General features: G+C 41.9%; 93 protein-coding genes, 2 tRNA genes and 1 pseudogene (2 of these 96 running past the window's edge). 44 read left to right on the plus strand and 52 right to left on the minus strand.

Annotation, left to right across the window (positions count from 1 at the left end; translation table 11 throughout):
* The 4 genes from sapC to pspF all read right to left on the minus strand — a co-directional run.
* On the minus strand, positions 1 to 352 hold the start of the coding sequence (sapC, locus tag EL341_RS08530; RefSeq protein ID WP_047780996.1) for a putrescine export ABC transporter permease SapC. 539 nt of this gene lie to the left of the window's left edge; 352 of the gene's 891 nt are visible here — the first part of the coding sequence; it begins with the start codon at positions 350 to 352; its stop codon lies off the left edge, out of view.
* Positions 339 to 1,304 carry a putrescine export ABC transporter permease SapB gene (gene sapB, locus EL341_RS08535; RefSeq protein ID WP_047780997.1) on the minus strand — a complete coding sequence of 322 codons (966 nt, stop codon included), beginning with the start codon at positions 1,302 to 1,304 and terminating at the stop codon, positions 339 to 341. Before sapB ends, sapC begins: the two co-directional genes overlap by 14 nt.
* Positions 1,301 to 2,995, minus strand: coding sequence for an ABC transporter substrate-binding protein SapA (gene sapA / locus EL341_RS08540; protein ID WP_074823142.1), 1,695 nt, complete (start codon positions 2,993 to 2,995; stop codon positions 1,301 to 1,303). Before sapA ends, sapB begins: the two co-directional genes overlap by 4 nt.
* 138 nt (positions 2,996 to 3,133) lie before the next feature.
* A complete protein-coding gene (gene pspF / locus EL341_RS08545; protein ID WP_373876056.1) occupies positions 3,134 to 4,159 on the minus strand; it encodes a phage shock protein operon transcriptional activator in 1,026 nt (341 codons plus the stop codon).
* A 180-nt stretch (positions 4,160 to 4,339) separates the two neighbouring features.
* Here pspF and pspA point away from each other — a divergent pair, with 180 nt between their 5' ends.
* From pspA to EL341_RS08575, 6 genes are all read left to right on the plus strand, one after another.
* On the plus strand, positions 4,340 to 5,011 hold the full coding sequence (pspA, locus tag EL341_RS08550) for a phage shock protein PspA (RefSeq protein ID WP_047780998.1): 672 nt from the start codon (positions 4,340 to 4,342) through the stop codon (positions 5,009 to 5,011).
* An 89-nt stretch (positions 5,012 to 5,100) separates the two neighbouring features.
* Complete coding sequence (gene pspB, locus EL341_RS08555) at positions 5,101 to 5,337, plus strand: envelope stress response membrane protein PspB (RefSeq protein WP_047780999.1); 237 nt, start codon at positions 5,101 to 5,103, stop codon at positions 5,335 to 5,337.
* Entirely contained in the window at positions 5,334 to 5,678 is a 345-nt protein-coding gene (gene pspC, locus EL341_RS08560) for an envelope stress response membrane protein PspC (protein WP_047781000.1), read from the plus strand. Before pspB ends, pspC begins: the two co-directional genes overlap by 4 nt.
* A gap of 141 nt (positions 5,679 to 5,819) precedes the next feature.
* Positions 5,820 to 6,050, plus strand: coding sequence for a hypothetical protein (locus tag EL341_RS08565; protein WP_047781001.1), 231 nt, complete (start codon positions 5,820 to 5,822; stop codon positions 6,048 to 6,050).
* Entirely contained in the window at positions 6,031 to 7,428 is a 1,398-nt protein-coding gene (locus EL341_RS08570) for a YcjX family GTP-binding protein (protein WP_074822885.1), read from the plus strand. Before EL341_RS08565 ends, EL341_RS08570 begins: the two co-directional genes overlap by 20 nt.
* Positions 7,425 to 8,483, plus strand: a complete 1,059-nt coding sequence (locus EL341_RS08575) for a YcjF family protein (RefSeq protein ID WP_047781003.1) — start codon at positions 7,425 to 7,427, stop codon at positions 8,481 to 8,483. Before EL341_RS08570 ends, EL341_RS08575 begins: the two co-directional genes overlap by 4 nt.
* A 66-nt stretch (positions 8,484 to 8,549) precedes the next feature.
* Here the strand turns inward: EL341_RS08575 and EL341_RS08580 are convergent, their stop codons facing one another.
* On the minus strand, positions 8,550 to 9,818 hold the full coding sequence (locus EL341_RS08580; RefSeq protein ID WP_074822883.1) for an O-acetylhomoserine aminocarboxypropyltransferase/cysteine synthase family protein: 1,269 nt from the start codon (positions 9,816 to 9,818) through the stop codon (positions 8,550 to 8,552).
* Between the two features lie 294 nt (positions 9,819 to 10,112).
* Between EL341_RS08580 and tyrR the strand changes: the two genes are divergently transcribed.
* Positions 10,113 to 11,702: a transcriptional regulator TyrR gene (gene tyrR / locus EL341_RS08585; protein WP_074822881.1), complete on the plus strand. Its 1,590-nt coding sequence runs from the start codon at positions 10,113 to 10,115 to the stop codon at positions 11,700 to 11,702.
* Positions 11,703 to 11,762: 60 nt separating this feature from the next.
* On the opposite strand, the gene tpx is transcribed toward tyrR, so the two are convergent.
* Positions 11,763 to 12,266, minus strand: a complete 504-nt coding sequence (gene tpx / locus EL341_RS08590) for a thiol peroxidase (RefSeq protein ID WP_074822879.1) — start codon at positions 12,264 to 12,266, stop codon at positions 11,763 to 11,765.
* Between the two features lie 354 nt (positions 12,267 to 12,620).
* Between tpx and EL341_RS08595 the strand changes: the two are divergent.
* A pseudogene (locus EL341_RS08595) lies at positions 12,621 to 13,526 on the plus strand (L,D-transpeptidase family protein); the annotation flags it as partial.
* Between the two features lie 437 nt (positions 13,527 to 13,963).
* Here EL341_RS08595 and EL341_RS08600 read toward each other — a convergent pair.
* The 5 genes from EL341_RS08600 to EL341_RS08620 form a co-directional block, all read right to left on the minus strand.
* Positions 13,964 to 14,176: an LPP leucine zipper domain-containing protein gene (locus EL341_RS08600; protein ID WP_047781007.1), complete on the minus strand. Its 213-nt coding sequence runs from the start codon at positions 14,174 to 14,176 to the stop codon at positions 13,964 to 13,966.
* Positions 14,177 to 14,542: 366 nt separating this feature from the next.
* Positions 14,543 to 15,955: a pyruvate kinase PykF gene (gene pykF, locus EL341_RS08605; protein WP_047781008.1), complete on the minus strand. Its 1,413-nt coding sequence runs from the start codon at positions 15,953 to 15,955 to the stop codon at positions 14,543 to 14,545.
* A gap of 324 nt (positions 15,956 to 16,279) precedes the next feature.
* A tRNA-Val gene (locus tag EL341_RS08610) sits at positions 16,280 to 16,356 on the minus strand.
* Positions 16,357 to 16,383: 27 nt separating this feature from the next.
* Positions 16,384 to 16,460 (minus strand) — tRNA-Val (locus EL341_RS08615).
* Between the two features lie 173 nt (positions 16,461 to 16,633).
* Entirely contained in the window at positions 16,634 to 18,007 is a 1,374-nt protein-coding gene (locus EL341_RS08620; protein WP_047781009.1) for an MATE family efflux transporter, read from the minus strand.
* A 249-nt stretch (positions 18,008 to 18,256) separates the two neighbouring features.
* Between EL341_RS08620 and EL341_RS08625 the strand changes: the two genes are divergently transcribed.
* Complete coding sequence (locus EL341_RS08625; protein ID WP_074822876.1) at positions 18,257 to 18,862, plus strand: riboflavin synthase subunit alpha; 606 nt, start codon at positions 18,257 to 18,259, stop codon at positions 18,860 to 18,862.
* A gap of 70 nt (positions 18,863 to 18,932) precedes the next feature.
* On the opposite strand, the gene aegA is transcribed toward EL341_RS08625, so the two are convergent.
* Both aegA and EL341_RS08635 read right to left on the minus strand, forming a co-directional pair.
* The gene (gene aegA / locus EL341_RS08630; protein WP_074822873.1) at positions 18,933 to 20,939 is read right to left on the minus strand and encodes a formate-dependent uric acid utilization protein AegA; all 2,007 of its coding nucleotides are present in this window, start codon (positions 20,937 to 20,939) and stop codon (positions 18,933 to 18,935) included.
* A gap of 308 nt (positions 20,940 to 21,247) precedes the next feature.
* A complete protein-coding gene (locus EL341_RS08635; RefSeq protein ID WP_074822870.1) occupies positions 21,248 to 22,774 on the minus strand; it encodes a YdgA family protein in 1,527 nt (508 codons plus the stop codon).
* A 274-nt stretch (positions 22,775 to 23,048) separates the two neighbouring features.
* Between EL341_RS08635 and fumC the strand changes: the two genes are divergently transcribed.
* Positions 23,049 to 24,443 (plus strand): class II fumarate hydratase, encoded by a 1,395-nt coding sequence (gene fumC, locus EL341_RS08640; RefSeq protein WP_074822867.1) that lies wholly within the window; start codon positions 23,049 to 23,051, stop codon positions 24,441 to 24,443.
* 61 nt (positions 24,444 to 24,504) lie between these two features.
* Here fumC and EL341_RS08645 read toward each other — a convergent pair whose 3' ends face one another.
* On the minus strand, positions 24,505 to 25,755 hold the full coding sequence (locus EL341_RS08645; protein WP_047782617.1) for an MFS transporter: 1,251 nt from the start codon (positions 25,753 to 25,755) through the stop codon (positions 24,505 to 24,507).
* 349 nt (positions 25,756 to 26,104) lie between these two features.
* On the opposite strand from EL341_RS08645, the gene mlc reads away from it, so the two are divergent.
* From mlc to EL341_RS08660, 3 genes are all read left to right on the plus strand, one after another.
* Positions 26,105 to 27,322, plus strand: coding sequence for a sugar metabolism global transcriptional regulator Mlc (gene mlc / locus EL341_RS08650; RefSeq protein ID WP_047781014.1), 1,218 nt, complete (start codon positions 26,105 to 26,107; stop codon positions 27,320 to 27,322).
* Positions 27,323 to 27,576: 254 nt separating this feature from the next.
* A complete protein-coding gene (gene bioD / locus EL341_RS08655) occupies positions 27,577 to 28,263 on the plus strand; it encodes a dethiobiotin synthase (protein ID WP_047782618.1) in 687 nt (228 codons plus the stop codon).
* Between the two features lie 113 nt (positions 28,264 to 28,376).
* Complete coding sequence (locus tag EL341_RS08660; protein ID WP_126467563.1) at positions 28,377 to 29,123, plus strand: SDR family oxidoreductase; 747 nt, start codon at positions 28,377 to 28,379, stop codon at positions 29,121 to 29,123.
* Positions 29,124 to 29,211: 88 nt separating this feature from the next.
* Here the strand turns inward: EL341_RS08660 and osmV are convergent, their stop codons facing one another.
* The 7 genes from osmV to EL341_RS08695 form a co-directional block, all read right to left on the minus strand.
* Positions 29,212 to 30,348 (minus strand): osmoprotectant ABC transporter ATP-binding protein OsmV, encoded by a 1,137-nt coding sequence (gene osmV, locus EL341_RS08665; protein ID WP_047781016.1) that lies wholly within the window; start codon positions 30,346 to 30,348, stop codon positions 29,212 to 29,214.
* Positions 30,348 to 30,995 carry an osmoprotectant ABC transporter permease OsmW gene (osmW, locus tag EL341_RS08670; RefSeq protein ID WP_047781017.1) on the minus strand — a complete coding sequence of 216 codons (648 nt, stop codon included), beginning with the start codon at positions 30,993 to 30,995 and terminating at the stop codon, positions 30,348 to 30,350. Before osmW ends, osmV begins: the two co-directional genes overlap by 1 nt.
* A 10-nt stretch (positions 30,996 to 31,005) precedes the next feature.
* Positions 31,006 to 31,935, minus strand: coding sequence for a glycine betaine ABC transporter substrate-binding protein (locus tag EL341_RS08675; RefSeq protein WP_408634895.1), 930 nt, complete (start codon positions 31,933 to 31,935; stop codon positions 31,006 to 31,008).
* A 33-nt stretch (positions 31,936 to 31,968) separates the two neighbouring features.
* A complete protein-coding gene (locus EL341_RS08680; RefSeq protein ID WP_114986617.1) occupies positions 31,969 to 32,685 on the minus strand; it encodes an ABC transporter permease in 717 nt (238 codons plus the stop codon).
* Between the two features lie 444 nt (positions 32,686 to 33,129).
* Complete coding sequence (locus EL341_RS08685) at positions 33,130 to 33,468, minus strand: DUF1161 domain-containing protein (protein WP_114986618.1); 339 nt, start codon at positions 33,466 to 33,468, stop codon at positions 33,130 to 33,132.
* A gap of 170 nt (positions 33,469 to 33,638) precedes the next feature.
* Complete coding sequence (locus EL341_RS08690) at positions 33,639 to 35,027, minus strand: L-cystine transporter (RefSeq protein WP_114986619.1); 1,389 nt, start codon at positions 35,025 to 35,027, stop codon at positions 33,639 to 33,641.
* Positions 35,028 to 35,329: 302 nt separating this feature from the next.
* A complete protein-coding gene (locus EL341_RS08695) occupies positions 35,330 to 35,914 on the minus strand; it encodes a hypothetical protein (RefSeq protein WP_114986620.1) in 585 nt (194 codons plus the stop codon).
* Between the two features lie 287 nt (positions 35,915 to 36,201).
* On the opposite strand from EL341_RS08695, the gene EL341_RS08700 reads away from it, so the two are divergent.
* The 3 genes from EL341_RS08700 (at position 36,202) to EL341_RS08710 (ending at position 38,314) form a co-directional block, all read left to right on the plus strand.
* Positions 36,202 to 37,059, plus strand: coding sequence for a Vmh family MBL fold metallo-hydrolase (locus EL341_RS08700; RefSeq protein ID WP_126468255.1), 858 nt, complete (start codon positions 36,202 to 36,204; stop codon positions 37,057 to 37,059).
* 170 nt (positions 37,060 to 37,229) lie between these two features.
* Positions 37,230 to 37,556: a hypothetical protein gene (locus EL341_RS08705; protein WP_114986622.1), complete on the plus strand. Its 327-nt coding sequence runs from the start codon at positions 37,230 to 37,232 to the stop codon at positions 37,554 to 37,556.
* Positions 37,557 to 37,996: 440 nt separating this feature from the next.
* Positions 37,997 to 38,314, plus strand: a complete 318-nt coding sequence (locus tag EL341_RS08710) for a hypothetical protein (protein ID WP_126467565.1) — start codon at positions 37,997 to 37,999, stop codon at positions 38,312 to 38,314.
* Between the two features lie 199 nt (positions 38,315 to 38,513).
* On the opposite strand, the gene EL341_RS08715 is transcribed toward EL341_RS08710, so the two are convergent.
* Together EL341_RS08715 and EL341_RS08720 are read right to left on the minus strand one after the other, a co-directional pair.
* On the minus strand, positions 38,514 to 40,928 hold the full coding sequence (locus EL341_RS08715) for an inverse autotransporter beta domain-containing protein (protein WP_164720447.1): 2,415 nt from the start codon (positions 40,926 to 40,928) through the stop codon (positions 38,514 to 38,516).
* Positions 40,929 to 41,779: 851 nt separating this feature from the next.
* Positions 41,780 to 42,103 (minus strand): hypothetical protein, encoded by a 324-nt coding sequence (locus EL341_RS08720; RefSeq protein WP_126467567.1) that lies wholly within the window; start codon positions 42,101 to 42,103, stop codon positions 41,780 to 41,782.
* Positions 42,104 to 42,437: 334 nt separating this feature from the next.
* Here EL341_RS08720 and EL341_RS08725 point away from each other — a divergent pair, with 334 nt between their 5' ends.
* Positions 42,438 to 42,704, plus strand: a complete 267-nt coding sequence (locus tag EL341_RS08725; RefSeq protein ID WP_114986625.1) for a DUF2798 domain-containing protein — start codon at positions 42,438 to 42,440, stop codon at positions 42,702 to 42,704.
* Positions 42,705 to 42,761: 57 nt separating this feature from the next.
* On the opposite strand, the gene EL341_RS08730 is transcribed toward EL341_RS08725, so the two are convergent.
* The 9 genes from EL341_RS08730 to yqfB form a co-directional block, all read right to left on the minus strand.
* Positions 42,762 to 45,584 carry an autotransporter family protein gene (locus EL341_RS08730; RefSeq protein WP_126467569.1) on the minus strand — a complete coding sequence of 941 codons (2,823 nt, stop codon included), beginning with the start codon at positions 45,582 to 45,584 and terminating at the stop codon, positions 42,762 to 42,764.
* A gap of 771 nt (positions 45,585 to 46,355) precedes the next feature.
* Positions 46,356 to 47,486, minus strand: coding sequence for a hypothetical protein (locus tag EL341_RS08735; RefSeq protein WP_232036594.1), 1,131 nt, complete (start codon positions 47,484 to 47,486; stop codon positions 46,356 to 46,358).
* Complete coding sequence (locus EL341_RS08740; RefSeq protein ID WP_232036595.1) at positions 47,483 to 50,116, minus strand: fimbria/pilus outer membrane usher protein; 2,634 nt, start codon at positions 50,114 to 50,116, stop codon at positions 47,483 to 47,485. Before EL341_RS08740 ends, EL341_RS08735 begins: the two co-directional genes overlap by 4 nt.
* A 21-nt stretch (positions 50,117 to 50,137) precedes the next feature.
* Positions 50,138 to 50,899: a fimbrial biogenesis chaperone gene (locus tag EL341_RS08745; protein ID WP_232036596.1), complete on the minus strand. Its 762-nt coding sequence runs from the start codon at positions 50,897 to 50,899 to the stop codon at positions 50,138 to 50,140.
* Positions 50,896 to 51,441 carry a fimbrial biogenesis chaperone gene (locus tag EL341_RS08750; protein WP_164720448.1) on the minus strand — a complete coding sequence of 182 codons (546 nt, stop codon included), beginning with the start codon at positions 51,439 to 51,441 and terminating at the stop codon, positions 50,896 to 50,898. Before EL341_RS08750 ends, EL341_RS08745 begins: the two co-directional genes overlap by 4 nt.
* 206 nt (positions 51,442 to 51,647) lie before the next feature.
* Complete coding sequence (locus EL341_RS08755) at positions 51,648 to 52,211, minus strand: fimbrial protein (RefSeq protein ID WP_126467573.1); 564 nt, start codon at positions 52,209 to 52,211, stop codon at positions 51,648 to 51,650.
* Entirely contained in the window at positions 52,186 to 52,905 is a 720-nt protein-coding gene (locus EL341_RS08760) for a fimbrial biogenesis chaperone (protein WP_074824823.1), read from the minus strand. The genes EL341_RS08755 and EL341_RS08760 overlap by 26 nt, the downstream gene beginning before the upstream one ends.
* A gap of 60 nt (positions 52,906 to 52,965) precedes the next feature.
* A complete protein-coding gene (locus EL341_RS08765; protein WP_053007585.1) occupies positions 52,966 to 53,511 on the minus strand; it encodes a fimbrial protein in 546 nt (181 codons plus the stop codon).
* A gap of 994 nt (positions 53,512 to 54,505) precedes the next feature.
* On the minus strand, positions 54,506 to 54,811 hold the full coding sequence (yqfB, locus tag EL341_RS08770; protein WP_114986630.1) for a N(4)-acetylcytidine aminohydrolase: 306 nt from the start codon (positions 54,809 to 54,811) through the stop codon (positions 54,506 to 54,508).
* A 242-nt stretch (positions 54,812 to 55,053) separates the two neighbouring features.
* Here yqfB and EL341_RS17610 point away from each other — a divergent pair, with 242 nt between their 5' ends.
* The 7 genes from EL341_RS17610 to arsC all read left to right on the plus strand — a co-directional run bounded on the left by EL341_RS17610 (position 55,054) and on the right by arsC (position 60,835).
* A complete protein-coding gene (locus tag EL341_RS17610) occupies positions 55,054 to 55,194 on the plus strand; it encodes a hypothetical protein (RefSeq protein ID WP_164720449.1) in 141 nt (46 codons plus the stop codon).
* Positions 55,195 to 55,290: 96 nt separating this feature from the next.
* The gene (locus EL341_RS08775; protein WP_126467575.1) at positions 55,291 to 56,148 is read left to right on the plus strand and encodes a beta-1,6-N-acetylglucosaminyltransferase; all 858 of its coding nucleotides are present in this window, start codon (positions 55,291 to 55,293) and stop codon (positions 56,146 to 56,148) included.
* Positions 56,149 to 56,459: 311 nt separating this feature from the next.
* Positions 56,460 to 56,813 carry a metalloregulator ArsR/SmtB family transcription factor gene (locus EL341_RS08780; RefSeq protein ID WP_126467577.1) on the plus strand — a complete coding sequence of 118 codons (354 nt, stop codon included), beginning with the start codon at positions 56,460 to 56,462 and terminating at the stop codon, positions 56,811 to 56,813.
* Between the two features lie 61 nt (positions 56,814 to 56,874).
* Entirely contained in the window at positions 56,875 to 57,237 is a 363-nt protein-coding gene (arsD, locus tag EL341_RS08785; protein WP_047781036.1) for an arsenite efflux transporter metallochaperone ArsD, read from the plus strand.
* 18 nt (positions 57,238 to 57,255) lie between these two features.
* On the plus strand, positions 57,256 to 59,004 hold the full coding sequence (gene arsA / locus EL341_RS08790) for an arsenical pump-driving ATPase (protein ID WP_126467579.1): 1,749 nt from the start codon (positions 57,256 to 57,258) through the stop codon (positions 59,002 to 59,004).
* A gap of 52 nt (positions 59,005 to 59,056) precedes the next feature.
* The gene (locus tag EL341_RS08795) at positions 59,057 to 60,346 is read left to right on the plus strand and encodes an arsenic transporter (protein WP_047781038.1); all 1,290 of its coding nucleotides are present in this window, start codon (positions 59,057 to 59,059) and stop codon (positions 60,344 to 60,346) included.
* 60 nt (positions 60,347 to 60,406) lie between these two features.
* Positions 60,407 to 60,835, plus strand: a complete 429-nt coding sequence (gene arsC, locus EL341_RS08800) for a glutaredoxin-dependent arsenate reductase (RefSeq protein WP_074824840.1) — start codon at positions 60,407 to 60,409, stop codon at positions 60,833 to 60,835.
* A 77-nt stretch (positions 60,836 to 60,912) separates the two neighbouring features.
* Here the strand turns inward: arsC and acuI are convergent, their stop codons facing one another.
* The 3 genes from acuI to EL341_RS08815 form a co-directional block, all read right to left on the minus strand.
* On the minus strand, positions 60,913 to 61,899 hold the full coding sequence (gene acuI / locus EL341_RS08805) for an acrylyl-CoA reductase (NADPH) (protein ID WP_074824844.1): 987 nt from the start codon (positions 61,897 to 61,899) through the stop codon (positions 60,913 to 60,915).
* Positions 61,900 to 62,059: 160 nt separating this feature from the next.
* Positions 62,060 to 62,527, minus strand: coding sequence for a hypothetical protein (locus tag EL341_RS08810; protein ID WP_047781041.1), 468 nt, complete (start codon positions 62,525 to 62,527; stop codon positions 62,060 to 62,062).
* Positions 62,517 to 63,377, minus strand: a complete 861-nt coding sequence (locus EL341_RS08815; protein WP_126467581.1) for a winged helix-turn-helix domain-containing protein — start codon at positions 63,375 to 63,377, stop codon at positions 62,517 to 62,519. The genes EL341_RS08810 and EL341_RS08815 overlap by 11 nt, the downstream gene beginning before the upstream one ends.
* A 716-nt stretch (positions 63,378 to 64,093) precedes the next feature.
* Between EL341_RS08815 and EL341_RS08820 the strand changes: the two genes are divergently transcribed.
* The 13 genes from EL341_RS08820 to ada all read left to right on the plus strand — a co-directional run bounded on the left by EL341_RS08820 (position 64,094) and on the right by ada (position 77,722).
* Positions 64,094 to 64,477 carry a winged helix-turn-helix domain-containing protein gene (locus tag EL341_RS08820; RefSeq protein WP_074824849.1) on the plus strand — a complete coding sequence of 128 codons (384 nt, stop codon included), beginning with the start codon at positions 64,094 to 64,096 and terminating at the stop codon, positions 64,475 to 64,477.
* Positions 64,478 to 64,575: 98 nt separating this feature from the next.
* Complete coding sequence (locus EL341_RS08825; RefSeq protein WP_126467583.1) at positions 64,576 to 64,863, plus strand: IS1 family transposase; 288 nt, start codon at positions 64,576 to 64,578, stop codon at positions 64,861 to 64,863.
* Between the two features lie 201 nt (positions 64,864 to 65,064).
* The gene (locus tag EL341_RS08830) at positions 65,065 to 65,595 is read left to right on the plus strand and encodes a fimbrial protein (protein ID WP_232036545.1); all 531 of its coding nucleotides are present in this window, start codon (positions 65,065 to 65,067) and stop codon (positions 65,593 to 65,595) included.
* Positions 65,596 to 65,649: 54 nt separating this feature from the next.
* Positions 65,650 to 66,363 (plus strand): fimbrial biogenesis chaperone, encoded by a 714-nt coding sequence (locus tag EL341_RS08835; protein WP_126467585.1) that lies wholly within the window; start codon positions 65,650 to 65,652, stop codon positions 66,361 to 66,363.
* Positions 66,341 to 66,889: a fimbrial protein gene (locus EL341_RS08840; protein WP_114986635.1), complete on the plus strand. Its 549-nt coding sequence runs from the start codon at positions 66,341 to 66,343 to the stop codon at positions 66,887 to 66,889. The genes EL341_RS08835 and EL341_RS08840 overlap by 23 nt, the downstream gene beginning before the upstream one ends.
* A 12-nt stretch (positions 66,890 to 66,901) precedes the next feature.
* The gene (locus EL341_RS08845; RefSeq protein ID WP_047781047.1) at positions 66,902 to 67,444 is read left to right on the plus strand and encodes a fimbrial protein; all 543 of its coding nucleotides are present in this window, start codon (positions 66,902 to 66,904) and stop codon (positions 67,442 to 67,444) included.
* A gap of 154 nt (positions 67,445 to 67,598) precedes the next feature.
* The gene (locus tag EL341_RS08850; protein ID WP_232036546.1) at positions 67,599 to 68,210 is read left to right on the plus strand and encodes a fimbrial biogenesis chaperone; all 612 of its coding nucleotides are present in this window, start codon (positions 67,599 to 67,601) and stop codon (positions 68,208 to 68,210) included.
* The gene (locus tag EL341_RS08855; protein ID WP_126467587.1) at positions 68,192 to 68,935 is read left to right on the plus strand and encodes a fimbrial biogenesis chaperone; all 744 of its coding nucleotides are present in this window, start codon (positions 68,192 to 68,194) and stop codon (positions 68,933 to 68,935) included. Before EL341_RS08850 ends, EL341_RS08855 begins: the two co-directional genes overlap by 19 nt.
* Positions 68,936 to 68,960: 25 nt before the next feature.
* Positions 68,961 to 71,582, plus strand: coding sequence for a fimbria/pilus outer membrane usher protein (locus EL341_RS08860; protein WP_126467589.1), 2,622 nt, complete (start codon positions 68,961 to 68,963; stop codon positions 71,580 to 71,582).
* A 467-nt stretch (positions 71,583 to 72,049) separates the two neighbouring features.
* On the plus strand, positions 72,050 to 73,975 hold the full coding sequence (locus EL341_RS08865) for an NAD(P)/FAD-dependent oxidoreductase (protein ID WP_074824868.1): 1,926 nt from the start codon (positions 72,050 to 72,052) through the stop codon (positions 73,973 to 73,975).
* The gene (locus EL341_RS08870; RefSeq protein WP_074824871.1) at positions 73,972 to 75,162 is read left to right on the plus strand and encodes a cytochrome c; all 1,191 of its coding nucleotides are present in this window, start codon (positions 73,972 to 73,974) and stop codon (positions 75,160 to 75,162) included. The genes EL341_RS08865 and EL341_RS08870 overlap by 4 nt, the downstream gene beginning before the upstream one ends.
* 198 nt (positions 75,163 to 75,360) lie before the next feature.
* Positions 75,361 to 76,575, plus strand: coding sequence for an MFS transporter (locus EL341_RS08875; protein WP_074824874.1), 1,215 nt, complete (start codon positions 75,361 to 75,363; stop codon positions 76,573 to 76,575).
* Positions 76,576 to 76,648: 73 nt separating this feature from the next.
* Positions 76,649 to 77,722, plus strand: a complete 1,074-nt coding sequence (ada, locus tag EL341_RS08880) for a bifunctional DNA-binding transcriptional regulator/O6-methylguanine-DNA methyltransferase Ada (RefSeq protein WP_074824878.1) — start codon at positions 76,649 to 76,651, stop codon at positions 77,720 to 77,722.
* A 124-nt stretch (positions 77,723 to 77,846) separates the two neighbouring features.
* On the opposite strand, the gene EL341_RS08885 is transcribed toward ada, so the two are convergent.
* Positions 77,847 to 78,308, minus strand: coding sequence for a hypothetical protein (locus tag EL341_RS08885; protein ID WP_074824881.1), 462 nt, complete (start codon positions 78,306 to 78,308; stop codon positions 77,847 to 77,849).
* An 818-nt stretch (positions 78,309 to 79,126) separates the two neighbouring features.
* Here EL341_RS08885 and EL341_RS08890 point away from each other — a divergent pair.
* On the plus strand, positions 79,127 to 81,439 hold the full coding sequence (locus EL341_RS08890) for an HAF repeat-containing protein (protein ID WP_074824885.1): 2,313 nt from the start codon (positions 79,127 to 79,129) through the stop codon (positions 81,437 to 81,439).
* Between the two features lie 92 nt (positions 81,440 to 81,531).
* Here the strand turns inward: EL341_RS08890 and EL341_RS08895 are convergent, their stop codons facing one another.
* Positions 81,532 to 82,461, minus strand: coding sequence for an omptin family outer membrane protease (locus EL341_RS08895; RefSeq protein ID WP_232036547.1), 930 nt, complete (start codon positions 82,459 to 82,461; stop codon positions 81,532 to 81,534).
* Positions 82,462 to 83,196: 735 nt separating this feature from the next.
* Between EL341_RS08895 and EL341_RS08900 the strand changes: the two genes are divergently transcribed.
* Both EL341_RS08900 and EL341_RS08905 read left to right on the plus strand, forming a co-directional pair.
* Entirely contained in the window at positions 83,197 to 83,973 is a 777-nt protein-coding gene (locus EL341_RS08900) for an MBL fold metallo-hydrolase (RefSeq protein WP_074824892.1), read from the plus strand.
* A gap of 27 nt (positions 83,974 to 84,000) precedes the next feature.
* On the plus strand, positions 84,001 to 84,963 hold the full coding sequence (locus EL341_RS08905) for a GlxA family transcriptional regulator (protein WP_074824898.1): 963 nt from the start codon (positions 84,001 to 84,003) through the stop codon (positions 84,961 to 84,963).
* Positions 84,964 to 85,039: 76 nt separating this feature from the next.
* Here the strand turns inward: EL341_RS08905 and EL341_RS08910 are convergent, their stop codons facing one another.
* The 3 genes from EL341_RS08910 to EL341_RS08920 are packed head-to-tail and all read right to left on the minus strand — an operon-like array spanning position 85,040 to position 88,152.
* A complete protein-coding gene (locus EL341_RS08910; protein WP_074824904.1) occupies positions 85,040 to 86,008 on the minus strand; it encodes an Acg family FMN-binding oxidoreductase in 969 nt (322 codons plus the stop codon).
* Positions 86,009 to 86,063: 55 nt separating this feature from the next.
* Positions 86,064 to 87,317: an MFS transporter gene (locus EL341_RS08915; protein WP_047781056.1), complete on the minus strand. Its 1,254-nt coding sequence runs from the start codon at positions 87,315 to 87,317 to the stop codon at positions 86,064 to 86,066.
* Between the two features lie 13 nt (positions 87,318 to 87,330).
* On the minus strand, positions 87,331 to 88,152 hold the full coding sequence (locus tag EL341_RS08920) for an MBL fold metallo-hydrolase (protein ID WP_074824909.1): 822 nt from the start codon (positions 88,150 to 88,152) through the stop codon (positions 87,331 to 87,333).
* 424 nt (positions 88,153 to 88,576) lie between these two features.
* On the opposite strand from EL341_RS08920, the gene EL341_RS08925 reads away from it, so the two are divergent.
* On the plus strand, positions 88,577 to 90,760 hold the full coding sequence (locus tag EL341_RS08925; protein WP_074824912.1) for an extracellular solute-binding protein: 2,184 nt from the start codon (positions 88,577 to 88,579) through the stop codon (positions 90,758 to 90,760).
* A gap of 57 nt (positions 90,761 to 90,817) precedes the next feature.
* Here the strand turns inward: EL341_RS08925 and EL341_RS08930 are convergent, their stop codons facing one another.
* From EL341_RS08930 to EL341_RS08940, 3 genes are all read right to left on the minus strand, one after another.
* Positions 90,818 to 93,157 (minus strand): Orn/Lys/Arg family decarboxylase, encoded by a 2,340-nt coding sequence (locus EL341_RS08930; protein ID WP_164720450.1) that lies wholly within the window; start codon positions 93,155 to 93,157, stop codon positions 90,818 to 90,820.
* A 187-nt stretch (positions 93,158 to 93,344) separates the two neighbouring features.
* Positions 93,345 to 93,593 carry a helix-turn-helix transcriptional regulator gene (locus EL341_RS17815; RefSeq protein ID WP_053007591.1) on the minus strand — a complete coding sequence of 83 codons (249 nt, stop codon included), beginning with the start codon at positions 93,591 to 93,593 and terminating at the stop codon, positions 93,345 to 93,347.
* Positions 93,594 to 93,633: 40 nt separating this feature from the next.
* Positions 93,634 to 94,047: a PAS domain-containing protein gene (locus EL341_RS08940; RefSeq protein ID WP_053007592.1), complete on the minus strand. Its 414-nt coding sequence runs from the start codon at positions 94,045 to 94,047 to the stop codon at positions 93,634 to 93,636.
* Between the two features lie 258 nt (positions 94,048 to 94,305).
* On the opposite strand from EL341_RS08940, the gene EL341_RS08945 reads away from it, so the two are divergent.
* Both EL341_RS08945 and nemA read left to right on the plus strand, forming a co-directional pair.
* Positions 94,306 to 94,905, plus strand: a complete 600-nt coding sequence (locus EL341_RS08945) for a TetR/AcrR family transcriptional regulator (protein WP_047781060.1) — start codon at positions 94,306 to 94,308, stop codon at positions 94,903 to 94,905.
* Between the two features lie 54 nt (positions 94,906 to 94,959).
* Positions 94,960 to 96,057 (plus strand): alkene reductase, encoded by a 1,098-nt coding sequence (nemA, locus tag EL341_RS08950; RefSeq protein WP_074824918.1) that lies wholly within the window; start codon positions 94,960 to 94,962, stop codon positions 96,055 to 96,057.
* Positions 96,058 to 96,157: 100 nt separating this feature from the next.
* Here nemA and EL341_RS08955 read toward each other — a convergent pair whose 3' ends face one another.
* Complete coding sequence (locus EL341_RS08955) at positions 96,158 to 97,006, minus strand: nucleoside-specific channel-forming protein Tsx (RefSeq protein ID WP_408634901.1); 849 nt, start codon at positions 97,004 to 97,006, stop codon at positions 96,158 to 96,160.
* 1,166 nt (positions 97,007 to 98,172) lie between these two features.
* Here EL341_RS08955 and EL341_RS08965 point away from each other — a divergent pair.
* Positions 98,173 to 100,422 carry an autotransporter outer membrane beta-barrel domain-containing protein gene (locus EL341_RS08965; protein WP_074822428.1) on the plus strand — a complete coding sequence of 750 codons (2,250 nt, stop codon included), beginning with the start codon at positions 98,173 to 98,175 and terminating at the stop codon, positions 100,420 to 100,422.
* Between the two features lie 103 nt (positions 100,423 to 100,525).
* On the opposite strand, the gene EL341_RS08970 is transcribed toward EL341_RS08965, so the two are convergent.
* The 8 genes from EL341_RS08970 to EL341_RS09005 form a co-directional block, all read right to left on the minus strand.
* Positions 100,526 to 101,143, minus strand: a complete 618-nt coding sequence (locus EL341_RS08970; protein WP_047781063.1) for a CatB-related O-acetyltransferase — start codon at positions 101,141 to 101,143, stop codon at positions 100,526 to 100,528.
* 382 nt (positions 101,144 to 101,525) lie between these two features.
* Positions 101,526 to 102,017, minus strand: coding sequence for a DUF1097 domain-containing protein (locus EL341_RS08975; protein ID WP_047781064.1), 492 nt, complete (start codon positions 102,015 to 102,017; stop codon positions 101,526 to 101,528).
* A 536-nt stretch (positions 102,018 to 102,553) separates the two neighbouring features.
* Complete coding sequence (locus tag EL341_RS08980; RefSeq protein ID WP_074822425.1) at positions 102,554 to 102,928, minus strand: DUF1801 domain-containing protein; 375 nt, start codon at positions 102,926 to 102,928, stop codon at positions 102,554 to 102,556.
* Between the two features lie 68 nt (positions 102,929 to 102,996).
* Positions 102,997 to 103,530, minus strand: coding sequence for a cytochrome b (locus EL341_RS08985; protein ID WP_074822421.1), 534 nt, complete (start codon positions 103,528 to 103,530; stop codon positions 102,997 to 102,999).
* Positions 103,531 to 103,686: 156 nt separating this feature from the next.
* A complete protein-coding gene (locus tag EL341_RS08990; protein WP_126467594.1) occupies positions 103,687 to 106,509 on the minus strand; it encodes an autotransporter outer membrane beta-barrel domain-containing protein in 2,823 nt (940 codons plus the stop codon).
* Positions 106,510 to 107,135: 626 nt separating this feature from the next.
* The gene (locus tag EL341_RS08995) at positions 107,136 to 109,958 is read right to left on the minus strand and encodes an autotransporter outer membrane beta-barrel domain-containing protein (protein ID WP_083399663.1); all 2,823 of its coding nucleotides are present in this window, start codon (positions 109,956 to 109,958) and stop codon (positions 107,136 to 107,138) included.
* Positions 109,959 to 110,580: 622 nt separating this feature from the next.
* On the minus strand, positions 110,581 to 113,445 hold the full coding sequence (locus EL341_RS09000) for an autotransporter outer membrane beta-barrel domain-containing protein (protein ID WP_126467596.1): 2,865 nt from the start codon (positions 113,443 to 113,445) through the stop codon (positions 110,581 to 110,583).
* Positions 113,446 to 113,971: 526 nt separating this feature from the next.
* A protein-coding gene (locus EL341_RS09005; RefSeq protein WP_047781067.1) for an AMP nucleosidase crosses the window boundary here: on the minus strand, positions 113,972 to 115,343 show its 3' portion. The gene runs 89 nt beyond the window's last position; only the last 1,372 of its 1,461 coding nucleotides appear in the window; its start codon lies off the right edge, out of view; it ends in the stop codon at positions 113,972 to 113,974.

The following is a 115,343-nucleotide window of genomic DNA, read 5'->3' on the forward strand; positions in this document are numbered from 1 at the left end:
CGCCCAAAATAGTACCGCATATCGCCGCTGCCAACGTGACGAGTAAGGCGGAGCCAAACGTAGGAGCCGCACCATTTAATAAACGGCTGAGGATGTCACGTCCGAGATCGTCAGTGCCTAAAAAGAAGGAGACATCCCCATGACGAGACCAAGATGGGGGCAGTAACTGATAACCAAGGAATTGTTGGTCGAGTTGGTAGGGCGCAATCAAATGACCAAATAAACACAGGACAATGAGTAGCAATACGCCATACAGCCCAACCATGGCTAAAATATCCCGATGAATATTCTGCCAGATATGGCTCAAAGCACTGGGCATTTTCTTTTCGCGGTATACGTTATCTGAAAGCATACCACTCCTTATTTTTAAATGGATTAGTCATGGCACTGAAAATATCGGCAATCAGGTTTACAACAATTGTCAGGCTACCCATTACCATAATCCCCGCAGAGATAACGGCAAAATCCTGCTGACGAATAGCAATAATCAGCCAACGACCAAGGCCCGGCCAGTTAAACACGGATTCAGTAATCATTGCCAATGCCAACATGGTGGAGAACTGTAAAGTCAGTTGGGGAATGACGATGGGGAGGATGTTGTGCAATACGTGACGACGAATAATGATAAGTCGTGATAAACCACGGGTCGCGGCCGCTTTAATAAAATTTTGGCCAATAATCTGAATCACGCTTTGACGTGTCAGGCGAATCACTTCTGTCGTTGGTGCAACGGCCAGCGTAATGACCGGTAAAATTAAGTGCTGCACCACGCTTATCATGATTTGTTCACGATAAGGGGAATCAGATAACCATGCATCAATAAGTGCTACGCCAGTGACTGGTTGAATCTGATAGAGAAGATCGTAGCGTCCTGATACTGGTAATAACTCAAGGTTTAGAGAGAAAAATAACATCAATAACAGCGCTAGCCAGAAAATCGGAATAGAAAAACCTAATAGGGAAACCGAAGTTATAATACGATCCGGCCATTTACTTTTGGTCATGGCGGCGGCAATACCGAGAGGCGTCCCCAACCCTAACGCGATAATAAATGCAAAAAAACAGAGTTCAAGCGTAGCTGGAAAAACAATTTTTAGTTGCTCACCGATATCCTGCCCGTTAATAACCGATGTGCCAAATTCACCGTGAAGTAAATCTGATATATAAAAGCTATAAGCTTCAAATAAACCGGCACCGCTTAGTGGTGCGTTAGAGGGATAATAAGAAATGCTGAAGCTCACAACGGTTAAAATCAGCAGCGTAACGAGCGATAGCAGTAATCGTCTGAGAAGATAGATAATCATTTGCGATTACTCTCTGGTTTTTCACGGTAAACATCCGCAAAGGAAATATTACCTAACGGACTCAATACCAACCCCTTAATATCATAGCGGTAAGCCTGTATACGAAGGGAAGAGGCCAACGGTAAAACAGGAATTTCCTGCGCCAGAATTTTTTGTGCCTGCTGGTAAGTTTCTATCCTTACGGCAAGATCTTGTGAAGTAACGCCTTCAGTTAAGAGACGATCGAATTCTGGATTACACCACCGGGCATAGTTAGTTTGTGAATCAATACCGGCGCAGCTGAGCAGCGGTCGGAAAAAACTATCTGGATCGTTACTGTCCGTTGCCCATCCGGTTAACGTCAGATCATGTTCATCATCGCTCAGATGCATTTCCTGAAAACGCCCCTCAACGGGTACAATCGTGACTTTAATATTGATACGCGCTAAGTCGGCTTGGATCAATTCGGCCATTTTCATCGGACTCGGATTATAAGCTTGAGATGCCGTTGGTACCCATAGATGTAACCGAAGGTCAGTAACATTGGCTTCTTGTAAGAGCTGTTTCGCTTTTTCGATATCATATTCAGTAATCGTCGATTCATTGTCATAAGCCCACGATGTTCTGGGGAGAATAGATGACGCAGTTTCTGCGGTACCGTAATAGATCGATTGCATGAGTCGGGGATTATTGATGGCCAACGCAATGGCATGACGAACACGAACATCATTCAACGGTGGTTTACTGGTGTTAAATGCTAAATAGGCCACATTCATACCGCTGCGTAACGAGATACGCAAACGTGGATCGTCACGTAAAATAGAAAGCTGGCTCGCGGCCGGATAGGCTAAAACATCACATTCACCGGTCAACAGTTTGGATAAACGACCTGTTCCCCCAGCGCCCAGATCAATCACCACCTGCTGCATCTTAGGTGACCCACGCCAGTAGCTTTCATTACGGTATAAACGGATAAACTGTCCCGGATGATATTCATTTAACAAAAAAGGGCCAGAGCCGACTGGTTGGCGATCGATGTTCTCTTGGATACCATTCCGGGTTAAATTTTGAGCGTATTCAGCTGACAGTACTGGGGCATAATGTGTGGCTAAGTGCCATAAAAAAGAAGCATCTGGCTTATAAAGTTGGATCTCTACGGTGTAATCGTTAATTTTACGAATACTTTTTACCGCATCTGAAAATTGCATACTATCAAAATAGGGGTAACGGCCACCGTTAACGGCATGATAGGGCGCTTCTTGATTAAAAATACGACTGAAGCTGAAAACCACATCATCAGCATTCAGGTTTCGCGTTGGCGTAAACCAGGCGGTGGTTTGAAAAGGCACATCTTTACGTAAATAGAAACGATAGGTTGCTCCATCATTCAGTGTTTCCCAGCGCTCCGCCAATTCGGGAATTAAACGATAGGTATAAGGATCAACATCTAATAGCCGGTCATACAGCTGAGCGGAAATGGTATCTACCAGTACGCCACCGTTAGCAATTTGTGGGTTAAAGCTATCAACAACACCGTTAACGCAGTACACAAAGCCACTTTGATTGATATTCGTCAGTGGTGTTGCCGTTATCGGAACAGCGGATGTCGTCTCGACAGGAGACGCCGGAGCCGTTTGCGTTTTAGCCGATGGCGCACATACTGGCATCATTAAACCAGCACATATCAACGCCCATATTTTTAAACCACGCATACGCATATATAAAGAGTTCTTTTTTATTCTATTCAAGTTGGCGATTATACAGGAGTATAGCCATCATCCCAATCCTTAGCATGGCTTAAGCGAAGCAGAGAATATAAATTGTGCGAAAGATGTCGAAATACTGTTCAGCTATGTCAGTTTATTCATCTCTGATTTGCGTAACATCCCTCTTAGTTGGTGATAACTTAACCCAAGTAGTTTAGCCGCCTGACGTTGGTTATATTGTGATTGCTCCAGTGCTTTGACGATCATTAACTGCTCTTGCTCTGATAACCATTGCTTTAAATCCATCGGAAAAGCCGGTAAATCAACGTGATGTTTGGCTTCTGGTATTGGCGATGGGTCATATTGACTATGAGTAGATGAAGGGCGGACAAAAGGATCGATAATAATATTATCCAGCGGAGCCTCATTTTCCCCATGGCGATAGACTGAACGTTCAACCACGTTTTTCAGCTCACGAATATTACCTGGCCAGTCATAGTTCATCAGCACGTCAATGGCCTGAACGGTAAATCCAGGGAAGAATGGCAACTCTAATTCACTGCACATTTGAATGGCAAAATTGTTTGCCAGTAACATAATATCCTGTCGCCGTTCACGCAACGGCGGTAAATTAATAACATCAAATGCCAGTCGATCCAGCAGGTCTGCGCGGAACTTTCCCGCTTTGGCCATCGCCGGTAAGTTTTCATTGGTCGCGCACACCAGACGCACATTCACCTTTAACGGTTGAGTTCCGCCGACCCGTTCTAATTGACCGTATTCAATGACCCGTAGTAATTTTTCCTGAACCAACATGGGGGCGTTAGCTAACTCATCGAGAAACAATGTACCGCCGTCAGCACGTTCAAAACGCCCCAAATGTCTTTTTTGTGCACCGGTAAAGGCTCCCGCTTCATGACCAAAGAGTTCTGAATCTAGCAAGGTATCACTCAGCGCAGCACAGTTAAGAGAAATAAACGGCCCTTGCCATCGTTTGGATAAATAGTGAAGGCGATGAGCAATCAGCTCTTTACCGGTGCCTCGTTCGCCAATAATCAGTACAGGCTTGGTTAAAGGTGCAACTTGAGAAGCCTGCTCCAGCACTTCAATAAAGCTATTAGCTTCACCTAAGATGTTATCAATGCCATCATTCATGGTTAATTTCGCCATTAGTTGGTTTTTTTCATCAAACCATTTTTTACACTCAAATAGCAAGTAAATTTAATTTCATTTAAAATCATGCGGTTAATAAAATTAAAAAGTTGGCACGCTTCTTGATATATCTATAGTAATTCATCTGACTGGCAATCAACGCCAATAAATTGATTCACAACTGTAGAGGACATCACCATGGGTATTTTTTCTCGTTTCGCCGATATCGTAAACGCTAACATCAGTAGCTTATTAGAGAAGGCAGAAGATCCACAAAAAATGGTTCGCCTGATGATTCAGGAAATGGAAGATACATTAGTTGAAATTCGCTCCACCTCAGCTCGCGCTTTGGCAGAGAAAAAGCAGTTAGCTCGTCGTATAGAGCAGGGCGAAACTCAACAAACTGAGTGGCAAGATAAAGCTGAATTGGCTTTACGTAAAGATAAAGAAGATCTGGCCCGCGCTGCTTTAATCGAAAAGCAAAAGATGGCCGATTTGGTCGCTATACTTCAGTCAGAGCTGGTTGTAGTTAATGAAACCCTAGACCGTATGCGCAATGAAGTGAGCGAGCTGGAAGCAAAATTAAGCGAAACTCGCGCTCGCCAACAGGCATTAACATTACGTCATCAGGCCGCCAGTTCTTCCCGTGACGTTCGTCGTCAACTGGACAGCGGTAAACTTGATGCAGCGATGGCGCGTTTTGAGCAATTTGAACGTCGTATCGACCATATGGAAGCCGAAGGTCAGAGCGTGGCTTTTGGTAAAGAGAAGAGTTTAGAGCAGCAATTAACTGAACTGAAAGTTAACGAACAAATTGACAATGAACTGGCTGCATTAAAAGCTAAAATGAACTTGAACAAAGATGCCTGATAGATAGTAACAGGCTGATAACGTCGCTTACTCAATAACAGTATGCACGAGTGAGCGACAGACTAACCTTTACAATATAAGGAATATCAATGAGTTGGCTATTAGGTTTTCTTGCCATACCGCTGACGTTATTTATCTTGTTCATTGTCCCAATTTGGCTCTGGATGCATTATCGCAATAAACAGAACAATAGTGGCCAGTTAAATCAACAAGATATACAACGGTTAGCAAAACTGAGTGATGATGCTCAGAAAATGAGAGAACGTATTCAGACTCTGGAAGCCATTTTAGATGAAGATCATCCAAACTGGAGGCAACGCCGATGAACAATAAACTGTATCGTATTCCTGATGAAGGCATGATTAGTGGAGTATGTGCGGGGATCGCACGTTATCTGGGGATCCCGGTATTAATGGTGCGTATTCTGGCAATATTAGCGCTGTTTTTCGGCTTTTTCTTCATTACCGTGGTGGTCTATTTCACGATGGTATTTTTTCTGGAGAGTGCGCCAGCTGAAGAAGCTTCATTACACAGTCGTATACCTGCCCGTCAGCGTATAAAGCAAGTGGAACAAGATCTATTGGCGAGTGAACAGCGTTTACGTGATTTAGAACGTTATCTGACCTCAGAAACCTTTCAGGTAGAAAGCCGATTTCGCCGTTTATAATTAGGCTTTCCGACAGCGCACTTCATGTTATGTGGAGTTCCTTCTAAAGGAAGGAGCTCACATCAACGTGAGATAGTCGCTTCAGGCAACCGATATCCCTCCTTTAGAAACCCTCACAATATTCAGAACTCGGGAGCAATAATGCAAAAGCCAGGCAAAATCCGCTTACTTATTCAGCCTCTTATCGCGCTATTATTATTTCTGGGGAGATCGTATGCGCCGGTGTTAGTGCTATCATTCTTGTTGAAAAGCAAGTTATGGCGGCCGGTACGTTTTCTGCTGGTCTTATTTGGTGAGCCATTGTTACGAAAACTATTTGGTTCCGTTGCTTACCGCTTTGTTAAGGTTCCGAATGAAACGACTGCAAAATGAAATTAATTCACTGGTTAACCGCGGGCTGGATCGTCATTTAAGATTGGCGGTGACCGGCTTAAGCCGCAGTGGAAAAACGGCATTTATCACCGCTTTTGTTAACCAACTGCTTAATGTCAATAATGGCGCAAGACTGCCGTTATTCTCAGCCGTACGGGAAGATCGTCTGTTGGGGGTAAAGCGTATTCCCCAAAAAGATTTCGCGATTCCACGTTTCACTTATGATGAAGGATTAGCTTCGTTATATGGTACGCCGCCGAGTTGGCCAACGCCGACCCGAGGCGTCAGTGAAATTCAGTTAGCGCTACGCTTTCGTTCCAATGACTCTCTGTTACGTCACTTTACCACCCACTCATCTTTGTATCTGGAAATCGTTGATTATCCGGGGGAGTGGTTGCTGGACCTACCGATGCTGGAACAAAGCTATCTGGAATGGTCACATCAAATGAACGGCATACGGCAGGGAGAAAGAGCTGAATGGGCTAAGCCTTGGCTAGCGCTGTGTGCTAAATGCGATCCTCTGGGTCCAGTTGATGAAAATTTGCTGGCGGATATCGCTCAGGAATACGCTAACTATCTATTGCGTTGTAAGCAAGAAGGTCTGCACTTTATTCAACCGGGGCGGTTTGTTTTACCCGGGGAGTTAGCCGGTGCGCCAGTTCTGCAATTTTTCCCATGGCCGGATATCAGTGTGCAAAATGAGTCTCGATTGGCTCAGGCGAATAAGCGTACCAACTGGGGAATGCTGAAAGCTCGCTACGAATATTATTGTCAACATGTGGTCAAGGGATTCTATAAAGATCACTTTATGAAATTCGATCGTCAGATCGTGCTGGTGGATTGTCTACAGCCGTTGAACAACGGACCACAAGCATTTAACGATATGCGGTTGGCACTGACTCAATTAATGCAAAGCTTTCACTATGGTCAACGCTCAATTTTAAGACGGCTATTTTCTCCCTGCATTGATAAATTGATGTTTGCTGCCAGTAAAGCCGACCATATTACTCCCGATCAGCATGCAAATTTGGTTTCTCTGCTGCAACAGCTGGTACAGGAGGCGTGGCAAAATGCTGCATTTGAAGGAATCAGTATGGATTGCGTTGGCCTGGCCTCGGTGCAGGCTACTGATAGTGGCATGATAGAACATCAGGGCACTCGTTTACCGGCGTTGAAAGGGTATCGTTTGGATGATGGGCAGCCGTTAACCGTTTATCCGGGTGAAGTCCCTGCACGTTTACCTGAGCCTGCTTTCTGGCAACAGCAGGGATTCCATTTCGATCAGTTCCGGCCAAAACCCATGAGCGTCGATACGCCGCTGCCCCATATTCGTCTGGATGCCGTGATGGAGTTTTTGTTAGGAGATAAACTTCGATGAATCAACCATTAAAAGGGCGAGTTACGTTTGAAGAACCGTTAATACAGGAACAAGAACCGGTATTACGTAGCAATTTGCAATTCAATCAAGAAGAGTCTGAACACTTTTATCCTTCGGCGCCCGAGCTTGAAGAAGAACAGGAAGAAGGTCAGGCAGAAGGCATTATTATTAGCGCTCTGAAACCAAAAAGAAGCCTGTGGCGCAAGATGGTGACATTTGGTCTAGGGTTGTTTGGCGTAAGCGTTGTGGCTCAAGGCGTTTATCGAATCGCTGAGGCGATTCAACAACAAGAATGGATTACGCTCGGCGCTTACAGTGCCGGTGCGATTATTGTGGTTGCCGGAATTGGCTCGGTGGCGACGGAGTGGCGCAGATTGTATCACCTGCGAGAGCGGGCCGAGGAAAGGGATATTGCCCGCGAGTTATTACACAGCCATGCTTTGGGGAAAGGGCGTGAATTCTGTGAAAAGCTGGCGGAACAGGCGGGTATTGATAAAAGTCACCCGGCTCTGCAGCGCTGGCAGGCTTCGCTACATGAAACCCAAAACGATCGAGAGGTTGTTTCCCTGTACGCCAAACTGGTGCAACCGGTGTTAGACCAACAGGCTCGTCGTGAAATCAGCGGTTCAGCGGCTGAATCAGCACTGATGATAGCGGTTAGTCCATTGGCTATTGTGGATATGGCGTTTATTGCCTGGCGAAATCTGCGCCTGATTAACCGAATTGCCAATATATATGGCATCCAGCTAGGCTATTTTAGCAGGATACGGCTGTTTAAACTGGTAATGCTAAATATTGCGTTTGCCGGGGCTTCAGAATTAATTCGTGAAGTAGGCATGGACTGGATTTCTCAGGATATCACCGCTCGTTTATCCACTCGTGCGGCTCAGGGGATTGGTGCCGGTTTACTTACCGCCAGACTGGGTATTAAAGCGATGGAATTATGTCGACCGTTACCATGGATGGAGAATGATAAACCACGTTTAGGTGACTTCCGTACCCAGCTCATTAGTCAGTTAAAGAATAAACTGCCGAAAGGGGGACGTACCGAATAGGTAACCCCCAAATAACAAAGCGGCCAGATAAACGCTTGGCCGCTTTGTTCAGTTATGGGCTCTCGATTAATCAGCCAATGCCTGTTCCAAGTCGGCCAGAATATCCTCAATCGCTTCAATACCAATAGATAAGCGAATCATTTCTGGTTTAACACCGGCTTTTGCCTGCTCTTCTTCAGACATTTGACGATGGGTGGTTGATGCCGGATGGCAAGCGAGTGATTTAGCATCACCGATATTCACCAATCGTTTAAATATCTGTAAGGCATCATAAAATTGAACGCCAGCCTGATAACCACCTTTTAATCCAAAAGAGAGAATCGCCGAAGGCGTACCCTGCATATATTTTTGCGCCAGCGCATAATGAGGATGTTCTGGCAGACCTGCATAGCTAACCCAAGCGACCTTATCGTGTTGCTTCAGATAATTAGCTACCTTACGCGCATTTTCAACGTGACGTTCCATACGCAGAGATAGGGTTTCTAATCCCTGTATCAGCAGGAAAGCATTCATTGGAGAAAGGGCCGCGCCACAGTTACGTAAGGGAACGGTACGTGCACGGGCAACAAAAGCAGCAGCGCCGAAAGATTCGGTATATATCACACCATGGTAGGCAGGCTCAGGTGAGCTGAACATGGGGAAGCGTTCTTTGTGCTCAGTCCACGGAAACTTACCTGAATCAACGATAACACCGCCCAATGAGTTACCATGCCCACCGACATATTTGGTAATCGAATGGACAACAATGTCCGCGCCAAACTGAATAGGCTTACACAGAACTGGAGAAGCGACGGTGTTATCAACAATAAGGGGAACACCACGGGCATGAGCAACCTCAGCAAGCCCTTCAATATCGACAATGTTTCCCGCTGGATTACCAATACTTTCACAATAAACCGCTTTAGTATTTTCATCGATAAGTTCCGCAATGGCTTGAGGAGAATCATCACGAGCAAACTTCACATTGATACCAAAGCCGGGAAGCATATGGGCAAATAGCGTATAGGTGCCGCCATACAATTGGGGAGTACTAACAATGTTATCACCGACTTGAGCCAGCGTCTGAATAGCATAACTAATGGCTGCACTGCCCGCTGAAACCACCAGTCCCGCAACACCACCTTCAAGGGCGGCCATGCGTTTTTCCAAAATATCGTTAGTTGGGTTCATTATTCGAGTATAGATATTGCCCGGAACCGCCAGATTAAACAGATCGGCACCATGTTGTGCATTATCAAACTCGTAAGCAACGGTTTGATAGATGGGAACAGCGACAGATTTCGTGGTTGGATCGCACTGGAATCCATGGTGTAGGGCAAGAGTTGCGTCTTTCATTCCATTTCTCTGTTATTTTGTTTTTAAAGGAAGATTACTTAATCACTGTTTATGATGAAAGGGAACCATAAAAACCAATTTTTGCCGTAAACAATCGTTTACCATCAAACTTAGCCCGCGTTATGCTTTGCTCCTCATCATGCCATTGTCAAAGGCGTCAATTCTCAGGCGTCGCCCACGAGTTTCTGTTAAATCTGTCAACTTTTTGTGACACTCCACTTCATATGCAACCGCTCTGCGGGTATGATAATGGTAATAGTTGTCTACAGCGCTCGTTAAACAAGGCTATCTACAATGCGTCTTGAAGTTCTTTGTGAAGACCGGTTGGGGCTAACCCGCGAATTACTTGATTTACTGGTTGCTCGCAATCTCGATCTCCGCGGCATTGAAATTGATGTCAGCGGAAAAATATACCTTAACTTTTCATCCATTGATTTTGATGTGTTTAGCGCATTGATGGTGAATATCCGACGCATTACCGGCGTGACCGATGTTCGTACCGTTTCTTATATGCCATCAGAGCAACGTCTACGCGCATTACGAGCCTTGCTTGAATCTTTACCTGAACCAGTACTTTCTATCGACTTAAAAGGCAAGGTCGATTTGGCAAACCATGCGGCACTCATGCTGTTTGGGCTCTCTGAAGAAAAGATTCTGACTCAAACTGCCTCCAGCCTGCTCAGCGGCTATAATTTCTTGCGTCATCTTGAAGGGGATAACATCACAGCTCATTCTGAACGTGCCATTGTACGCGGTCAGGACTATTTGATGGATATGATGCCAATTTATCAAAGTGATGAAGATAAGCAGCCAAAAGAGATCACTGGTGCCGTTATTGTGCTTAAGTCAGCGGCCAGAATGGGACATCAACTGCAGAATAAGAATATTGCTGATAACAACGCTTTTAGCCATATTGTTGCCATAAGTAGCAAAATGAAGCAGCTCATCGAACAAGCGAATAAGCTGGCGATGTTAGATGTACCATTATTGATTCAGGGTGATACCGGCACCGGTAAAGATGTACTGGCTCATGCTTGTCACATGCGTAGCGCTCGCCGGGAACAGCCTTTTTTGGCCATAAACTGTGCTTCAATGCCGGACGATGTGGTTGAAAGTGAATTATATGGCTACGGTGGCAGCACTTATCCTGCGGTAGTGGAAAGTAAAAAAGGATTTTTTGAACAGGCTAATGGCGGTTCGGTGCTGCTGGATAATATCAGTGAAATGTCACCAACAATGCAAACCAAGCTGCTGCGCTTCCTTAATGATGGTACTTTCCGTCGAGTAGGGGAAGATAAAGAAGTCTACGTTGATGTTCGCGTCATTTGCGCTACACAAAAGAATCTGTTCAATTTAGTTAATCAGGGACTATTCCGGGAAGATCTTTATTATCGTCTTAATGTACTCACGTTAACCATTCCTCCATTGCGTGAAAGAGTATCGGATATTATGCCGTTGACCGAACAGTTTATTACCCTGTTTGCCGATCAACAGGGCGTTCCGCGACCAAAACTTTCTGGCGATATTATTCCACTATTAACGCAGTATGGTTGGCCTGGAAATGTGCGTCAGTTGAAGAATGTACTTTATCGTAGCTTCACACAACTGGAAGGAAATGAGCTACAGGCGAAAGATATTGTCTTGCCTGAAGTAGCAACGGAGATGATGCTAAATAATGACCTGATGGACGGTACCTTAGATGAAATCTGCAAACGATTTGAGTGTTCGATATTAACTCAATTATATGGCAGTTATCCGAGTACTCGAAAGCTGGCGAAAAGACTTGGCGTCTCTCATACGGCAATTGCCAATAAACTAAGAGAGTATGGTTTAAGTCATCCACCTAAATCTGCTGAGAATATTGAAACCGTCGAAAACGACTAGGTTAGACATTGTTGAAGAAAAAAGGGGCTTAATAAAAAGCCCCTTGTTTATAAGTGAAATCTACTTAAGTACAGCCAGGGCCGCATCATAGTTAGGTTCAGTGGTAATTTCCTCAACCAGCTCGCTATGAATAACTTTATCATTGGCGTCTAACACGACCACTGCACGAGCAGTTAAGCCTTTCAGTGGGCCATCAAGAATCTCAACGCCATAGTTCTGTTTAAACTCAGGATTACGGAAAGCTGAAAGTGTCACAACATGATCCAACCCCTCTGCACCACAGAAACGTGCCTGAGCAAAAGGTAAGTCAGCAGAAATACACAGAACAACAGTATTTTCCAAGTCACCAACCAGTTTATTAAATGTTCTAACTGATGTAGCACATACACCGGTATCAACGCTTGGGAAAATATTCAATACTTTTCGCTTGCCGGCATAAGTACTCAATGTGGCATCAGTAAGATCTTTAGCAACCAGCGTGAAGGCTTTGGCGTTATCACCCGATTTGGGTAATTGTCCAGCGACTGAAACAGGATTACCTTTCATTTTAACAGTTTGTGTCATGGTCTTCTCCAGGGAGTTACTTTTATTTAACAATTGATTTATCTTAGCCCAACCAAATCGTTTTGGGTATCTCAAATTATTTTAGTCGAAGCATTGAAACGCCACATCAAGCCTTAACGTAGTTTTTTATCTACATATCAATTAATTAATTTATTCATTGTAGCAACAGAAATGAGGCAACGTGAGAATGAATAAAAAAATTGATTATTTTTTACCTGACAACAGGTAGCATCCCTATGTGAATAGTTTGTTTTGATACATAATGTTTGTTTATAGCTGTAAACCTCGGGAGATCCTGTCGATGAGATACCCCGGAAAATTAACTTATATAAAGTTGAAGTTTAGGAATTAAGAATGAACCGTGTTTTTGCAGTTTGTAAGGCTGTACTAGCGATATTATTCATTGGTCAAGCTACCATTGCTCAGGCAATGGAATATCCATTACCGTCATCGGGCAGCCGTTTAATTGGTGAGAATAGGGTGCTGATCGTCCCTGATGACGGTCGTTCTCTGGAAAGAATTGCGGCTGATTATCAGATCGGCTTGATTGGTATGCTTGAAGCTAACCCTGATGTTGACCCTCTGTTGCCTAAAGCTGGCTCAGAGTTGATTTTACCGCTAAAAATGATTCTGCCAGATACCCCACGTGAAGGTATTGTAATCAACCTTTCTGAACTTCGTCTTTACTATTATCCGAAGGGTAAAAATAGCGTTATTGTCTATCCTATCGGTATTGGTCAATTAGGCCGTGATACACCGGTAATGGTGACTCAAATTACCGAGCGGAAAGCAAATCCGACCTGGACACCAACGGCTAACATTCGTAAGAATTATGCGGCTGAAGGAATTACCTTACCTGCCGTCATTCCTGCCGGGCCAGATAACCCAATGGGGCTGTTTGCATTACGTTTAGCCGCTGCTGGTGGTACTTATCTGATTCATGGAACAAATGCTGATTTTGGTATTGGTCTACGGGTGAGTTCCGGTTGTATTCGTTTACGTCCTAATGATATTGAAGAACTTTTCAATACGGTTCCGGTTGGTACTCGCGTTCAAGTGATTAATGAACCGATAAAAACAACGATAGAACCGGACGGTCAACGTTATGTTGAGGTTCATCAACCGTTATCTAAATCTGAAAATGACGATCCTCAAACTAAACCTATTGAGATCAGTGCTAACGTTGCTACGTTTATCAATAATTCAGCAACCGATGCAGCAAAAGTGAATACTGAAATTTCCCGCCGTTCTGGTTTACCTCTTCAGGTAAACAAATAATCGCATTTTAATAAAGCGCGACAGGAAATGTTTCCTGTCGCCTTAAGCACTTTTTCCTCTCTATACTTTTGAATCCTTCCCGTCAAATTCCGACTTACTTCCTATGTTCTATTATCTCTTTTTTTGTCTGGTTTAAATTGATGACCACACCTTTAACCAAATACGTAAAATAAACGCATAGCAGAACAATAGGGACTGTTTTTAAATTTATAATGAGAACAACGCCTCTATCGATTACGCGTGCTCATAATGCATGCCATTGCGTTTTATGCATTTGATAATATTTCTCGATTAGGAAAAATAAATACAATAAACGGTAATTAAAACCAGTAATAGGTATATCAATGTGGGGGAGTAGGAATAAAGAGAGGCAAAAAAAAATGGCGCACAAAGTGCGCCATTTTTACTTACTAGAAATATTATTTCTTGTAAGAACGAGTCATGTTGTCTAAACGCTGGTTAGCACGAGCTGCTTCATCTTTAGCAACTTGTACATCAGAACGTAAAGCAGCAACATCGCTGATCAGTTGAGTCAGCTTGCTGTTAGTAGCAGTATCAGTGCTTTTCGCACAACCAGCTAACAGAGTAGCACCTAAAATTACAGCACCCAGTACCACTTTAGTACGGTTCATATTTACACCCTCAATTTGAGTTAACTTTTTTGCATGTAGCCACATAAGTATTACACAAAGTTTTTTGGAATGAGAATAATTTTTTAACTTCTTTCAAACTATTTTGCTTGACTGGTTAAATAATGGTCAAAACATTTATTTATTTGCAAAAAAAAGGATCTTATTCTACTAAAAAAGTGGGATATACCCATGTTTAATAGAATACCTAAAGTAATAGGTTGAAATTAACCTGTATTTTTATCCATATTAAATTATTTTGTTAACAAATAAACCGCACTTTTTGTTCATACAATAAAGTTAATGGGCTTATTTCTTACAAGCAAAAAAAAACGCCGTATTAAACGGCGTTTTTTGTTATGGCAAATGTTAAAGAATATGCACAGATGCGGTGTTAGTGGTACCACTAGCAACTAATGCACCAGACACCATCACAATAACGTCATTCTTATGTGCCAAACCGCTCGCCAGAGCCGCTTCTTTACCAATGCGATAGAAATCATCCGTTGAAGCAATTTCACTGACGATTTGAGCAGAAATGCCTTTGCTCAGAACTAACTGACGAGCAGTTGTTTCGTTAGTGGTTAGAGCAAGAATTGGCGCAGTAGGGAAGTATTTACGGATAGCTTTAGCTGATTTACCGCCCTGGGTTGCAACTACGATTAGTGCCGCTTCCAGTTTCTCTGCTGTTTCAACGGCTCCGCGGCAAACTGCTTCAGTAATGCGTAACTTACCTGATGATGCCAGTGAATCAACGCGACAAGGCATAACGCGATCGGTACGCTCACAAATGGTTGCCATAATCGTTACGGCTTCCAATGGATATTTACCTTTAGCACTCTCACCAGACAACATAACTGCGTCAGTACCATCAAGAATGGCGTTAGCAACGTCACCAGCTTCTGCACGGGTAGGGCGAGGGTTTTTGATCATGGAGTCCAGCATTTGAGTTGCGGTAATAACAACCTTACGTGCCCGATTACATTTTTCAATCATCATCTTCTGAGCGAAAATTACCTCTTCGACCGGAATTTCAACACCCAGGTCACCACGAGCAACCATGATGCCATCAGAGGCTTCAAGGATTTCATCGAAGTTATTCAGGCCTTCTTGGTTTTCGATTTTGGAGATAATCTGAATATGCTCACCGCCGTGTGCTTTTAAGTGCTCACGGATATCCAGTACGTCAGAACGCTTACGGATAAATGATGCTGCAACGAAGTCAACGTTCTGTTCACAGCCAAATACTAAGTCTTTCTTATCTTTTTCAGACAGGGCAGGCAACTGAATAGAAACGTTTGGCAGGTTGATGCCTTTATTCTCACCTAAGTCACCGCTGTTCAGAACTTTACATACCACTTCATTGGCTTTAACTTCGATCACTTCCATACCAATTAAGCCGTCATCAACTAAAACGGTATTACCTACTTTCAGGTCTTGAGCAAATCCACTATAGGTGACCGCTACACAATTACTGTTACCAATAACGTTATGATCGGTAGTGAAGGTAAACGTTTGACCAGCAACCAGAGGGGCATCATTACCACCTTCTAGTTTCATGGTGCGGATTTCTGGGCCTTTAGTATCTAACAGAATAGCGGCTTTTTGACCAGTTTTAGCCAGAATAGCGCGCAGGTTAGTAATACGCTGACCATGTTCATCATAGTCACCATGAGAAAAGTTCAAACGCATTACATTCATACCTGCATTTAGCAGTTTGCCCAGAACCTCTTCAGATTCCGTTTTTGGACCGATGGTACATACAATTTTAGTTTTTTTCATGATGATAATTTCTACCGATATTATTGTGTAAAAAGAAAACAAGAGCCTGCATTCTAGGCTTCAGATAAGAGTTCATACGTTATCAGGCTTCTTTCAGTATTGCGAAACATAGACAATCCCGCCAGTTTATAAAACAAACGCGTTAGTCGTTTCTACGAACAATCCATTTTCTCACTAGCTGAAACCTTTCAACAAACTATCGGCCTATTATAGAGGGGAAACGCTCAAGATGAAAATGGAAAAATGTGGAAATAACGATTGAATTTATTATTTAAATTAGTGAAAACGTACAAAAAAGCCAAAAATAGGGGGGAATAGAAGAAATGGTGCGCCCTAGTGAACTCGAATCACCGACCTCCACCATGTCAAGGTGGCGCTCTAACCAACTGAGCTAAGGGCGCATAAAGATAGCTGATGCTTAATTAATTTGGTGCGTCCGAGTGGACTCGAACCACCGACCCCCACCATGTCAAGGTGGTGCTCTAACCAACTGAGCTACGGACGCACATATCATACTGTTATTAAAAGCAGTAGTGATGGGCACGAATATTAACGATGAAGCGACCTACTGGCAAGGAGAAAAAACGTTTTTCTTGCACTAACCTGACTAACTGGCGAGTTACTGTGCAGGCCGCCTCTTTTTTATTCAATCACCGTTATGCATTTCTAATCAAATGACTAATGTTGTACCCGGCTTAAAATTACCTCAACAGGCTGTTTTTGTAACCAACGCATACGCCATGTCATCATAATAGCGGATATGGTTAGACCTATAATAAATCCAGTCCAGAAGCCAGCAGGCCCCATCGCCGGTACAATAAGATCGGTCAGACCCAATATATAGCCAACTGGCAGGCCAATTATCCAATAAGAAGTAAAGGTAATAAAGAAAATCGAACGTGTATCTTTATAGCCACGTAACACGCCACTACCGATAACTTGAATAGAGTCAGAACACTGATAAATTGCTGCCAGCAACATCAAGTGAGAAGCCATCACCACCACTTCAGGTGTATCGTTATACAATAAAGCGATTTGATGGCGGAAGACCACGGTGAACAATGCAGTCATACTGGCCATGGATAAACCCAATATTAGACTGGTATAAGATGCTATTTTGGCGTCGTCTACCTTTTTTTGCCCCAGCTTAAAACCAATGCGTATTGATGTTGCAACACCTAACGCCAGCGGTATAACAAAGACCAGACTACTGAAGTTCAGCGCAATTTGATGACCGGCAACGGAGACCACGCCTAAAGGCGAAACCAACAAAGCCACCACAGCAAACAGCGTCACTTCAAAAAACAGCGCTAAAGCAACGGGTAATCCTAAATTAAACAACCGTTTTAGGGTTGGCCAGTAAGGCATCTCAAATTTACTGTGGGCCAGGATATCTTTCTGAGAACCGGCAGAGCGGACGTAGAATTTAATGCAAACAAACATAACCCAATAGACGGTAGCCGTCGCGACACCACAGCCAACGCCGCCTAAAGCAGGAAAACCGAGCTTACCGTGAATCATTACGTAGTTAACCGGAATGTTAACCAGCAAAGCGACAAAACCAATCACCATACTCGGTTTGGTTTTTGACAAACCATCACACTGACTGCGATAAACCTGAAATAGCAGATAGGCTGGAGCTCCCCACATAATAGCGCGTAAATAGCCTATTGTGATCTCCGCTAACTTTTGGTCAATATTTTGCATATGTTCAATGATGTAGTGGCTGTTATACAGCACAACCATCACCAACAATGAAATAAACAACGCTAACCAGATTGATTGAGTCACCTGATGAGCGATTTTATTGCGGCGTCCGGCACCATTAAGCTGTGCCACGACTGGCGTTAACGCCATTAATAGTCCCTGACCAAACAAAATTGCCGGTAACCAGATTGACGTCCCCACGGCTACGGCTGCCATATCGGTGGCACTAACATCACCCGCCATGATGGTATCGACAACCCCCATGGCAGTTTGAGAGAACTGGGCTGCAATCACTGGAATGGCTAAAGCCAACAGACTACGCGCTTCACTTATATACTTCTGCACGTATATACCTTTTTATTGAAACTAAAAATAAGAAAGTCACCGTAAGACATACCTACAGTGAGAGACGAAATTATGCGAGGCGTGATTTTACCTGTTAACCATCAGTAATCAAATAATCTAGGCCGATTTAAGGTCATTCTTTTTGCATGTCATGTAAATGAAGAAAAACGTATTTGGTTTTTAGGATAAATTACGTCAAACTTCTCAACAGTGAATTTGTTTATCATTCTAGTTATCGAGGCTAATCGAATGTTTACCGGAATTGTTCAGGGTACGGCGCCCGTAGTCGCCATTGATGAGAAGTCCAATTTTCGTGTTCACAAAGTAAAACTTCCGTCAGCATTGTTGCCGGGAATCGAGACCGGCGCTTCTATTGCCCATAATGGGTGTTGTTTGACCGTAACAAAAATAGAAGGTGACGTAGTCAGTTTCGATTTAATGAAAGAAACGCTACGCATCACTAATCTTGGGGCTATCAACGTTGGTGATCGAGTCAATATCGAGCGGGCATCAAAATTTGGTGATGAAATCGGTGGGCATTTAATGTCTGGACACATTATTTGCCAGGCAGAAATCGTCAAAATTCTGACCTCTGAGAATAACCGCCAAATATGGTTCAAAATGCCGCAAGAGTTGATGAAATATGTGCTACATAAGGGTTTTATTGGCATTGATGGTATCAGTCTGACGATTGGCGAAGTGTCAAAAGAGCGCTTCTGTGTACACCTGATTCCAGAAACGCTGGAGCGTACCACTCTGGGTTGTAAGCGGTTAGCAGATAAAGTGAATATCGAAATCGATCCGCAAACTCAAGCCGTAGTTGATACCGTAGAACGCGTGTTAGCTAATCGATAATGGCTGATTGATCATCTGAAGGCCCCCACGCTTTTAGAAGCAGGGGGCCTGAATTTATCTAATATTGTTATTAAGACGCTTTATTTAACAAATTAGATGTCCGATCGTCATCGGTTAAATATTCAACAATACTTTTTGCTGCTTTACGACCATCAGCGATAGCAGTAACCACTAAATCAGCCCCTCGAACAACATCACCACCGGCAAAAATTTTGGGATTACTGGTTTGACAAGCATAGTGATTGAGATGAGGAGCCACAATCACACCATAACTATCCAGTTCAACGCCAACGTCAGCCAACCAAGGCATGGCATGAGGGCGGAAACCAAAGGCTTTAATGACAGCCTCAGCCGGTTGAATAAATTCTGAACCTTGAATCACTTTAGGTCGGCGACGTCCTGCCGCGTCAGGCTCTCCCATCTCGGTTCTCACCAGTTTAACGCCACAAACGTGTCCTGAATCGTCTAATTCCAGCGAAACGGGCTGCACATTAAACATAAACTCTACGCCTTCTTCACGCGCGTTTTTCACTTCCTTTTTCGAGCCGGGCATATTGGCTTCATCACGACGATACGCACAAGTTACTTCCGTTGCCCCATGACGAATAGCGGTGCGTAAACAGTCCATTGCTGTATCACCACCACCCAGCACAACAACGCGTTTTTCTACCATATTGATATAAGGTTCTTCTGCCAATTCGGGTAAATGCATCACTTTTTTAGTATTGGCGATAAGGAAGGGTAATGCATCATAAACACCTGGCGCATCTTCATTATCCAGACCTGCTCTCATGGATTGGTAGGTGCCAACACCAACAAAAACAGCATCATAGTCATTAACCAGCGATTCGAATGGAATATCTTTACCAATCTCAGTATTCAGATGAAATGTAATGCCCATACCGCTAAATATCTCGCGGCGGTGTACCATCACGTTCTTATCCAGTTTGAACGATGGAATACCAAACGTTAACATACCGCCAATTTCCGGGTGTCGATCAAATACCACGGCATCAACACCATTTCGAGCCAGAATATCCGCACAGGCTAATCCCGCTGGACCTGCGCCAACAATGGCGACTTTTTTACCTAATGACTTAACATGAGAAAGATCCGGCTTCCAACCCATTTCAAAGGCGGTATCAGTAATATAGCGCTCAATATTTCCCACGGTCACGCCGCCTTGCGAGTTTAGAGTACAGCTCCCTTCACAAAGCCGATCCTGAGGGCAGACGCGGCCACAGATTTCGGGCAAGCTGCTGGTTTGATGAGAGAGTTCAGCGGCTTCAATAATACGGCCTTGTTTTGCCAGCGAGATCCAGTGTGGAATCCGGTTATGTAGCGGGCAGGTCCATTCGCAGAAAGCATGTTCACCACAGGTGATACAGCGATTGCCCTGAGTTTCAACCTGTTCTGGTGTGAAGCGCTGATATATTTCACCGAAACCGGTTTTTCGCAGAGTAATGTCTTCTTTGATAGCCTCTCCCCGCGGAACGGTAATTTTGTCGGTGAGTTTGTTCATGGCGCTATTCTTAGCGAATTCCGGTACTGAAGAGGAAACACTTTCGAGGTTTTCTCTTAATGCTGCCGAATAGAGTTTTTCTTGCTGTTGTTCTAACAAATACGCCTGACTAAATACTTTCAATGCTTTGGTAGGGCAAGCGCTGACGCAGGCGGGACTTTCGGCATCATTGGCACATAAGTCGCATTTATGCGCGGTAATACGCGACAATTCGTTATCTAAAACGGTGGCGTTTTCTTCTACCATGCTAATAGCGCCAAATGGGCAGGCGAGCACGCAGGTCTTACAGCCAATACATTTCTCTTTCGACAACTGAATGCCATCAATTTCGTGTGTTAACGCATCACTCGCGCAAACTTGCACACAGGGAGCATCTTCACAGTGACGACAGGTTACCGCCGTTTTTATTTTAGCCGTTTTAACAACCTTGATTCGAGGGAGGTAAAGTTCCGGTACTTCTGGATGCTTGCCATGGTTATGTGTCATAACGCAAGCAACTTCACAGACACGACATCCAATGCATGCTTTGGCATCAGCTATTACAAAGCGGTTCATAAATCCTTCCTGTAGATATCCAGTGTGTTAGGACTGCTTATTAATTAGGGATTAATCATTACTTTTATTATGGGTATTGTATTTATCACAGGCGAATGGGCATAACAATAGTCAAAATATTCAAACAATTAGGGTAAATGCACAATAAAAGGAGGTTAAATCGAAAGGGAATTAAGATTAATTATTTGATAAAGATAGGGATAATTAATTAAAAACTTTAAAAATATCACGTTGCTGATACGTTTCCGCTTGAGACGAATTATTTCAGGCGGAAACGTATATTTATCATCGTTAGCTTAATTTATAAGCTACTCAATGCCCGGCATCATAAACATATTGATAAACTGCTCCGCAGGCATTTTTTGCCCATTCAAATCGAGCATACCATCAGCATAGTTAAAATAGCTGGTGACGGTATTATCATCTTTCTTGCTCAGCATCTTCTGGGCGATACCCATATCGATAGTTTGCTGTACTGACGCCGTAGCTTGGGTCTGAGAATCTTCCGCAGACAATCCACCAGAAAGCTCATACTGAAGCTTGGTCATTTCAGTCAGCATAGGCACTGACAATTTAGTACTACTGTTGAATTGTTTGACCGAGTTAAGTAACAGCTGGGTCATATCCGAAAACTCAAGGGAAGCAGGGCGCATTAGCGTTAATGCCATATCTATCTGGCTTTCACCTTTGTCATTTTTCCAGGTTAACGGTGTAATACTGATGGTCGGATTGGCATCCAAAAACGTCATCAGATTATTCATCATCAAATTACTCTCACCCTGTGGCGAGGTAGCGCCAGCCATATATAAATAGGCTAGTTGATCAGAGTTCTTATTCAAGTATTGTAATGCACCGCCATCAAATCGATCGAGCTTCACCTTCATTGAACCAGATCCCAGGTTTTTACCATCAAGGTTAAGCTGGCCAATGGTGGTATCGATAACCTGATTAATGAATTTCTCATCTTCCTGTACATTACTAACGGCAGTTAAACTATCCATCACCATTTTAGGTTTATCGTTTATGGTGTAGGTTACGTTTTGCAATGCAATATTGATTAGGCCCAGATTCATGTCAAACTTACCGGCCTTACCTTGACTCTTCACGGTCAAATTGTTGAGTATGATTTGTTCTTTTTCACCTTCATCACCCAATTTAGCAATGGTGAGTTTTCCTAAGCTACCATCAACCGTATATTCTTTACTTTTATTCTGAGTACCAGCCACCTTTGCCATATCGTAAGATACTTGACTACCGTGCTCGGTCATATCAAATGGTGAACTGGTCATCGTAAAGTTTGTTTCACCATCTTTAACCTGACCGGCAACATTTAGAGTGAGCCCGCTGAATTTAAATGTTCCGTCAGATTTATCCGTCAGTGCTTCTATGACGACTTTACCTTCTGAGCTACCATCATAAGAGGCAAGTACTTCAACGTTAAGTGGGGATTTTCCACCGGCCATGTCAAAAAAGCTATCCAACGATGGTTGCTTAATCAGCTCGGTTTTAGAAAAGGCCAGTTTAGGCGACAGGCTAAAATGATCTAATGGGAAAGGGCCGTGGCTAATTTTTTGAGCGATGGAAACAGAATCACTACCGTTACCGTTGGCAACGTCAAAAGCGTAGGACACTTGTGAGGAAAACACGCCTCGCTGGTAGTCAGTGATATTCATCTTGATCTTGTATTCAGGTGCATATTGCTCAATATATTTTTGAGCATTAACCAGCGACTTTTCAATTTCGCTTTGAATTACTTTACCGGTATACCATGAACCGCCAACCCAAGCTCCTCCAAGTACGACCAATACACCTACTGCAACTATCGACTTTTTCATCGTTTGTTTATCCTGTCATTCACGGCTATGTTACCAATAGCAAACCAGACTAATGGCAGTTCAAAATCAGATTGTTGATTGTCCACTTAAATAAACCCGTTAAGCAAGCTGGTTAGCAATATTTATCCATAATTTAATCATATTGATGAGCCTCCTCAGCATTAACTAATGGGTCTATCACACATTATTAAGCACAATTGTGTAACAATAATCTGACAATATTTTATCATGAAGCAAATCCCATACCTTTATTGACTAATATCAGGAGAAAGTGATGGTGGCTATGCGTACAGAAAAAGACTCAATGGGTCCAATTGATGTTCCTGAAAACAGCCTGTGGGGAGCCCAAACACAACGCTCTCTGGAGCATTTCCGTATTTCACAAGAGAAAATGCCCAATTCGCTGATTCATGCTCTGGCTCAGGTAAAGCGAGCGGCGGCCAGTGTGAATATGCAGCTAGGCCTGCTTGATAATAAGAAAGGCAAGGCGATTATTCAGGCTGCCGATGAGGTTTTAGCGGATAAACATCCGCATGAATTTCCGTTGTCGATTTGGCAAACGGGTTCCGGTACCCAAACCAACATGAATATGAATGAGGTTTTGGCCAACCGAGCCAGTGAGATATTGGGCGGAAAACGCGGTAATGAACGTTTAGTTCACCCTAACGATGATGTGAATAAAAGCCAAAGCTCTAATGACGTATTCCCAACGGGTATGCATGTCGCCGCCGTTGTTTCCATTCATGAGCATTTATTACCCGAACTCAAAGCGCTACAGCAGGTTTTTGCTGATAAGGCACAGGCTTATCAGGACATTGTTAAAATCGGCCGTACGCATTTGCAAGATGCCACACCACTAACTCTCGGGCAGGAGATTTCAGGCTGGGCAGCAATGCTAAGCTATAATATCAAGCATATTGAAAATGCGCTTCCTCACCTTAGCGAACTCGCACTAGGTGGTACCGCTGTGGGGACCGGCTTAAATACTCATCCTGAATATGCAGTTCGGGTTGCCAAAGAATTAGCCTCTTTGACCAAGCTGCCGTTTATCACTTCTCCCAATAAATTTGAAGCCTTGGCAACCTGCGACGCGCTGGTTCATGCCCATGGCGCGCTTAAAGGTTTAGCCGCATCGTTGATGAAAATAGCCAACGATGTGCGCTGGCTGGCTTCAGGTCCGCGCTGTGGCATTGGTGAGCTTTCTATTCCGGAGAATGAGCCAGGTAGTTCCATCATGCCAGGCAAAGTGAACCCGACCCAATGTGAAGCGGTAACCATGTTGTGTGCTCAGGTCATGGGAAATGATGTGGCTATCAATATTGGTGGAGCATCTGGTAACTTTGAACTTAACGTATACCGTCCAATGATCATTGATAACTTCCTCCAGTCAGTTCGTTTATTGGCTGATGGTATGAATAGTTTTAATAAGCATTGCGCGGTGGGTATTGAGCCAAATAGAAAGCGTATTTCTCAACTGCTTAACGAATCATTAATGCTGGTCACGGCGCTGAACACCCATATTGGTTACGATAAATCAGCAGAAATTGCGAAAAAAGCACATAAAGAAGGGTTAACGTTAAAAGCGTCAGCCTTGAAGTTAGGTTATCTCACCGAAGAACAATTTGATGAGTGGGTTAGGCCTGAGGATATGGTCGGTAGTATGAAGTAATGGTGACGCTGTCACTTTTTCTGGTGATCTAAAAGGAGCCATTAGGCTCCTTTTATCTTTTTTATAGGTTAGAGGCTATAGATGCTTCGGGTAAACGAGAAAGAGAACGTCCAATAAGCAGTGCACAAATCAACATAACGCTCAAAAAAGCCACCAGACCGGACCAACCGTAATTATGCCAGAAAAAACCACCTGACGTACCTGCAACGCTGGAGCCAACATAATAGAAAAACAGATACAAAGCAGAGGCTTGACCTTTCGCGCGTCTTGCCCGGCGACCAATCCAACTACTGGCAACAGAATGGGCGGCAAAAAAGCCAGAGGTAAAGATCAGCATGCCGATAAAGATGATCCAAATGGAGGAAAACAGGCTGATACACAAACCGAGTAACATCAACCCAATAGAGAACATAAATACCGGCCCGCGACCAAAGCGTAAAGTGAGAGAGCCCGCTTTGGGAGAACTATAAGTCCCCATCAAATAAACCAAAGAAAGCAATCCAATTAACGCCTGACTGATGTAATAAGGGGCTGCCATCAATCGATAACCAATATAGTTAAACAGGGTGACAAAAGCTCCCATGAGCAAAAAGCCTTCGGCAAATAATAAGGGTAAACCACGGTCGTGCCAGTGCAGACGAAAGTTTATCAGTAGCGTTTTCGGCCGTAGTGAAGAAGGTCTGAAGTGGCGAGAAGGGGGTAAAATTCGCCAGAAAACCAAGGCCGCGATCAGGGCAATTAACCCAATGCTTCCCAACGTAAAGCGCCAGGAAAAAAGATCGGTCAAAACACCACTGAGCAGTCGACCGCTCATACCGCCAATCGAATTACCACTGATATACAATCCCATGGCAAAGGCGACGTACATTGGGTCGATCTCTTCACTTAAATAGGTCATTGCAACGGCGGCGACACCACTTAGAGCCAACCCTACTAAGGCCCGCATAATCAGAATACCGTGCCAGCTAGTGGTTAATGAACTGGCAATCGTCAAAATAGCCGCCAACATTAAGGCGATAACCATCACCGGTTTCCGGCCAACGGCATCAGAGATCGGGCCAGTGAATAATAAACCTACGGCTAACATGGCTGTTGAAACAGAAAGAGAAAGACTACTACTGGCCGGTGATACATTAAAATCGTGCGATAAAATAGGCAGAATAGGCTGAACACAGTAGAGTAAAGCAAATGTCGCTAAACCCGCGGAAAACAGCGCTGCGGTAACGCGCATAAAATTAGGCGTTCCACGGGTAATAAAAGGGGAACGCGTACGCGTTGATTTTTCGGTTACAGGATCCGGTACCGGTTCGATTTCATCAGTATTAGACTCGGTGTTTACTCGATTTTCAGACTGGTTCGGTGCCACGAGATGTCCTCAGAATCTGGAAAATAAGACTATACATTGGTGACAAAAGCTATTGGGTAAACGATAATCCAGAATCGATGTTTGTATTAGCCTGAAAATGCCAATTTGCTTTTTGATACACAGTATTAACAACAAAATTTTCTTATGAAACGTTCTTAGACATAGCAATAAATATCAATCTTGTTTATCGTCATTTCTATCAACTAATTCATCGCATTTTTATTATACATGACATCATGTGAACATTATGGGTTATTAGATCCAACTATATTGAGCGGTATTCAGGGGCAGCAGTGTGAATAGAGAAGGACAGCCAGGACATATTGACCATATAAAACAAATAAATACCGGTGCGGTATATCGGTTAATCGATCAATATGGCCCCATTTCACGGATAGATCTGTCAAAAGTTTCCCAATTGGCTCCCGCCAGTATTACCAAAATTGTGCGTGAATTGTTTGATGCGCATTTAGTTAAAGAAACCGAGTTTAATGAAGTAGGTAGCCGAGGGCGTCCTGCGGTTGGCGTCGAACTGGATACCCAAGCATGGCACTATTTAACTGGACGTATTCACTACGGTTATTTGACATTAGCTTTAAGAGATCTCAGTAATCAGGTCATTATTGAAGAACAAATCGATTTTCCTATTGATCATAGTGCGTCATGGTTAGAGCGTTTTATCGCTCAAATTGAATCTTTTTTTAATCGTCATCAGAAACAGCTTGAACGATTAACGGCTATCGCCATAACACTGCCGGGCATTGTTGATGCAACATCCGGCATCGTGCATAAAATGCCGTTTTATAACCAAGAGAATGTTCCTCTTGGGCCAATGTTGAGTCAAAGAACTGGGCTACCCGTTTATGTTCAGCATGATGTATCTGCCTGGGCAATCAGTGAGGCGCTATATGGCGCAGCGGTAGGTTGCCAAAATGTGATTCAATTGGTTATTGATGATATTGTCGGCGCTTCCGTGATCACCGATGGACGCGTTTTACATGCTGATTCAGGCAGCCATATAGAAATAGGGCATACGCAAGTTGATCCTAACGGTAAGGCTTGTTACTGCGGCAATCATGGCTGTCTGGAAACCATCGCCAGTATGGGCAGTATTCTGGAGCAAACCCAACAACGGTTGAACACACATCCAGAATCGGCACTACATCATGCTCCGCTAACTATTGAGAATCTATGTAATGCTGCCAATGAAGGTGACCAGTTAGCTACCGAGATTATTCAACATGTGGGACACAGCGTCGGACAGATTGCCGCGGTCATGGTGAATATCTTTAATCCAGAGAAAATTATTATTGGATCTCCCCTTAATCGTTCTTCCGCTATTCTCTATCCCGCGATTGAAAACAGCGTCAGGCAGCAATCTTTACCGCAATACAGCACCAATATTCGTCTTGCTCCAACTCACTTTATTAACCAAGGAACAATGCCAGGTGCGGCATTGGTAAAAATGGCGCTATATAACGGCGCTCTGCTAGTTAAACTTTTGCAAGGATAACTGCTTTCAATGCGTTAACTTCAGCAATTACCCCTTAATTGGTATAACGCTTTGTTTTATAAAATTATCCTATCTGATGCAGTAAATATTGAGCTAACGCAATCTATTCAATTTAACCATAGCCTAGACTTTTGCTATTGGGATGAATATCACAGAGTGTTGGTTCATTTTTATTTCACGATTTCTAGATTGAGTAACCGGCTAACTGATACGTCTTAACCGTTTTAGTTGAAGGTTTCGGAGTGATTACCTTTATGCCGAATCGATTTTTTGTAACGGGTACCTGTACTGAAGTGGGTAAAACTGTTGTTTCTCGTGCGCTGTTACAATCATTTATAAAACAAGGGAAAAGAGCCGTAGGATATAAACCTATCGCTATTGCTTCTCACAGCACTGAAGAGGGTGCAAGAAATCACGATGCGCTGATTCTGCAATCATCGTCATCTGTTGCCGTGCCTTACGAAGATATTAACCCGATCATTATTGAAAACCACGCAGCGCTGACTTATCACGACGAACCCATGAACTACGCCAGACTTTCCGCTGGGTTAAATAAACTCGGGTCTTTAGCAGATTGTGTTATTGTTGAAGGTACTGGCGGCTGGCGTTTTTTACTTAATGGAATGCGCCCCGTATCTGACTGGGTAATTGAAGAAAAATTACCGGTTATTCTGGTGGTCGGTATTCAGTTGGGCTGTATTAATCACGCAATTCTCACTGCAGAAGCCATTACTCGTGATGGGTTGAAAATTGCTGGCTGGGTAGCAAATCGTATTAACCCCGGTCTGGCATATTACGCCGAGACCATCGCTGCTTTACAACAGAATATCCCAGCTCCACTGATTGGTGAATTACCTTATCTCGGTCGGCCAGAAGAGCGCGATTTAACGGGTTTTATTGATTTGACTCAGATGGCATCGGTTTTATCACCGTCTTACTAATCAAATACCTGACTGATATAAATATAGGTGACTATTCAGATCGTTATTCGTATGCTGATGGCTGCTTATCCGTCACTGAATAGGCTCACTAATAACAGACAAGGGGAAATATTATGGTTGTTTTTGTTACCGGTGCATCGGCCGGTTTTGGTCAGGCTATTGTTAAAAAATTTGTTACTGAAGGACATTATGTTATCGGTGTAGCCCGTCGTCTGGAACGTCTTCAACAGCTTAAAACAGAGTTAGGGGATAAGTTTTTGCCCGTTGAACTGGATGTTTGCGATCGTGAGAAACTATTAGATGTTTTACAAAACTTACCCGCACCGTTTAAGCAAATTGATTTATTGGTGAATAATGCTGGTTTGGCACTTGGGCTGGAGATGGCCAATAAGGCGGACTTTAATGACTGGGTAACCATGATCAATACCAATGTGACCGCGCTGGCTTCCGTCACTCACGCTATTTTGCCGCAAATGGTTGAACAAAACCGTGGACATGTGATTAACATCGGTTCGATTGCAGGTACCTATCCGTACCCTGGCGGTAATGTTTATGGGGCGACAAAAGCATTTGTTAAGCAGTTTAGTCTGAATTTGCGTGCAGATTTAGCCGGTACCGCAATTCGAGTAACGGATGTTGAACCGGGCCTGTGTGGAACTACTGAGTTTTCTAACGTGCGCTTTAAAGGTGATGATACTAAAGCGGCGAGCCTATATGAAAATGTACAGCCATTAACGTCAGCAGACATTGCTGAAACGGTATTCTGGATCGCCAGCCAACCCACTCACGTTAACGTCAATCGCATTGAATTAATGCCGGTAGCACAAAGCTTCTCACCGCTAAAAATAGTGAAAGGCTAGGTCTAACCCCCGACAAAAAGCGCCCTAATTAAAGAGGGCGCTTTTATTTTAGCATTTATCAATTGGTGACAACGTCACCAACATCAATCTAGGCTGATAATTTACGGCGAGTACGACCGGAACTGAGATAGCTGGCGATGTAATCCTGAGATATCTCACCACTATAGCGGCCTTCTTCATCAACTATCGGCATCCATACCATGTTGTGCTCATACAGCTTGGACAATACTACTCGTAAATTCTCTTCCGCCCGGGCAGTTATGGTGATCGGGTGAGTAAAATCCCCGCAAACCCCGTCAGTGCCGCGTGCTTCACGACGCTTAATAAATCCTAGTGGTTTTTCATCATCATTAACCACAATAATAGAACGCATATCGTTGTCATCCATAATACTGAAGGCTTCACTCATCGGCGTTGATCGTTGGACGGTTAACGTTTCCTGCATATCGGTGACATCGCCGGCCTGCACCAATAGCAGGCGTTTAAGGGTTCTGTCCTGACCAACAAAGGAACCAACAAACTCATCCGCCGGTTTAGCCAACAGTTCATCTGGTGTAGCACATTGGACAATTCTTCCTTGGCGGAATACCGCAATTCGGTCACCTAATTTCAGGGCTTCATCAATATCATGGCTCACTAAGATGACGGTTTTTTTCAGCTTACGCTGCATCTCCTGAAACTCATTTTGAATAGATTCACGATTGATTGGGTCAACAGCACCAAAAGGTTCATCCATCAAGAGTACCGGAGGATCCGCAGCCAAAGCGCGAATAACGCCAATACGCTGCTGTTGACCACCGGACATTTCTCTCGGATAGCGCTTTAAAAAGCGCTTGGGATCTAACGCAACCATATCCATTAGCTCACAAGCACGTTCTTGACAGGCTTTTTTATTCCAGCCCAGCATCCTTGGTACGATGGTAATATTTTCTTCAATGGTCATATTGGGAAATAGACCAATTTGCTGGATAACGTAGCCAATTTTTCGGCGTAGCGTTACCGTATCCAAACCTGAAGTATCTTCACCATTTATCAAAATTCGCCCGCTGGTAGGCGTTATCAGGCGATTAATCATTTTCAGTGTGGTGGTTTTACCACAACCGGAAGGGCCTAATAATACGCACATTTCACCTGACGGTACGTGGAGATTCACATGATCAACGGCATTAAGCGCTTTACCACTTTTTTGTTTAAACTGTTTGGTGAGATTTTCTAATTTTATCATTATCGAATTCCTTTGGGCGTTAGGGCGAGTTGTAAACGGTGGAGTAACCAATCCATCGCAATAGCCAGCAAGCTAACCATGATGGCGCCGGCAATCAGCAATCTAGGATCGCTCCGGCTGATACCATGCAGCAGCAATAGGCCCAATCCACCGGCCCCAATCACCGCCGCGATCGCCATAACACCAATATTCATAACTACTGCGGTACGTACACCGCCAAAAATAACCGGAAGCGCCATCGGGATTTCAACCCAACGTAAACGCTGCCAAAAAGTCATACCAATTCCACGACCGGCTTCACGTAACCCATTAGGCAGGTTGCTTAAGGCGATATGGGTATTACGCACAATGGGCAGTAGGGAGTATAAGAACACCGCCGTAACGGCTGGCACCACGCCAATTCCCTGACCAATAATAGAGAATACCGGAATCATTAAGCCAAATAGCGCAATGGAAGGAATGGTTAATACGACTGTGGCCAAACTGAGTATGGGTGTCGCCAACCATTTATAACGTACGATGGTAATACCAAGAGGCACACCGATAACAATCGCTAATCCAACGGCAACACTGACCAACATCATATGCTGACCGGTCAGGCCGGCAATATAGCCCGCGTCTTGCCACATATATGCAAGCGTTTCCATTATTTGCCTCCTAGAGTAATCCGTTGTCTTTTAAGAATTGAGCGGCAACCAGTTCCGCGGATTGATGTTCAATATCCACTTTGGCATTCAATTCAGAAATAACGTCGTTATTTAACAAACGAGATAGGGTATTTAGCGCTTCAGCTAAGCCTGGTGTCGATTTTAGTACGTCGGCTCTAACGGTTGGCGTGACAGCGTAACTTGGGAAGAATCCTTTATCATCCTTTAGTACCAGCAAATCAAAACCTTTAACCCGTCCATCTGTGGCGTAAATAAGCCCGACATCAACAAACCCATCGCGAATCGCGTTATAGACTAAACCGGGATCCATCTGGCGAATTTGCGGACGTTCCAGATTCATCGAATAGGCTTTTTGCATCGGTTTCAAACCATCTGAACGATTAACGAACTCAGGATCAAAGCCAATCATCCAGTTATGTTTTGCATCAGTTTTTTGTATCAGTGAAATGCGTTCAACCAGTTGTGAAAGGGTATGAATATTCTCTTGTTCCGCACGCTTGCGTTGCATGGCAAAAGCATAGGTATTATTCATCTTGGCCGGCTCCAGCCAGATAATTCCCTGTTTACCATCCAGTTCTTTAACCATGTTATAAGTGTCTTCAGCCGACATGGGCTGATTAATATGGTTATAAACAATGAGTGACGTCCCGGTATATTCCCAGGCTAAATCAACCTGTTTATTGAGCATAGCGGTACGAATGATTGTCGATGCCAAATCAGTCTTAGGTGTAATCGCAATGCCTTTAGTTCGCAAATACTGGACGGTTATGGCTGACAAAATATGCTGTTCGGTGAAGTTTTTACTGGCCAGAACCAGTGATTCTGAGTTTGCAAAGCCGCTGAACATGAATAAAGCAGAGAGCATTCCATATCCAATAGTTCGCTGCCATTGTGAACATAATTTTTTGAATTTATTCATAATATTCCATATCTATTGTGGTTTATGCCTTACTTATCGTGCCAATTGAGGACTCAGTAAATAACTCAGGCCGGCAAGGAGCGTATCAAGGGCTAAAGCAATGAACGCTGTCGCGGCGGCTCCCAAGATTAGCAATGGAAAATCATTCAGATATATTCCGGGGAAAATCAGCTCACCATAACTGCTGGCACCAATCAGAAAGGTTAACGGTACTGTTCCAACGTTAATGGCAGCCGACACTCTGACACCTGACATAATGACCGGTAAGGCATTGGGTAATTCCACTTTCATTAAGCGCTGCATAGGGGTCATGCCAATACTGTTGGCGGCTTCAATTAATGAAGGTGGAATCGATCTGAGTCCTGAATAGGTATTACGTACAATGGGTAATAGGGAAGCCAAGAACAGAGCAAAGATAGCGGGTTTATCACCAATACCAACCACCAACATGGCTAAAGCCAGAACGGCTAATGGTGGTAATGTGTTGCCTACGTTAAATATCTGCATGGCTGATTCTGCCCAACGGTGAGCAAATGAACGGCTCAGTAGAACACCACTGGGTAAACCAATAATTAGGGCTAACAGCATCGAACAACCAACCAAAAACATATGCTGCTTACCAAGATAACGAAGATCGTCGGAATGTTGTTTTAATAAGTCGATACCAATGCCATAAGTTAGCAGGGCAAGGACGGCAAAAAGCAACAAACCTCCAATAAGTATTCGTTTTAATAACGCCGATTTATGCATGTCTCCTCCAGATAAGATCAACTATTTTGATGGTGAAAACCATCAGGGAAAGAGAGTTCGTCACTAATAGGAATTAGCCAAACGAAGTGAGGTAAAATATTGTAAATCGCGGATTTTTTTAGCAAAAAATATCGATAAAAAACGGGGTGACAGCATTTCCCCAAACTGCTGACCTTTAAAGGTATAACATCATGATTAAGGTAATGCCAAACTATCAGGTAAATTAACGGTGTTTAAATTTACAGCACTTAGCTGCTCAAGTGCGGTAACATCAGGGTTTGAGGGAGATTGAATTTTTTTTAACACACTAAGTGACAATGTCACCAATAGGTGAAGGGTAAGAATAGGATACCGTCAGAAAGGATATAAAAATTCAGATTAATCGTGAATTCAGTCAACAAGCAGTCAACTCAATACCAAGGTGACTGCTTGTTAAACCCGTTCTTATGGTTGGGTTTGAGATTGAGGGGCTGCTTGTTTCGGTTCTTCTACGACAGGAGCGGGCTCTGGAGTGGTGGCCGGCTGCTGTACCTGAGAGGCATCGCCACGAATATAGATAATTTTCTGTTGGCCTCGATCGCAGTTACCAACAACTTTCCCTTCAGTGGGTTCAGTCTGTTCTGTTGGAATTAAATTCAGCTGAAAGCCGGATTCAGGCACACCATTACTGATAATTTTCTGGGATATCTCCGCCTTGATCTCATCACAGGTTGCAGCAGAGGTGGTAAGAGGTACACCAATAAAAAACGCTGATGCCGTTAGTGCCAGTAATAATTTTTTCATTTTTTCCCCTCAGAGAAGACGTAGTTTGCTTTAGATAGCCAAGAGTAAACGTACTGATTTTATCAGATCGTATCTTTTTTAATTTCAAGCTTCTTCAGGTTTTGTAGAAGTGTGAAACAAGAATGCAGCCCGTAGGCTGCATTCTTAAGTCGTTTATTGATTAGTTGTGATTAACGATGAGCGAGCTCATCATCCTCAGATTCAAACACTGACTTATCGGTTTCTTTCAGGATCTGGCTGGTAATGGTTCCTGCCGTCATCGAACCGTTAACATTCAGGGCGGTACGACCCATATCGATTAATGGTTCAACAGAAATCAGCAGGGCAACTAACGTTACTGGTAATCCCATAGTTGGCAAAACAATTAATGCTGCAAATGTAGCGCCACCACCCACGCCAGCAACGCCAACGGAACTGATGGTTACAATGGCAACCAGCGTTGCAATCCACATTGGGTCAAAAGGGTTAATTCCCACGGTAGGTGCAACCATAACGGCTAACATGGCAGGATAAATACCCGCACAACCGTTCTGGCCAATCGTTGCACCGAATGAAGCAGAGAAGCTCGCAATGGTTTCAGGAACGCCAAGACGACGAGTCTGAGCTTCAACATTGAGTGGAATACTTGCCGCACTGGAACGGCTGGTAAAGGCAAATGTGAGTACCGGTAATACTTTTTTGAAGAATTTAATCGGATTAATGCCGCTAAACGTTAATAAAATACCGTGTACGACAAACATTAATGCCAATGCAATATATGAAGCAATGATAAAGCCGCCAAGTTTAAGCAGGTCATGAATATTGGAACCCGCCACGACTTTGGTCATCAGAGCCAAAACACCATAAGGGGTTAATTTAATGACTAAACGAACCAGCTTCATAACCCAAGATTGTAGCGTATCAATCGCGGTTAAAACCCGCCGTCCCTTAATTTCATCATCTTTCAGCAGTTGTAATGATGCTATGCCCAGGAAAGCCGCGAAGATAACAACACTAATAATAGATGTTGGATTTGCGCCAGTTAAATCTGCAAACGGATTCTTTGGAATAAAGGAAAGAATCAGCTGTGGTGTCGTCAGATCGGCAACTTTACCAATATAATTGGTCTCAATCGCGCCTAAACGAGCCGTTTCCTGAGCGCCTTGAACCAAGCCTTCCGCCGTCAAACCGAATAACAGAGTAATGGCAATACCGATAATGGCGGCAATCATGGTCGTAAAAAGCAAAATGCCGATGGTCAGAAAACTGATTTTACCCAACGAGGAAGCGTTATGTAGTTTAGCAACCGCACTCAGAATCGAAACGAAAACTAATGGCATAACAATCATTTGTAGCAACTGAACGTAGCCATTACCAACAATATTAAACCAAGAGATAGATTCTTTTAGTATTGCGCTGTCTGCACCGTAGACTAACTGCAAACCTAAACCAAAAAAAACACCGACAATCAGACCAACCAGAACCTTTTTCGCTAGGCTCCATTGGGTGCGTCGTGTTTGTGCCAGTAGAAATAGCACTGCAATAAAGACCAGCACGTTAATAATTAATGGTATGTTCATTCCCAACCTCAGTGATCATTCTTATTTTGTACGTATATTAAGCAATTAAGTATTGCATGGCCGTATTGTAACAGTTATGTAATATGACTACTTATAGCAAAAAAGTATTGTTTATACCGTTTAATTGTAGATGAAATAGGAAAACATCAGGATCTAATGATAAAGTCCATTTTAATGAAAATTAAATAATGCATTGATAATAAATGGTTTTTAATAAAAACAAAAATATACTCAACGCGTGTTTGTTGATTTAATAGTCAATAGTGATAACAAAAAGAGTTCTTATCTATCACCAATTATTTTTACTTAACTCTGGAATAAGCAATAATCCAGAATAAAGATTGATGAACGCTAAACTCACCAATAATTTCTGCACCTAATCCTTTAATATGCGCGTCCAAAGAGTGTTGGTTATTTTTATCAATGAAAGCCAAACCTACGTTATAGGCTGGCGCCGGCAAAAATTGCCACATAGCACGGTATAAGTTCTTAAACACCCCAAGCCCTTTAGCCTCAGCAGCAACACAGATTGGTCCAAAAACAAACGGTCTCAGTTGTTCAATGCGCTGACCGTGATAAGAAAGGGTATTTAACACCTTGAGCATCGCATTGACGACGGGTGATGGCGATTGGGTAGTGAAGGGCGACAGTCCCAAAAATCCAATAACTTGACCGCCGTCTTTTTGAGCAATCAATAATCCCAGACTTTCATTCATTGAAGCCAGCATTGGCTCAGTAAAACGTTTATTGAGAAAACCGGTAGAGGCATTAGCACTGGGTGAGTCAGGATAAAAAGGTTCCGCCATGGTTAAAATAGCAGAGTAATCGACCTGAGTTGCTTGCTGATAAGTGATTTGATTTTCAACTAAAAGTAGAGGTGAGGGCATTATGACACCGATATTATGTTAACGTTGACCATGATATTCGTAACCAGAATATTTCCCCTGAATACCGAGAAATACGAGTGTTGTAGTCCATATTACTGACTGTTTGTGCCCGAGCCAAGCTTCTCGCCCAAAGACGACCAAGATGCCCACGTCGCTAATCATAATACCAATAATTTTATTCACCATTACTTTGCGCTTAAAAACGTTATTCCGCCATTATCAGGTGATTAATGAAAAAGTACGTTACACTTTTGTTGTCAGTTAAGACAAAAACAATGGGAGGTTTTATGAAAGTATTAGTTAAACCGGTTGTGGCACTTTCCGCGCTTTTCTGCTCTACGATAATGGCCGCACCGCTCAGCCTGCAGACTTACAACCCACAGGATAAGGGTATTTTTGCAGTATCCTCAACGTTGATAACCGGACCTACTGAAGCCATGCTCGTTGACTCACAGTTCAGTGTCAAGGATGGTGAGAAGCTGGTTAACATAATTAATAAGAGTGGAAAAAAGCTAAAATCAATCCTCATCACCTCCGGTGATCCAGACTTTTATTTCGGCCTTGAACCGATTATCAAGGCATTTCCAGATGTGAAAGTGATTGCAACACCGGAAGTGGTTAAACATATAAATGAAACCAAAGATGCAAAACTGGCTTACTGGGGACCGCAACTAAAAGATGGAGCCCCCAAAAAACTGACTGTTCCTGAGCAAACTAATGATACCCGTTTTTACATTGATGGCGAGGAAGTGGAATTGCGCAACCCGGATTCCTATGCGGCTTATGTATGGGTTCCTTCAGCTAAAGCTATCCTTGGTGGAACCGGCGTGTCTTGGGGCATCCATGTCTGGACAGCGGATACTCAGACAGAAGCCAGCCGGGCCAATTGGCTTAAAGTACTTAACGAAATGTCTGCACTCCATCCTGAAAAGGTTATTCCCGGGCATTATCTTGGACAGCTTCCAGAAAAAGGTCAGGCAATCACTTTCACTTCGGACTATCTGAAAAAAATGGAACAGTCCCTGAAGGCCCATAAGGACTCTAAAGGGGTAATCAGCTCAATGGAAAAAGCCTACCCAGAATTACGTGAAAAAAGCTCACTTGAACTGAGTGCAAAAGTGAATACCGGCGAAATGAAATGGTAACAGGCTGTTTTACCAGCTAAAAATAAATCAGGGTGCGAGGTTTAGCATCCTGATTTTTTTTTAGGTATAGCAACAATTCACTAAATAGGTTGAAACAGCCTGACTTTGTCCATATATGATAATTGGAAAGTCACATACCATATGTGGCTAGAGTATAAAGGATTACTGAAATGGCATATGAGATCGAAAATGCGTTTGATTCTGAAGGAATCTCAAAACATGGTTCACATGATGAAAATACATACTGGTTTTCTTTAAAAGACATACCAGTAATTATCACAGTGACATTATCAAAAGACAAAAGTGCCGGTTATAATTATAAATTAAGCCACTATATTAATACACCGCAACAAATCAGTCCTTATCGACCAAGTCGTCAATGGGGTGACTATAAAGCTTATGCTTTACAACAAGCGGTCTCGGCCATTACAAGTAATTACGATATAGCAGTTAAAAACGGCGATAAACCTTCAATGACATGGCTTGTTCAGGCTTAATTATGTCTACTACACGTTATATACAAAAGCCACCTGCGAGATTTCATCCTCACCGGTGGCTCTTTTGCATAACGTCATTATACGAACCAACTCATATTGAAACGAAGAAATCTTCTTGTCACAGATAGAGATCGACGTCAGCACGGATAGTTTGAATTTAATCGATCACAAACTTTAGCCGACTTAAGTAGCGAGATTAAAAATTCATCGATAGCAACAATGGGATAGCCGTCATCGTCATAATCAACAATTGTATTTATGTGATGGTTTTACTTTGAATAAGTACCAGATTTCGCCTAAGCGCACATTGGTGCGCATAATGTATATTATGTTAAATAGTCTATGGTGATAAATAACTTCATAACGAATTACTAAAAGAAACGTACCTCTCTTCTGCTGGGAGCTATTTTCTTTAGATAGTAAAAAACTAATAATCAGCTATGCCGCAATTAGGAATTTATGTTTCTAAAACTGATCCCAATCTTCGCATTACTGTGACTGACGTCGAGGTTGTAGATGCTGGAAATGATTCTCCTGATGGTGAATTATTTTATTTAGTTAGATGGATTGAAGGAGAAGATGAAAGTGATATGTCAGCGATGGAGTACGAGCTAGACCCATCGGAATGGCTGGCTTTCGTTGAGTCAGAGCAATTAGTGTTTGAGTGCGATCCATACATGGATTCAATCCCCGAAAACTCTCACTTGGCAAGAGTACGGGATTTGCTCATGCAGGCGAAAAAGAATGATCATTCGTAAATCAGTGAAGCTGCCATAAACCACGAGCAAGCCTATCAACACGCCGTTTTTTCGAAACTGGAGGAATGGCGTTCCCAAGAATTTTGATCCCGCAATACCCCTATTCACTCAAACATCATCGACGCTGAAAGTATTAATGATTATTGATGACGATATCGGGTTAGCCCCATCACTAAATACACGATGGAGCTTGTGGAGATTACTCCCCACCACAGGCGTAAGGAAGACGCGACCAGGCATTTTTAGTCCATAGGCCATTTTCAGCCCAAAACACCCAGTTATTATTATCTGAAACGGGTTTTGAAAGGTCATAGGCCGTAGAAGTCCGATAAAATTCACGCATCCAGCCATCATAGACATAGAAATTCCCCCACTGGCTGAACAAATTATTGATAGCACCTTTTGATGAAACGTTTGTTCCTAATGCTTCACAGTTTTTTTGAGCACCGACGTATGAATCACTGGTTATCCCTGATTGCATAAACCAACGTCTGACATTCATTGTAAATGCCACTGTTTGCCCTACGCTATCCTTACCTATGACCAGTACCGTGTATGGATGGTTATTGATGGTGATGATGTCACCCGCGAAGCTTAATGCGTTTGAATCACTGGTCCACGTCACATTGCCTACGGCATTTGTCACGTTAACTTTGAATTTAGCGCCTTTCCAGGCTACCGTAGGTCCGGTCGATTTACTGAAAGAAATGTTATTCTCATTTCCACCGTTTTTATCTACTGCCTCTATTGATTCAATGGCCAATGGTTTCATCACCACAATTTCAGAGGTGCTAGCCTTAACAATATTCGCCTCATCGTCTGGTGCGGTAATATCTACGGAAACAACCGCTACCCCTGATTCTGTAGCGGTGTAATTCGCGTTTAACTCCCCATTATTATCAGTATAAACAGACTGACTATTTACCATCCCTACTCCTTTAACCTGCCAATGAGTCACTTTCGCATGACTCACCGGATGTCCCTGTGCATCGTTTACTTGTACTGTAAGCTGTATTTTTTCATTAGGGGTAAGTTGGTTTCGCTCAGGCGTAATACTGGATTTAATAACCATTTTAAACTCAGTAAAGGTGACGGTATTATTGGTTACGGACTGTTCGTTTACCTTCGCCACAACAATGGCTTGCCCTGCCTCACGACTAGTTAATGTCGCGGTCGCCATACCTTTATCGTCCGTTGTACCATCAGCCTGGATCTCGCCAAGATTATGGTTCCAGGTAATATCCGCATTCGCTACGGCCTTACCCTGACTATCAGTAACTGAAAGTGTATACACAACTCGCTCTTGTCCATCGGCATTAACCTGATTACGATTGGCAATCAGAGCCAACTTATTTTGCGTAGCAAGAGTCGTAATAAGTACATTAGCTAGGTTCGATTTGTTGCCATGGCGGTCAACGGCAACCCCCGATAATTGAACGGGAATCTCCGTGTGCCGGGGAAGTTGTAGTGTGATAGCGCCCTGTTGATTGCTCACTACTTTCCCTCCCATACGTACTAACGCAGTATCATTGAGTTCGATACGCTCTACGCCGTACTTCGATTTCACTCTTGGGATAAATGTATATTGTGTATTTTCATCACCGCTGATATGAGTCGGAAATGCGAGAGTTATCAACTCTTGTTTCCGGTAATCCATCACAATATTATTATTACGATTAACCAAATCTAAACGACTTCCCATCAAGCTGCGTTGTATCGAAACTGCTTGCAAGTCGAGTTGTTTGGTCAGCGTCTCACCAAGTCGGTAGTTAAGTTCGAGATTGAATTGTGTATTGTTTACCCCATTTTTCCCATTCTTAATATCAACGCCCGCCGTAATTAAGGGAACGGGAGTATAGTTCACACCAACGGTAAAAGTGTGGGGATTTTTTTGCTTATCGTCGTGGCTAAAAAGAGCGACGCTATCGCCATAATACTGTTCATAAGAGAATTTAGCGCCCAGTTGAGGGTAAGCGGATAAGTAGGTTTCAGATCGAATATCCCATCCATCCGCTGGACGTTCATCATAATCTTGATGTTGTCGGGATTGATGCCAACCTGACATACCACGATAAAAGTTAGCTGAAAGTTTGAGGTAATCTCGCCATGCTTCAATCCCAACCCCGTAACGTTGATTAGTATTGTTCCAACTGGCGTCATAGAACGCATTATACCCTACCATCCACGACGTGGTGAAATAGCGGTGACCTAAACCGATATTTGACGTAAAGCGCCCATCATTATCCCTAACACCCAACTGTGTAAATAAGACGTTTTCGGTGGAGTTGTAGAGGGGGAACAACACATCAGCAGATGAGTTTTTTAAGGAAAAATCGCTGTCCGTCTGTAACGATATATGTGCTGTGCCAAATTGATGTAACCACGATTCAACATTCTCAGAAGCCACGCCGGAAGCTTGATTTAACAAAACCGACTTAACCGCTTCGTTCGCATTACCCGCGCTCATCGCGGAGCCAAACTGAGAGCTGATTTGAGCAATAGTTTGCTCGTCATTGTTCTGGTTATTATCAGATCCAGCATAAGCAGGAAAAACGGGCAAAGCTAACTGTGTAACAACCAATAAATAACCTATATGCTTCTTGTTTCCCTTCATTGTCAATACTTCCATGTATGTCGTTAATTACGCACTAATCTGCTTACCATTCATTGTTGCCCCAAAATCACGAGTACTCTGAATCCAGAGGGGTTCAATAAAAGATTGGAGCTGGCTATTCTTTATTAAACTAATGATGATAATTCCATACTTTTATTTATAAACTGTATTTTATTAATCTTTTATATAAAAATAGCTAATCTGATTCTTGCATAAGAATGTATTATTTTAAATGCTGATATTATTAAAAAATAAAAATTAATTTTCTTCTAACTTATAATAGTCAGGTTAAAAATATCAAGAAAAATTAATGGATAACTATATGAGTTAAAAAACTTCATCTATACCGCCTCTTTATTTATTTCTTAATAAATAATGAATATCAAGTCGACAAATTTTAGATGATACAGTTGAATGATTAAATCATTAAATCGTTATTACCAATCAAATGAGGGAAACCAATAGACCAAAGCTATTTATTGAGCGGTAAACTAAATAGCAATAATAGTGTTTTTTATATTTATATAATTAAACAACAGCATCATGAAATATTAATTTAATTGTGGATAACATAAGTATAATGAATATGAAAAATTAGATTTTATAATGATATGAAAATAACAACTTTGTCATAACCTATTTAAGATTATTAATTTCTCTCTAATTTAACAGAAAAGATAAAAATCATCCAAAACCTTGCGCCACGGACAAATCGAGTTTAAAATTTAGAGACTACAGACTCTTACCGAAGGACTTACAAGAAAAGGTCATGCTACCTGCACGAAATAAACATGAGTAATTTCAAAACAAAACGTAATATCTTTGCATCCTCGTTCTGCATAATCTTAAATTTATTTCCCAACCTCAATAGGCTCAATATTTTCTTCATAATGACTTAATTCTTTGTTAACGGCATGGTTATTTTTATACTTATTTTTTAGATCTGATAGTTTCTGGTCACTTCTCTTACAATAATAATCAAGCTGATTGTTTAAATCTCTCATCTTATCTATATCTTTTTCACCAGACATCTCTTCTCTAAAGTAATTACACCCCTCTCTTTTCATTATAAAATCCGCAACATCTTGAGGGTATGTATCGCCAACTTTAGGATATACAAATGCGAATAATAAAAATAATACCAATGCTGGTTTCTTTATGTAAAATTTTTTCATAAAATCATTACCATTAGTCTTGTTCTTTTTATAATCTGTAGTTATCCTCTGCAAAACTAAAAAACAGCGGTTTTATTGTCAAACATACAAAGTCATCATTCACTAATTAAACGGTAAGCCGGTGATTAGATTACAGGTACCAACCGCCAGTCCTATTGAGAAATCATAACGTTTCTCGCCAAAACGTTTATTATTTGACAAATAAAGTCCAATTTGTAGAATACTGTCTTCTAAGTCTATAAGACTCGTAAGCGTTTACGTTAATCAACGCATATAACTACTGTGATACACGCAGTTATATGTTGTTGTGTATCGCAAATAAGGAGTCTTTCCCATGTCCTTCCAAGACAGAAATTACATTTTAGGTATTCCTAAACTTCCTGCCCGAGCTATGATTTTCTTGGTTCCTTTTTTCTTATCGTTTGTAATGAGCGGAATTGTTTCTTTTATCAGTACAGTTAAAGCGCTAGGTTTAACACTGATGATGGTATCACCATGGATTAGTTCATGGGGGCTATCGTGGATGATTGCTTTTCCAACTGTCTTATTTGTATTGCCGTTTGCACGTAAGCTTTCATTATTATTCGTGAAGTCTGCATAAGGCCAATAACGTTAGGTAGTGGCCAAAATCTGGCCACTTATTCTTCACAAACTTTAGTTAAAAAGCATACTTCACACCCAAAACAACGCCAGTATTACTATAACCAGCATCACCAAGCTGCTGTGTGACGTTTGTCCAGATATTCAGATGACGGTTCAATTTGCCTTCCATACCCAGCTTTAATTCCCCAATATTACGCGTTCCGTCCTGATAAATATGTAACTCACCCAACTGAGCGCTGGCCTGCTTACTGTTATAAAGCCAGTTAGCCTCAGTATAAACGGTAAATAACTTATCCTGGCCTTTATCCCGTTCACTCACCCCATCCCGCGACAGTTTGATGCCTAAACGCGTTTGAATATTGTCTTTCGCATCAGCTTTAACCCTAGTGCCGTTCAATTCTATATGATTATTCGACGACTGACCGCTCCATGTTGCCTGGGCTTGCGGGGTAATAAAGACCTGACCATTTTGCCCTTGATAGACAGGCAGGCGATAGCCTGATTCAATCGCAGCATTAAAACCATTAATGTTATAGCTTTCGGTCGATAATTGATTACCATTTACGTTGGCATTAAACCAGTTGTACTGTAACCAGCTATCAATATAAACGCCATCGTGGTTTTTAGCATTTTGGTACCAGGTACCGTATACGCCTGCACTATAGCCATTTAAATCACCTTTAGATGATTGACCACTTAAGGTGGACCCAGTATGGCTGCTAATATGACCGTAACCAAACATCACACCGACACCAAGCCGATCGTTTTCAGCCAACCGAGTATCAAAAAGCTCACCACCGCCTTGAATGACGTATTTGTTAGACTGAGTCTTAAGCTGTCCGGAATTATCACGAAAACGGGTATGTGTACCCACTTGGCGTAGCCACATACTGGAGTTTTCTGCCCGCCCCTCGCGATCGGCTAAACGTAGATTAAATAATGAGCTAGCTTCGGTGATATTAGCCAAATAGCTACCGCTTTCAGGTCGTAAAGTGGAACCTTCTTTATTGCCATCAGATAGCGAGGAGCGTAAATACCAATCACCATCTTCAGTACCGAGACTATTTTTATGTAAAAAATACTCATAGGCTCCGACAACCACGCGATTTTTTAAGGTAAAGGTACCATCGGACTGCCCCTTAACCTCAATAATGTTAATACCGTTAATCGTCTCTGCTCCCTGTCCTCCAACATTGTTGATAATAACATCGGTTTGTCCTGAGGTATCCCCATTCACGATGAGCTTATCTGTAGAAGAAGTATCATCACCAAGCTCGGTATTCAATACCAATATGCCGTGCTTACCAGTATAGTTATTGGTTACTGAGAGGGAGGAGCCTGGCATACCATTAAAGGCAATTGAACCGGCATTCACCAACTCGCCCACTTCTTGATTAAAACCGGCTAAGTCCATACTTCCGTTAGTATTAACCGTATATTGAGAGTTAGGGCTGAAGGTATTGTCATTACCAGCTTTCAAACTGCCACCATCAATGGTTGTCAAGCCACTGTAGGTATTTGGCGCAGTGAACGTGGTTACACCAGAGATAAAATCAATTGATCCATTTCCCGTCACCATAGGAGAAAAGATATAATGCTCATCACTTCCTGCCGTGTGGTTAAAGACAATATTGCCATTACCAGAACCAAACGTGATTTCAGGAGCCACTAAAGTTCCTGGGGCGGAAGCGGATTGATTCGCGGCAGCGCCAATATTCAGAGTTCCGTTAGTATCATCGAGCACAGCGATATTAACGCCAGCTAGGGCTGAAACTGTCGCCCCTTCGGCAATGGTTAAAACACCATCCCCCTGATAACTGATAACAAGTCCATTTGTATTTTCCCAGCGCGATCCTGAACCAGTGACAGTAACATCAGCTGTGGAACCTGTATATGCAGCAATAAATCCGTTATATGAAGAAACATAACCGCCATTATTAATAGTCAGTGTTCCATTACCTGCTGCTCCAATGTATAACTCACCGGAATTGTCCCAGTGCGATCCTAAGCCAGTGACAGTAACATTAGCCGTGGAACCTGAACCCGACGCAATAAACCCCGTTTTATCTTCGAGTTTACCGCCATCGCTAACCGTTAAACTTCCGTTGCCACTGAAGGCTACATTAAGCTCTTCAGCAATAGACCAGCGAGATCCCTGACCACTAATAGTGACTTCACCTTTAGAACCGACATAAGGTGAAATCAGCCCATGTTGAGTAACAATAGTACCTCCGCTGTTAACGGTTAGAATACCATGTCCTCCATAGCCAACATCAATCCCATCCGCGTTGATTATCGCACCATCACTAACCTCGACTATAGAAGTAGTGTCGTGAAAGCTAGCGTTACCACCATAGGCAAGCAGCAGCCATTGTGTAAGGTTTAGGCTCGACCCAGTACCGGTTATGGTTAAATAATCGGTTCCCCCTGGATTATTTGCCCCCATAAAAATAGTTGAAGATTTTGGTACCGCTGATAGCATATTAACGGTGGCGCCGTTCTCAATAGTAAGGGAGCCATTCCCCTCATTACCCAGAAATACGCCATTATTGACGTTCCAAACTGAGCCTCGTCCGCTGACGGTGACTGAGCCATTCTGTCCTTGACTGTTTCCTATGGTGGTAACTCCACCTGTAGTTATTAGTTCACCGCCATTGTGAATAATCAGAGACCCGTTAGCACTATCACCAAGAGATAAATTATTAATTGTAAAGCTGGTACCGCTGATGACTGGCCCCTGACTCCCGCTTTGGTTTATTCTTACAAAATCGAAACTTCCTGGTATCCTTCCTGCGTTCCAATTGACCGCACTGCCCCAATCGGTTGAACCGTTATAGTTCCAGTCAATTGTTGCTGTGGCGCCTATAGAGGGAAACATACATAACCATAAGGTTAGCGCTGAATACGAGATAGTTATTTTGGGTAATGGCTGTCTTATCTTAAATTTCACTTGCAATCCTTGTCGATAAATATAGCTCCGATAAAAGCTAACCTTCTAAAAACATTCTTGATTAAACTAACCTAGATAATGTTGTAAATTTATCCGTAAACCGTGTTTGGTTAGCCTGCTATATAAAACAGCTAACTTTTTTTGTATAAGAATAAACAAATAAAACTATATTTAAATTATAATTAAGTAAGAATATTTTAATTGCTTAACATATAAAATTCTACCTATTTTTAGTTTTTTAAGTATTAAGAGTAAGGCATAAATTACACATCAATATGAAAAAATCACAATAACATGAATTTATTTAATTTAATCACCAAAACCTTCTTAAATATTAATTGATTTTACGATTACTCCAATCAGCTAATAGCGTTGCTCCATGAAACAAAAACATCAAGAAAACCAATTAAAGAATAAAAGCTGATAGTTTAAAACGATTATATTGATGAGTGAAGAATTAATTCAAATGAGTGTTTTAAGTCAATTTAGTTTAAAAATTTATAATGGTTATTATGAATTTTATGATGTCTAATTATCATTAAAAATGAATTGACCAAAAAGGCATAATGAGAACAATTAGCTGCACTATTGTCAGATGTTCTGCACTGGACCTGCTCTACTGGTCTCAAGTTCTCGTTAGTTATCCCTTTTCTCAATGGCCATCAGCAGATAAATTGCTCCTGAATGGCCACCACGAAACTAATTAAACGTCACTAACATCTCAGCCGAGGCCGTCACGGCACCTACCGGTAAACGACTGCCGCCGGAGCACAATCGCCATGTCACCTGATTTGATATCGATTTGCTGCTGTCAGTCGCACTAATATTACCAATCTTGATCCGCGTGTTATTAAACGGTAAGCCGGTGGTCATGTTACAGGCCCCACTGCCGGTTGTCCCGGTATCCATTTCACCAGTGATGTAACCGCCTCCCTGATTTAACGCTAACCGAGTTGCCTGTCCGTTATAAAGACCGGATATGGCCCGAAACTGCAGGTTAATATTAGTGCTGATTTTATCACTGGCTTGACCACAGTTAACAACCATCGGATAACTCTTTTGACCCAGTTCAGCACCCGGCGTTTTACTATATGTCACCGTACTAAAATCAATATTCGCCGTGGTATTAATCGTGCATTCTAGCGTCGAGATTCGTAAGGTGATATTACTCGGAAAAATTTGTACGATCCGGTCACCAGTATAGGTAGACGAATAACTGCTATAATACAGTGGCTCAAGATTTACCTCTGAACTAGTTTGAGTCCCATCGGCAATAATCACCCAAGTACCTACACCACGAGAGGTTCGATTATAAGAGATATCATAGAATTTATTGATCGCTGTCATGCGTGGCGGTAGACACCACTGATAGAGTCCGACCGGATTAGTGATGGTGGTTTTTCCTGCTGTAGCACTGGTGATCGGTAATCCAATGGTACCGTTCAGCGTTTCAACCGTGCCATTATCGGTCTTATAGTTTGCTAAAACCGTTGCTCGGGGAATAATTCCCACCCCTTGCCCAATCGGATAAACTAAGTAGCCATTCACTAATTTTAGCTCGCTTGATGAGATACACGTACTTTTGGAAGTTGAAATACTCGCCAGACCATAGCTTGTTAGCAGTGAAGAACTATCCATGGTACCGGCAAGCTTGACATCGAAAGGCATCCCTTCCCAAACAATACCGCTCCCTTTACCAATGGTGATAGTTTCAGCCTGCAACGGAGCCATCAGTCCGAAGAACAACAAATACATATAAGTAGCACAGACGATTTTTTTATGATTAATCCAATCTGACGATAAAACGTTTTGGCGATAAATAAGGTTCATGGCGTCGCTCCTTCGCACGTAACCTGAGTTTGATGAAGTGGGTTATTTTTTGACGGCACACTATTGGTTAAGTTAAAACGAGCCCGGCATTGCTGATCGATTGCTGGCCCCCATTGTGCCGTCAGACTGCCAGTTTCCGGTAACCCACTGAGATAGACCTGCCCGGCATCGCCAACAATGCTGGTATTTGGCACACTGTTAGCTTCAGGATTGTCAAATCTTGCGATAGCACCAAACGGCACTGGCGTATGATTACTTTGGATCAACGTAATCAGTGCTTGAAAACCAACTCGGGTAGCAAAATTAGCCAATATTACTGCCCCTTTGGTCGGGTAAATATTCAGACTGGATTGCGTCACATCCACATCGTCCGGTAGCGTTGATGGGTCAAGGCTGATGTTATTTTTCTGATAGTCTGACAGGTAAGGCACCACGGCTTGCCCCCAACGGTTGGTTCGGCTACTGCCGTTGCCAACGGCAACCCCGCTGGCTCCTGGTGTGCTCACTATAGCCACCGCACTACCCAGAGTTTGGCTTAGCGTCACCCCTTGCGGATGCACCACAACACCACCGGTTGCTCCCATATTGACTGACCGGTAACTATCGCCATAACTATAGCCCCCACTCACCATCCCCTGACTACCTTGATAGCTGGAACTTAACGTTCCGTTAGTCCCCTGGCCTTGATTACCGTAGCCCTGTATCACGCTATAGGCTAAATGGTCCTCCAGTGCGGTACCGGTGATCCCCGCCTGTTGCTGTTGATTACCCTGATTATTCTGGCTTATTTGATAACTGGCATATATATTTCGTACCGATTCGGCATTGCTAAACAGGTTAAATGGAATCTGTACATTCATAGAAATCTGTCGATTTTCAGGCCAATCGATCCCACCGTTGCCTCTATTCTGTACACGGTCAATTCGATAGGTCAGACCATAGCTAATCCCCTTATAGCTGCTGTTATATCCGGCCGACACCGAGTTATTAACCCGACCGCTGCCCCAGTAGTTATCACGACTAGCGCTAATGAAAAGTGAGCCCCATGAAGCCATATCTTGGTTAACTTGCAGTTGAATGTTATTGCGTTGCCGCTCTAGCGCCCAAGGCAATTGGTCATCATTCAGTTGATAACCAATATTATTGGCATCTGAAAAACTGTAATAGTTCTGGGTTGAATAACGATAGGCCGCCAGATCGATAGAGGTACCGGTACTGAGTAGGCTTTTAGCATAGCGAACGCGATAAGCGTTCCCGCGTTGACGTTCAGCCAGGCCCTTTATCTGTGCGCTGGCAAGAGTGATATCCGCAGATAAGGCTCCAACATCTCCCAGAGAAACGCCACTGCCAATCACGGCAGAATAATACTCTTGCGCCACCAGACCACCGCCGTACAGGGTAATATTATTAGGTAAACCATACATCAGCGTACCCAAACCAAAATTCATCTGTTGAGACCCATCAGTAATACCGCCATGGTAACGACCGGTGGTCACTTCATACTTCATGCCGCCAGTCCGCTGCATTATCGGTAGCGATGAATAAGCTACCGTCTGGGTATGTACGCTACCGTCAGCTTCAGTAATGGTCATGGTCAGATCGCCCGCTTGGCCGGTTTGATACAGATCGCTAATACTGAACGACCCCGGCGCTACGTAAGTCTGATAAATCACACTGCCATTTTGACTCAGGGTGACCCGGGCATTAGTTGACGCCACACCTGAAACCAGCGGAGCAAAACCACGTAGGCTATAAGGCAACATCTCATCATTGGAATTCAGCTTAATTCCTCTGAACGGAATGGTGTCAAACACCTCGTTACCGGTACTATTTTCACCAAATAAAATCTCTGAACGCAGAAACTGAATATCCCGCTGAAGATAAGTATTGGTAAATCGGGTATCCGTTTGGCGACTACCGAATTGGATATTATTGGTGTTTTTCGAATTACTGTAGGTCATGTCGCTGCGTAGACGCCAGGCATCCAGATTAATTCCACCGCGTAAATTAGCAAATAAGCTGTCCTGCCGGGAATGACCGTTTTCCCATTGCCCTTCCTGCCAATTGCGGCTACCGTTCAGGTTATAGTTTAGTAATAACGCCGGTACCCCCTGTTCCCATAACGCCGGGTCGATGGAGCCTTGAGCATGAGACTGCATTGCGATCTGAGGAATACTTAAGTCCAACCGTAGCAATGACAGATCAACTTTAACCTTAGATTCTGGAATCAGTGTTGGTAGATCAAGTATTGGCTTATCTATCGGTAGCCCGGTAAATGCAGGTAATAGAGAGGTATTTACCCCCAGATCGTGCAACTGCTTTGGTGTTAACGCCGGTTGAATTTTTCCATCGGCATTTTTTTTAAACTGAATGTTATATTGACCCTGTTCATACTGATTAACATACAGCGTGAACAAATATTCTCCTTCCGGCAATTGTCCCGCCGTCTCAAAAGTCGTTAAATCGACCATCGCCGCATGTTGATCGCCGCTCAAAGACAGCAGTCCTGGGTCAAAATAGTCCCTCCCTAACGCCGGTAGTGCACAAGTCAGCAACAGAGATATCACATTAAAACGCTTGCATAGGTATAGATTGCCGTCATGACTAAGCTTGTTATTTTTCATATCCATTTAACTTTTCATTAGCGAAATTTAATGTGCGGTTAGCGACTGACGTTGGCCAGGCGTGTTCCAACCCTCTTCATCTATCAATTGCCACTCAACATCGCCGCGTGTTGCCTGCGGTAAGTGATACTGTTGCTGCCCTTTTGGAGGAACCATCAAGCGCATCTGGTCGTTATTGAGCTTGTAATTGCCAATACTCAAGTGTGAAAACGTTAGCCAGAAAGGCGTTGGGTTATCGGCAATCAGCGTATCCCCTTGCTGACTGAATTTAAGCTGTACCGCCGCTTCCTGAACACCGCGCTTAGGCAATCCTTCCGGCCGGTAAAACAACTTCATATTAGTCACCACGGTTAAAGTCACATTGGGCGTAATTTGCTTATCTTTCGGAACAGGTTGGCCGGGGATGGCTTTCATTGAGATAAAATAGACCGACTCCCGATCGTTCGGTAACTCAACGCCGGTTCGACGGATACGCAATGCCAGTTCTTCCCCGGGCTCAAAACGTTGGAGCGGCGGCGTGATGATAAATGGCATGGTCGTGGAGGTACTGTTTGGCAATCCCACATCACCGGTGTCGGTATCAACCGGTTGTATCCATGACTGCATTAGATACACGCTGGAGGTTTTGTTATAGGCACGCAGAGTAACGCCTCTTTTTTCACTTTCCGGGTATATCACCCTCAGCACATAAAACGAGATGCCAGTGGGATCTTTCTGTTCGGCAGAAACGCTCAGATTGATGGTGCTCAAGGCAAGAACCATAAGCCAGCGGGTTATTGATGGTTTCACGGCGCCTCTCTACGGGTTAATAAGGAAGATTGACAGCGCGCTGAAGCGCCACCGTAGTCAGTGATCAACTGCCAGTAGGCCTGTGATATTGCTTGAGTGATTGGATAATCCTGATAACTCATCGGCGGGATCATTGACGGATAACGTTCGAGATCGACGACTTGATAGCCCAACGTCAATTGGCTAAAGGTCAGAAAATAAGGGCCCGGGTTGGTTATTCGCACCCGATGACCGTTCTGTGACAATTGTAACTGGCAATAGGTTTGCTCTGGTGTAACGCTCAGCCCCTGCGGACGGTAAAACAGCTTGAGCAGAAAGCGCAATCCCATGGATAACCGAGACTGTTCCGCAATGGACACATCACCCGGCAATGAAGGGATGGCTAATACCGACAGATAAAATAACGACTCCCGATCTTCCGGCAGCGGAGTATCTCCCTGTCTTAAAATACGCAGTACATTGCTGCTATTGGCCGCTAATCTGGCCAATGGAGGCGTTACCATAAACGGTGCCGGGTTCGAGTTATCCAGTGACAGCTGCACGCTGGACTGAAGCAGATATAACTGCCCCCCTGATTACCGATCGTCACATTCTGTATGCTATTCGCCCCCGAATAAATCACACGGGTTTGGTTAAGATGAATGCCACTATCTGCCCGAACTATAAAATTACAGAGCGTACTCAGACAGAGAAATAGCGCTCCCATCAGGCCGCGTTGAGTGATGTGCATTGGCAAGATCCTCTAGGTTCAGCGATACACAAAATCAAACACGATACGCGCACTAACCCTGCCCGGCCGCATGTTGGCGTCCTGACAGTTTGTGGCTGAACCGCACGCTATACCGGCAAAAAATGTAACGTCTGTGTCCGTCGTTGCAGTTAAATTGAGATAATCCCCGTTGGTAATAGACGCCTGATTATATAGCGGTATCGTGTCGCTCTTAGCCAGCACGATACCAAACCCCTGTGATACGGAATCGGCACTGCTACGAAATAGCCATTTGCCGTCACGCGTCATTCCTTCACCCGTGATTTTAATCGCGGGCGTAAGCCCAGCTTGATAATCACCACAGCTACGGATTTGCAGGGTAAATGACTGAGCAGAAACAAGTGTGCTCCCACGCATGGCAGACATCTCAACAGTACCTAGATGTAATGCTGTTTTATCCAGACTTATCTGGCAGGTTCCCTGATTAATCGTGGCCGAATAATTCAGAATAATCGCCTGTGCGGTGGTTAACCCCACTCCGTAGGACAGTAATATCAGGCAGGTACTAACGCACCATTTACCGAATCGCTTGTACAAATCCATTTTGAGCTCCCTGATCGGTAATCGTTTTCCAACTTACCTGCCCCCGCTTTAATCGCGTCGGATAGGTATGAGTTCCAAATGGAGCAATCATTGGTACGCCATTTGGCGGCATTAACGATAATTTTTGCCCGCCAACGGTAAGTTCCGCCAGATTGATAAAGTAAGGAGAGGAATTCGTCACTTTGAGCCCATTGCCAACCAGCTCAAATTGTAGATCCCGTTGAGCGTTGTCTGAACTTCCGCTGAGTCCTGCCGGGCGATAGAAGATTTTAATGATATTGCCAACGCCGAATTGAGCCGTTCCGCTGATGTCTTTAGATTGACTCTCTGTCGGTGAAGTCCGACTGGCGGGTATCGCTCGCGCGTTAAAATAGAACACGGATTCTCGATCTTTCGGCAGATGACTGACCTGACCAATAATTCGCATTTGATTAGTGGTATTAGGTTCAAGGCGAAATAGCGGTGGTGTTACGTTAAAAGGAGCAGTCTGTAGATTATCTGGGGCCATTGTCACCATCGCCTGAACCAAATAAGGCTGATCGGACATAGTATTACGTACCGTTACGGTAATGCTATTTACACCTTCAGGATAAATCAGGCGAGTGGTGTTAATACCAAAGCCATCAGCGAGGGCCGTTGTAACCCATACTAAACTACCGGTGACGATCAAAAATACGCGTAGAAATCCTTTCATCGATTAATTTCCGCTGTTTAAAATGGACGAGCCGCCCTCGCGGCTCCCCATAGAGAACGATCAGTTATAGGCAAAGCTAAACATGATTGGCGCACTAACGTGACCAATTTGCGCCTGAGCTGTTGCAGAAGCTAATCCCGCTTCTAACGAAATAACTTTGCCATTAAAGTCAGCGACAGCAGGCGTAGTACCCGCTGTCGCCACAGTTAGCTTATCGTTATTTTTTAAGTAGTTAGAACCACCATTTCCAAGTACTTTCAACATCACGCCCGTTGTTGTACCGGTAGTATTAAAGATATTTGGGCTACCGCCCAGCGTTTGTCCCGTCACAACCAACTTAGCCGAATCACCTGCAGCCAGCGGTGCCAAACAGTTACTCAAACCGACGGTAAATGGTTTTACGCTGGCAGCAACGGGGGTTGCGACAGCCGTAAATTGGTTTGGTGTGTAGTTACCTAAATCTAAACTATTAGCAGACAGGGACACATCACAGGTTGCAGCCACAACATCACCAGTGATGGTTATCTGGGCATTAGTTCCTGCGTTAACAGTAAAAGCTGCGCCCATCACTAACATTGTCGTTAATACGATGTTTTTTAGTTTCATATAAATAAATTCCATATACTTATTAGGATAACTATCAATACTTCATTCGGTTTAATTGCAGGAATGAAATACGATGCTGAAATATAACCAACATTAAGATTTAACTCTTAATGGTTATATTTTATTGGTATAGATTATTGGCCTTTTAATAAATTGCTTTGTCATCATTAACAGATGATGACAACTCAATGAATCTTTTTCACCTTAAAAAATGTTATTAATAAACATTTTTCATATAGGGTTATTACTCTGATTATCTAAATTTCATAAGCGTTGCTTATTATCACCTGCTCGGTGATTTTCAATCACATCATTAATTATCACATTGAGATATATAGTGTTTAACGCCCTCCTTCCCATCTAAGAAAATCAAAAAATAATTATAATTATCCATTTAAGTGATAGATGTATAAAAATCACATCAAGTTATTTTTAAAAATGTAAATCAAGAGGCCAATTCATTGCCAATAGTAGTTTTTTAAAGGTAAAGAACCATTATCAGCATACGTTAATCCATTTTTATTTAGAGGTTATTGATTCATTCATCATGAATATCATTATTCTTTAATGACTATAATGAAGCTATTTATTAATAAAAAGAGGTGGTTTCAAAAAAGTTGAATATATGGAGTAAATAACTTGTTTTTTACATTACAGATAACTTTAACGATACAATAAATTAACATAATAAGTTAATTTGATTTTTTATACCTTTAAAATGGCAATGCCAGTCAAATAACTCACATAGTTTGATTTTTTCAACATAACTAACCAAATCAACCGAAGTGGGAAGTACTCTTATAATATCAAAGTGGATGAGTTGAAGAATTAACGTCTTCAATAGTATTGCGTTAGCATTTTAAAAACTATTCTGGGCCGTCGAAAGACGTTGATATCGACACAAGGTCATGCGGATTGATACTTCCTACCCCTATGACCATTGTGGTCAAGGTTCTTTCAATAGCTAATCACTATCTTTCTGTTTCGGACCTGATTACATCAAACGAAACTCAATCATGAACAGTTCAGTCAGCCCGGGATAAATGTCTGAGATCACCTGTTTTAGCTCGTCCAATGTCATATTTTCCTGATTGGCATGCTGCTGATTTAGGTCTTTAAAGTTCAAAGGCGTCACCGCCAGCACCTGAATATTGCAAAAAAATACCTCATCTTCATAGCGTGAAACTCGTACGACATCCCCAGCAACAAATTGTGCATCGCTGGCTTCCCGCAGAGTAATGGTTTTGCGGCCGGCCAAAATGTCATTTTCGAAACGAGAATAAAATGTGATGTTTTTCATGAGCGTTCCTGCTGGTGCTATCTGATAATCAAATGATGCCTTGGTTAACGTCTGGATAAATATAACTTAAGCCCTTACATAGTATAATATTTATTGATTTCGATATAGCAGTATTAACACAGATTAGCGTTAGTCTTTATTTTTTGATTTTAAATATTAATCGAATAAAATTTATATCCCTTGCATTATGGTTAAAATTAGTCCCTTATGGTCATTACGAATATTAACAACTTGAGGTTACTATGAGTAAAGGATTAAATAAAAAAAGAGACCAAAAGAAAAAGCCATTATTAACCCCAGGAGAAAAGAAAGCAGAAAAAAAAGCCAAGAAAAATGAACGCGAACAACAAAAAGATATTTTTTCTAATCTAACCTCTCATTAATCAAGTCACTTTCATTTCTTTCTGTTTAACCTGTCAAACAGGTTAATTTATTTCTATTCTATTATTTATAATGGATATTTTTGGAGCGTCATCATTATGATTGCCTATCTTATATTAGTACATCGTTATCCTGATCAATTTAAACGACTATTTTCTGCTATCTATAATAAAGACGATCACTATTTGATCCATGTTGATAAAAAATCAGGTACTGGATTATTGAAAAACATCCGTGATTATTTAACCCACTACCCTAATGCCACCTTATTAGAAAGTGAAAAAGCCGTTTGGGGTGGATTTAGCCTGGTTAATATTGAACTCCGCGGTATGCGAAAATTATTAGAGTCAGGTATTAAATGGACATTCTTTATTAACCTTAGCGGTCAGGATTTCCCGTTAAAATCTTCTCAGTTTATCCATAACTATTTAACCTCTCACATAGGTAAAGATTTTATCAAGTTGTCTGAACAATATAAAACCAGACCAGAGACCCGACACCGCATCGAAGAGTATGTGACAGACTCAGGCAATGAAATTATTGCTAACCCAGAAAAAAAACGAAGCTTTATGCCAGGTGTCATACCGTATATCGGCAATCAATGGTTTATTCTGAGCCGTAAATTCTGTGAATTTTTAACCTATAGCCCTGAAGTGGATCGCTTTATTGATTTTTATCGCCATACCTTGATTGCTGATGAAGGTTTTTTCCAAACGGTGATCATGAATACCAGCTATCAGGCTAGCATTATCAATGATGATAAAAGAGAAATAGACTGGATTCCCATGGGAAAGATCAAATTACGCCCCAGAGATTACACTATATTAGATGCCGATTTACTGCAAAATACGCCTAATCTGTTCGCCAGAAAATTTGATGAGAATATTGACCAAAACATTCTTTCACTATTAGAAAAACATCTTGTATTGGAAAAGCGCACTGCTAGTACAGCTTGATACCCTCTCGATAATACCGTGATTCACGATATTTTGATGTGACTTAATCTTTCACAACATTTTGCATGTATTAACTGAGCACTATGCTGCACATGTTTCTTTGACTGAGATTTTCATCTACTCCGTTCATCGACATCGCTTAATTAATACATGCTTTTTTGCAGTCTATTTATAGGGTAAAATCACCGCCTGCTCCATCTCTCCATGATTGATGATAAAAACAAATAACATATTCGAAAAAACAGATTTGATCATTGACAGTAAAAATAATCGTCGTATGATTACCTTTAGTGGAATTCAAGGTGATGATTATGAGCCAACTAACCCCGCTTCAACTATTTAAATGCCTTTCAGATGAAACCCGCTTAACCATCGTTTTGTTGCTAAAAGAAGCACCCGAACTGTGCGTTTGCGAATTATGCGAAATATTGGATCTCCCTCAACCGAAAATCTCTCGACATTTAGCTATGTTAAGAGAAAACGATATCCTACTGGATCGGCGTTCGGGGAAATGGATTCATTATCGACTGTCCCACAACATACCTATGTGGGCGGGAAATATTATTGAACAAGCTTATCTTAGCCAAGAGATGAATATCAAAATGCTCTCTAAACGTTTAAAAAACGCTGCTGAAATAACAATAATTAGACCCATGTGCTTATAAAAATTTTACCTTAACATATCTGTTTTTTCGAATTTAATAGTGAATATAAGGAGTTAGCACCATGAAAAAAATCACTGTTTATGATCCAGCCCTTTGCTGTAGTTCTGGCGTTTGTGGGACTGATGTCGATCAATCATTGGTCAATTTTTCTGCCGATATTGATTGGATCAAACAACAGGGCGTAACGTTAACTCGCTTCAACCTTGCTCAACAACCGATGGCTTTTGTTGAAAATGAATTGGTTAAAAACTTTCTTCAAAGTTCAGGGGCTGAAAGCTTACCTCTCATTTTTGTTGATGATGCTTTAGTTATGGCTGGCCGTTATCCGACACGAGAGGATATGTCTCGTTGGTGTGGTTTATCGTTAGCGCCGAAAATTAAAACTATTCAAAGTTGTTGCGGTGGCAATAGTTCCTGCTGCTAGAACATAAGGACTATGACAATGAAATTTTTACAGAACGTTCCCCCCTTCCTATTCTTTACAGGTAAAGGTGGCGTAGGAAAAACATCCATCTCTTGCTCGACGGCAATTACCTTGGCTGATAAAGGCAAACGCGTTCTTTTAGTCAGTACCGATCCTGCCTCCAATGTGGGTCAAGTTTTTCATCAAACAATTGGTAATCACATCACTAAGATAGAATCAGTATCAGGCCTGTCAGCTTTAGAAATCGATCCGCAAGCGGCGGCTCAAGTCTATCGTGAGCGCATCATTGATCCTGTCAGAGGGATTCTACCTGACGACGTTGTTCGCGGTATTGAAGAGCAGCTTTCAGGCGCCTGTACCACTGAAATTGCAGCGTTTGATGAGTTTACCGATCTCCTCACTGATGCCCGTTTATTCGCGGATTTCGATCATATCATTTTCGATACCGCTCCGACCGGACACACTATTCGACTGTTACAATTGCCAGGAGCCTGGAGCAGTTTTATTAACGAAAATCCTGAAGGCTCATCCTGTTTAGGTCCCTTATCAGGATTGTCAAAACAACGTGAACGCTACGCTCAGGCAGTTGCCGAATTAGGAAATGATAGTAAAACGCGGCTAATATTGGTTGCCCGAGCACAAAAGTCAACGCTAACCGAAGTTGCCAGAACCTATGATGAATTATTTCAACTCGGTATCAAAAACCAGTATTTAGTGATTAATGGTATATTGCCTGAAAGCGCCATAGACAATGATAAATTAGCTCAGGCTGTTTACCAACGTGAACAATTAGCATTAGCGAATATCCCTTCATCAGTAGCTTCGCTCCCCCAAGATCGCATTATCCTTCAACCCGTAAATTTAGTGGGTATAGATGCAATGCGTCATTTATTTAACACTGATGAAGTACTCATCAGTAAAGAACATCATGATCTGGCGCTCCCTACCATTGCCCCCCTTTCAACACTGGTTGAACAGCTTGCGAAAGATAAGCACGGTTTAATCATGTTAATGGGCAAAGGCGGTGTCGGTAAGACCACGTTAGCTTCAGCAATCGCAGTTAAATTAGCGGAAAAAGGATTAGATGTTCATTTAACCACCTCTGATCCTGCCGCTCATTTAGAGAATACGCTTCACGGTGAATTACCGCATCTTGAAGTAAGCCGTATCGATCCCGAAGCTGAAACCGAACGTTATCGCCAGAGCGTTCTAAAAAGTAAAGGGAAGGACTTGGATGATCAGGGACGTGCTCTACTGGAAGAAGATCTCCGTTCGCCATGTACTGAGGAAATTGCTGTATTTCAGGCATTTTCCCGTGTGATTCGCGATGCCGGTAAACGATTTGTCGTTATGGATACCGCGCCAACCGGACATACTTTACTGCTGCTTGATGCAACAGGGGCTTATCATCGTGAAATTGCCCAAAAAATGGGAAGCAATGGTCACTATGTCACCCCCATGATGCAACTACAAGATCCTCAACGCACCAAAATACTGCTTGTAACACTGCCAGAAACCACACCAGTATTAGAAGCCGCTAATTTGCAAGAAGACTTACGCCGTGCAGGCATTGAACCCTGGGCCTGGCTGATAAATAACAGCCTTGCCACTACTGGTACGACATCCCCTTTGTTACACCACCGAGCTGAACAAGAAATTGAACAGATCAATCTAGTTAAAGCGCAGTATGCCACTCGACTCGCTTTAATTCCGTTACAGAAAGAAGAACCTGTCGGAATTGAACGTTTAAACAAACTGGCAAAGTAATTCAATAACAATAATGGCAGGCGTTATCTCACCTGCCTAAATGGAGGTTTTTATGTGGTTGGCCGGTTCAATTTTTGTTCTGACCATTATTTTGGTTATCTGGCAACCGAAAGGGTTAGGTATTGGCTGGAGTGCGTGCTTTGGTGCCATTTTAGCGCTGTTGTTTGGCGTGGTTCATCTTGGTGATATTCCCGTTGTCTGGCAGATCGTCTGGAATGCCACCGCAGCCTTTGTCGCGGTAATTATTATCAGTCTATTACTTGATGAATCAGGCTTTTTTGAGTGGGCTGCATTACATGTTGCCCGTTGGGGAGGAGGAAGCGGACGTAAACTATTTACTTACATTGTCCTACTCGGTGCAGCAGTAGCGGCCCTCTTTGCTAATGATGGTGCAGCATTAATTTTAACCCCTATCGTCATGGCCATGTTACTCGCTTTAGGTTTTAGTCGAGGGGCAACGCTGGCATTTGTGATGGCTGCGGGATTCATTGCTGATACGGCAAGTTTGCCATTGGTTGTCTCCAATCTGGTTAATATCGTTTCGGCAGATTTCTTTAATATCGGCTTTACTGATTATGCCGCAATTATGATCCCAGTGGACATTGCGGCGATCTGTGCAACCCTTGTCATGCTTCATCTATTCTTTCGCAAAGATATTCCACAAACCTATGAAATAGGATTGCTGAAATCGCCAAAAGAAGCCATACGCGATATATCAACGTTCAAGGCCGGATGGATTGTGCTGGTATTACTCCTCGTCGGCTTTTTTGGCCTCAATCATCTTGGTGTCCCCGTTAGTTTAGTGGCGGCCGTTGGTGCAATTATTCTGTATATCGTGGCTAAAAAAGGTCGTGTCATCGATACCAAAAAGGTGATACGCGGTGCACCATGGCAAATCGTTATTTTTTCCTTAGGTATGTATTTAGTGGTCTATGGCTTACGCAATGCCGGATTAACCCACTTTCTTTCTCAAATTCTGAATTACCTTGCAGAGCAAGGTCTATGGGCCGCCACTCTGGGTACCGGATTCCTCACCGCTATTCTGTCATCTATTATGAACAATATGCCTACAGTGTTGGTTGGCGCATTGTCTATTGATGGGAGTAACGCTACGGGACTAATCAAAGAAGCGATGGTCTATGCTAACGTTATTGGTAGCGATCTTGGGCCTAAAATCACGCCAATTGGCAGTCTTGCCACCTTATTATGGCTACATGTTCTGGCTCAGAAAAACTTGACCATTACCTGGGGTTATTACTTTAAGGTCGGGATCGTCATGACGCTTCCGGTGTTATTTGTCACGTTAGTCGCGTTAGCTTTGCGATTATCATTTACCGTATAAACAGATAAATACATAGACGGCAGGATTAACACTGCCGTTCTTGATTATTCAGAGGTGAACATGCATTCAGTAACTATTTATCATAATCCTGCTTGTGGTACGTCCCGTAATACACTTGAATTGATTCGCAACAGCGGTATTGAGCCAACCGTGATCCATTATTTAGACACCCCGCCAAGCCGTGAAGAACTGATCAAACTTATTGCGGATATGGGGATAACGACACGGGCATTACTGCGTAAAAATGTTGAACCCTATGAAACGCTGCAATTGGATGACGACCAATGGAATGATGAGCAATTAATAGATTTCATGCTCAAGTACCCTATTCTGATTAATCGTCCAATTGTGGTGACTGAATTAGGTACCAAGCTTTGCCGGCCTTCGGAAGTCGTGTTAGATATCTTGCCTGCCGCGCAGAAAGGGACATTTACCAAAGAAGATGGCGAACAGGTTATTGATGCTAATGGTAAACGAATTATCAAATAACTGAATCAGCGAAGTAGACAATTCAAGCCCAAGCAGTCCGTCTCTGGTGGACTGCCTGGCAAACGTGCAAATAACGATTAATCTTGCAAATTAACGATGACTCGACCTCTGACTTTTCCATCCATTAATTTAGCGATAGTTGGAATCACTTGAGTCAACGGAATTTCAGCGCTGATTTTTTCCAGCAGAGATGCGTCAACGATGTTGGCTAGACGTTCCCAGGCACTTACCCTATCAGCATAAGGACGCATCACGCTATCAATTCCAGCCAAAGTAACGCCGCGTAAAATAAATGGCGCAACGCTACAGTTCAAATCCATACCTTGCGCTAATCCACAGGCCGCAACGGTTCCACCATAGGCAGTGCTCGCACACACATTGGCTAAAGTATAACTGCCAACGCTATCAACAGCACCCGCCCAACGTTCTTTCATCAGCGGTTTACCTGGCTCAGACAGCTCTTTACGGTCAATAACTTCTGCTGCACCAAGTTGATGAATTAAATACTCTGACTCTTCAGGACGACCGGTTGAAGCAATAACCTGATAACCTAATCGGGATAGTATGGCGATAGCAAAACTCCCCACGCCACCATTTGCCCCGGTGACCAATATCTTTCCACTTTGTGGTGCGATGCCATTTTTTTCTAACGCCATCACGGCGAGCATCGCGGTATAGCCAGCAGTACCAATTGCCATGGCCTGCTTTGGTGTTAAACCTTTAGGTAATGGAATTAACCATTGGCTATTAAGACGAGCAATTTGTGCTAATCCTCCCCAATGTTTTTCCCCAACGCCCCATCCATTAAGGACAACGTGATCGCCAACGTTATATTTTGAGGTAGCGCTCTCTATTACTGTCCCCGCCAGATCGATGCCCGGAACCATTGGAAATTGACGTACTACCGGGCTTTTACCGGAAATGGCTAAGCCATCCTTATAATTTAATGAAGAATAGTTAACCTGAACAGTTACATCACCTTCTGGCAGTTGTGATTCATCTATTTGAGAGATATTGGCGTGATAACCGTTTTCATCTTTTTGAATTAAAATACCGTTAAACATCTATTTTCCTTATTAAAATTAGTTATAAATCAGGATTGATAGTCTATCTGTAAAGTAAAAAATCATTTAACCTTTTGAAATTAATTAAAATAGTTGGCACTTTGATTTAGCGTGTTTATCTATAAAAGTAGAAAAATTGCCGTAACACATGGTAAGCAATTTAATCTTTTAAACATAAAAAGTAGGGAATTTTATCACCAGAAAATACATATCCCTCCTGACCTTGTGGATAAATATGCATATTTATCCCTCGATTACGGATCAAGAAAAAATCAGGTAATAACTGATTTAGCAATGTAATGTCTTGTTGATTAGGATTGGTATTCTCTGAAATGAGGAACATCTTATCGCCATCTTGATGATAGGAAAATTTAATATGGATCTTGATTGGTCTGGCGGGTTCACCATTATAAGGAATAAACTCCCCCTGACTTTCAACTAACCCCACTCCTGCGTTAAAGCGATAATGAACATTAAGATCTAAAACATCACGGTTATTTTTTATATAAAACCGCCCATCACAAGAAAAATTATCTTTTTGATATAACATGTAGCCGTAATAGCCCACAAGAGCAAGAGACGCTAGCGTCAAAACTAAGAGATACGCTCGAGCAATCTTATTTTTCATTTTGTCCTCGAAAGTAAAACTCTGAATCACACTGAGTATCATTGGAAATAGCGGCACTATCACATCGAATGATTGAAGTATATTCGGCAGATTTATCCATCGTAATAAATAGCGTATTCATTCGACTACCAAGACAGGTGATGTTGTTTTTTTGTAAAAACTCGACATAGCGAATCAGATTCTTATCTTTCTTGGGCGTGTAAACCTGACATCCATTCATCTCGCTATCGAGTTTATAGCTATCAAGATACTTCTCTTGTTGTTTAACAAAAAAAGGATAGCTCATTAAAAGACTCAAAAAAATGATGCTGATAACAAACATCCCTATTTTATAGCGATAACTTAGATTAAATACGCGGGTTATTCCCTTCTCTTCCTTCTCTTCCTTCTGTAAGCCAGGGGTTATCAACGGCGTAGACGCTGGTTTTTCTGATTGGCTTGCAGTCGTTGCCTGAAAAGATGGAACATATAATTCTACTTTAACGTCCCCTGATAACATCAGACCTTTTTTAGGTACTGTTTTTATGATCTCTTCCGATAATCCTGCACTTTTTAAGCCCTTACGTAATAACGATATATTTTGATAAAACGTATTCGCGGTGACATAAGTCCCTCGCTGCATCCAAGCTTTATCAAAAAAATCATCCTTACTCACAATAGAATTCTGATGTTCGATAAGCAGCAACAAACACCGGCTTACAGGAAGGTTCAATGAAGTTTCCACACCACTATGATTACCTACAGGAACGAGGCGATGCTCATCAGGGTAGAAAACAACTCTATTATCAATGAGATAGTTTTTAGTCATATATTCATATGTTAAAAATAAAAGTTCAGGCGTTAATTCCACTTAATGCAACAAGTCTATCTTATGCCAACGATTAAGGCCAAATTAAGATAATAATTAACGATTCTTTCTTATTAAGATTTTTATGGCAAACGACCAATATCATTTAAATTCCATAGAAATCAATGAATTAAAAATAAAACTTAACATATTGAATAACATTTCCTTATTTAGTTATTAATAAGTTGAAATTGAGTAACGTAAATAACAGAACATCGTTAATCTTACTACCAACACAGGATTGCAGTGCGAGAAGAAGTCAATCACGTTAATGTTAACAATACATAATGCGTAACTATCATAAAGGGCAATTATGTCATACAAATGATATTTGCATAAAAATCAATGTGTAAGTTATACATTAACGATTTATAGTCGATATGAACCACAACTTAATTGGGTTAAAGTTTTAATGGTTGTTAAAAACATAGATTATTAAACTATATAAATACACATTATGGTTTTTTATGTTGATGATAAAATGATATGGCGTTTATGGTTGTTACTGCTGCCAATCCTGTTTACTTGATTTTATGAATGGTTATATAAATAAAAAACAACACATTGTATTGTGAATATGTCTTGATAACATCGTTAACTGATTTTATTGATACATTGAAATCAATTTTTTGTTAATTATAATTGTTGCAACTTATTTATATGACTCCAGTAATAGTGATTATATACCGCAATTACGGATGATGGCTGGTGGAGAAGTTATGAATATGAAACTACACGGTTTTTTAATTGGCTCAGATATTCAAGTGGATATTGATAATAAAAGATTAATTAGAATATCGTCTGAAAATTCATATAAAATCCTAAACCTTAGCGCGGTTGTTCTTAAAGACACCGTAATGAAGTTATTAATATTTCTTTTAACACATGCTAGCGATCACATTGTTAGCAATGAAGAAATATTGCAAAAAGTTTGGGAAGAAAACAATTTAAGCTCATCTAATCAACGCTTATGGCAAGTTGTTACTGAGTTAAAAGAAAAGCTATCTTTAATCGGCATGCCACAAGATTTCATCATCAATAGGCGGGGTGAAGGATATAAAATAAACTCTACACGTATAACACCATTATATTATAAGCAATAGTGGATTTATCTGATAATAACTAATACTTATTAATAGTATTTTCGACCAAGTAACTACTCGAATAGTAAAATAATATTTTTAATTTAACGGACTATAATATGAAAATAACTTACTCAAAGAATACAGCTTGTCAGTTTTGTGGCAGCACTGAATCTATACGTAAGCATGGTAAATCAAAAATAGGTATTCAGCGATTCTGGTGTTTGTCTTGTAATAAGACATATCAAAGAAACTATATTTACAAAACTTATGATAGTTATATGCAGGCCATCATAAAAAACTTATTAAGTAAAGGACTGGAATCTGATGGGATAGCAAAGGCTTTAGCTCTTCCATCAGGAAGAGTAGATAAAATCATTTTCAGTCTTGACCAAAATAAAAAATAATAATTTATTTAATAATATCTAAATTCGTTATTTCACAACGCTAATGATATTACGCTGATAAAACTGTAAAAATAAATAAACACAAACAGTTAATTTCATTTGTGTTTATTTATTTCTACGTTAATAACAATGTTAGAAGTAAATTAATATAAACCAAATCAGTTTATGTCTCTTATTTAAAATGTAACTCCAGAGGAATTTATGTCTGTTAAACAAAAGCTATTTTTAGCACCTATCGCGGCATTAGTTATGATCTCTTGTTCTACCCAAGCAGCGACTAACGCACAAATTACCATTACCGGCCAAATTTCATCAGCCACTTGCGACCTCAATGTTACGCAAAGCAATATTGACTTGGGTACCGTAATTTCTGGTGATGTTGCTACTGCTGGTGCAATTGCCAGTACCAGTAAAGACTTTACCTTAAACCTGACTAATTGTAGTGCCGATCAAGGTGAGTCTTCTGTCATGAGTCTCTTTGCAAAAGGCACTCCGTTAGCAGCTAATACAAGCTACTTTAATAATATTGATGGTGGAACTGTCGGTGTTCAATTAACCGCAGCCGGTCAACCCGTTAAGCCAAATAGCAATACCGCATTAACCAGTCTTACTGGGTTAAAAGCAGGTGATAGCGCACAGGTTTTGATGAATGCTCAATTATATTCAACCGTTCGTAATCCGGCCTCTCAGCAAATCGAAGCCCCTATTACCTTTTCTTTAGCTTATAACTAATCAATTCGGGCAATCTCTAATGAGGTTGCTTGATAATCCATTTTTGAGAGCATTATGTTACTTCATAAAAAGTTATTTTACAGAACGTTAGTTGCCTTTTTAGGCATCGGTTTTCTATCCCAATGCTTCGCTTCAGGTGTAGGTATCAATGCCACGCGCGTTATTTTTACAGAGGGAAATGAATCGGCATCAGTGACAATTAGAAATAAGACCACTGACGAATCTTATTTGGTGCAATCCTATATGACCGGTACTCAACAAAACGGTTCAGCACCTTTTGAAGTACTGCCACCGATATTTAGATTAGGGCCAGACAGTCGTAATGAAGTTCGTATTGTTGAAAAGAACCATCAATTACCGAAAGATCGAGAATCCGTTTTTTATTTTCATGCGCGAGCTATTTCCGCAAGTAATGGCAAAACGGAAGGAAAAGAAAATAACGGTGTTATAAAAATAGCTTTAGAGAATGTGATTAAAGTTTTTTATCGCCCTAAAAATTTACCATCATCCCCAGAAAAGGCCCAAAGTGGCTTAGTCTTTGAATCGGTTTCTGGTGGATTTAAAGTTAAGAATCCATCTCCTTATTATATTAACTTAACCAAAATGACAGTGAATAATAAATCTATTCCACTGAGCATTGAAAAAAACAATGCCATGATTATGCCATTTGGCGAAATTTTTTATGCAACACCTAACAATAAGGGGAAAGTAACGTGGAGCACCATTAATGATTTAGGTGGGCATAATGAATACAATCAGAAAATTTAGTTTTCTAACCATCATTGCGGTTTTATTTATTCTTCCTACAACATATTTAATGGCTACCGATAATAATGCAGTAGCTTTAACTGCGCAAATTGGCAAAGGTTCTTGTTCATTTTCAACCAATACCGATACGGTTGAGTTTAAAAACTATATTGTTAACGATTTTAAGTCTGGGGATGCCGTAGGTATTTTACCACTTAAACTTTTATATCAATGCGAAGGCTATGACGACGGGCTTAAAGCAACCGTTTCAATAAGTGGTATGACCCCACAAGATACTCGGGTTTTTCTCTCAGGGCCCTCAACCACATCGGGTGTTGGGTTCATGCTAAAAGATGGCAGCATGACCGAAACGACAGGTTTCTATAACGCTGGTACAACACTGCTTAATGGCGGTTCATTTGTGGTCAATGCCGTTGCTCAAGGCGAGCACATTATTTCCATTGGATTTGTTAAACAAAATACGACCTCAAATGTAACGTCAGGTAATGCTAATGCAGCGGTAACCTTTACCTTTGAGTTACCTTGAGACTATATCAATATGTTTTTGCATGAAAAAATTATTTTTTTATTATTTTTCGGGCTCTTTTCCCCGCTAGGTTTAGGCGCAACTAATTCCGTTAATGTGACATTTGAAGCAAGTTTTTATTCCCGAACCTGCAAAGTTTCGGTGTCAGAGCCAGAAATAATTTACGGTTATGTTCAGGCTAATAACATAGTCAAGAATGACGCTGGGGTCACAAACACGTTAAATCGAGACATTATTTTAACGCTCAGCGAATGTACTGGAACAGGGAATTTAGGAAATAGTAGTACTGTCGTTGTTTCAGGTAACTCCACGACGATCAATGGTAAAAAACTATTTAAAGACAGCGGTAGTTCAAGCGGTGTTGGTATCAAACTTATCTCCGATGGCTTGGCTAAAACGGCCGGAGATAGTGTTTGGACATTAACCAGCAGTTCAACAGAAAACGATCAACATACTGTAACCGCCGCCCTTTCCTGCGGAGGGTGTCAAAATACAACCGGTATTGGTGCTGGTGATTTTAAAGCTTCAATAACGTTTACCGTTGTAACAAATTAAATATAAGGTTTTAATCACAATGCGAAAAATAACGAAGCTTAATACGCGGCAGCGCGTTTTTTTGATCCCTCTATTTTTATTACCGCTTACTTCTCAAGCTAATATCAGTTTGGATCAAAGCCGAGTTATTTTTGAATCATCACAAAAAAGCCAAATGATAACGATTCAAAATGACAGTGAAAAAACATACCTGATCCAAGCCAGAGTTCAGAATAATAATATTGATGGACCAAATTCTGATTCTTTTTTAATTGTACCGCCTCTATTTCGTCTTGAGGCGAATAGCCAACATGCGATGAAATTAATACCGCAGGATACTCAGTCATTACCCAAGGATCGTGAGTCAGTATTTTATTTTAGCGCGACCGCAATCCCGGCGACCAAACAACCTACAGAGCAGTCTCAAGATACGGCAAAACTATCCATTGCAACACGTTTAGTGATCAAGCTTTTTTATCGCCCGCAAGGTCTAACCATGTCCTATGAACAAGCGGTAAGCCAGTTGCAATTCACTGCATCGCCACAGGGAACTTGCTTTATTAATCCCACGCCTTATTACATCACAGTGAATAAAGCCTGGAGCAATGGCGTCCCCCTTTCTAATATCAGCGGATTAATGCTGGCGCCTAAAAGTGCGCAGCTCATCAAAAGCACGATAAAGAGTAAGCAGATAAATCTGCAGGCCATTAATGACTATGGCGGCATAACTCAACATTACCAATATTCCATTGTTTCAGGAGAAAAAACATGCCGTTTCGTCGATTAATCACCATTATCGTCTTTTTGGTGTTAAACCAGGCTTTACCCGTTTATGCAAAAGATGCAGGCGGTTTTAAATTTTCAAATATGCGCATCGTATTTTTGGAAAAGGATAAAGCGGGCGCCTTTGTTGAATTGGAAAATGGCAACGCCTCGCCTTTTCTTATTCAAAGCTGGATTGTACCTACCGATGCACAATCTGGTTTACCTACAGAGAAAAACGCATCAGCAGTAAATCAGCCCTTTGTTATAACGCCACCTCTACATCGATTAGAGTCAGGTGAGCGCTATCGTTGGAGAATCCAACAAGTCAGCAAAACCGGATTAACCACAGATCGAGAATCCGTTTTTTATGTTGCCTTAAAAGCCATACCTGCAACGGACAAGCAGTCCGAAAATAAAGGGGAATTTGTTTTGAGTCCGATCATTTATCAAAAACTCCTTTATCGCCCAACAGCATTAGAAACGCTACGCACTGATATGGTCGCAGATCAAGCAACATTCCGGCGTGAAGGGGAGCAATTGATTGTCAGTAATCCTTCTCCGCTCTATATGACATTTGCCACCCTACAAGTCGGCAATTATACCGTGGCGGATGATGAGCTTTACAAAATGGTTCCTCCTTTTGGCGAACAACGTTATTCCTTACCTAAAAATGTCACAGGTAACGTTATGTGGCGTCTGTTGAATGAATATGCCCTTGCCACCAAAGCAGAACTAAGACCTCTTTAATTTGCGTAATAATGAAAAAATCATCATGAAAAAGTTAACGGCACCGTTATATATTTCTCAGGGAGACTTTCCCAATGCCAAGCTTCCCTATCGGATATCGCTGATTGCTTTATTGATGGGTACCGTCTCATTAGCATATGCTGAAGATTATTTTGATCCGAGTTTGCTTAATTTGCCGCAGGGTACCGATCCAAGTCAGGTCGATCTGTCGTCTTTTACCAAACGAGAGCACACGCCAGCTGGACGTTACATGGTGACATTACTTATCAATCAACAAGATTCAGGTAACAGAGAGATTCAGTTTACGCCAGATCCGCAAGGTAATGTGGTTCCAGAGATAACCCCTAAATTATTGGCAGATTTAGGGGTCAATATTGATGCATTCCCGGCGTTAAAAGCCTTGCCGCCTGATGCACATATTATGGATTTAGCCTCATACATTACTGATGCCAAAATCACTTTTGATATGCCAAAACTGCGTTTAAATCTCAGCATTCCGCAGGTTGCCATGAAGCCAGATCACCTCGGATATGTCGATCCCAGCTTACTCGATCAGGGGATTCCCGCGTTACTACTGAATTATCAATTAAGCGGCGGCAAGCAGTGGCTGAAAAGCGAGAATGGGACGCCTAACACTGAGAACAATAATCTTTTTGCCAGTGTCCGGGGCGGCGCTAATCTTTCAGCCTGGCGCCTGCGTAGCAATATGACTTACAACTATTCATCTTCTCAACATCAAGGGAATACCTATAGAACGGATAAAACCAATTTCTCAAATACTTATTTAATGCGTGATATCCAACCCTGGAAGTCTGAAATTCTGGTTGGTGAAAACAGTACTCAAAATGATGTATTAGACAGTATTCCTTTCAAAGGCGTTAGGTTGGCATCGAATGAACAGATGCTACCTACCAGCCTGCGTGGATTTGCCCCGCAAATTAACGGCATTGCTCAATCGAATGCCAGGATCACCATTCGCCAAAATGGCAATATCGTTTATCAAACTTATGTGGCTCCTGGCGCATTCAGTATTAAAGATCTCTATCCTACCGGTACAGCTGGCGATCTTGAGGTCACCATTACTGAAGAAGATGGTACGGTACGCACCTTTACTCAATCATTTTCTACCCTTCCCGTGATGTTACGTTCAGGGAGCGTCAAGTATGAAGTAACGGCCGGGCGCTATGATGGTGGAATCACGACGGATTCTAAACAGTCGGAGTTTTTACAAGGCTCGCTAATTTATGGCCTTCCCCATTCTGTTACCTTATATGGCGGAGGCATTGCAGCAAAAGATTATTGGGCTGGGGTGGCTGGCGCCGGCGTTTCATTAGGCGCGTTTGGTGCTTTATCATCAGACGTGACCCATGCAACAGCAACAATTAATGATGAAAAACAAGTCGGTCAATCTTACCGAGTACGTTATTCAAAAAATTTACTTACCACAGGCACATCCGTTGACTTGACGGCACTACGCTACTCGACAAAAAATTATTACAACTTTACTGAGTTTAATAATAGTGGCTATAGCTTAAAAGAAGATGTTTCTCCTTGGTTAAACGAACGTCAACGTAATAGTTTTCAAACCTCGATTAACCAATCTTTAGGCAGTTGGGGTTCCATTTATATACAGGGTTCCCGCAATGATTATTGGGGGAAAAACGAAACGATTACCAACCTCTCTTTGGGGTATAACGGCAACCTTAAGGAAATAAGTTATAACCTAAACTACGGTATTAACCGAACAAAGGGAGATGGCGACTGGCCAGAAAATCGCCAGATTATGTTCAGTGTTAACGTGCCATTGAGTGTATTTAGTCCGGCGAAAACGTGGCAAAACATCAGTAGCAACTATCAAATCACGCATGATAATCAGGGCGGAAATAGTCAACAGCTCGGCGTTAATGGTTATGCGATGGATAACAAATTCACCTATAGCCTGACACAAAGTCATGACAATCAGGATCAAGGCAATAATGGCACGGTTAACATTGGCTATATGGGAGACTACGGCGATGTTGGCGGTGGTTATAGCTATGGGCGCAATACTCGATCCATTAATATGAATACCAATGGCGGGATGGTAGCCCATTCCGGCGGTTTAACCTTAAGTCGTTATTTAGGCAATAGCATTGCTCTGATTGAGGCTCCTGATGCGGATGGCACCACTTTAAGTAATGGCAATGCCGCAATCAACCAATTTGGCTATGCTGTTAGCCCCTATTTGATTGACTATAATAAGAATACTGTCAGTTTGAATCTCAATACGTTGCCTGAAAATGTCATGCCGGATAAAACCTCGGTCAATCTGTATCCGACAAAAGGTGCTGTGGTTAAGGCAAAATTTGATACTCGTAAAGGCTATCAGGCCTTGATCAATTTACAAACCGATCGACCATTACCATTAGGGGCCATTGCTTCAATTAAAAACCCTAAAAATCCGAAGGATATCAATAGCAGCATTGTGGGTGAAAATGGCCAAACTTATTTTAGTGGTATGCCTGAAACAGGTCGAATTGATGTAACGTGGGGAGCTGATGCTTACCAATCCTGCGTAGCTGATTTTGATTTTGCCAATATCCCTGAAAATCAGTATTCATCCGTGCGTCAATTCACCCTAACTTGTTATTCAATCACAGATAAATAATGACCTGATTGTAGCCTGGCAACAGGCTACACATTCGTGCTATCTCGTTCCATGATTTCACCTGCCGCGATTATTTAAAATGGAGTCGTTAACTGAATATCCACACGCATTCCGTTTAACCGAGATGTGGCAATACAAAAACCCACCACTTTTAGTTACCCTGTCACTTATATCTTATGCAGGGGAACGTCCGATCTTCCCTATTGTTCTTTTATTTAAATGGAAAAGCATCTGCACCCCATCAAATACATCAATAAGTTTAACAAAAACTTCTAATTAGCTTATCATTATGTTGTTTATTTCATAACAAACAGACCATCGGTTGACCCGAAAGATACTTTGGTCGCAACAAATAACTGATGTTCATACTCGTCTAAACATTTAGTTGCCACAGACAAACTATGACAGTTTGACATTGATAACCTCGGCCAGAGCCAAGAGGTTTATTATTTTAGGATTAAATAATCATGGGCATAACCCGCAGAGATTTTCTTAATGGTGTTGCTTTAAGCGTAGTGGCTGGAATGGCACCCATACAAATGCTAAAAGCCTCTCCCGATCTGGCAAACAAGGCGCTTCTTTACTATCCTCCTGAATTAACAGGATTACGTGGTAATCATAACGGTTCTTTTGAGAGCGCTCACGCTATCGCCCGCAGCGGCAAAAAATATGATTATGTCGATATCCCCGTAGAAGAAGAGTACGATCTGGTGGTAGTAGGTGCTGGTATTAGTGGCTTAGCTGCCGCTTTCTTCTACCAGCAACAAATGGGTAAAGATAAAAAAATATTATTACTTGATAACCATGATGATTTTGGCGGACACGCCAAACGTAATGAATTTACCACCCCTGAAGGTACCGTTCTGGGATACGGCGGCAGTGAATCACTGCAATCACCAAAATCCATTTATAGTAAAGTCGCTATGGGACTTATCGAAGCCCTTGGTGTTGATGTCGATGGTTTAGGTAACAGCTTTCAACAAACATTTTATCCCGATCTGGGATTAAGCCGCGGCGTATATTTTGATCGTGAAAACTTTGGCATCAATAAAGTGGTTGCCGGCGATCCGGGGCGTAACGTAGCTGATGATATTCCTCCCAATCGATTAAATGGCCGCAGCTATCGAGAGTTTATCTCCGACTTTCCATTACCGGAGGCGGATAAAGAAGCACTGATTACCCTACATGAAGAAACCGTCGATTACCTGAGTGGTATGTCTCAGGATGAGAAAGTTGAATATATCGCCAGCCATAGTTATACCCACTACTTACGCGATAAAGTTAAACTTAGTCCAAAAGCCATCAAATTCTTCCAGCAAAAAACCAATGATTTCCAGGCTGTAGGCATTGACTCAACGTCATGTGAAGATGCCAGACTCTGTGCTTTACCGGGTTTTGGTGCTCTGAATCTTCCGCCACTCGATGCTGAAGAACAATCGGAGTTGGACGATCCTTATATTTATCACTTCCCTGATGGAAATGCCGGACTGACCCGATTGCTGGTTCGCCGTCTGATTCCTGCCGTTGCGCCAGGCCATGACATGTACGATGTGGTACAGGCAAAATTTGATTACTCACAGCTTGATAAACCAGACTCAGCCGTACGATTACGCCTGAATTCGGCAGTATTACATACGGAAAACGTAGCCAATAATAAGGTAGACGTAACTTACCTGTTTGAAAATATCAAACTCAGAAAAATTCGCGCCGATAAAGTCATTATGGCCGGTTATAACATGATGATTCCTTATTTGGTGCCATCCATGCCGGATGTCCAGAAGAATGCGTTAAGACAAAATGTGAAGGCACCACTGGTTTATACCAAAGTGGTGATTAAAAATTGGCAGCCGTTTGTGAAATTAGGGGTTCATGAAGTTTACTCCCCTGCGGCACCGTACAGTCGTGTGAAACTCGATTATCCGGTAAGTATGGGGGGATATGAACACGCCAAGTCACCCGATTCCCCAATGTGCCTACATATGGTCTATGTTCCGACCATGCCGGGCAGTGCATTATCGCCACGTGAGCAATCAAGAATGGGCCGAACCACGCTGTTAGCGATGCCGTTCTCTGCCCATGAAAAAATGATTCGCGAGCAGTTGCAAGGAATGTTAGGTGACGCTGGTTTCAATCATGAAAGCGATATTTTGGCAATTACCGTCAACCGCTGGTCACATGGTTACTCTTATACGGTGAATTCATTATTTGATGATGAGAATGAGGCCGAAACAATCATTCAAACCGCGCGGAAACCGTTTGGCAATATTTTCATAGCCAACTCTGATGCCGACTGGAGCCCTTATGCCCATTCCGCTATCGATCAGGGATGGCGAGCAGTCGAAGAAATTGTTGCCACAATAACCACAACCAAATCTGCTGGAGGTGCCGCATGAAGCGTACTCTCTTAACTATCCTGCTGTGCGGTGGATTACAGTTTCAGGTTCAAGCACAAGATGTAACCAAAGGCGAATATCTGGCTCGTGCTGGAGACTGTGTGGCGTGTCATACCGCCGCTGGCGGTAAAGACTTTGCCGGTGGTAGACCCATGGAGACGCCTATTGGCATGATTTACTCCACCAATATCACACCAGACCCAGAGTTTGGTATTGGCAATTACAGCTTTGATGATTTTGATCTGGCAATGCGCGAGGGAAAAACCAAAGATGGTCGTCATCTCTATCCCGCCATGCCCTACACCGCCTACGCCAAGCTTAGCGAAGAAGACATGCGGGCACTGTATGACTATTTTATGCAGGGTGTCACGCCAGAAAAAGTAGCTAATCGTGAAAGTGATATTCCTTGGCCACTCAGTATGCGTTGGCCATTAGGTCTCTGGAACGGTATGTTCCACGAAAACCAACGTTTTGTCGCAGACAGCCAGCGTGATGCAGATTGGAATCGCGGTGCTTATCTGGTGCAGGGACTTGGTCACTGCGGCGCCTGCCATACGCCGAGGGGACTGGCATTTCAAGAAAAAGCCATGACTCAAACAGCGCCCGAGTTTCTTTCCGGCGCCGAAATTGACGGTTGGTATGCCCCGGATATTCGCGGAAATAAACTGAGTCAATCGGAATTGGTTGATCTGCTAAAAACCGGCAGTAGTCAGCATCAATCGCTAGCAGGGCCAATGGCAGAAGTCGTCACCTACAGTACCCAATACCTTTCGGATGCTGATTTACAAAGTATTGCCGTCTATCTCAACGCGTTGCCCGGTGACAAAGCGCCTGAGGCCAAACCAGCAGCAACGTTAGCGAATTATGATGAAGCTCAAGGTTTATATCAGACTTACTGCTCAACCTGTCATGGTCTGGATGGTAAAGGGGTTGCCAATGTGATTCCATCGCTGGCTAATAATCCAGCCATTGTACGGGATAATGCGCTGAATTTGATTCACGTTGTTTATTCAGGCGCTGACACACCGCGTACTGAAGGGCATATCTCTTATAAAATGCCGGGATATAAAGGCGTTATCAGCAATCAGGAAATGACGGATGTCTTGAACTATATCCGTAACTCATGGGGAAACAGTGCGCCATTGGTGACTTTATCTGAGGTTAATCAAGCCACCAAAGATAAGTAATATTTTCTGGCAACATCTCAACATCCGGGGTCTCGAAGACCCCGGTTCCCATCGGTGATCCACCGCCCAACGTCTCTATCTTCTTTGCTTTTAATCACCTGAAATTTTTAAAACTAGAAAGCAAGAAACAGATAGTGAGCGAATAAGCTTTATTTTTAGAATATGAAAAACTATTTACCCTGATTGAAGGGAAGTGACATGTTTCTAATAAATAATAACTTTAAAAAAATTTCTTGGTCTAATTTATTTGCTCAGTTTGCTGAACAAATCGCGCTGTCCGCAGCCCCCCTTGTCGCAGTATTGTTACTTTCAGCAACCGCCAGTGAAACAGCCTGGATACAAACCAGTCAAACACTCCCTTTCCTACTGTTATCAATTCCTGCAGGTCTCATTGTCGACCGTATTTCAAAGCGGAATTTAATGATAGGCGCGGAAATAATGAGGGCAATATCTCTAATTACTCTATTTTTACTTTTAATCTCAAGCTCAATGTCCCTGATACTCTTATCTTTACTCGGTTTTATCGGGGCTATCGGTACCGTTTGTTATAACGTTGCCTCGCCAGCTTATGTTCCTACCCTTATTCCTAAGAGTCGTTTAATCTCAGCTAATCGTTGGCTTGAACTGAGCAGAAGTATCGCTTATTCGGGTGGCCCAGCACTCGGTGGAGCTATTGTCGGTTATATTGGAGCACCCGTCGCTTATATTGTGGCGACTACGTTGTCGATTCTGGCATTTATGCTGTTGATGTCTTTACCTAAAGAAGCACCTCAAGCCAAAGTAAACCGACATATCTTGCAAGACCTTGCTGAAAGTGCTGGTTTTATCATTCACCACAGATATCTTCGCCCTATTTTGCTCACTGCGGTGTTTTTCAATATTTCATGGTTTATTGTGCAAGGCATTTACGTGGCATATGCGGCAACCCGTCTTGAGTTGAATGCAGCTCAAATAGGTTTCACCATTGGTATTTATGGGATGGGAATGATCGCAGGTGCATTTAGCTTAAAATACTTGGTACCGATTATGCCTTATGGCCTGATGATTGTTTTAGGCCCTCTGGGAGGATTAATCGCTGCCATCATGATGCTATTAACAATTTGTTTTCCTTATGTTTATTTGGCTGGTTTCAGTTATTTCTTATTTGGTGCCGGCCCAACAATTTGGACCATCATAACCGTATCTTTAAGACAATCCGTTACGCCTGAAAATATGATGGGCAGAGTTTCAGCCTTTTTTCTCACCACAACGTTTGGAGCCAGGCCGATCGGTTCCGCCATTGCAGCGCTACTCGCCGTTAATTATGGCGTGGAAAGCTGTTTATGGGTTGCCGTTATTGGCTTCGTCATACAGCTTATTATTCTACTTATATCGGAAGTACCACGGCTTCATCACTTAAATGAGGCGGTATAAATCGCGTGATAAGATAGCGCTATGAGCGGTTCCGATTCTGAATAATTCGTTTAGTCATTGAGGTACCTGATTAATGGTCAGAAGAAAAAATAATATTCCATCGTTCGAAAACGATCCTCGTTGGTTGGACGTAAAAAACAAAAATCCAAATTCAGATGGCCATTTTGTCTATGGCATTCAAACGACTGGAATATACTGTCGGCCAACCTGCCCAGCCAGAACACCCGATCCTGATTATATTGAATTTTTCGATAGCTGTGAGCTCGCTGAACGTCATCATTACCGAGCATGTAAACGATGCAAGCCCAATGGTGAATCTAATCAGGAAAGAGACTCCCGCCTGATAACCAAGGCATGCCGGATCATTGAACAAATGGATGGGGCTATAAATTTAGAAGAGCTCTCGAAACGGGTAGCTATGAGCCCCTCATTTTTCCATCGGAAATTTAAAAAAATTACCGGGGTCACACCAAAGCAGTTTAGTACCGCTATTCGAATTAAGAATATGCAACATGAGCTGGTTAAACAGAATGAAAGCATAACCGATGCGATATATAACTCCGGCTTTAACTCTGGCAGCCGGTTCTATGCCGCAACGGATCGTTCTTTAGGTATGACGCCGGGTGCATATCGTGAAGGTGGCAAAAATACAAAAATTCAATTTGCTATCGCTGAATGTTCATTAGGCAGTATTTTAGTCGCCCGATCACCAAAAGGCATTTGCGCCATCTCATTTGGTAATGATCCGACGGAACTGCTAAATAACCTACAAGACAAATTTCCCAACGCTGATTTAATCGGTGGCGATACTGAATTTGAACATATTGTTGCCAGAGTAATTGAGTTTGTTGAAAATCCGAATACTGCGCTCGATTTGCCGTTAGATATTCAAGGTACCGCCTTTCAACAACGCGTCTGGAAAATGCTGCTCACCATACCGGCTGGGACAACCGTCAGTTATACTGAGTTAGCTGAAATGATCGGCAGTCCGCGTTCTGTTCGTGCCGTGGCAAATGCCTGCGGTCAAAACTCAATTGCCGTCGCCATTCCTTGCCATCGCGTTGTGAAACTGGACGGTAACCTTTCAGGATATCGTTGGGGCATTGAGCGAAAACGTCAGTTACTTGATAGAGAAACGGAAAAGTGAAAATGATTTACTCGTTGATTAATCACTCACGACCAACGAACAGCATTGTTTAAATACGGTCAATCATCTGAAAAGCCTACCCTATCGTTTACTCCGATAAGATAAGCTAGTCTTAAGACGATAATTAATTTTTAGAACAGGCAACTAGATACAAATCATGAACAGGCATGCTTTCATCAAAACCACGAAGGCGCTCAGAATTATCAATAGCTGGAGCAGCAAATTCCTGTGCAAGCTCTTCAGCGTTTTCCACGCTAAATGATGCATCTATCATTTTACCGCACTGGAAATACGTTCCCATTAATACCATTTTCCCTGGTGTCATATAGCTTTCTTGTTTATTAACCAAAGCAACAACACCATCCGCACGTTTAGCCGCGATAACATAGTTTTCTTGTGAGCGGTCAAAAACGTAATTATCATTATCTGGATAGGTTTGCCATATGCTGGATTTTTCAGCGAACAGTTCCGATAAACTAATAACTGGTTTTAATGCTGCTGATTCAGAGGCGGTAGCAAATACTGATGTCACGCTGCCAACATAACCAGCTAATGATACAACTAAAAAAGGCACTATTTTTTTCATTGGTTAAAATCCTTTAAAATCAATCATAACTATATAAAATATGATGAAATCCCCAAGAACGTTCTTGATTCATATTATATTTAAACCAACCAAATATAGGTATTATATTTACTCACCCCTAAGGATTAGCAATTGAAAAACACCCATTTCGATCCTATATCTTATTTTTATCAAACTCAATATGAATTTTAAATCACATATTATTAACATTTATAAATTTATTTAATAACTCCTTTGCTTTTAGAAAATATGAAATTAAATTCATTTTAATATGACTGGAATATATTTTAATAATCTGGTGAATCAATTTATTTAGGAATGAATTTTATTAATCAACATCACTTTTATCGATATATATTAAAAGATGGTTTTATATAATTTCTAATTACACCAGACTTATAATGATATATTAATTGCCTAACTTGCCATGTTTTTTATAGGTAGTATATATTAACTCAACTTGATATCACTCAATACAACGTTTTTCAGTCGAAACAATACAGCAACCTATATTTTAATGTGACGAGTTTCTCTAAATGGAAAATATAATGGCTTATCTTATCGCTTCAGGTAACTTAATGTTTCACCAAGGTTTACCCCCATGTATAATATTTAAGGATTATAGTCGCTCGCCTGTATTAAATGCGTTGCTTTCCATCAAATAAGCCCTATCTCGCCTTAGAAACCACTAAACACGGGCCAGAGCTAGATTAATACCAGAATCTAAAGTGTAAATTTGTTGGTGACATATAAGACATGATGGCGGCAAATAATTATAGAGATATTCTAATAAATTTTAAGGGAATTAAAATAGAAAAATGAATATATATCCATACTGCTCTTTAAATAAATCACTACTCGCTGTTAGCATTTTAGCCTGCTTTACCCTACCCACTCTGGCTACCACTTCAGACACTATCGAAATGACTGATTCAGCAACGCTAGGTGGCAGTTACTCTTCCGCTTCATTAATGTCTGCCGACGGCACGGTCATTATCGGAGATTCTGAAACCTCAACCGGTGCAAACCATGCTTTTAAATATACAGCGGCTACGGGGATGGTTGATCTCGGTACCTTAGGTGGCAGTGCTAATGTCTCCTTAATATCCACTGATGGTCAGGTCATTGTTGGTCAATCAGATACTCTCATCGGAGATAACCATGTTTTCAAGCATACTGATGCTTCCGGTATGGTTGATCTGGGTACCTTAGGCGGTAGGTATTCTAACGTTAACGCGATGTCTGCCGATGGTGGCGTCATCACCGGTTCTGCCGATATCGCAACCGGTGAAAACCGCGCTTTTAAGCATACCGATGCGACGGGTATGGTCGATCTGGGCACGTTAGGTGGAACTAACTCAAGTGCTATCGCCGTATCGGCAGATGGTCGTGTTATTGTCGGTCAGGCAGATATCGCAGGTGGTGGTTATCTGGCCTTTAAGCATACCGATGCTACCGGTATGCTGGATTTAGGCAGTTTAGGTGGAGACTACTCTCATGCTTCTTTAACCTCTGCCAATGGTAGTGTCACTGCGGGTTACTCGGATACCGTATCTGGTGAGCGTCATGCTTTTAAACATACTGACGCTTCCGGTATGGTTGATTTGGGTACCTTAGGTGGTTCAGACTCTTATGCTGACTTGATGTCTGCTGATGGTTCCGTGATTGCTGGTCAATCAGAAACTGCCAGCGGAGATTTCAATGCCTTTAAGCATACTGATGCTAGCGGTATGGTTGATCTGGGGAACTTAGGTGGCGGGAACTCTTCCGTTTCCCTCATGTCTGCCGACGGCCGTGTAATTGCTGGCCAGTCATATCTTTCAACCGATGACGAGCGCGGTTATAAACACACTGATGCCACCGGTATGGTTGATCTGGGGACTTTAGGTGGAATGGCCTCTACTGTCAACGCGATGTCTGCCGATGGTAGTGTGATTGTTGGTCAGGCCAATATTGCTACCGGTGAAGAACATGCCTTTAAACATACCGATACCTTGGGCATGATTGATTTAGGGACGCTAGGCGGTAGCAACTCAAGTGCCCTCGCTATATCTGCCGATGGCAGTGTGATTGCCGGTCAGTCTGATACCTCAACCGGAGAGCAACACGCGGTTATTTGGAAAATCATTAAAGCTGAAGACCCTAATCAAGGTGGTGGTACGGGCAATGGCAATGGTAACGGAAATGGCAATTCTGGTGGTGAAGAAGTGATTGCTATTGATGTTGATAATACCCGCACGGCGATGAATCAAAGTGCTAGTCGCGCTCAAAAAATATTGGATATCCAGTCCCTTCGTCTGGATAAATTAGCGGCACAAGAATGTCTTTATACCCAAGGTAATGCCTGTGTTGGTGCCTATACTGGCTATCGTCGAGCCAAGAAACTCGATCAGGCTAATGTCGGGGTGACGTTTGGCCTTAAACTCAATCAACAGCTGCGGATCGGCGCCACATTAGATCACAACTATCATAGTGATTTGGGTTCAAACTATCAGGTATCCGGTAATTCTCGCCCGGGGATGGGTATCTTTGTCGGTTACCGTGAAAATATTGATGAATCGGGCTGGAATGGTCGTTTAAGTGCCGCCTATCTCCGCGACAAAATCGATATCCGCCGAGAAATACTCAGCCATACCGAAGCCGGCAAGGGACGTTCTGAATTGAAAGGATATAAAGTAGGTGCAGAACTCGGTTACACACTCGCATTAGATAACACTTTAGTGACGCCTTACGGTAGCTTGGAATACCACAAAATTGAACGTAGTGCCTATCGTGAAACTCAGGGAGCTGTCTTTGCTGCACAATATGACCGGATGGGTGAAACTCGAACCAGCTTGGGTATGGGGAGTCGCCTGACTCAACCATTATCTTCTTCATTGAATTTTGAAGGTGATGTTGGCTTGCGTCATGACTTAAATAACCAACGTGACGGATATGTCGCCCGCATGGAGTATTTAGGGGTTTACGATTATGGTAAGGGTAACAAGAGCCGGACGCGACCTTATGCTGGGGTTGGATTAAGCTATCAAGCCACCACCAATATGAAGGTACGGATCACTACGTCTTGGGAAAAACAATCGTATGGCTCAAATGGCTTTGACAGCCAATTAAGCATGGGCTTTTCATTCTAAATTTAAAAGTGGTAAAAACGATGAAACAGAAGGTCGGCCGGGCTTACTGCTTGTCCGCCCCTTCTGCTTTTTATTGATAAAATCCGAGATGATTAAAACATATACTTAAACCCAGCGGTTACCATGTAGTTACTGTGTTCAATACCGGCTGAGTCTTTCTCGCTACCCTGCTCACCTTCTCCGTAATCATTCATTGATGTATCCCCTTTAGCATTAAGCATCCGGCTCCATGAACCTTCGACTAATACTTTGACGTTATTGGTAACGTAATAACCGGCATCAGCAGAGAAAGAATAGAACTTTTGATTTTTTACCTTCTCTTTAAATGTTGTCGTCCTTAAATAATGCTCGTCGTTATCTGTAGCTTTACCCCAGTTACTAAATTTAAATACCCCATTCACTTCATATTTTTCATAGCGATAACGGCTTGTGAGACCGACATAAGGCAATTTAAATTTCTGACTATAGCCAATAACACTGACACCTGGCTCAAACTCACCAATATCCGTCCCATTTTCATAATTAAAGCTGCCGCCTTTCGCCGTCCAGCTAAACTTACTTTGCTGATAACCCGCGATTAAACCTAAACGATAATTGGGTTCATTTAATATCCAGCCCGCTAAATTCACGTCAAATTGATTGGCATAATTCAGTTTCGTATTCGGATGGCTGCTGTGATCTGTCCAGCGTTCTTGTTCCGGACTCTCCCAGTCGTAGTCATCCATGTGTCCACTTCTGCTTCCCAGCGTTGTCCAGCCCCCAGCCCCCATCGATACCCACGGCATAACATCCCACTCTAAATTACCTTTTATGATTGCCGCATTTTTATACTTCCAGTTGAGCTGGCTTATTTTACGACCACCGTCATCCGGGTCATAAACTCGTTCTTTAGCCTCCCCGCTCAGAGACCCCATAGAAAGTCCGATAGATATTTTCTCAGGGGTAAAATAAACGCTATTAGCCAACGCTGAAAAAGCAAAGGGAATGGTAATGATTGGTACGATTATGTTTAATTTACGCATGGTCATGTCCTTATCTTTTGTTGTCCTAAATATTCCTTTCTTTTATTCCAAAGAAAAAGTTATCAGATATGATTTGATAAAGTACATATATTTTGGTGATTTTTATATAATCAATTAGGAGGATCGCATTATAAAAAGTGAGTCAAAGAACACTAACCTGGCATTTCATCAAAGCTACCTATTAATCATTAATCTGGAATTAGAAACTAAAACAATACTTGCCGTTAACCTGATATTGGTCAAATCGTTTGCCCATGAAGTTGTCTATATCCAGATAAGCGAATATTGTTAGTTAAATAGATACTTTCAACTTCAATAATTAAACATCATTAATGGGAAAAATTATTCATTTCCCTTCATTTACTTACCAAAAAGTTATAACAAAAACTTATCTACGAATTGACGCCTTGAAAAGAGTGCGGGTTTCGCATAACCCACACGTAATAAAATTTGTGGCGCTTCTTGTGCAATCGGTAGGGTTTTGCTCATCTCTTCCCGTAAAAAGGTAACTTCGCAAGGTTGGTTGATATAGGCGTGTGCCATGCCATGATACACGCTCGCTAATACTTTTATCTGCCGACTCAAATTTCTTAATCTCTGAATGACGTTGGATTTACATTGGTAACTTGACCTAATTCCATCGTTTTATGCCCTTTTGCCAGTAGTGCTGCCAATGTTTAGACATTACTCTGATCGACATACAGTAATGAATATCACTAATATCAGGAGATACCCATGAATATAACTCAAATCCGTAACGCTACTCTGTTGATTAACTATGGCAATAAAAGATTTTTAGTCGATCCGATGTTGGCTGACAAACATGCTTATTCGGGTTTTCCTGGCACAGTGCGCTCAGAACTTCGTAATCCAATGGTGGCGCTGCCCGTCAGTTTGGAAACCCTTTTGGATGTGGATGCGATTATTGTTACCCATACACATCCGGATCACTGGGATGATGCCGCCGCTCATCTCATTCCTAAAGATAAGCTAATTTTCGTACAAAATAAAAATGATGAAAAAATCTTGCTATCTCAGGGGTTTACTAACCTAAACGTACTAACAGAATTAACCACTTTTGATGGCGTTTCACTGATAAAAACCCAATGCCAACATGGTTCAGATGAAGCCTATGCTAATCCTCAGATGGCGGCTAGACTCGGTGATGCCATTGGCGTGGTGTTTAAACATCCGAATGAAAAAACATTGTATCTGGTTGGTGATAGTATCTGGACTCGTGCCGTGGAAGAGAATTTACACATATATAACCCAGGCGTGGTAATTCTTAATGCTGGATGGGCACACGTACTCGAATTTGGTCCAATCATAATGGGCTGTGAGGATATTTTGAAAACCCATCATATCTTACCGCAAGCGAAAATCATCGCGACGCATATGGAAGCGATAAACCACTGTATCCTGACCCGTCAGCAACTAAAGGATTATGTTATTGTTAATCAGTTCAGTGATGCTGTGAATATACCTGAAGATGGCGAAACGATAATTTGTTAATGATCATAATTTTTGTGGAGTGATAACATGTCAGTACTCAACGTAGCTATCGTGGTTACTCCACATTTTAGCCCGTTTCATCTCTCAGTTCCGAGTATTCTGTTTGGCGATCGCATCTCGGGAAAAAAGCTATTCGACATTAAAATGTGTGCGGAAATACCGGGTGTGGTGGTATCAGACTCGGGCTTTTCATTAGTTGCCGATGCCGGGTTTGATGCGTTACCGCTGGCAGATATTATTGTCGTACCTTTTTGGCACAGTGTTTATGAACGGCCATCGGCTATCTTGCTGGACAGTTTGAATAGTGCATACCATAACGGAGCAAAAATCGTAGGACTGTGTTTAGGGGCATTTGTATTAGGATATGCGGGGTTGCTCAGTGGTAAGCGAGCTGCTACCCATTGGGAGTATGAAAAAGATTTTCAAAAACTGTTTCCTGATGCCAGTCTGGATATTAATACGTTATATGTTGAGGATCAAAACATCCTCACTTCAGCCGGCACCGCTGCTGCTCTGGATTGCTGTCTCTATATTATTCGCCAGCACTTTGGCAGTCTTATTGCCAATCAAATAGCCCGGCGGATGATTGTCCCACCTCACCGAGAAGGTGGGCAAGCACAGTTTATTGAACACCCCGTTCCACAGGATACGGCTGATGTTCGCATTAATACCCTGCTTGACTATCTACGGCGCAACATCAATCAGCCATATGATATCGAGCAATTAGCGCAGTTCGTCTCAATGAGCCGCCGAACGTTAACCCGGCATTTTATTAAGGCTACCGGCCAGACGGTGGCTAATTGGATTACTACAGAGCGACTTCGCCGCAGTCAGATACTGCTAGAAACCAGTAATCTACCCATTGAACAAATTGCCGATCATATTGGTTTTCAGTCCGCTGTCACTTTTCGCCAACAGTTTAAATCCCATTTCAATACCAGTCCCAGTGAATGGCGTAAGACGTTTCAGGGAATTAATGGGCTATCTTGATATCATTTTTTACCTATTTGTAACTAAGCTAAAATTGGCAGATAAAACGATAACTCATCGTTAATGGACAAAAAGGTTATAACAAGACCTTATCTACGGATTGACGTCTTGAAAAGAGTGCAGGTTTCGCATAACCCACACGTAATAAAATTTGTGGGGATTCTTGTGCAATCGGTAGAGTTTTGCTCATCTCTTCCCGTAAAAAGGTAACTTCGCAAGGTTGGTTGATATAGGCGTGAGCAATGCCATCTTGTGTGGTTCTCAGTAAAAAACGTTGTAGATAGCGCCCGGTGTGAATCCAATTAACAATGGTGTCGTCGCTAGAGGTTAGTAATATCAGATGGGAGGATGAATCTATTTTCTTTATATCGCTTGAATTTTGGCTTTTATCGTTTAAAAAGAAGTTAATAATCCGCTTTGAAATACATCTGGGTAAGCTGGGAGCCCCAAAGATAGCGTAACTTAACCCATCATTGTTTACTTCTACTTCTTTTTTGTTAAAGCGCATCCACTGGATTAATTCATTCTTAAAATCTGGGTCTCGCATCTGAGCGGTATTCCCTCTTAATACCAACTCGCTGATTTTTTTGAATACAATTGAATCCTTTTCCCAAAAATAGAGTTTTATACCAGCAATCGCATCAATATCTGAAACACACTGTATTAATGTCGAATCAGAAATCATCTTATATTCGTAAATATTTTTATTGGTTTGACGCTGGTGAACTTGATCGAATAAGTCATTATTTGAAGCTCGAGTATTTTTACTCAAAGCGATGGTAATAATTCCTTCTGGGCTAATGCTAACTTCAGAATCATATTGCATGGCCGATGCAGCGATACATAGGTTTTCCGTCGCACATCCCAGACTGATAAACAATTCTCTATTATGTTTATCAACAACAGGCAGTTTCTTGTCGAAGTCTGGATATATCTCTATTTTGTTATCGAATGGTTTGAACTTCCAAGGCTGGGTGTTATGTCCTGAGGGTGCTTTAGTGGCAAACTCGATCAATTGCTTAAAGCAATCATTTTGCTCCTGCATAAATATACTCCCTGATTTTGTGGCTCCATCAGGAGCCACAAGTATTTATAATGAATTAATTAGCATTGTTTTCGGCTACAGCGCCCTTCTGAACCTCATCCTTTTTCTTGAAGATTAAGTCGGTATCTTTGAACAGAATAAAGAACATCACCGAAACTACCGCAGCAACACCTGCCGGGTAATACCAAAACTCATGCCACTGGGTCAGAGCAATTTCCGGCGTTTTATCTGTGACGGTATTATTGAAGAGATAACCACAAATCGAAGAAGCAAACATCAGGCCTACGCCATTGGAAATAACAAAACGTAAGCTTTGTGCCTGAGCCTTAATATGCGGGCCGGCTTTATGGTCAACGTAGATATCACCAGAAGTAAAAAAGAAGTCCCAGCAAATTCCCTGTAGCATCAATGCAATAACAATCCACATCACGTTATCATCAATGGCTGAGTAAGAGAACAACAATGAACGGATAATCCACACTATTGCGCCACACAGAATGATCTTTTTAAAGCCAAAGCGCATTAAGAAGAACGACAACACAAACATAAATACCACTTCGGTAGCAATACCGATTTGCATCATGGTTGCCGCATTGTCGTAACCTAATGCCTTCAAGAATACCGGAACATAGGCGCTATAGGCGGTTTTTGGAATCATCAAGAATACGGTACAGATCATAAAGACGCTAAAGTTACGATCCTTAAACAGGGATAAAGCATCCAGACACAGCAGATCGCGCATCGAGAATTTTTTACCTTTAGCGTTTGGTGGCGTACTTGGCAATGTAAAGCAGTACAAACCAAGAACAATCGCAGAACCAGCGGCAATTTCGTAGGTTACGGTACTACCGGAGAAACCCATCTGCCCCATAATAAAACCGATACACATAAAACCGAAAGTACCGAATACTCGGATAACCGGGAACAGTTTTACCCCGTTGATGTGCCTGAAGCTGATGCTGTTGGCCAATGCAGTTGTCGGATAGAACAGAATACCCACGACAAACAGTAGCATCAGAAACATCGTACCGTTCTGTGCTTCAATAAAAGCAGGAATACTGAATAGCACACAAGCATTAATCAGGTGCAAAGCACCCATAATCTTCTGTGAAGAGATAAAGCGATCAGCAATCATACCAACAAACAGCGGAGAAATAATGGTCGCTAATCCAAGCAAAGCGTAAGAAGTACCAATAATCGATGACAGGCCAAAGGTACTTAAAACCAGCCCCATAGTCATATTCCATGAACCTTGTACAAAGTACTGCAGGAACATCATGATTAAGAGCCGTGGCGTTTTATTTTGCATTATTATTATTCCTTCAGATTAATTTAATTAATCCGTCATAGGCAACTTCAATAGAATGCGGCTCAAAAATGCTAACGAGATCTTCGTGCATAAAGCCGCTACTGTGGGATAAATGGGAAACAACCAACTGACTGGCGGAATGATAAGTACCATCAGCAATCATCTTTTCTTTGGTGGCGATAACGGTCTCAATACTCATATGTCCGTCAGTGCGAGGATTTTGGTTATAGCCGTAGGTGCACTCCAGCACCACCAGATCCAGCTTTTTATCTTGCAGCCATTGCCAGGTCAGTTCAGGGAACCAGCCGGAATCATGACCATAAAGCATGGTCTTGCCTTCTTTCTCAATAAAATAGATATAGCAAAATTCCCACTTGGCATGGTTCGCCAACAACGGCGTGACTTTTGCGCCGGAGCTGGTTTCAACGGTAACAAACGGCACCAAACAATTAAATTTGAACCTGTCTTTGCTATAACCTGGCAAAACGTCCAGACAACCATTTATCGCAATGTCATTACCAAACACTTCAAGTGGATGAGTGATTTCAAATCCGTACCCTTCCATACGGCTGAACAGATCCCCAACGTTAAAATGGTCTGGGTGGGTATGGGTAAACAATAAGTCCTGAATTTTGGTGACATCAACATTGTCACGCATTACCTGATAACTAAATTCAGGGGACATATCAATTTGCATGACATCATCAATCACAGCGGCTGAACGGGTTCTTATATTTTTACCTTTCGTTATCCGCGCACGCTGACAAATCTCACATTTACAATAAGGATTAGGGATACCCTCTGATGCTGACGACCCCAAAAAATGGAGCTTCATAATTTTTCCTCTCAAATATTACCAAATCGACCATGCAACGATGCGTTACCAGACAATCATCACTTAGCCATTTATCACTCATGATGATAATTGGAACGTGTCAATTATGATAGTCAGTTAAGAATGTGCGATGCAATCAAAGCGGGTTGATATAGTGATAGAGTTCATACAATTATCATTCCCAAGGTATTGTGAATTTAATTAATACAATAAAATCAATGAGGTAAATTAATATCAACATCAATGGTACGTTCCAAAAGATAGCGCGTTCACTAATTGGATACGCAGATTACTATCATCTGCATGAAATCATTGATGAAAACAAAAATTGATAGGCTATTGCACGCCCGCCAGATAGTCGTTGATTGAGGTTAACTCATCTCAAGTGCTAGAATTCAATGCAAAGATTAGCCAGGATAAATTTATGCCGACTATCAAAGATATTGCAAAAATGGCGGGGGTCTCTCATGGAACCGTTTCCAACGTTTTAAACGGCCGAGGAAATGTCAGCGTAGAGAAAATTAAAGCGGTTGAGCGCGCCGCCATGCAAGTCGGCTACCAGTTAAATGCTCAGGCAAAATCTTTGAGGGCTGGTCATACTAATACCATATCCGTCATTTTACCGGATATGACGACGACCCATTACAATAAGCTCTATCTCGGCTTGCACAATCTCTTATCCCGCCAAGGGTATGAAATAGAACTGTATATTACTAACGACCAACAACAGAACGAACTTCAGTTTATCCCCAAAATTGCCGCTAAGCGAAACTACGCAGTCATTACCGTTTCCTGCCTGGAAGACGCCAATGAGTATTACAATCAATTAAAGATTGAGCCGGAAAAAATCGTTTTTGCCTACAGAAATATTCCACATGCGCAGCAATATCTGTCATTAGATTTTCAGTTGGCTGGCCAGCAAATAGCCGAAGAAATTAAAAATAAGGGCCTTAAACATATTGGTTTATATACCGATTTAGGTAAATACAGCTGTACCAGCGAATTTAAGCAGGGGTTTGAACAATACTGGTTATCTCAACACGCTGAACGGCAGCTCACCCATATTCAAACCTTCCCTTCTCGGGCTTATAATGATGCATTCAATTTTTTTACTGATGCTGTTCCCGAGGCTATTATTACCAGCGATATCGAAAAAGCTCGCTACATTAAAAATGCGGATTTTTTAGGTAACCTTGGCAATAAACCGCTAATTTATAGCCTGTCTGATGCGGAGTTTATCGTTGAAGAACGGATACATCAGTACCACATGAATTATGAACTCTTGGGTAAACGTATTGCCGAGCTACTGCTTCATAATCCAGACCAGCCAAGCCAGCCTGAGATAAATATTAAAAACCGCGGGTTTATGTTTCGAAACCAGCCCGAGATCTTATCATCGGTTACCACCACTCGAAGCCTGAATCTACTGACTTTACCTAGCCCATCAACGAATGCGTTGAAAAAACTGTTACCTCACTTCAAGCATCAAAGCGGTATTGATGTTCGGTTAAACGTGCACCAATTTAACGATATTTATGAAATTCTGACTAATCTTGAGCATCATCAATATTACGATATTATTCGTATTGATATGGCCGGGCTCCCCTGGTTTGCCAAGTCCACGCTCAAGCCATTGAAAGAGTTAGGCAGCGACGTTTATCAGTTGCTAACAAACTACTCTCAGCAAATCGTTAAACGTTATAGTCAGGTTAACAATCAGTTTTACGCTATCCCGTTTGATCCCAGCATTCAAATGCTGTTTTATCGCAAAGATTTATTTAATGATGCCAAAATAAAACGAATGTTTTATGAAGAATATAAGCGAGAACTGGCACCGCCGACTACCTTTGCAGAATTCGACATCATTACCCGCTTCTTTTCCCGAGCCCTTAATCCACAATCGCCGTTAGAATACGGTTCTTGTGCCAGTCTTGGTAATACTGAAATTGTCGCCTCAGAGTTTCTCCTGCGTTATTACTCCTTGGGTGGACGCTTACGCCAAGAAGACTGTAGCCTAAAACTGGATCCAGTACTCGGTACACAGGCTATTCAGCAATACGTAGACAGTCTGAGCGTGGTCAAAAAGCTATCGGCGACCTGGTGGAATGAGTCGGTTTCTTTATTTGAAAGCGGCAGCGTCGCCATGATTATTGTGTATATGAATCTGTTTTCTCATACCCAGCATAGTGCTATCTCCCCGCTTGTTGGCGTAGATAACGTTCCGGATAGCAAGGCCTTGATTGGTGGTGGCTCATTAGGCATGTCAAAATTCAGTCAAAAAGAAGCTGAGGTAGCAGAATTTTTCAAATGGGTATTCTCTGATGAAATAGCAGAACAATTAGTCTTATTAGGAGGTACCTCCGCAAACAACTGCGTCTATGATAATCCGGACATTATGGAATATTACCCATGGCTGGATATACCGCATAAAACGGGTTACAACGGAGTGAGAGAAACATTTTTTCAGGACGGCAGCAGTTTGAATTTAAGAATGGTAGAAAAGGCTATTGGTCAAGCCATTGGTAACCGGATAAATGGTATTATGACCACCGAAGAAACGGTGCAATACATTAATACCCGTTTAACCGATAATGAGTTTCGAGGTTAAAACACGATCACCAAGAAAAAATAGCCCCCAATATCATCATCGGGAGGCCAGATGCTGTTAGATAAAATTCTTGGTAAATAAGGCGTCTTGCAGGTCCTCAGCCAAGAATAAATACTCTTCTTTTATACATCGAACTTTATATTCTCCGCTCTCATCAATATCAATGCCTTGTAATTCATGCTCAAAGCCCGGAAAACGTTTACCAAATTCTTCTACAGCCATCAGATAATCAATAATCGCCGATGACTCCTCATTAATGGACTCCCCGGGCATCACTAAAGGAATACCCGGCGGATAAGGTGTTACCATAACCCCAATAGTTCGATCTTTAATATTATAAAGGTCAACCAGCTCGGTATTATCATCGATCAGGCAATCATAAGCTTGTGAAGGTGTTAATACTTGCAGCGTTTCTACGGCACAAGCTAATTCCGAGAGTTTGGTGATATTTAATTCAATATTCGTTTGGTGGATAGCTTTACACAGATCGGCTAATCCCATGCCTTCATAGATAAATGAGTGTGAATAAATATCAGGAAGAATCGCTTTTATTGGTGTGTTGTTATCATGATGACGTTTAAATATCATCAGTAAATCCACCAAGCTACCCCATTTCTCTTGAGTTGCGCCTAAAGCAAACAAGATAAGAATATTATAATCGCCATTCCTGGCCGGCGTTATACGCTGTGCCTCCAGATATTTTGTGACGATTTGAGCTGGTATACCAAACTCACTCATTTCCCCCTGTACATTTAAGCCTGGGCAAATTATGGTAACTTTAATCGGATCGAGCATGGCATATCCATCGGGCATTTTTTTAAATCCATGCCAGGTATCCTTTTCATTCAACTTCCATAATGTCGAATCATGAGCGAGTACAGAGTTTGGGACATCAATAAAAGGCACGAGTTTCCCCTTCTGAAGTACGGTCTCAGGCTGCCAAATACTAAAAAACCAATCGGTTGAGTTTTCTTCAACAATCTTATTCTTTATCGTCATCATGATTTTTCTAAAATTAATTGCATCATCAATAGCCGCTGCAATTAAGGCTTTGCCATCCGTCATGGCTGTCGCGACATCGATAGAGGCGATAATAGGATAAAATGGTGAGACGGTTTCATGCATCGTAAAAGCTTCATTAAATACGGCATAATTAACCGGTGCCCGTTCAGAATTACGGATATGAATCATTGAGGTAGAGCATAATGCCGACAATATTTTGTGGGTTGACTGGACTGCATATAAAGTTGGCTGATGAGGATCGTTTTTTGGCATATCCATCGCAAAACGCTTGGTATAAATAGGATGGAATTTTGCATAAGCATACCCTGCCTCATCAAATTTAATTCTGGGCGTTGAGTTGGCTAAGTTTTTAGTAATGAGCTCTACATCATAAATAAGGCCATCATAGGTACAATTGGTAATAATGGCATAAACCGGATTGTGATTTTCCACCTGATAACTGAATAAGCTATTTTTTATTTTCTGGCGAATATTCATTTCGTTAAATTGATCGGGAGAAATTAAGCCAATGATCCCAAGACCATTTCTCGATGGCCGAAAATATATCGGATTAGCTTGCGTTATGGTCAATTCATGAGTCACGGACTGATGGCAGCTTCTATCAACTAACGTAATATTTCCTTTTAGTGGAATTGAGTGCCCTACGATCTGATTTGACTGTGAAGCACCGCCAATGACATAGAATGTTTTATCTGCGCCAAAAAGAACAGCGGCCCTTTGCTCTGATTCCCCTGGCGCTCCCTTATTCTCAAACCAATTATCTATTTCAGGTGTAACCCCCTCCACATCAGCACTTGAAATATTTTCGTCGAAAAAATTCAGAAACTCACTGCCGATTGGGTGGTTATAATAATCCACCGTCCCCTGATGCCAAGAGTTATCCCAATAACAAGGTTTATCTTCCGTATAATTTTTTAACACTCTAAAATAAGGCGGAAGTAAATTATCAAGATATTGATGTATTGCTAAATGAATACGGCCCGCAATAAAACCGGATGTATCATCATTAATATTGATACATTCATGAATCTCTTTAACTACGTCGATCGGCATCTCAGCTAAAATAGGTGATGGAGATGAAAGAAATATAGGCAAATTATTATTTTCAGAGCGTATCTCTTCAATAATTTTCTTAATGAAAACATTACAAAAATCTCGCCTCAACGAACTACAAATATTAATAATAACACAGGCGATTTCAGATTCTTGATGAATTAAAGATATTGCCTGTTCATATCTTTCTGCGTGAACAAAAATATAGTTCTGCAAAATTCCTTCTGATTTAATCTGATTTAAATTATTGCCAATATCTAATCCATTATCACTTATCGAGATAATAACAACCAACGTGTGTCTACCATTAGAGTCACTCATACTCGTCTCCATGCTATAGTTTATTTAATATAAATTCAGCTAGATGTAATTTTATAAGCTGATAATCAATAGCATACACGTGGCAGAGTGCTAATTAACTGTACTAAAAGTACAGTTAATTAAATAATAAATCACATATAAAAAACAGGAAAGATAATAATGAGATAATAAGATAAAAATATGTTAATTATGCAACATTTTCCTTTTTTATTATATATTGTATTTTAGCAAATATAGGTGGGACATAAAACTGCCACTTATTTTGTCTGGCAAAAATGATAAAATCTCTGGTAGTCGTACATTTTGTCTTTTGTAAAATATTACTCTTATGAAATTTCACTGTGCGTATTGTTCTATTAACTTTTTTGGCAATCTCTTTTTCAGATAATCCCACTATAATAAGAAAAGCAATCTCCCATTCTTTATCAGATAACATTTCTGATGGTTTGTTAAAGGTAAACTCACCGATATCATTATTAAATAAAAAAATTTGGTGTGATCGCGTTCAATGTGCCGATATGACTAATAATACCCGACACTTTAGCGTTTCTATTATAGAAAGGCATTCGTTCACAAAAAAATGCTCTTAGTTCCTTACCATCATGTAGCGCTAAAACCCCTACCGCCTCGACCTTAAGTCCTTTAAGTCTAACCATATTGTCATGATCTTTTATGATCTCCCTGAAGGGCCTTAAAGATGACTCTTTTTTAAGGCTAATTGGGGTAATTAAGTCATGATACGATTTATTGACGTAGATGATAGTGCCATCAATACTTTTAAGGCACCATGCATCCTCACTCGCCTCCCATAATGCCAGAACTTCTATTGGCATCTTAACCGTCAAAGATTTCAGTTTCTTAGCCAAAATATCTAAATCCATACTTTCCATATCAAACTCCAAATCAACTTAATTATTAAAAAACGTTAAGGAGCAAGCTTTCCTGATGACATAAAAAATTTAATGACCAGTATTAAAATTTATCTTAAGGGAATAGATAACCTTAAGATATATATATAATTATGATTGGAGCCCAAATTATTGTCTAGACCGTAATTATTGGGTGGAATGTGATTAATCCATCCGTCACTGTTATTTGAAATATTTTTAGTATTGCATTAGACCGACCGGTCTAGTAGAGTTGATGGCATGAAACCGTATACTGAACACGATACACGTGAACACCTGCTTGCCACTGGTGCCAAACTCTGTCTCAATTTGGGTTTCACCGGCATGGGGTTAAGTGAATTATTACGCACCGCTGAAGTACCTAAAGGTTCTTTCTACCACTATTTTCGATCCAAAGAAGCCTTTGGTGTCGCTATGTTAGAACGCCATTACGAACTTTATGATCAGCAATTACAGCAGCATTTTAATCAGAAAGAGACGACTCATCGTGAACGCTTGCTTAGCTGGTTTCAGCAAAGCCTGAATTATTTTTGCCAGCACCGCCAGATGGTTAACTGCCTTATCGTCAAGCTTTCAGCAGAAGTTTGTGATCTTTCTGAAGATATGCGTAATGCGCTGGATAAAGGCGCAGCTCAGGTTATCAATCACCTGACCTCAGCTCTCCAAAAAGGGAGAGATGAAAAATGTCTGGATTTCCCAGGAGAAGCACAGGCTCAAGCACATATGATGTATGCACTTTGGCTTGGCGCCAACCTGCAAGCCAAGATTTCACGTAATGCAGTTCCACTTGAATCTGCTTTTGCCCACGTAACAAAAATTTTAGCGGAGCCTGTCTCCTGACAGGCTTTTTTATTTACCTTAATACTAGACGACCGGTCTACTCAAGGATTGCATATGCCAGCACGAAAATTGTTTACCCCACTAAAAATGGGTGCTGTTACCGTACCAAATCGTATTTTTATGGCGCCATTGACACGTCTGCGTAGTATTGAACCTGGCGATATTCCTACCCCATTAATGGGTGAATACTACCGCCAACGTGCCAGTGCAGGACTGGTTATTAGCGAAGCAACTCAAATCTCAGCACAGGCAAAAGGTTATGCAGGGGCTCCCGGTCTACATAGTCCGGAGCAAATTGCCGCCTGGAAAAAAATTACTGCCGGTGTACATGCAGAACAAGGTCATATGGCCGTGCAACTCTGGCATACCGGGCGTATTTCTCATAGTAGCTTACAACCAAGCCAACAGGCTCCGGTTGCACCGTCAGCTATCAGCGCCGAAACCCGTACCACCTTGCGAGATGAAAATGGTAAAGCGATTCGCGTTGATACTTCATTGCCTCGTGCACTAGAAACGGCAGAAATCCCGGGCATCGTAAATGACTTTCGTCAGGCTGTAACTAACGCGCATGAAGCGGGATTTGATTTGGTCGAACTACATTCTGCACATGGTTATCTGTTGCACCAGTTTCTCTCCTCCAATTCTAATCATCGTACCGATCAATACGGTGGTAGCCTTGAAAACCGTGCTCGTTTGGTGTTGGAAGTGGTTGATGCGGCGAGTAAAGCATGGAGTGCCGATCGTATCGGGATCCGTATATCCCCTATCGGAGACTTTCAGGGCGTAGTGAATGATGAAAATGCAGAAGCTGAAGCACTTTATCTGATTGAGGAATTAGGTAAACGTGGCATGGCTTATCTACACCTATCCGAACCAGACTGGGCGGGCGGTCAGCCTTATAGTGATGAGTTCCGTCAAAAAGTACGTGAACGCTTTAGCGGCGTAATTATCGGCTCCGGTGCTTACACTGCCGAAAAAGCCGAAGCACTTATCGAAAAAGGCTATATTGATGCCGTTGCCTTTGGTAGAAAATATATCGCTAATCCAGACTTAGTTGAGCGCCTGAAGCATCATGCAGAGCTTAACGAGCAACGCCCTGAATCATTTTATGGTGGTGATGCTGAAGGCTATACTGATTATCCAACGTTATAAGCATGTCTTCATTAATAAAAATAGCGGCAAATATTTGCCGCTATCTTTATGACGATGTGTTCCACACAGAATAACCCACCGAACAACATGGGCTAAACCGCTAAAAATTATAGCCCGCGATCAGGTAGTAGCCCCACCCTGTGGTTTCAGTGCTAAAGTTACCGTTACCAAAATTCAATTCCGTGCCATCTTTCCACTGTCCGCCATTATGAAAATATCGAGCAACCACAGCATAATGCAAACGATCGTAATTTAGCGCCAAAATATGGCTTGAAGCGATGGCGTTGTTACTTCTTACTCTCTTACCATTTAAGCTATTGCCTGACTTATCCCCTAAATCGGACCCCCAATCAAAATTGGTATAACCGATGTAAGCGAGATCACCGCCCAATACGCGGCTTATCGGAGCAAAGTATTTAATCTTAAAACGATAACCATCCCATGAGTTCTCATTCTGCGCCCCATAGTTTTGCCACTGATACTTGGCATACACGTTTGCCGCCAGCGAGAATGGCAACCCCGTATCAATATCAGTACCCAGCCCCATATACCAAGTACTTTGTCTTGCTGCACTATTTTTTCCCATATCAAAAATATAGTTATTAGCAAAATAGAAATCTTTAAATGGCCCTACTTTCAATGCTGAATTTGTTATGCCACTCAGAGAAAATCGGGGTTCGATTTCCATAAAAATTGGCGAACCATTATCCCAAATACCAACATCCGTGGTATTACCCACGCCAAACGTTTTAGGAACGTCAATGTAACCGTAGAAGTCAATTAAATCAGTTTTGGCATAGGCTTCATATTCTAAATACAGGTCATTATTCTTAATTGGACCAAATCGAGTATTATAACTCCCTACGATATTAATGCTTTGATGCCACCAATCGGACAGATACATGGATTGGTGTGCTTCATTTGCGCTGCTCTGATGAATAGAACCCATCGCTAAAATAGTACAAGAAATTTTTATAATAGACTTCATAGAACCCCTTTATTTAAACATTTCTTAATAATAACTTACCCTATTAAGAATATTTTAAATATGATATTGAAGTATCAATTTCCCTGTACACTTCACCATCATTATTTTCATTATCACCATGATTTTTATTGACAATTTTAATTATGACTACCTATTCGATTTTATATCTACTACCTAATCAGTACATATAAGATTACTCATTTAACAGGATAAGATAGGATATTGCAGCTGGTAATATTACTAGAAATATCAAAATTGTATATAATGAATGAAAAATTAATACCTATTAAAGCAATTAATTATGGATAGATTTTAACCATATTATGTAGGTTTAATATGATGAAATTTTTTATTACCGATAACATTTATGATTTTTAACATGATAAGTATAGACTTAAAGGCAATTAGCTTAATATTTATACATATTAAGATTGGATTCCAGCCGAACAAGGTGAACGCTATATCGTAATCACCTTAGTATCAATCATTGGCAACTTTATGCTTTAACTCAATTTAGCTGTATAAGATACCATGTTGATAGAATCATCAAAAATGTTGCCTTTTATTTAATTAATTCAAAATAAATACAACCAATGATAAATAAAAAACAAAATGATAAAAGATAATGAAAAAATTAATTTTGTTGCTATTAAAAATAAATAAAACCACCTCTTTAAAAAAAACAATAAATACATAAATCCAAAAATAAATCGATAGAAAAAAACAATTAAAAATAAGTTATTGATTGCTAATAACGATTTATTAATTTATTGCATAATATGTATTATGCTAACGCATTAAGGATTTTTTAAAATATTCAAGGAGGAGTAATCCCAATGATCACTTAAATAAACCCCACACATATAAAGCTTATTCCCAACAAGCTCATGGTATTTTTATCACTTTAAAATCAATAAAATACAATCAACACCGGTTCCGTAATAAGTTTTAAAATACCCATCAAGCCATGACTATGGAAAATATCTGGCTAGCATTTTTTTACACGGCAAGATTAATTTTTTTAATAACCAAAACAAACAACTCTTTAATATCATGATTTCAATATGAAATATTATTAGAGTTAACTTTTTAATGTCATTTATTAAAATATATCTGAGTATATTACTATGAACGAAAAGTTATCCAAAAAAAATGAAACTCGTTTAAATAAACATTCAAGCTTTGCCGGTTATATGTTTATAGCCGCAGTAACAGCCCCCTTTTCTACCGCTAATGCTATAGAAGTTATCGGGATAGCCGCGACTCAAGACGATAGTACTAACATGCAACAAAGTATTGATAACAGAACTTGGTCAATGCCTAGCGGCGTGGTTGGCCATGATTTGATATTAAACAATGGTCATCGTATGTCTATTAGCGCTGACGGATATGACGAAAATGATACCTGGATTCGCGGCCAGCTTCATAATACTAAGATTAGCGCTGGCTCCTCAGTTTCACTAGATGGTGCCGATGCCTACAACACAGAAGTCATGTCAGCAACGCTGAATATCTCCTCCCTCTCTGACGGTAGAAATAAAAAATGGTATATCGCCGGCACCGCAACCGATACCACGGTATCGGGTACCGATGCCCAACAAGGTATTCTTGACGTCGATTATGCGGGTTACGCGAACAACAGTATTATTAATGAAAATGGCTGGATGAAACTATCCTTTAATCAAGGATGGGATGAAGCAAGAGGCACAATATCCGGTTTAGGTCTTAAAGCCGCTCAGGCTGATAATACCACTATCAATCATGGCGCCATTTTATCCGTCTATCGAGGCGGAATAATTAAAGATACCGTAGTCAATAGCGGTGGTATCGCTTATCTGAATGAAGGCGCTTCATCTATAGGCTCTTTTGATGTTTATGGCGATGGTTTCGTACGTCTAAGTAGTGCTCGTCGATATAATAATATCGGTGCCACATTTAATGCGGCCAACGCCGAACATATTGGTTTACATGATGTAAATAGTCAGTTGCAACTAATCCGGGGACAAGATACGCCTGGAGATGGACGCTATATCAACATTGGACAACTACTAAATAATGGTGCAGTGACATTTAAAAATGCAGACAACGTAACAGGATATCTACAGGCCAATATCAAAGAGCTGTCTGGTCATGGCGTCTTCAATATGCGTGTCGGTGGTATGAAAGGCGATTTTTTAAATATTACCGATACCGTCAATGGTAAATTCATCGTCAATGTGGCAGATACTGGCGATGAGCTCAATTCGGATAGTGAAGGCTATTATTTAATTCATGGTGAAGGCAGTGCCAATGATAGCTTTACTCTGGCTAACGGTGCCGTTGATTTAGGGGCGTATCAGTATTATTTAAATCAAGACACCACCAATCCTGACGACTGGGTTTTAAGTACCTCTAAGCCAAAGCCCGATCCTGAACCGAATAAAAAACCAGAATCAAATGAAAAGCCTGACCCTAAACCACCCATTTCAGGTAATACTTATGGCGTAATCGCTCTGGCGAATACGGTACCCAATGTATGGGATGCTGAGCTAACCACACTACGCACGCGCATGGGAGACATACACACGAGAAATAGCAACGATGGTGGTGCGTGGGGCAAGATCATCAATAGTCGCTATAAGATCAATAATTTTGTGGCTTACAAACAAGACACCACAGGTGTTGTACTCGGTGGTGATAAAAGCATTCAACAGGATGCGGCGAATATTTTAGTCGGCAGCATGATGTCGTATTCACGTTCAGACATTGACTATAACCGCGGTGGCGATGGTCATGTTGATAGCTATGCCTTAGGTTTATATGGAACCTATTTATGGGATAATGGTTACTATATTGATGGGGTGTTAAAAGCTAACCGTTTTAGTCTCAAAAATAATGTGAAAACCGTTCAAGGCTCCCGAGCAACAGGTAAAGATACCCTGTATGGTATCGGCGCGTCGATTGAAGGCGGCCGCCATATTAAATTGAACCAGTACTTTATTGAACCCTACACTCAACTCTCAGTATTTCAAGCTCAAAGCTCAGACTATACGCTAAGCAATAATCTTAAAGCTAAGGCCGAAGGAGCGAAGTCATTAAAAGCAGAGCTGGGTACGACCTTAGGGGCTAGTTTTGAATCCCAAAGCAAGACCGTCTTTAAACCCTATGCTCGTTTTGCAGTGAGTCACGAATTTGCAGATAAAAATAAGGTGACCATCAACCAAACTGAGGATTTCCGTAATGATAATTCAGGTACAGTGATGAAATATGGTGTTGGTGTCAGTATAAACTTCAATAATCAGTGGTCAGCCTTTACCGAATTAAATTACGCTAAAGCCAATGACGGACATATGGAAATGCCATTGAGTGAACAAATAGGCGTACAGTATCAGTTTTAGCCAATTCGCTTAACAACGTAAAAATCTATAGATAATTTGCATAACATACCGTGATATAACCTATTGTTATATCACGGTATGAATAATTTGCTCAGTGAATAGATTACGCTAGCTCTGCTTCCAGTGCAGAAATATCAGCAGAACTGAGTAACGGAATTAATCTCTTTAACTCTTCATCCGATCTTTCATAGAGAGCGAGTTTCAGGACTCTGGTTACCATCTCTTCTGGAAAACGGTACTTAATCAAGCGAGCTGGATTGCCACCAACAACAGCATAAGGGGGAACATCTTTTGTCACTACGCTTCCCGCAGCGATCACAGCGCCCTCACCAACCACAACCCCTGGCATCAAAATACAACGTATTCCCAGCCAGCATCCGTCGTTCAGTACTGTATCCCCTCGAGGTTGATATGTGGTATTTAACGTCTCAACAAAGGGATAAAGACTGATAAAGTCAATACAGTGGGTATGATTGCCACCCATGAGAATAACGGATTCAGCACCGATGCAAACATAATCACCAATGATGAGCTTATCGATATGGCCAAGGGGTTCCCATTCCTGACTGACCTTATCTCCATGGAGATAACGCACAACCGACTGTTCAAACCCGCGATCCCAACAATCACTATAGTAACTATGCTGACCTTTAATCAGAATATTGGGATTCGTTACCGAAAGATGGAGATACTCCACTCTTGACCAATGTTTATCTTGCATGACTAACTTCCTTTCAATATAGAGAAAGCCACGGAACGATTTAAATTCGTGGCAGTGATTATACGTTCAGATAATCACTGCATTTAGCGATGCGCGGATGAAGCAACAAAGGACAAACAACAAAAAATAGATTCATTAAAACACCTCGCAACAGATGTTAAGTCAATGAGTTCGGATGTTCAACCCACAAACGACTTAACCGCTTTATTTCATATCACATATCGATAGGTTGCCCCAATTTGCCCTTACGCTGAACGATGGACTTGTGCCCCATATAGTAAGTGATGTCAATTGACAGTCAGATCATTCCATAAATTTATAACGTGCTGTTGCGTTTCACATACCATTTCATTACCGGAAGTGTGCACACATTACCGGTATATCAACCGATTTCTTGCTGCTCTTGCTTACGTTGTATTACTTGTTGTTTGCGTGCAGCCAACCACAGTCCACTATTTTTCATGGCATAACCGAATACCAGCCCCAGCAACAACGACGGTAAGACCAGTTGCCAGTTACCATTATCGGCAAAGGTTGCGCACGCTCCCATAAACGTTCCCGGCACAAATGCCAGCCAACGCTGCTTAGCCTGAAGGCACATTAAAAAGGCCACCACTCCCGTCACCATATAACCCAGGATTTCCCATTGAGGTTGCAGTGCACCACCATGAATAATCACCTGAGCCCAAAATACACCGCTGCACAAAGTGCACAGTGAAATAACTAAGCCACGTAATCCACCCTGTGGACAGGCAAAATAAGTCGTGCAGCCCATAAAGCCAGCCCAGCTTAATAAACCTAAACTCACCGCAACCCAGCCCCAAATTCCTGATAAAATCCCTGTCGTCAGCGCAATTGCAACGATTACATTCATAATCAAAATTCCCGCATTCAAAAACCTGCAATCAGTGATAACCCGACTTTTGCCCTGCCAGTCTCGTACTGATACCCATAATGTTATTATTATTACATTATTTGTGAAATGAATAACACCAAAGAAGATAAAAATATTGCAGCGCTTTTAATGCTGGTGGTGTTAGAACCGTTACAAAACGCGTTGTTGTCTAAATCCAAATAAGTGACAGTGTATCGTTTTATCTATAGATGTTGATACAAATCACCCAGAACGGTAATGCTGACTATCGTTTAAATGGCAATAAAGAAACAGACTCCTTCAAAGGAGATTGCTGAGCAAACGGCGTAGGAATAAGCCGAAGAGTTGGCAAACAACATAGCTTGTATTTGGATCTCGAGCTGGTTACTGGTGGATATCACTTCAGTTTTTAACCTGCTACCACCCTGTTAAAACCATTTAAAATGCGATAACACCGTATTGAGCTCAATACGGTGTTATTTTTTGGTCAATCGATAAAAGAGAACAGAACAAAAAATAACACGACAATTCTGCGGTTAGTTCTTCTTATTCAACTTATAGGTCAGCGACATTGCGATACATATTGCCAGTTCATCCATCGGTAAGTCCGCCTCAGGATCAAAAATAATGGCACGATTATTCGAGTAATCGAGATCCTGAAACAGCCCCCTGAAGGAATCAACCAACGTTGTTTGACAGTGAACAAAGAACGCGATGTGTGATTCACCAAAACGATCCAGCCGAATAGTGGTTCCTGATCCGGTTTCCTGAGTGAGGTAACTCGGTTGTGACCACTTCAAAGTTTCAGTAATTCGCCCAACGCCCTCCGTCTTAGAAGCAACATCAAAGATTAAATCTCGTATCGCCAGCAATGGACGTCGATATTTTTCAGGATAGGCATCGCACATCATTACGCTGAAAATCTTTCACAACTTAATATCCCTATTTTTACACTGGCACACATTACAGCATAAATAAATTATTTATCTCTGACGGGCATCATTCGCAAAAGCGTATTATCTTTTTGAATATAATGATGAAATAGTGATGCACAAGCATGTAATCCAATCAGAAAATAGCCAATATTTGCCCAGGTTTCATGAATCTCCTTGATGGTACTTTTTGTTACGTTATCTGGCGTCACGAAGCCAGGAATATTCATTCCCAGGAAAGTCCACTCTTTCCCTCCGTAAGCCATCAACAAGATCCCCAGAACAGGCAATGCCAGGAATGTAACATATAAAGCGACATGCATTAATTTAGCTAGCACAATTTGCCATACCGGAGGCGCAGGAATAATTACGGGATCGTGATAGCAACGTCGTAACACGATACGAATAACCATGACTATCCATACCAAGATTCCAAAATTATAGTGGCTCTCCCGCATAAATAGATATCCGGCGGAATTCTTGGGAAATATCCCTCTGAACTCCATAGCGACATAAGTCAGCACAAGCAGAATTAAAGTTAACCAATGCAGAAAAATTTGTAACCGTGAAAATCGCTTCATCGTTAAGGTCTCTGTAAACTCATTTTTTCCATGCTAATAAAAATAGCTTAAAAAATCCTTAACACGACCGAAAAATAATCGTAACAATATCTGGAATAGGAATATAAGATTTCCTGCCGCTTACACGGCAGGAAATAGAGTCAGGCAGGTTGATAATCAGAAACTAAAGCGATAGCCGCCATTGATTTGACGTTGGTCGAATTTATTACCAGTTGAACTGTCGGCACTTAGATAGAAAGTATGCTGTTTGGTTAATTGAGCGCTGACGCCCACGCCGTTATTCCACCAGTTACCTTTAAAGGTATGGTTTTCAGCCGAACCGTTTAAACGATAATCGACATCCCCTTCGAACTCACGCACGATGCCGGTTTTCAGGTAAACGTTAAAGGTGTTATCACCTTGGCTCAGCTCATAACCCAACAGTGTACTGGCGCGCCCAGTCATTGACTCATAGCTACCTAAATCAACCTTCAAACCGTTAGAAGCTACAATATTGCTGGCGCCCTGATGGCTATAGGTAAACTGCGCCTGAGGTTCAATATAGAAACCGTTACCCGGCTGATTCAAACTGAACTTCTGCCCGCTTTCCAGCGATACGCTGAAACCGTCAGCATTGCCATTACCGTTCACTCGATTATTCTGGGTGTCTTTTACATTAAAGCTGTTTTTCACATGGGTATATTTTGCTACCCCATCCAGATAAAAACGGTTATTGGCCAGATAGGTAGCATACAGACCTGCACTGTCGGATTTGGTGGAACCGTCCCCTGAGCGATAGTCTGGGCTACCGTGAGTTTGGCCCATAAACAGACCAACAAACAACGGTAGCTCTACTGAAATACGCTTATCCGCGCCTAACTGCATACCGCTATAGCTCATATCAAAACGGCTTAGCTTGCCGCCAGAGAAAGAATCAAACTTACCGGCAAAGCCTCTCAGCCACATATTGCCCTGTTCGCTATTCTGCCGTAGATCGCCCATCCGCTGTAATAGCGTTTGGGTTTCTGCATAGTTCATCAGATAACCCACGTTAAGGAAGTTAGCCCCAGCGTCGGCGGTGGTGGTAATGGGTAGATTCGGTTTATTGTCTTCTGGATCTGGGCCTGTGGTAGGTGGCACGGCACCAACCGCGTACAATTGCCAGTTATTGCCGTTTTTACGCACATCGTATAAATAACCACCTAGTTCGGTCTGTCCGATACTGGTAAAGTTTGCCTGACCGTCCTGCGTTTCAACCAACGTTAATACTTCATCTCCGGTGGTCGCCAAACTACCGCGGTTTAATACCGTTAACTGATGATCACCGGCGCTGGTTCCGCTCACGACCAATCGATCGCCGGAGTTATTAACGCCATGCCCGTCACCCACAATATCGGTACGCAGAACAAAATTGCCGTTGCCGCTTAAATCACCCACGGTTAATGTCGAGCCGAGTTTATCTTCACTAAAATCGACGGTGCTCTGATTCAACACCAATTTATCAACCGTGGAATCCGCGGTCATATTCCATTGACTATTGGTTAATGAAAGATTAATCACACCATTATTGGCCAAATCGTTCTGGGCTTTACCATGCCAGAGAGAGCCGGACTGCATATCCAGATCGGTAATACCTTGATAGGAAAGAACGCTGCCGTTGATGGTCATTTTACCGCTGGCATTCACCATCCCTCCGGTGAAAGAAAGCGTCGCCTCCCCATTAGAAATGGCTACCTCGTTTGAATCAGCCAGATTAATCACCGTATCACCGGTTAAATTAACTTTCCCATCCAAAACCGCTAAAATTCCAGAGGTGGAAGCGGTACCGTTGATGGTGAGATTATCACCGTTAAGCATCCCTTCAGACATCACTAATACGCCATATCCAGCGCCTTGACTGCTGTCGATATTAATATCGGTATAGGCTAGATTAGTCGTTGTACCAGAAAGCAGCGTTGCAACCCCCATTGGCGCATCGCCAGAGGAATATATAGTATTACGTTCCATCGCAGTTCCATGAAAATTGACTACCGTGGTTCCTCCACTACTACCAATATTCATGGCCGTCGCATTTTTTGCAGAGAGATGACTGTTGGCACCAATGTTTACTGTTGCCTCACCGGCTAAACCGAACGCAACAGAGCCGGAACCTTGAGTCGAAATAGTCAGCGCCTCGGCAGTAAACTCACCCTGCCCCGCAATGCCAAACGCATTATTACCCTCGGTCTCAATGGAACTGCCACTGCCTAAATCGATAGAGGTATATTTACCCATCGAGATCCCAGTAACATTATCCCCCTGAGTCATAATAGAGAGTTTTGACGCTTCAAATACAACGTTATCACTGATGTCCCCATTTGATAATCCAACGCCGACACTGCGACTCGCTTTAATCTGACTCCCTTCACCCAGATTAACTTTGGTTCCTGCACCGTCAATATAGATGCCTGCTCCCTGACTATCGATAGTCAATCTATTGGCATTGAGTGTTGAACCATTGCTCATTTTTATGCCGTAACCGAAGTCAGAGGAGTTATTATGCTCAATAGTGATATTACTGTCGGTTCCCAGATCAATCCGGTTTTGCGAGCCTTTAACTACAATACCGTTAGTTGACACTGAACCTTTAGCATGAATCGTTAATTTATCGGCGGTTAAAACGCCGTTATTTCCATTAATTTCAATGGCATTAATCGGACTATTACCTTCAGCAACAACCGTGACATCTTTTGCCAGATTAATATTGGCAATACCTTCACTGAGTATACCAACCAGAATATTTCCACTGGGAATACGATCGGCAATCAACCGATCGCCATTGTTTAATGTAATATTATCCGCAACCTGACTCCCAACATCTGCTGCTAAGACATGATAAGGCAACGCTAAAGCGCCTAGACTTAGCAGGCCGACAATCGTTAATTGTTGTTTTTTTATACTGCGGGAGGGTTTGACTGCGAAATTTTTATGAAATTCCTTTTGAAACAACATGCTATCCATTACTATCTATCCTTTAGATTCTATATTGATAGCTCCTCTCAATGGAGCTATTTACCTACTGACTTATCTTTAATAAAGATAAAATTAAAAATAATACTAAGATTATAAACAATCTCTATTAAAACCATTCTAATACCATTTAAAAAACCAATCAACAACACCTTAATAATTAATTTATCCAACTGAAAAACATACGTTTACGCCCAAGCAAAAGGATAACCAATTAGAGTTACATAAAGGGTTGGTGATTAATTAAACTCAATGAAAAATGCTGTTAACACTTAACGAAAACCAACAAAATCACTTATATTTCATATAATTATAGAATATCACCTTACTGTAAAAATCATCGGGAAAATCAAATCAACCATGAGGCCACTATATTTTCCATATTTATATAACAATGCCTTAAGCACATATTAATTTAAATAAATGCAACACGTTAGATATGAAAGAATTCTTTATATTTTAGTAATGGAAATAATAACCTATCTTCGCTGTTTATAGACGATATAAAAAAAATCAATCAACCGTTTCAGGTTGGATGAGGCAGATAGGGTTAGATTTATTGGTAGAATATCTCCTGCCGTTGATACGACAGGAGATACAGTCAGGCAAGTTGATAATCAGAAACTAAAGCGATAGCCGCCATTGATTTGACGTTGGTCGAATTTATTACCAGTTGAACTGTCGGCACTTAAATAGAAAGTATGCTGTTTGGCTAATTGAGCGCTGACGCCCACACCGTTATTCCACCAGTTCCCTTTAAAGGTATGGTTTTCAGCCGAACCATTTAAACGATAATCGACATCCCCTTCGAACTCACGCACGATGCCGGTTTTCAGGTAAACGTTAAAGGTGTTATCACCTTGGCTCAGCTCATAACCCAACAGTGTACTGGCGCGCCCAGTCATTGACTCATAGCTGCCTAAATCAACCTTCAAACCGTTAGAAGCTACAATATTGCTAGCGCCCTGATGGCTATAGGTAAACTGCGCCTGTGGCTCAATATAGAAACCGTTACCCGGCTGATTCAAACTGAACTTCTGCCCGCTTTCCAGCGATACACTGAAACCGTCAGAATTGCCATTACCGTTCACTCGGTTATCCTGAGTGTCTTTCACGTTAAAACTGTTTTTTATATGGGTATATTTTGCTACCCCATCCAGATAAAAACCGTTATTGGCCAGATAAGTGGCATACAAACCCGCACTGTCAGATTTAGTGGTACCTTCCCCTGAGCGATAGTCTGGGCTACCGTGAGTTTGGCCCATAAACAGACCAACAAACAACGGTAGCTCTGCTGAAATACGCTTATCCGCGCCTAACTGCATACCGCTATAGCTCATATCAAAACGGCTTAGCTTGCCGCCAGAGAAAGAATCAAACTTACCGGCAAAGCCTCTCAACCACATATTACCCCGATCGCTATTCTGCCGTAGATCGCCCATACGCTGTAATAAGGTTTGGGTTTCTGCATAATTCATCAGATAACCCACGTTGAGGAAGTTAGCCCCGGCATCAGCGGTGGTGGTAATCGGTGGATTCGGCTTATCTTCTGGGCCCGGATTTGGATCGGTTGTCGGCGGTACGGTTCCAACGGCATACATCTGCCAGTCATTGCCGTTTTTACGCACATCGTACAGATAACCACCCAACTCAGTTTGCCCGCTGCTGGTAAAGTTTGCCTGACCATCCTGCGTTTCAACCAGTGTTAATACTTCATCACCGGTGGTCGCCAAACTACCGCGGTTTAATACCGTTAACTGATGATCACCGGCGCTGGTTCCGCTCACGACCAATCGATCGCCGGAGTTATTAACACCATGCCCGTCACCCACAATATCGGTACGCAGAACAAAATTGCCGTTGCCGCTTAAATCACCCACGGTTAATGTCGAGCCGAGTTTATCTTCACTAAAATCGACAGTGCCCTGATTCAACACCAATTTATCAACCGTGGAATCCGCAGTCATATTCCACTGGCTATTGGTTAATGAAAGATTAATCATACCATTATTGGCCAGATCGTTCTGGGCTTTACCATGCCAGAGAGAGCCAGACTGCATGTCCAGATCGGTAGTACCTTGATAGGAAAGAACGCTGCCGTTGATGGTCATTTTACCGCTGGCATTAATCACCCCGCCCGTGAGAGAAGACGTTGCATCCCCATTAGCAATGGCTACTTCGTTCGAATCAGGCAGATTAATCACCGTATCACCGGTTAAATTAACTTTCCCATCCAAAAACGCAAAAATTCCGGTAGTGGAAGCGTTACCGTTGATGGTGAGATTATCACCGTTAAACGTCCCTTCAGACATGGCGATTACACCATATCCAGCCCCTTGACTACTGTCGATATTAATATCGGTATAAGCCAGATTGGCGGTTATGCCAGAAAGAAGCGTTGCAACCCCCGTTGGCGCCGCGCCGGAGGAATAAACGCTATTACGTTCCGTCGCCGACCCCCGAAAATTGACAACAGAGGTACCCATACTGCCAATGTTCATTCCCACACTATTCTTAGCAGAGATATGACTGTTGGCACCAATGTTTACTGTTGCCTCACCGGATAAACCGAAAGCTGAAGAGCCTAAACCCTGAGTCGAGATAGTCAATGCATCGGCAGTAAAATCACCCTGTGCCGAGATACCAAACGCATTTTTACCCTCGGTCTTAATGGAACTGCCGCTGCCTAAATCAGTAGAGGTATATTTACCTATCGAAATCCCAGCAACATTATCCCCCTGAGTCATAATGGAGAGTTTTGACGCTTCAAATACGATATTATCGCTGACGCTTCCATTACTTAGAACTACACCTGCCATACGATTGGCTTTAATCGTGCTCCCTTCACCCAGATTAACTTTGGTTCCCGCACCACTAACCATAATGCCCGCCACTTGACTGTCGATAGTCAATCTATTGGCATAGAGCGTCGACCCATTGGTAAGAGAGATGCCATAACCATTGCTAGAGGCATTGTTAATACCTACAGTGATATGGCTATCGGAGCCCAAATCAAGACGGTTGTTAGCACCAGTAACCATAATACCGGAGGTTACACTTGAGCCTTTGGCGTTAATCGTTAATCTATCGGCGGTTAAAACACCATTATTTCCCTTGAGCTCAATGGCATTAACCAGACTATTACCCTCGGCGATAATCGTGACATCTTTTGCCAGGTTAATATTGGCAATGCCTCCACTTGATATACCAACCAAGGTATTTGCAGCATTAGTATGATCGGCAATAATGCGGTCATCATTATTTAATATAATATTATCAGCAACCTGACTCCCGATATCTGCCGCTAAGACATGATAAGGCAACGCTAAAGCGCCTAGACTTAGCAGGCCGGCAATCGTTAATTGTTGTTTTTTTATACTGCGGGAAGGGTTAACTGCAAAATTTTCAATAAATTCCTTTTGAAACAACATACTATCCATTACTAGCTATCCTTTAAATTCTATATTGATAGCTCCTCTCAATGGAGCTATTTACCTACTGGTTTATCTTTAATAAAGATAAAATTAAAAATAACAATAAGATTATAAATAATCTCTATAGAAACCATTTTAATACCATTTAAAAAACGGATCAACAACGCCTTAAAAACAAACCTAATCCAATGAAAAACATATGTTTATAACCAGAGCGAGGAGATAACCCATTAGAGTTACACAGAGAAACCCTGATTAATAAAACTCAATGAAAATGCAATTAAACCCTAGTGAGAATCAATAAAATTACTTTGTTTTCATGCAAATACAAAATTTAACCTTAATATAAAAACCATCGAAAAATAAAATAAACCATAAGGCCATTATATTTTTGCATTCATACAACAATGCTTTCAGAGCTCATTAATTAAAATAAACGCAACGTGTTAGCATTAAATCAAATATTTATAATTTCATGATAAAAAAATGACCCATCTACGCTACTTATAGACGATATGAAAAAATCCAATCAACCGTTTCAGGCGGGATGAGACAGATAGGGTTAGATTTATTAGCGGATATCTCCTGCCGTTGATACGGCAGGAGATACTGTCAGGCAAGTTGAAAATCAGAAGCTAAAACGATAGCCGCCATTGATTTGACGCTGGTCGAATTTATGACCGGTTGAACTATCGGCACTTAGATAGAAAGTATGCTGTTTGGCTAATTGAGCGCTGACGCCCACGCCGTTATTCCACCAGTTCCCTTTAAAGGTATGGTTTTCAGCCGAACCGTTTAAACGATAATCGACATCCCCTTCGAACTCACGCACGATGCCGGTTTTCAGGTAAACGTTAAAGGTGTTATCACCTTGGCTCAGTTCATAACCCAATAGTGTACTGGCGCGCCCGGTCATCGACTCATAGCTGCCTAAGTCAATCTTCAAACCGTTAGAAGCTACAATATTGCTGGCGCCCTGATGGCTATAGGTAAACTGCGCCTGAGGTTCAATATAGAAACCGTTACCCGGCTGATTCAAACTGAACTTCTGCCCGCTTTCCAGCGATACGCTGAAACCGTCAGCATTGCCATTACCACTAACTCGGTTATCCTGGGTATCTTTCACGTTAAAGCTGTTTTTCACATGGGTATATTTTGCTACCCCATCCAGATAAAAACCGTTACTGGCCAGATAAGTGGTATACAGACCTGCACTGTCGGATTTAGTGGTACCGTCCCCTGAGCGATAATCCGGGCTACCGTGAGTTTGGCCCATAAACAGACCAACAAACAGCGGTAATTCAGCGGATAGACGTTTATCTGCGCCTAACTGCATACCGCTATAGCTCATATCAAAACGGCTTAACTTGCCACCAGAGAAAGAATCAAACTTACCGGCAAAACCTCTCAACCACATATTGCCCCGATCGCTATTCTGCCGTAGATCGCCCATACGCTGTAATAAGGTTTGGGTTTCTGCATAGTTCATCAGATAACCCACATTGAGGAAGTTAGCCCCAGCATCAGCGGTGGTGGTAATCGGTGGATTCGGCTTATCTTCTGGGTCTGGATCGGGTTTTGGATCAGTTTTCGGCGGTACGGCTCCAACGGCATACATCTGCCAGTCATTGCCGTTTTTACGCACATCGTACAGATAACCACCCAGCTCAGTCTGCCCGGTACTGGTAAAAGTGGCCTGACCGTCCTGAGTTTTAACCAACGTTAATACTTCATCACCGGTGGTCGCTAAACTACCACGGTTTAATACCGTTAACTGATGATTCCCCGCACTGGTACCGGCCACGATCAACCGATCGCCAGAGTTATTAACCCCATGACCATCACCGACAATATTGGTACGCAGAACAAAATGACCATTACCGCTTAAGTCGCCAACGGTTAAAAGTTTGTCGTCACTATTGCCGTTTCGGCTTAATCGTGTAACGGGCGAACCTGCGCTAAAATCAACGATACTCTGATTCAACACCAAATTATCAATCGTGGAATCTGCGGTCATATTCCACTGACTATCGGTTAATGAAAGATTAATCACACCATTATTGGCCAAATCGTTCTGGGCTTTACCATGCCAGAGAGAGCCGGACTGCATATCCAGATCGGTAGTACCTTGATAGGAAAGAACGCTGCCGTTGATGGTCATTTTACCGCTGGCATTCACCATCCCTCCGGTGAGAGAAAGCGTCGCCTCCCCATTAGAAATAGCTACCTCGTTTGGATCGGCCAGATTAATCGCCGTATCACCGGTTAAATTAACTTTTCCATCCGCAACAGCTAAAATTCCGGTGGTGGATGCGTTACCGTTGATGGTGAGATTATCGCCGTTAAACGTCCCTTTAGACATGGCGATTACGCCATATCCAGCACCTTGACTGCTATCGATATTAATATCGGTATAGGCCAAATTAAGCGTTGAGTTTGCAAAAAGCGTTGCAACCCCCGTTGGCGCAGCGCCGGTGGAATAAACGCTATTACGCTCCGTTACCGAACCCCGAAAATTAACAACAGAGGCACCACCTATACTACCAATGTTCATTCCGATAGAATCATTAGCGGAAATATGACTATTGGCACCAATGTTTACTGTTGACTCACCAACTACACCAAATGCAACAGAACCGGAACCTTGAGTCGAAATAGTCAGTGCATCGGCAGTAAATTCGCCCTGCGCCGCGATACCAATCGCATTTTTACCCTCGGTCTTAATGGAACTGCCGCTGCCTAAATCGGCAGAGGTATATTTACCCATCAAGATCCCAGAGATATTATCCCCCTGAGTCATAATGGAAAGTTTTGACGCTTCGAATATAATATTATCGCCAACGCCCCCATTATTTAGAATCACGCCTGCAGAACGATTGGCTTTAATCACGCTCCCTTCACCCAGATTAGCTTTAGTTCCAGCATCATTAAGAACAATGCCCGCCACTTGGCCGTCGATAGTCAATCTATTGGCATTGAGCGTAGAACCATTGGCAAGAGAAATACCATAACTATTGCCAGATACACTGTTACTACCTACAGTGATATGGCTATCAGAACCCAAATCAAGACGATTGTTGGCACCTGTAACCATAATACCGGAGGTTAAATTTGAGCCTTTGGCGTTAATCGTTAATCTATCGGCGGTTAAAACACCATTATTTCCCTGAATCTCAATGGCATTAACCAAGTTATTACCTTCAGCGGTAATCGTGACATCTTGCGCCAAATTAATATTGGCAGTACCTTTACTCAGTATTCCGGCCAATGTATTGGCAGCGTGAATATGATCGGCAATTATCCGGTCACCATTATTTAATACAATATTATCAGCAACCTGGCTCCCAAGATCGGCTGCCAATACATGATAAGGTAATGCTAAAACGCCTAAACTTATTAAGCTGGCGATAGTTAACCGTGTGTTTTTTACGCTGCGAGGGAATTTAATGACAAACTCTTTATGCACTTTATTTTGAAAAAATAAACTTTCCATTACTACCTTTCCTTTAATATTGACATTATCTATAAATGAAACTATTTACAAACTTAATTATATTTGTAAAAATAAAATAAAAGACAACACGAACATTATAGTCAATATTTATAAAAGTGATTCTTGTGTCATATAAAAATAAAAAATACACAGTAATAATTTAAATTCAATAAAAACATATAGTTATTGAGTTTTAATTTAGTGGTGTTATTTTAATTAAACAGAACGAAACGGTTTATTAAATTAAATAACGGTGTTGAAAAAATCGAAAAAACATCAACAAAAAAATAAAAGCCTTTGTTTTTCATTGAAATGAAAAAGAAATAGCATTAGGATTAAAACCAACAGATATAGAAAAATAAAGGTATATTTTATATTATTACTTTATCAAAATTGATATATAAATAGTCGTAATGAAATTCTAAAATAAACAACAAAACTATAAATAACTAATAGTAACTAAATTTTAGTCGATACAACCGATATGCATTATCGCGATATCGGTTGTATTAACACGAACAACAGACTAACGGAAAGGCGGTTCATTAAAAGTACGTAGCTTACGTGAATGTAGCTTATCGCCTTCAGCTCTTAGCAAATCAATAGCTTTAATGCCAATTTGTAGATGCTCTGAAATAGCACCTTCATAAAAGTGATTAGCCTGACCAGGTAACTTGATTTCTCCATGCAGCGGCTTATCAGAAACGCAAAGTAGCGTCCCGTAAGGCACGCGAAAACGGTAACCCTGCGCAGCAATGGTGGCACTTTCCATATCAACCGCCACCGCACGACTAAGACTAAAACGCAGTGCTGAAGCAGAAAAACGTAGTTCCCAGTTACGATCGTCCGAGGTTACGACAGTACCGGTACGTAACCGTTGCTTAACCTCTTCTCCCAACATCCCACTCACAGACTTGGTCGCGTCATACAGCGCCCGCTGAACTTCTGCAATACTGGGAATCGGAATATCCGGTGGTAATACCGTATCCAACACATGGTCGTCACGCAGGTAGGCATGTGCAAGAACGTAATCGCCAATCATCTGACTTTCTCGCAATCCCCCACAGTGACCAATCATCAGCCAAGCGTGAGGTCTAAGTACCGCAAGATGATCGCAGATGGTCTTGGCATTAGAAGGCCCAACGCCAATATTAACCAAGGTAATACCTTGCCCGCTGGCAGAAATAAGATGATAAGCCGGCATCTGGTGCTTCTTCCAGGCTAAATCGGAGGTGGTTTTTTTTGGGTCGGCATTCTCCGCAGTCAGGTAGCTTCCACCTGCGCACGAAAGTGCTACATAGGGTGAATCAGGATCGAGAATCTGTTCACAGGCCCAACTAACAAACTCATCAACATAACGACTGTAGTTAGTAAATAAAATATAAGGTTGAATATGCTCAGCGGGCGTACCGGTATAGTGCTTAAGACGAGCCAGAGAGAAATCGGTACGCAGTGCATCGAAGTGCGATAGTGGGAAAACGTCCTGAGTATTCTCTAATCCATCGGTGATGTCATCACGGATTTTTGCCAAATCAGTCGTTGGGAAATGTCGAGTGATACCAGCGCTCATTGTACGGTCCAGCGTAAGATCTGAGCCATCAATCACAAACGGATATGGCATTTCCTGCTGTGACGGTGTCACTTCAAAAGTCGCCCCATACTCCTTTTCTAACAGCGTTAACTGTTCTGTCAGGTACCGCCGGAATAACTGTGGTCGAGTGATGGTTGTGGCATATTGACCTACTCGAACAAATCGCCCATAGGCGCGAGTTCGCTGGTGGTTTTGTAAATTGCCGTCCCAGTTGACCCGTAACTGCGGATAAGTAAATAAACCGGCTGCCCGAGCCGCTTCATCAGGTAGTGAACCATCGCGAATAAAACAACTAATGGCATCTCGT

It is taken from the genome of Pragia fontium (assembly GCF_900638655.1).
Lineage (GTDB): Bacteria > Pseudomonadota > Gammaproteobacteria > Enterobacterales > Enterobacteriaceae > Pragia > Pragia fontium.

Coding starts and splice junctions, on each gene's coding strand:
- sapB (WP_047780997.1), bottom strand. CDS start 1,304: ATGATTATCTATCTTCTCAGACGATTACTGCTATCGCTCGTTACGCTG.
- sapA (WP_074823142.1), bottom strand. CDS start 2,995: ATGCGTGGTTTAAAAATATGGGCGTTGATATGTGCTGGTTTAATGATG.
- pspF (WP_373876056.1), bottom strand. CDS start 4,159: ATGGCGAAATTAACCATGAATGATGGCATTGATAACATCTTAGGTGAA.
- pspA (WP_047780998.1), top strand. CDS start 4,340: ATGGGTATTTTTTCTCGTTTCGCCGATATCGTAAACGCTAACATCAGT.
- pspB (WP_047780999.1), top strand. CDS start 5,101: ATGAGTTGGCTATTAGGTTTTCTTGCCATACCGCTGACGTTATTTATC.
- pspC (WP_047781000.1), top strand. CDS start 5,334: ATGAACAATAAACTGTATCGTATTCCTGATGAAGGCATGATTAGTGGA.
- EL341_RS08565 (WP_047781001.1), top strand. CDS start 5,820: ATGCAAAAGCCAGGCAAAATCCGCTTACTTATTCAGCCTCTTATCGCG.
- EL341_RS08570 (WP_074822885.1), top strand. CDS start 6,031: ATGAAACGACTGCAAAATGAAATTAATTCACTGGTTAACCGCGGGCTG.
- EL341_RS08575 (WP_047781003.1), top strand. CDS start 7,425: ATGAATCAACCATTAAAAGGGCGAGTTACGTTTGAAGAACCGTTAATA.
- EL341_RS08580 (WP_074822883.1), bottom strand. CDS start 9,818: ATGAAAGACGCAACTCTTGCCCTACACCATGGATTCCAGTGCGATCCA.
- tyrR (WP_074822881.1), top strand. CDS start 10,113: ATGCGTCTTGAAGTTCTTTGTGAAGACCGGTTGGGGCTAACCCGCGAA.
- tpx (WP_074822879.1), bottom strand. CDS start 12,266: ATGACACAAACTGTTAAAATGAAAGGTAATCCTGTTTCAGTCGCTGGA.
- EL341_RS08600 (WP_047781007.1), bottom strand. CDS start 14,176: ATGAACCGTACTAAAGTGGTACTGGGTGCTGTAATTTTAGGTGCTACT.
- pykF (WP_047781008.1), bottom strand. CDS start 15,955: ATGAAAAAAACTAAAATTGTATGTACCATCGGTCCAAAAACGGAATCT.
- EL341_RS08625 (WP_074822876.1), top strand. CDS start 18,257: ATGTTTACCGGAATTGTTCAGGGTACGGCGCCCGTAGTCGCCATTGAT.
- aegA (WP_074822873.1), bottom strand. CDS start 20,939: ATGAACCGCTTTGTAATAGCTGATGCCAAAGCATGCATTGGATGTCGT.
- EL341_RS08635 (WP_074822870.1), bottom strand. CDS start 22,774: ATGAAAAAGTCGATAGTTGCAGTAGGTGTATTGGTCGTACTTGGAGGA.
- fumC (WP_074822867.1), top strand. CDS start 23,049: ATGGTGGCTATGCGTACAGAAAAAGACTCAATGGGTCCAATTGATGTT.
- bioD (WP_047782618.1), top strand. CDS start 27,577: ATGCCGAATCGATTTTTTGTAACGGGTACCTGTACTGAAGTGGGTAAA.
- EL341_RS08660 (WP_126467563.1), top strand. CDS start 28,377: ATGGTTGTTTTTGTTACCGGTGCATCGGCCGGTTTTGGTCAGGCTATT.
- osmV (WP_047781016.1), bottom strand. CDS start 30,348: ATGATAAAATTAGAAAATCTCACCAAACAGTTTAAACAAAAAAGTGGT.
- osmW (WP_047781017.1), bottom strand. CDS start 30,995: ATGGAAACGCTTGCATATATGTGGCAAGACGCGGGCTATATTGCCGGC.
- EL341_RS08675 (WP_408634895.1), bottom strand. CDS start 31,935: ATGAATAAATTCAAAAAATTATGTTCACAATGGCAGCGAACTATTGGA.
- EL341_RS08680 (WP_114986617.1), bottom strand. CDS start 32,685: ATGCATAAATCGGCGTTATTAAAACGAATACTTATTGGAGGTTTGTTG.
- EL341_RS08685 (WP_114986618.1), bottom strand. CDS start 33,468: ATGAAAAAATTATTACTGGCACTAACGGCATCAGCGTTTTTTATTGGT.
- EL341_RS08690 (WP_114986619.1), bottom strand. CDS start 35,027: ATGAACATACCATTAATTATTAACGTGCTGGTCTTTATTGCAGTGCTA.
- EL341_RS08695 (WP_114986620.1), bottom strand. CDS start 35,914: ATGCCCTCACCTCTACTTTTAGTTGAAAATCAAATCACTTATCAGCAA.
- EL341_RS08700 (WP_126468255.1), top strand. CDS start 36,202: ATGAAAGTATTAGTTAAACCGGTTGTGGCACTTTCCGCGCTTTTCTGC.
- EL341_RS08705 (WP_114986622.1), top strand. CDS start 37,230: ATGGCATATGAGATCGAAAATGCGTTTGATTCTGAAGGAATCTCAAAA.
- EL341_RS08710 (WP_126467565.1), top strand. CDS start 37,997: ATGCCGCAATTAGGAATTTATGTTTCTAAAACTGATCCCAATCTTCGC.
- EL341_RS08715 (WP_164720447.1), bottom strand. CDS start 40,928: ATGAAGGGAAACAAGAAGCATATAGGTTATTTATTGGTTGTTACACAG.
- EL341_RS08720 (WP_126467567.1), bottom strand. CDS start 42,103: ATGAAAAAATTTTACATAAAGAAACCAGCATTGGTATTATTTTTATTA.
- EL341_RS08725 (WP_114986625.1), top strand. CDS start 42,438: ATGTCCTTCCAAGACAGAAATTACATTTTAGGTATTCCTAAACTTCCT.
- EL341_RS08730 (WP_126467569.1), bottom strand. CDS start 45,584: ATGTTTCCCTCTATAGGCGCCACAGCAACAATTGACTGGAACTATAAC.
- EL341_RS08735 (WP_232036594.1), bottom strand. CDS start 47,486: ATGAACCTTATTTATCGCCAAAACGTTTTATCGTCAGATTGGATTAAT.
- EL341_RS08740 (WP_232036595.1), bottom strand. CDS start 50,116: ATGGATATGAAAAATAACAAGCTTAGTCATGACGGCAATCTATACCTA.
- EL341_RS08755 (WP_126467573.1), bottom strand. CDS start 52,211: ATGGATTTGTACAAGCGATTCGGTAAATGGTGCGTTAGTACCTGCCTG.
- EL341_RS08760 (WP_074824823.1), bottom strand. CDS start 52,905: ATGAAAGGATTTCTACGCGTATTTTTGATCGTCACCGGTAGTTTAGTA.
- EL341_RS08765 (WP_053007585.1), bottom strand. CDS start 53,511: ATGAAACTAAAAAACATCGTATTAACGACAATGTTAGTGATGGGCGCA.
- yqfB (WP_114986630.1), bottom strand. CDS start 54,811: ATGAAAAACATCACATTTTATTCTCGTTTCGAAAATGACATTTTGGCC.
- EL341_RS17610 (WP_164720449.1), top strand. CDS start 55,054: ATGAGTAAAGGATTAAATAAAAAAAGAGACCAAAAGAAAAAGCCATTA.
- EL341_RS08775 (WP_126467575.1), top strand. CDS start 55,291: ATGATTGCCTATCTTATATTAGTACATCGTTATCCTGATCAATTTAAA.
- EL341_RS08780 (WP_126467577.1), top strand. CDS start 56,460: ATGAGCCAACTAACCCCGCTTCAACTATTTAAATGCCTTTCAGATGAA.
- arsD (WP_047781036.1), top strand. CDS start 56,875: ATGAAAAAAATCACTGTTTATGATCCAGCCCTTTGCTGTAGTTCTGGC.
- arsA (WP_126467579.1), top strand. CDS start 57,256: ATGAAATTTTTACAGAACGTTCCCCCCTTCCTATTCTTTACAGGTAAA.
- EL341_RS08795 (WP_047781038.1), top strand. CDS start 59,057: ATGTGGTTGGCCGGTTCAATTTTTGTTCTGACCATTATTTTGGTTATC.
- arsC (WP_074824840.1), top strand. CDS start 60,407: ATGCATTCAGTAACTATTTATCATAATCCTGCTTGTGGTACGTCCCGT.
- acuI (WP_074824844.1), bottom strand. CDS start 61,899: ATGTTTAACGGTATTTTAATTCAAAAAGATGAAAACGGTTATCACGCC.
- EL341_RS08810 (WP_047781041.1), bottom strand. CDS start 62,527: ATGAAAAATAAGATTGCTCGAGCGTATCTCTTAGTTTTGACGCTAGCG.
- EL341_RS08820 (WP_074824849.1), top strand. CDS start 64,094: ATGAATATGAAACTACACGGTTTTTTAATTGGCTCAGATATTCAAGTG.
- EL341_RS08825 (WP_126467583.1), top strand. CDS start 64,576: ATGAAAATAACTTACTCAAAGAATACAGCTTGTCAGTTTTGTGGCAGC.
- EL341_RS08830 (WP_232036545.1), top strand. CDS start 65,065: ATGTCTGTTAAACAAAAGCTATTTTTAGCACCTATCGCGGCATTAGTT.
- EL341_RS08835 (WP_126467585.1), top strand. CDS start 65,650: ATGTTACTTCATAAAAAGTTATTTTACAGAACGTTAGTTGCCTTTTTA.
- EL341_RS08840 (WP_114986635.1), top strand. CDS start 66,341: ATGAATACAATCAGAAAATTTAGTTTTCTAACCATCATTGCGGTTTTA.
- EL341_RS08845 (WP_047781047.1), top strand. CDS start 66,902: ATGTTTTTGCATGAAAAAATTATTTTTTTATTATTTTTCGGGCTCTTT.
- EL341_RS08850 (WP_232036546.1), top strand. CDS start 67,599: ATGATAACGATTCAAAATGACAGTGAAAAAACATACCTGATCCAAGCC.
- EL341_RS08855 (WP_126467587.1), top strand. CDS start 68,192: ATGCCGTTTCGTCGATTAATCACCATTATCGTCTTTTTGGTGTTAAAC.
- EL341_RS08860 (WP_126467589.1), top strand. CDS start 68,961: ATGAAAAAGTTAACGGCACCGTTATATATTTCTCAGGGAGACTTTCCC.
- EL341_RS08865 (WP_074824868.1), top strand. CDS start 72,050: ATGGGCATAACCCGCAGAGATTTTCTTAATGGTGTTGCTTTAAGCGTA.
- EL341_RS08870 (WP_074824871.1), top strand. CDS start 73,972: ATGAAGCGTACTCTCTTAACTATCCTGCTGTGCGGTGGATTACAGTTT.
- EL341_RS08875 (WP_074824874.1), top strand. CDS start 75,361: ATGTTTCTAATAAATAATAACTTTAAAAAAATTTCTTGGTCTAATTTA.
- ada (WP_074824878.1), top strand. CDS start 76,649: ATGGTCAGAAGAAAAAATAATATTCCATCGTTCGAAAACGATCCTCGT.
- EL341_RS08885 (WP_074824881.1), bottom strand. CDS start 78,308: ATGAAAAAAATAGTGCCTTTTTTAGTTGTATCATTAGCTGGTTATGTT.
- EL341_RS08890 (WP_074824885.1), top strand. CDS start 79,127: ATGAATATATATCCATACTGCTCTTTAAATAAATCACTACTCGCTGTT.
- EL341_RS08895 (WP_232036547.1), bottom strand. CDS start 82,461: ATGCGTAAATTAAACATAATCGTACCAATCATTACCATTCCCTTTGCT.
- EL341_RS08900 (WP_074824892.1), top strand. CDS start 83,197: ATGAATATAACTCAAATCCGTAACGCTACTCTGTTGATTAACTATGGC.
- EL341_RS08905 (WP_074824898.1), top strand. CDS start 84,001: ATGTCAGTACTCAACGTAGCTATCGTGGTTACTCCACATTTTAGCCCG.
- EL341_RS08910 (WP_074824904.1), bottom strand. CDS start 86,008: ATGCAGGAGCAAAATGATTGCTTTAAGCAATTGATCGAGTTTGCCACT.
- EL341_RS08915 (WP_047781056.1), bottom strand. CDS start 87,317: ATGCAAAATAAAACGCCACGGCTCTTAATCATGATGTTCCTGCAGTAC.
- EL341_RS08920 (WP_074824909.1), bottom strand. CDS start 88,152: ATGAAGCTCCATTTTTTGGGGTCGTCAGCATCAGAGGGTATCCCTAAT.
- EL341_RS08925 (WP_074824912.1), top strand. CDS start 88,577: ATGCCGACTATCAAAGATATTGCAAAAATGGCGGGGGTCTCTCATGGA.
- EL341_RS08930 (WP_164720450.1), bottom strand. CDS start 93,157: ATGAGTGACTCTAATGGTAGACACACGTTGGTTGTTATTATCTCGATA.
- EL341_RS17815 (WP_053007591.1), bottom strand. CDS start 93,593: ATGTTATCTGATAAAGAATGGGAGATTGCTTTTCTTATTATAGTGGGA.
- EL341_RS08940 (WP_053007592.1), bottom strand. CDS start 94,047: ATGGAAAGTATGGATTTAGATATTTTGGCTAAGAAACTGAAATCTTTG.
- EL341_RS08945 (WP_047781060.1), top strand. CDS start 94,306: ATGAAACCGTATACTGAACACGATACACGTGAACACCTGCTTGCCACT.
- nemA (WP_074824918.1), top strand. CDS start 94,960: ATGCCAGCACGAAAATTGTTTACCCCACTAAAAATGGGTGCTGTTACC.
- EL341_RS08955 (WP_408634901.1), bottom strand. CDS start 97,006: ATGGGTTCTATTCATCAGAGCAGCGCAAATGAAGCACACCAATCCATG.
- EL341_RS08965 (WP_074822428.1), top strand. CDS start 98,173: ATGAACGAAAAGTTATCCAAAAAAAATGAAACTCGTTTAAATAAACAT.
- EL341_RS08970 (WP_047781063.1), bottom strand. CDS start 101,143: ATGCAAGATAAACATTGGTCAAGAGTGGAGTATCTCCATCTTTCGGTA.
- EL341_RS08975 (WP_047781064.1), bottom strand. CDS start 102,017: ATGAATGTAATCGTTGCAATTGCGCTGACGACAGGGATTTTATCAGGA.
- EL341_RS08980 (WP_074822425.1), bottom strand. CDS start 102,928: ATGATGTGCGATGCCTATCCTGAAAAATATCGACGTCCATTGCTGGCG.
- EL341_RS08985 (WP_074822421.1), bottom strand. CDS start 103,530: ATGAAGCGATTTTCACGGTTACAAATTTTTCTGCATTGGTTAACTTTA.
- EL341_RS08990 (WP_126467594.1), bottom strand. CDS start 106,509: ATGGATAGCATGTTGTTTCAAAAGGAATTTCATAAAAATTTCGCAGTC.
- EL341_RS08995 (WP_083399663.1), bottom strand. CDS start 109,958: ATGGATAGTATGTTGTTTCAAAAGGAATTTATTGAAAATTTTGCAGTT.
- EL341_RS09000 (WP_126467596.1), bottom strand. CDS start 113,445: ATGGAAAGTTTATTTTTTCAAAATAAAGTGCATAAAGAGTTTGTCATT.